Consider the following 82,924-nt stretch of genomic DNA (forward strand, 5'->3'; position numbering starts at 1 on the left):
GGGTGCACCATTTACTTACAGAAGTACGTACCGCTGGTGGATTAGCGTTATCGCTAAGCAAAGCGTTCGGCAGCGCCGCCTTTGGGCCGTGAATTACAATCTTTTGTCGTGACATGGACACGTTTGACACAAATGCGGAGACATAGCGTTTGCGCAGTTGCGGGTCGGACGGATCGCGCAGCTTGGCGCGAATGGCTGAAGCGAATCGCTCAATCTGTTCATCAGTTATTGCGCCAATTTTCTTGTCGGTTAACTTTTCCAACTCGCTGATCTGTTTTTCGAGATTAATACGCCGTGACTTGTGATCGGCGAACCGCGCAACTAGGTCGGGATCGCGGGGCTCCATTAAAGCAAAGTAATCTTCTTTCAATCTTTGTGAGCTGTGGGTAATATTGTTACAACACGTCACGCACGAGGTTCCATCTGATCGATCGCGAGTAGCTAAATTAGACTTCCTGAATTTTTCAACAGAATATTCTACATTGCTGCCAATTTCTCAGGACCACTCAACGTCCGCTTTTAGGAGGTTCTGACAGGACCTCGAATGACTTACATTCGGTGCGAAGCTGTCGTCGCCAAATCTGGATGAATGGCTGCTATTGGCCTCAACCTCCTAAAAGCTGCCCGTCCGCTGTCCACAACAAACCAGCCATCGGTACACCCTGGCCTGATCCACAAAGGCAGCCGTAGGCAGCGCGAAAATGCATGATGAACGAATGGCAGGATTTGCGACGCCCGATTGGCTGAATGAACGGCAGCAATGTTAGCGGGAGCCGCCTTTGCCGGTTTAAGCCCCCTGAACGTCAGCTTTGCGCACTTTGGCCCTGAAAGCTGCCTGCCGGGACACGACAACATGGCCGACATTCCTGACGGCTAAGTCACATCCCGAAAGCAGACATTTGTCTAAGTAATCGGAAGGCGCGGGAATGGGCCGTAGCCCGACTGTCCGGTTTTGGTCTCGCTACTAGGTTTAAAGCACGTCAAAATTTACAGGTGCGTTGAGGTCTAACCACTGGGGCGCTTGGGGGCATTGGGTATTTGACCCCTGTGGAGCAGTTGATCAGTGTTGGCGCTTTTGCCGTAGATACCGCCATGACCAATCCGCGTGCCCGCGGCGAACTAAGATCTTAAGCTATATTAACCACCTACCGAAACAGTCTCTTGAGCAATCCTCGCTAGCTTCACGTTAAAGATGAAATCGGTGCCGGCATTTTTGGAGACCGCTTTCACTGAAGTGTGGGGGGGTATTATATGAAGGAAGCGCTTCATCCGGTGAGCCTTGATGGCGCGGTCGAAAAAGACACTCCGTCGGATTTCCATCCGGTCGTGGCAGATGACCCTTCGGCGACGCCACCTTTGGTCTATACAATTCCCGCTGCATCGCTGGCACTTGCCGCATGCGGCGGAGGGGGCGGCGGTAGTCCGACAGCAGCGACTCCTCCTCCACCATCGGTTCAGGTCGCCAAACCAACGACAGACGCAGAAGCGGCGCGCTTTATTCTGAAATCAAGCCTGTCGGTAACCGACGCGGAAATCAGCAACATACGGTCCATAGGCTATGAGCCTTGGCTCAACGCGCAACTGGACGTGCCTATCAGCCAGACCGGCGTCGCTTGGCTATCGTCCCGCGGCTATGATCAGGTCACAGCCGATAACTTCTTCGATAATGAATATCCAGGCGATTACATGATCTGGAACCAGCTGATGAGTGAGGCCAATGGCGTTCGTAAACGCGCTGCGCTGGCGCTGTCGGAATTTTTTGTCGTGTCGCTCGGCGGGTTGGATTTCAGCTGGCGGGCACAGGCAATCGCGTTCTATTGGGATCAGCTCAACAGCAACGCGTTCGGCAACTATCGCAAATTGCTCGAAGACGTTACTCTAAACCCCGCGATGGGCTATTATCTCAGCACGCGTGGTAACCGGAAAGAAGATACGCGAACAGGGCGTGTACCCGACGAAAATTACGCACGCGAGATGATGCAGCTTTTCACGATCGGTCTGTACCAACTCAACAACGACGGCTCGCGCAAACTGGACGCGAATAATCAGCCCATTGAAACCTACAATAATAGCGACGTCACAAATCTGGCACGCGTCTTTACCGGCTATGACTGGGATTTTACGGGGAATGTCAGGACACCGTCAACGGGCGACCCAAACCGACTGATTAACGGGACAGGCTATGTCTTGCGATCAATGACACTCGACCCTTCGAAATGGGAACGACCCAGCACGACGAGCCAGCATTCGACGCTAGAGGCGACGTTCCTTGGCACAACAATTCCAGCAAATACCGACGGAACAACAGCACTCAAGACTGCGCTCGATGCTTTGTTCAACCATGCCAATGTAGGTCCATTTTTCGGACGGCAGATGATCCAGCGGTTGGTGACAAGCAACCCCAGTCCAGCCTATGTCGACCGTGTCGCACGCGTCTTTAATGACAACGGTTCGGGCGTTCGTGGTGATTTGAGGGCCGTCTTCAAAGCCATATTGTTGGACGCCGAAGCGACGAATGCCGCGGGTCTTACCACTCCCACGTTCGGTAAGGTTCGTGAACCGATGCTCCGCTTCGTACAATGGGCGCGCACGTTCGGTGCAACCTCGACCAGCGGCAACTGGCGGATCGGCAACCTATCGGACCTCGTCAGTGGTCTGGGCCAAAGTGCATTGCGGTCGCCTTCGGTGTTCAATTTTTTCAGGCCTGGATATGTGCCTGCGAACACCGCGATTGCAACCAATTCAATGGTCGCGCCCGAATTCCAATTGGTGAACGAGAGCAGCACGCCTGGCTATGTCAATTACATGACCTCGGCTATCGGCAGCACCAACGGCGTCGGCGGTGACGTGAAGGCGACCTATACCAGCGAACTGGCGATTGCCGACAACTCTGCCGCCCTGCTTGATCGGATATGCCTGTTGCTGGCCGCAAACCAGATTTCCGACAGTAGCAAGGCCACGATCAAAGCCGCACTTGATGCAACGACGGTCTTGGCAACGAGTACCACAGCTGAAAAGCAGCGCCGCATCTACATGGCCATTCTGCTTATCATGGCTTCACCCGACTATCTGGTCCAGAAATAAGGTAGCCTTATGTTGCACATTACCGCAATGAATGATCTATCGCGGCGCGCCTTTCTCCGGCGTTCGAAACAAGTAGCGATTGCTGGGACAGCATCGTCTTGGGCGCTGGGACTTGCCGGAATTGGCGAGGCTGCAGCGTTTAGCGCTGGCAACGATTACAAAGCGCTGGTGTGCATTTTTCTCTATGGCGGCAATGATCATAACAGCACGCTCATCCCGTTCGATTCGACCAATTATGACCTTTACAGCGCAATACGTGGCGGAGGGGCCGGGCAAACGGCGGGGGGCATCACACTGTCGCGCGCCAGTTTGGCTGCCACTGCGCTCACCCCGGCTGGCGGACAGGTTCTCACCAACAATCTGCAATATGCTCTAGCGCCCGAAATGACGCGGCTGAAGGCGCGGTTTGACGAGGGTAAAATGGCACCATTGCTCAATGTCGGCCCACTGATCACGCCTTTGACGCTGGCGCAATATCAAAGCTCCAATCAGGTCGCTAACCCGCGTCCGGCCAAGCTGTTTTCGCATAACGACCAGCAATCGACCTGGCAGTCATCGAAGCCCGAGGGCGCGACCGACGGATGGGGCGGACGGATGGGCGACCTTGCACTTTCTAGCAACGCCAACTCGTTGTTTACCTGCATTTCTGCCACCGGCAACGCTGTGCTCCTTTCAGGCCAGCAAGCGCTTTCATATCAGGTGTCATCAAGCGGCGCCGTGGCCGTTACTGGCATCAAAAACAATCTGTACGGTTCGTCGGCCGGGAGCGCGGCATTGCGGACCTTAATGACCCAAACGAGCAATCACGTATTGGAAGCCGAATACAACCGCGTTTCGAAGCGGTCGATTGACGCCGAAAGCGTGGTTACTGCCGCATTACAGCCAGTTACGCTTGCCACCTCTTTTACGCCGCCGGCAGGGAACAACAGCCTAGCATCGCAATTGCGCGTGGTTGCCCGCCTCATCGCGGCGCGCCAACCACTGGGCGCACGAAGGCAGGTATTCATGGTCAGCATGGGCGGCTTTGATTTGCACGATAACCTGATCCGCAATCAGGGCGGCTTGATGGGTCAACTTGATTTCGCGATGGACGCATTTTATCGCGCGACGCTAGAACTTGGCGTCGCTGACAAAGTCACCACATTCACCGCATCCGACTTTGGGCGAACCCTGCAATCAAATGGCGATGGTTCCGATCATGGCTGGGGTTCGCATCACTTCATATTGGGCGGCGCGGTGAATGGTGGCCGCTATTATGGTTCTGCACCGCAAATATCGGTGACGAGTACCGACCAGGTTGGGCAGGGCCGTCTCTTGCCGACTGTATCCGTGGACCAATATGCTGCAACCCTTGCCAGCTGGTTTGGCGTATCTCCATCTGAGCTACCCAGCATTGCCCCAAATATTGGCCGGTTCAGCAGCAGTAATCTGGGCATTTTAGCGTAAATAGAAGCAGTACTGATCAAAGCGAATTGGATCAGATAGTATGCGGGATCGTTAGGCCACACTTATTTTTCCTCTTCAGACCTTCAGGCGTTACTGGTGCTGACTGGGAAAAATATGGAGGCGTGCAAGAAAATTTTAGTCGGTGATACATTACATATTGGCCATGCATGAAATTTCCTAAGTTATTTAACTTTGAAAAAGACCCTCATATTATTTTACGATGTTGGCGATTTATAGTTCGAACGGAAATGACTCCAATTAGGCTCAAAGTCGCTCCCCCGACTGATTTGATTGAGAACCTTACGGGCGGTACTGATCCTTCTATCCGCGCCTTCTTGACGGCATTCACCGCGCATAGCTGGTCACAACATTATGGCATTTCTCTGCGCACTTTGGGCACAAGATCTACTGGTGACTTAATTAATCGTTTGGGCCGCAATAACTGTGTCACCCTTGGGACGAAGCCGCGGATTGGCACAATTGTCGGCATCGCAATTTTACGCGCACGTCTCAAAAATGTTGATTTGGGCAGGATCACGCCATGGAAAAACATTGCGCGCGACAACAGCCCATCCGCACGTGATTATGGTGTGCCGTTCCTGATCGCGCAAAATGATGGCGATACTATCGTTGCTCCGGCGACTACCAAGGAGTTTGTCCGCAAGCTATGCCGAGACGGTGCGCGACTGAAATCTGTCTCGATCCAAAGCGCAGGAGGGCATCCGACAAGCGCCGCCGATAGCGCAGCCGAAACACTGGAATGGATTGAGGCGCGCTTTCAAGGGTAGCCTGCGCCGAACACGTGCGGGCGCTGAACGAAGGGCAGCTTTTACAGACGCCTCTTACCTTACACACGTCCGCTTTGGTGTCGAGTCCGAACAGTGAGCAGCTATTGCAAAATCGCTGAAAGCTGACGTTCATGGCACCCATACCGGTTAACGCGGTTTCCGCTAACATAGCAGTCGTTCGAGCGTCGTCGCCGGACCGCGGAAACCAGACAATCGTTCAGGTCGGACCAATCGCTAAAAATGGCCGTTCCTGAACTTTTAGCCTATTGGGAAGCACTAGCCAGAACTGCCAACTGCGACATTTATTTGAGCTGATGCTAAGTAATCTATGATCCGCTTATCTTGGCCTCCAACTTATGAACGGAGGTTAGGTTCTGAAGATGCAAGCACACTATCAGTCTGACCGGAATTTTGTAGAAAAGGGCGGGAAATGGTTGGATAGGGACTGGTAACAATTATGATGTGGCGTTGGTCCCACTGTTGAGGCAACACAATACTTTGGCACAATGGGCAGGGTCACTTCACACTGTGAGAAGATATACTTTTGCTCAGATTTTCGTAAATCTTCTACGCGGACGGTAATGAGGCATGGAAGAAAGCGATGACGCCGAAATCCTGAAAGCGGCACTTGCGGGTGATCGTGACGCCTTTGCAACGCTACTCCAGCGGCATTATGCACTTATTCATGGCCTCGCTTGGCGTCTCACCGGCGCACGTGCAGATGCAGATGATATAGCGCAAGATGTTTGCTGTATTCTTGCCGAAAGGCTCGGCGATTTTCGCGGTCAATCCAGATTCACGACATGGTTGTCCGCCATTGTCTTCAATGCTTGCCGCGATTTTCGGCGGCGGCGCTCGGCATTCATGCGTTTCAGCGACAAGTTAAGCGTGCTCGCTGGCCTGACCCGTGGACCGGACGGACGCGACGCGTACGATACGATCTGGATTGAAAGCGCGATTGCGCGTCTGAAGCCCGAACTTCGGGACACAGCCGTTCTTGTCGCCGCCCAACAGCTTACCCATCGCGAAGCTGCGCAGATCCTGGGGGTGGCCGAGGCAACGGTCTCATGGCGCATGCGTGAAATCCGGCGTCTACTGGCGCCGAAGGATGGCCAAAACAAATGAGACACCACGCCCGACAAAATATTTTTACAGGACCGCAAAGTTTTTCCGTTGCCCAAACATCTAATGGACATGCGGGCAATTCAGCTTCGCTGTTGTTAGGGAGACAATGTATGTCCCGTTTCCATTATACGCTCACGGCTGGCCTTTCGATTTCGCTTTTGGCCGCCTGTTCCCAGACAAACGATATTGCGACATCGGCGACCGCGCTTGAGCCGGAAAATGCCGCAAGTGCACCAACCTTGGAAGAGGATATTTCAAACATTATTGTGACGGGGCAGAGCGTAAAGCAATCGCGCCGTGACGCATCAGAAACAAAGTCGGTGGTCTACGCCGGAACCTCTGCTCCGCCGGCACCGCCCGCGCCCCCACCACCTGTAAGCCCCGTGGTGATGCACGCGTTCTCTCCTCAGCCGCCCTCCGATTTGGCGATGCCTTATTATCAAGACAGCGGCCGCGACAAGTTTACCACTACTGAGCAAAATGCCTTTCGGGTTACCGTCAACGAACCCGTTTCGACCTTCTCAATTGACGTAGATACCGCGTCTTATTCTTTTGTCCGAGCCAACCTGAACCGCAATGTCTTACCGCAATCCGCTGCTGTGCGGACCGAGGAGCTCATTAATTATTTTCCTTATGACTATGCTGTACCAAAAGATGTGCAGCGGCCCTTCAGCACCAGCGTTACGGTGTTACCAAGCCCATGGACCGAAGGCCGCAAACTGGTGCGCATAGGTATCAAGGGCTATGAAATATCACCGGCAACCCGCCCGCGTGCCAATCTGGTCTTCCTCATCGACACGTCGGGATCCATGAACCATCCCTCGAAGTTGCCGCTGGTCAAACAATCGCTTGCGATGTTGCTTGAACAACTTGATGGAGATGACAGCGTATCCATCGTTACCTATGCGGGTAGCGCTGGCACAGCTTTAGAACCAACGCCAGCGGGTCAGAAGACCAAAATCTTTGCTGCGCTGGACCGTCTTGGCGCAGGCGGCAGCACGGCAGGGGCCGAGGGTATTCGGCAGGCGTATGCGCTTGCACAGCGGAACCTCGACCCAAGCGGGATCAATCGCGTCATTCTGGCAACTGATGGGGACTTCAATGTCGGCATTACAGACCCAGATGAGCTGAAAGGATTTGTTGAACGCGAGAGGGGCAACGGCATTTTTCTGTCGGTGCTCGGCTATGGCATGGGAAATTACAACGACGCACTAATGCAGTCGCTGGCACAGAACGGAAACGGTGCGGCCGCTTATATCGACACGCTCGGCGAAGCCCGCAAAACGCTTGTTGACGAGGCTTCGTCGACCCTTTTCCCGATTGCTAAAGATGTCAAAATCCAGGTTGAGTTCAATCCTGAAACCGTCGCCGAATATCGCTTGGTCGGCTATGAAACTCGCATGCTGAAACGAGAGGATTTCGATAACGACAAAATCGATGCCGGCGACGTAGGATCGGGGCAATCCGTCACTGCAATCTACGAAATCGTTCCTGTCGGCGGGCCTCGGGCAATTGGCGATCTTCGGTATTCCAAGCCATCGCCACTCGTTGCGGATGGGCAGCGCGCGGGTGAGTATGGTTTTGTAAAAATACGTTACAAGCTCCCAAAATCAGATACGAGCCAACTCATCTCGACGGCAATCAACCGCGCGACAGAATATACAAAATTTGAAAACGCGCCTCAGGATGCGCGCTTTGCAGTTGGCGTAGCCTCCTTTGCCGAACTGTTGCGCGGTGGCCGTTATAATGGCTCTATGACCTATGACGATGTCCTGAATATCGTGAATGCCGCGCGCGGCCGTGACGACTTTGGCTATCGCACGGAATTTGCCAATCAGGTTCGGGCTGCCAAATCCGCGAGGTCAATGGAGCAGTGAACCCATTGAGGCCAAAATCAGTAGCTGATACTTCGGCCATGGCACGGCAGCGCTTCAGAACAAGCGCTGCCGTATCGACCGCCGAGCAATGTGCGTATATGGTAGGTTGATGCGGACATTTGCCCTCTATATTCAGGCCTTCTGCCAAGGTCGCGCGCGCCTTCACAGCGTTGCTTCTGACGGGAAGCATCAGTGACGGATGATGACGACATCAGGGCAATATTGCCTGAAATACCTCCCCCTGCTCCAAAACCGCGCGATACAGCGATCGCAGCTGCCCTTGCGCGTTTCGATGCACGGTCGGGGGTTAATGATGCCCAAACATATAAACAGAAATCACAGCCTGCATCGTGGCGGAAGAAGATTAGCCGGCCTTACACAGCCTTGATTGCAGCTACATTGGTGGCGGTGACGATCAGCGTGCCATTCGCTTTGCAGAACCCCGGGCCATTCTCGCCACCCGCTATAGACGGCACGAGCCCAAGCGCAAGCGCCGTCAAGGTTCGTAGCGAGACGGGTCCCTCGTCCGAGCCCGCGACCAAACCTGCATTACCTTCTCCGCCCAATGAAACGGGTGCAGTCAGCATGGACGAGATATCTGCGGAAACTTATGATATTGCGCAGAACATTATCTCGGAAAAGGCTGTCCAAGTAGCTGCGTCTGCCCCTATGCTAGCTGCGCCGCCCGCCCCAGCTCCGCCTCCACCGGCGCCACCGGCACCGCCACCTCCTCCGATGGTTGCCAACGAGGCCCCGAAAATGGGCCTTCAGAGGCGAGCGAGTTCACAAATCGCACAGGACTCCTCGCCAGCTGTCGCCATCGCTTCTGCCGCCGAAGCCTACTCGGACGAAGACGCGGTGATTGTTACCGGGGCGCGCGTGTCTCGGGATAAATCGCGTACTCGTGGTGATTGGAACGCTTGTACTGTGAACGACCCAATTCAGGCCATTGCACGATGCCGGAAGCTTGCCGATAAAGCCGAAAAAGGCGTTCGTAGTCAGGCAGAAACTTATTTGTCCGATGGATTAAATTACGCCTGGAGTGGCAGGCTGGACAAGGCAATTGCGGCATTCGATGCAGCTTTGTTGATTGCTCCCAATCTTCCTGCGGCTTATCTCAACCGCGGGCTTGTTTATGATCGGCTCGGCAGAACCGAGGATGCAATCGCAGACCTGAATCGCGCGGTCACCCTTGCGCCTAGGTCGGCGCGTTCATACTATAATCGCAGTGTTATTCTGCGCAAATATGGCGACCCAAAGCGCGCACTCTTGGACGAGCGACACGCCGTACGTTTGGACTCGCGGTATCAACAAGTCCTGAAATAATTGCGCGCGACTGGTCGCTGTTTAGATACGGATCGCCGTCACTGGATACTTGCGGGCGCAGCCGTTTTATTCTCTAGCTCACTAGCCGATTACGAAGTGGACCGTGTGATCGGCCGCTAACTTTCCGGACGTTCGCATAAACAACCAGGCTCCCCAATAGCTGCCGTCCGTTCACGCACTTAGGCTAGAAACATTGATGGCAGCAACTGGGCCGGGAGCAGACTGTCTGCTTGTGTGAGGCGATCAATGAATAGCTGCCGTTTAAGCTGGTTAGAATGATTGGCTGTTAGCTGAGACCAGGCTTGTGGTACTATCGGTATTAAGTGAGGTATCCCGTTACTGGCGACCCGATCTATCTCGAGCGCTTTCAGCGCGCATCGGATAGCGCATAATAGTTGAATGCTCCCTTACACAAATTCAATTGATGCGCTAAATGCGCCGGGGCGGTTTGGCCTGCTTAGCGTAGATAGAGGGGCATACACATGTTCGATGAACCCGGTTTTCCAAATGGCGCTGACTTAGAAGACGGCGCGCCGATGCTTTATACCTTCGTATACTGCAGCCGTGCTACAGAAGGCGTTGACGACCTCGAGGTAGACCGTATCGTCGAAGCGGCTCAACGCCGCAATATCGCTCGGGGCATCACTGGGGTTCTGGTTTTTGGCAATGGCGTGTTCTTCCAATTGCTCGAGGGGCCAGCCGTCGAGGTACAGAAACTAATCGCTAACCTCCACTCCGATCCGCGCCATTGTGATGTCGTATCGTTGGACTGGAGTGAGGAAAGGCGCGAGCGCCTCTATCCGAATTGGGAAATGGAGCGGGTCGAAGCCGACGATATCCGCGCGGTGCTGAATGACGCACTCTTGAGCTCCGAAGACCAGGCTAATGTGGCCGCACTGACGCGTATTCTCAAGCACCTTGACTTGGTATCGCTGGATTAGCTTAAGCAAAACTAGTCAAAGCGGTCACCACATACATCAAGCTGCCAGCTTATGCGGAGGGCAGGTGAACGATGCCGTATAATCAGCTGAGCTTAAATGCCTCTTGCTGGTCCAACTGCTGACATTTGCAGCACCATCGTCACACCCCGAAAGCGGGAATTTATTTGGTAATTGGAAACCGCGGAAATTGGGCCGGGAGCGGACTGTCTGGCTCTGTGCTTGGAATGGTGAATAGCTGCCGTTTAGGCCGTCCAGAACACTTTTTTGTTGCTGTGAACATTCTGGACGTTCGTCAATGATACTTGTGGTACTAAAATTGCCGATCGTTCATGTCTGCACGCATCTGGACAGAGCGTTAAGTCGTAGCTGGGGTTGTAGATGGTAGCGGCAATTTGCTAAACCATGCTTCAAGCAAAGAGGAGAATTTCATGCGACTTCGGTCATTTGTTTTGATTTCTTTGGCTGGTTTAAGCGCCATAGCCGCTGCCAGTGCGTCGGAGCTGAACGGGAATTGGACTGTCGATCTTTCAACTGAACCCGACAAGCCTTACACGAAACTGATGGTGCTCGATTTACGGACCGACGGCAGCGTGCAAGGCAGCTTCTATGAAAGCAAAATTGAGGGTGGCCGATGGAAGGTAGATCGCGGACGGACGTGTGTCAGTTTCCGCACATCAGATGGGAATGGACCTTACCACAGTGCAGCCTGTTTAGATGGCAACAAAGTGCAAGGACAGACTTGGGCTGAACATCGCAATTTCTTGTTTAATTGGACGGCTACTCGATAGATATCGCCGTTCAAAATGGCTAACAATTCGGTCGCATAAGTCACATCCCAAAAGTGGACATTTGTATAAGTAATTGCACCGGGCGGGATTTGGGCCGGTCAGTACGCTTGGCTGTTGCCGCTAACACCTGGGACATGCAGAGAAACCAACGATGCTTCCGAAGCCGGACGTTCATTCACGTAAATAAGCATGTTCGCGTCCTAGATAAAGGTATTGGCTACTGACGATTATTTCGCGACTTGCGCTTGCCATCCGCAAAATACAAATGGCAACAATTACCCGCTTGACCCAGTCCATGCTTCGCGGGAGATATACCTGAACGGCTCACTGCGTGATAAAGATTACGGGTCAACTCTCAACGGAAATTGCCACTATGACACCGCATGAATCAATACCTTGGATTGCTTATCCCGCAAAGAGCGATGACGAGCGCATAGCGGCGGCGCAAGAGTTTTATGAAGAAATAAAAACGCGCAGATCATGCCGCTATTTCGGGACTAAACCCGTACCGCGTGATGTAATCGAAGCCGCGATTCATGCCGCTGGAACGGCACCTTCTGGTGCCAACCATCAACCATGGCATTTTGCCGTAGTGACGTCGCCTACCCTCAAGAAAAAAATTCGCAGTGCGGCTGAAGAAGAAGAGAAAATCTTCTACTCTGGAAAGGCCGGCAAGGAATGGATTGAGGCGCTAACCCCATTAGGTACCGATGAGGACAAACAGTATCTGGAAGATGCGCCTGCGCTTATCGTCATCTTTGGTCAGCGTAAGGGTGGGCTGTATCCAGGTGAAACGCGGCAAAATTACTATGTGCATGAAAGCGTGGGTATTGCGACCGGGTTCCTGCTTGCTGGCCTGCACGCATCGCGCCTAGCGACGCTGACGCACACGCCCAATCCAATGAGCTTTCTCAATGCAATTTGCAATCGCCCTTCGAATGAAAAACCGGTGATGATCATCGTCGTGGGTCATCCGTTGCCCAAAGCGACAATACCAACGCACGCGATGATCAAAAAACCACTCGATCAGATTTCAAGCTGGCTTTAAGCTAGTTTCAAATTGATGAATGACGCAGGGAATATGAATGGCTGGCCCTTCGTTCACTTCGAGAGGCACCTCCGCCACAAACCGCATGGTTGGAAATGGGACGGGAGCAGATTGTCCGCTTCTGCGCGAGAATCGATGAGTAGCTGCAGTTGAGGCTTTCCAAAACGCTTGGCTGTTTCCGCCCAGCCTGTGCCCGCCGATATCGCCGCGTCGCAAGGGGAATGAATATAATTCTAGCGAACACCCTAAAACGTTCAATCTGATGAAAAACTGTGTAACCACCGAGCCAGTTGTAGAGAATATCCTGATTAAATAATGGAGGGCAGTATGAAAGCAATATCATTGTTAATCCTGCGCGTTTCAACGGGCCTGCTGTTGACCGTGTGGGCTCTGGTCAGATTGGGCGCACCCGAAATGGGAGCACATGTCAGCGATAAATATTATGGTGGCCTCGGTAACGCCGCAATGATCCAGACGATTTGGGGCATTGCGCTGCTTGTAATTGGCGTGCTGTGTATTTTAGGTCTCTGGCGCAAATATAGCTATGCCGCGCAAGCGGTGGTACTCGTGACAGGTGCTTTGGCCATCTGGAAATATCTGCTTGATCCGCTGGGTCTCTACCTATTGATCCGCGAGACCAGCCAAATCCTGTTTTTCCCGTCGCTTGGAATGGCAGCAGCCACGCTGGTACTTTTGGCTTTCCGTGATGAAGATACGCTAAGCGTTGATGCAAAATGGCTGGCGCGCTAAATTTTGTTTTTGCGAAATGTAAGAATGGAGCGCCGCTGGCTACCAACCGGAAATAGTCGGGCATTTGCCTGCATAGTGTTTTGCCCGCGTCCTCGGAGATTTCTCTTGTTTTTATCGCCTCGTATAATTCTGGGCAGCGCCATTGCCGTGCTTGCCGTCGCTGCCGCATCTCCCGCTATCGCCCAGCAAGCAGGCCTGCAAATCGCCATCGTCGATGCAGAAACGGGTATGCCAGTGCCCGGTGCCGAGATTGTTATTGAGAACAAGGATGTTGGCCTGCGCCGGGTTGAACGGAGCGATGACCAAGGACTGATCAGACTTGAGGCGATGACAACCGGAGGTCGCTACACGGTATCTGCGCCAGCTTCGGATCGCTACCAAGCGACACAAGCTGAACCTTTAGCCCTGCGGTCCAACTTTGCGCGGAGCGTGACACTGCGTCTAAACCCTATTGGCGGCACCGCAATCATCGTGACCGGCGCACGGGCCATTACCGGCATCAATACTGTCAACGCCGAGATTTCCGCATCGCTTTCCAACAAGGAACTGGCAGCATTGCCCGTTGAAGGCCGTGACGTGATTGGTGCGCTGGTTCGGTTGCCCAATGTGGTGGCGTCCACCGGCTTCTTTCCAGAAGCGCCCGGTATCTCGATCAACGGTTCCAATGGGCTCGATACCAATTATCTGATCGACGGGCTCGACAATAACGAAAATTTCCTTGGCGGCCCCAAATTCCCCGTGCCACTCGGCTTTACGCGCGAAGTAACAGTGCTCGCCAACAGCTACTCGGTTGTTTATGGCCGCACCCCCAATGGCATCGTCAATTATACGTCACCGTCAGGATCGAACGACTATCACGGCGAAGTGTTCGCGCTGGTTCGCCCCGGAAGACCATTAGACTCGCGCTCAGTCTTTCCACGGCGTGACCTGTCCGGCAATGCTGTGGGAGAGAGTTTTGAGCGCTATCAGACCGGCGCGAGCATCGGCGGGCCGATCGTCAAAGACCGTACCTTTTTCTATGCAAATTTTGAATATACGCGCGATCGCAATCAGCAGATAGTCGATGCATCGGCAATTGGTACCGTTGCCAATGTGACGGGCAACAATGAATTCTATCTTGGTTCATTACGGCTTGACCACCGGTTGAATGATGATTGGACCGTTGGCTTGCGCGCCAATATCGGACGCGTCACCATCGACCGTCCCGGCGGCGGTTTGGGCGGCGGTAATGTGACATTCCCCAGCGCCGGGTCGGATCAGGACCGGTTTTCAACCGTCGTTGCGGCAACCGCAAGCTATGCAGGCGATGATTGGAGCTATGACGGCGCCGTGCAGTTCAGCCGTTTCCGCTGGGATTATGGCAAGCCCAAGGGCCCAGCCGGGCCGCAAGTGGCCATCCGCGCCCCCTCTGGCTTGACCGTCGGCGTGGTCGGCCATCCCGGCTTTGTATTCAACGATCTGGAAGCGACATGGCAGACGACGCACCGCTTGCAGCGCAAGGCCGGCAATCACCGGATCAGCGTTGGGGCGGACATCATACGGTCGGACTTTTCTCTGCTGGGCGGCGGCAATCCCGACGGCAATTTTACTGTTGATCTGACGCAACTCCAGTTAAACACGCTTATCGCTGGTGGCCAAGGCTTGGCGCTCAGTGCCCCGGATATCCTGGCTCTCAACCCCGCCGTCGCCGGTTATTCGGTCGAACTGCGTCCGCAAAGCTTTGGGACAGCGCAAACGCAACTGGCATTCTATATCGAGGATGAATGGCAACTTTCACCTAAGCTGACTGCGACGCTTGGGCTGCGCTGGGATTATGACAGCCTGACCGCAAAGGGCGGCACCGGAGGTGACAAGGATAATTTTGCGCCGCGCCTGTCAGTCAATTATCGTCCCGATGCACGTTCCTCGTTCCGTTTTGGTGTCGGATTATTCAATGGCAAACTCAGCTATGCCGTGATCTCCGATGCATTGCAGCGCAACACCACCGCGCCGGGCTTTCTCACGCAGCTTGCCCAGTTGCAAACGCTCGGGGCTATCCCTGCAGGGACCAACCTTCGCGACATAAGCTTTGAAGGTAATCTGGGCGTTTCGCCCAATTGTGCTACGGTTTCAGCCTGTCCGTCACCGTCGGCGGTGCAGGCCCTTCGCGACACCACAACGCTCAACGAGGCCCGCATCCTCAATCCCAGGGGATACCAGAACCCCTACAGCCTGCAACTGAGCGGCGGCTATCAATATCAGGCGACCGATACAATCAGCCTGAGCGCGGACGTGATCTACAGCCGCTCGCACAATCTGGTGCGGCTACGCGATCTGAACGCGCCTTCGGCCTTCACGCCCAATCTCGCCAACCTGACCGATGCCAATATCGCGCTGCTGCGGGAGCAAAACGATAATGCGAGCCGTTTCGAGCTTGCCCGAACATTGGGGTTAGTCCGCTCGCAGGCCAATGCCGACTTGACGCGGCCGATTGGGCTCATCGCAGGCGGTGCGCGGCAGATCACGGTTTCGGAGACCCAAGGCAAAGCGCGCTATCGCTCTCTTGTGTTGCAAGCCAACAAGGCGCGCGGTGAAGACGCTTATGCGTTCCGGCTCTCCTACACCCTGTCGAAACTGACCAACGACACCGACGACATTAATTTCCGAGCATCGAACGCCAATGATTTTGCCGCCGATAACGGGCCTTCGGCCAACGACAGGCGTCATGTGATCTCGGCGGTCGGGTTCCTCTATCCGGTCGAAGGTTTCACCTTCTCCCTTGCGGGGCTTTTCCAGTCGGGGCAACCGGTCAATCTGGTGCCAGATGCGCGGATATTCGGCACGCAGGATCTGAACGGGGACGGGGCGTCCTTTGGCGAGAATTTTGTCGGAAATTCGGACCGCTATCCTGGCGTCACACGCAATGCCGGACGATTGCCCTGGTCGGCTTCGGTTGACCTCGGACTGCGTTATGCTGTGCCTGCTTTTGCAGGAAAGCTCGAGTTGAGTGCGGATGTCTTTAACCTGTTTAACACCAATAATGAATCGGGTTTTGCGAATGCTGCGACAACGTCCAACCAGATACAGTTTGGCGGCGGTGCAGAATTCATCCAGCGCAATGCCGGACCACCACGTCAGTTCCAGTTCGGCGCAGCGTGGAAGTTTTAAGGGATAAACGGTGGCGACATCGCAGCAATTTCAAGGATTGATCCGCATCCCATTTGTGCTGTTGCAAGCCTTGGGATTTACCGAAGATCGTGCAATGCGACCCAAATGGAGTTGGGCCGGTGGCGCTATATTCATGCAAATAGCTATAGCGCTGGCAGTGACCCGGGTGCCGTTCATCTGGACGCCTTTCGGCTACGTCAATAAAGCAGTTGCCGCAACCGAGACCGCAACTTTGGTCGGCTCTAGTTACATGTTCGGCTATTCAGGAGATGCGCCGATTCCGTTTCTCCTCCATGATATCCGTGTCAGTCAGGGCCATTCTGTTAAAAAAGTGCGTCTGCGCGGGCGGTCACGTAGCTAGAGAAATTTCATACATGGAGGCGTGGATGAGCGAAATTCTTAATACCCGGAAATCAACTATGGTGATGAAGCGTTTGCTCTCTTTTACCATTCCGGTTTTAGCTATTACGGGATCAACAATAGCCAATACCAAGTCCAATTGGATCGGGGATTTTAAAAATGGTCTGGCGGGTTGGGCGGTAGTGCGAATTGATAAGAAGGTTCCGGCGACGCGATTTGAGCCAGCCTCCATCGATGGTGTTAATGCAGTACAGGCGAAGGCGGTCAGAAGCATGGCCCTACTGACCCGCAGGGTTACCGTCGATCTGCGGCAAACGCCCGTCCTGTGTTGGCAATGGCGCGTTTCCGGCGCTCTCAAGTCTGCTGACATTACCCGCAAAACCGGTGATGATCAGGCGGCGAGAATCTATGTCGGATTACAACTTCCAGTCAACAGCATGTCGCTTGGCACTCGTGCAAAGCTCGCATTGGCCAGAAGCACTGGAGGAAACGCGGTACCCGACGGCGTTGTCAACTATGTTTGGGATAATCGGTTACCTATCGGAACGGTGAGGCCAAATGTTTACACAGACCGCGCGCGCGTTGTTGTTATGCAGTCAGGGAACGAGCGGGCAGGTCGATGGGTGTCTGAAAGACGCAACGTCGCTTTAGATATCGAAAAACAGTTTAAGACCAGTGCGGGCCGGATTGTTTCGATCGCCGTCTCAAGCGACACCGACAACACTGGCGAAACAGTTACCGCTGCATTTGCCAATATACATATGGTGGGCCCGTCGCAGGCTTGCGAAATATAGCTGAGAGATAATATAGCCCTCTGAACGAACGTCCGATTTCAGCAAACCCTAAAGGTCTCGGGAATGTCACTAATTGGGCGCAAAGCCGCCATCGACTTAACTGATGAACGAAGGTCCGATAAGCATAAATTGTGCCCCAATACCGGACTGTCGGCAACGTCCAACATTGCTGCCGTACGTTCACGTCGGCATTGATACCGAAATTTCCCAATAATTTGAGTGCCCATCTTTATCAGTTCGGGTGCACCATTCTTCTCAATATTCGATAGGTTTCAGTCTGGCAAAATGCCAACGCTTAGGTCATCGACTGAATTCCGCTCCAAAAACGCAATGAAGTGAAGCTCTCGTCCGAACAATAGGTTTAGCGGAAATGGATAAAGATCAACTTTGCTAGAAATATTTTTCGGGTGAAGCTGGAGCCGGTTCCAAGCGCGGTACCATTCTTCTCGGGAAAGATAATTGTACGGAAGTCTAACCCCGTGGGCTGCGTTCCCGGCCCAATCCATCAACCGCAATGTTTCTTCAGCAAGCAGACCATCTCGAAAATGATCTTTGATAAGTATTCCTTGCTTACAAACTCGCGCAGCTTCCCGAAGAATTATCGTCGGGTCATCGGTATGATGGAGGACGTCGATCATCATTACTACATCATATGATGCGTCTAGCTCCGGCAGGGTCACGCCGTCATATTCGCGAACCGAAATAGCAGTGCCGGGTCTCACTAGCACATCCACGCCGTCGATTGTGACATCTGGACGGAGCACCTTGACTGCCGCAGCGATGTCACCACTTCCGCAGCCAACATCCAGAACACGAGCGCCCTCAGGCAACAAACGCCCAATGTCAGCAGAGAGTACAGCGACCCTTCGTTTGAAAACCAAATGGTGATGAATAGCGTTCATTTGAAATTATCTTTTTTTGGATGGGAGACAAGCTCGGCAAGGAAGGTCGTAAAAATTACCTGCACCCCGATAACACAAGCGAGGATCGAGGGAATGCTGAAGCGCATTAACCGCTCAACGACCATGTCGCCATATCCTGCGTTTGCCCACTGCAAAAAGGTTGCGATTGATCCGGAAATGCCAGCGACGAGCAAAGCCCCACCAATGATGCAACCACGGTCAATAGTCATCAATTTGCGAATGCCAACCATGCGGTTGCCCTCTTGCCAATAACCTTCTCGAACCCCGAAAATGCTGGCGAGCATTCCAAGACTTATGAGCTGGACCCCCAAAATAAGCGACGCGGCAAAAAATAGAAGCGAATGTACACCGAGGTTAATGGACCCGATTGTGACAAATCCGGGCAATAGCAAAATAAATCCGATCAAACCGACGATTGTGAGCACTATACCTGGGTAGACATGAAGCCAGAAAGGCGAGAAAAGGAGAAGAAATTTTAGGTGCCTCCAGCCATCCCGCCAACTGCGCAAATGCGGCGGCCGCGACCTTCCATCGGGTGACAAGACAGCGGGAACCTCGGTCATTCGCAATCCGGACAATTGTGCCTTAACAACCATTTCCGACGCGAATTCCATGCCGTTTGACGACAGCCCCAAGCTACGAATGGCTTCGCGATTAAACGCACGGATGCCGCAATGGAAGTCACCTATTGGTGCGTTATAAAATATCCTGCCAGCCAAACTTAACGCCGGATTTCCGAGGAACCGGTGAAGGGAGGGCATGGCACCCCGGCCAATTCCGCCCATAAAGCGATTGCCCATAACAAGGTCATAACCCTCGCGAAGTTTCGTTAAGAACGGCATTAACGCCATGAAATCGTAGCTATCGTCGCCATCGGCCATGGCAACATAGGGCGTATCGGCCGCCGATATCCCGGCGGTTAAGGCCGCTCCATAGCCCCGCTCTTCGACATTGACGACGCGAGCACCGGCGGATTGAGCAATTTCCTGCGAGCCATCGGTCGAACCATTATCTGCTACAATTACTTCGCCAGATACATCATAAGCGCGAAAGAACCTGAACGCCTTTTCAAGACAAATGCCGAGTGTCTCAGCTTCGTTAAGGCACGGAATTACAATTGTGAGTTCGTGAGTCACTTCGGTCAAAACAGCTTCATCTGAACTTTGCTTACAAATCAGTTGCATTCGATTGTATCTACCGAATATCAGTTTAAACTCTACTAATTTCTTGAACGGAAAATTGCATAGTGTTTCGATTGTCGGGGTCCGATCATTCACGACCATCGAGATTTGGTCCGATATTGTCATCACCAATAACCTGGATTTTACCCGCCATCGTTGGGTTCTTATTTATTGGGGCTATTCTGATTCCTTATGGATCAGGCGCTCCGGGGCTAATTCTAAACGACCCCGACAATTATATGCGTCTTGCGCAAGTGCGCGATTGGCTAGCAGGGCAATCTTGGTGGGATGTTACGCAATACCGGGTCAATCCGCCTGAAGGCCTAACAATGCACTGGTCGCGTATGGCTGACCTTCCCGTCGCGGTTGCCATTAAGATATGGGAAGTAATAGTCGGCCGGGACGACGCCGAATGGCTTGCAGTTTCGACAGTTCCGCCAGCGCTCCTACTTGCCGCATGTTGTTGTCTCGCACGTGCAGGGCACAATCTTTTTGGCATTCGTGCGGCAATTTTTGCTATTGTAGTTGCCGCTTGGACGCCGCAATTTATGGCAGAATTTATACCTGGCAGGATCGACCACCACGGATTGCAGGTTGTGTTATTGGCGGCGTCCCTCGCGGCAATTACGGGCGAAGAGCGTGTTTGGAACGGGATCATCGCGGCATTTGCAGCATCCGCTTCACTTGTGATCGGTTTGGAGGCTGCACCATATTATGTGGTCATTGCCCTATGGCTCGTAGGGAGATGGGCGCTCAATGGGGCGCGGCACCATTCGATGATGCTTGGGTTTGCGGGAGGAATGGCGTTTTTTCTGGCTGCTATGTACCTATCCACCGTACCCCCATCGGATTGGGCACGTGCTACATATGATGAGGCGGGCCGAGGGCATTTGTCGATCATCGTTTGCACCGCTGCCGTTTTGACTGTTTTAGCGTCCAAAGCAGATTTGAGTACGCCGACGCGGTTAAAAATTCTGGTTTTTGTTTCAGCAGTTGGCGCCGCGCTTGTTTTAACGTTTCCTGAGGTGGTACGGCCGCCTTACAATGAAGTTGATCCGCTCATGCAACGGCTTTGGATTGATAACATAATTGAAACCAAGTCATTTGCTGATGTTTGGAATACGTCTCCATTTGAAGCTATAGCTGGCATTCAGACCCCGATTTTTCTTATTCTTGCCTTGGCGATACTGGCGTTTAGCGGCACGAAGAAAGACTTGTCTATCCTGCTTGCCCTTTTGGTGATTGTTGGACTCGGGCTTCGGATTTGGCAATACCGAGGCGGAGCGATCGCTTCGGTTTCATTGATTATTGCGTCCGGGTGGGTACTTGCGGCGGCATGGAAAAAATGGCGCGAGGGAGGTGGTGTCATACCTTTTGCAATGTCGCTCGTGTTACTGAACGGGTCAATCTTGACTTCCGTGGCTATGATTAAGGAACGAAAAACCGAAACTGCCAAGCTTGCAGATAATGCAAAAGATACGTCGTGCGAAAAGCAGTTGGCAGCAGCATCACTAAACACGTTTCCGGCTGGACTGGTTTTGGCCCCTATTGGCCTGAGTGGTCCGATCTTGGTCAGGAGTCATCATTCCGTGGTGACCGCATCAAATCATCGAAACTATGAACCGAATAGAAAAGCCTTCCTGGCATTTTTGGCAGAACCCGATTCAGCCCGGCGTCAGATCAGCGCGTTGAAAATTGACTATGTGCTGTTCTGCAGAAATGGCGAAACCGGCATTCTTGTAGACGAGGCGCGAAATGGTCTGGCGAACGTGTTAAGTCGGGGAGAGACCCCTGATTGGCTGACGCTGGTCCAAAGGCCCAAAATTGGTACATTACGCTTTTATAGAGTTAAACCTGCTCGTTAAGTCATCAATTTTTGGAAATGCTCTAAGCCAACTCATTAAAGGCCCAGTATCGATTGCAAATCCAATTTGCAGGCGGGAGGGTTAAAGCAACGATCAATGTCGCTAGCCAAAAAGGGGCTTGATTGACATCCATTACGACAAAAATAATGACATTGCTCAGGACGTAGCCAAAAAATGTGACGACGATAAACCTAATTAAATAGCGAACGTGATTGTCGCGTTTTTTAAACGTGTAGTGGAAATGCCCGACAAAAGACGTCGCGACCCCAGCGCCATATCCGACAAGATTTGCCATCACTGCCACAAGCCCAAACTTCGAAGCAATTAACGCGACGATATAATATATAATGGTCGCGGAAACACCTACGATACCAAAGCGCAACATGCTGCTTTCTGCAATTCGGGATATACGCCTTGCGGTCTCACTAGAACCGAGCCGATTGTTCAATTTCAAATACTCCAGTGGGCAAAACGCTTCGGTTGGCTATTCAGTCGTCAAGAAAAGCACATCTGTTTCCCCAAACGTGCTTTGCAACAAAAGCATTAAGTTATGACAAAACTTAAAAATAAACATAGCTTTTTTCTGAACTTCTTATGCCCGTGACCTAAGCAGAAAAGACAGTATAATTTGTCTGTCTGCCACTTGCTGGCAATTATTTCGTCTGGCAAACTCGCCGGATCGGGTCTCTGTTGGCGATTGATCAATTTCTGGCCGCTCTTAACCTATCATATTAAAATGCGCACAAGACAGCATCGTCTCGGCAAGTTAAGGCAAAATGGGCGTGAAAAAGCCCGCCTCTGCACAAGGCAGGGCGGGCTCAATTCAAATACGAAACTGCCTATTAGCTGGCTGTGTCTTGCATTTCCTTGCCAGCTTCTTCAACCGCAGCGCCAGTGTCAGCAGTAGCTTCACTTGCGGCTTCCGCAGTTGCGTCGGCTGCGCCTTCAGCAGCATTCATGGCATTTTCAGCGCCAGCTTCAACAGCTTCGCCGGTTGCGTCTGCTGCTTCTGCGGTTTCTTCGGCTGCCTTGTCGCCAGCTTCGCCACATGCGGTAAGCGATGCAGCAAAAGCGAGAGCAGCAACAGTTGCGACTAATTTCTTCATCTTTAATTCTCCTGAGTCCCAATTACACCCTAGCGGGATTTGCAGGCCTAACGGATGAAGGCGGTCTCGTGCAACTATTTTTCTGTTCCGCGCGAAATACCCCATTGGCGTGCAACGGTGTAGCCCAGATATCCGGTACCAAACAACGCATATAACGGTTCGGGCAAGCCGTTCAGATACGCATTCATCCCGCGCGCTATGTTGGCAGCAACTTCGGGCATCAGCGCGGCGATCAGGCCCATCGGAATGGACCATAATATAATGGCGTACATCACATATAAAAAACTGGGGCGCGCCCGGCTGGTCCACGGATCGGCAGATTGCGCCTCTGCAAGGATCGCCGATAGCTGTACGCGCAGAACGTCCAGTTCCTGACTGCCTTGCAGCTTGATGAGCTCAAGCTTTGCTGCGTCCCGTGCCTTTGGGTCAGGTATGATCTTGTCGATCAGGCTCGCAATTGGACCAATGATACCTTCAATGAGTGACATCTCGATTCCCTTTGTTGAAGTGATTATCCAATTCGCTTCGTGAGCCATCCGTATAAAAATGCTTCCTGTGCGGGCCGAGCTTCCGCCAGCCGGACATAATAAGCCCCCTGCAAGGCATCGATCGCCTTTGTCAGAACATGTTCACCCAAAGTGCCACGTTTTTGCAAAAATGCTTGAACTGCCCGCAGCGTGATGAGCCCAATTTTGCGATCTACTGTAATGTCGCTATAATCCCGGCCATTACGGTTCAGCGCATTCAGCGCACGTTGCAGAGAGCCGATGGCGGTTGCGGTGCCCATGTTCACGCCAGTATCGAAAAGCTCTTCAGCAACTTTCGGCGCGATCTGGTGCAGTCGGTCAAACCCAGGTGCCTGCCAGTAAAGCTGTTTGTAAATGGTGACCGCGACCGAGCGCTGTAGCAAGGCCATGGGGCCCATATAGCCCTGTCTACGTGCAACAGCCTCGGCAATCCCCCAGATTGTAGGGCCACCTTTGTCGGCCGGATGGTCAACAAAACCACCTTCGCGATCAATCAGGTGTTCAATCATATCGTCAATCTGCTGCATTACCATTATACCTCACTTTCAAATACAAATTTAACCTATATGGTAACTTGTAGGAAAGTAAAATTTGGCATCTCGCGACGGTAGGCGTCGCGTACAGATCGAGGGGTAAGTTTTTGGTGAAAATTGGTCGGGACGACAGGATTCGAACCTGCGACCCCCACACCCCCAGTGTGATGCGCTACCAGGCTGCGCTACGTCCCGACCGCCAGTGACCTCGTTGAGGCCGCTGGAAGGGCGCGTATATGGCGCTGGTTTTTGAAATGCAAGCGCGCTGTCGACGCTTTGACGTTGCGTCAGGTGGGTGCAGGTGATAATCGCGCCCGATTGTTTCAGGGCAGCGCCTAACACGGGCGTCTCATTAAAAATTTTGCGAGGTCTTCCATGGAGTTTGTTATCTTGAGCGCTGCCGCCGGTGGTGCTGGCAGTTCTGCCTTTTTCGTGCAGCTATTCCCGCTCCTGCTCATTTTCGTCGTGTTTTATCTATTTCTGATCCGGCCGCAGCAAAAGCGGGCGAAGGAGCATGAGGCCAAGATCAGTGCGGTGCAAAAGAATGATGAGGTCGTCACTGCTGGCGGTCTGATGGGTAAAATAACACGCGTGGCCGACGATTATGTCGAAGTTGAAATTGCCCCGAATGTGCGCGTAAAAGCCGTGAAATCAACGATTGCCAATGTGCAATCGCGCGGTACGAAGGCTGCCAACGATTAACCGCTAAGGGTTGTACGGCATTCGTGCTGACCCTATTTCTTTTCAATATAGTTCGTTCGGACCCAGCCTATGCTTGATTTTCCCCGTTGGCGCGTATGGATGCTCACCTCCGTGCTTATTTTGGGCGTGCTTTTCGCTATCCCAAGTCTCTTGCCGACGCAGATGCGTACGCAACTAGCGCAGTTTGTCCCAACGCCAACGATCAATCTGGGTCTTGACCTTGCCGGGGGGAGCCATATTCTTCTTGAGGCGGACACGACACAGCTCGCCGAAACCCGGCTTGAGACATTGGAGGACAGCGTGCGTACCGCAATGCGCCGGGCGGAACCGCAAATCGCGATATCTGATGTCTCGCGTGCCAATGGCCAGTTGAGTTTCAATGTTACAGATGTGTCAAAGGTCGATGCAGCGCGGGAGGTGCTCATCCCGCTGGCCAACAACACCACGGGGGGCCGCGACTGGAATATTGGTGTCAACGATGGCAACCGGATGATACTTTCGCCTGCCAGCGCTGGGAATGAAACAGCTCTTGATCAGGCGATGGACACCGCAAAAGACGTTATCGATCGCCGCATCAACGCGCTTGGTACACTTGAGCCCACCATCATTCGCCAAGGTGATAACCGGATTGTGGTTCAGGTTCCCGGGCTGGATGACCCGGCAGCATTGAAAGCGCTCATTGGTAAAACTGCAAAGCTGGAATTCAAACTGGTTGATGAACAGGCCGACCCTGATCAAACCGCGTTAGGCAAGGCACGCGTTGGAAGTCAGGTACTGCCCTATCCGGACAATCCGTCGGGCCTCCCCTATATCGCGGTGCGCCGCCTCGGCGGGATTTCAGGCGACAAATTGGTCAAGGCCGACCCGACATTTGACCAGCAAACGAACGAACCCGCAGTTACCATTCAGTTCGATTCAGAAGGTGGGCAAAGATTTGCCCGAATGACTCAGCAAAATGTGAACAAGCTATTTGCGATTGTTCTGGATGGCCAAGTCATCTCTGCGCCGCAAATTCGCGAGCCAATTTTCGGCGGTATTTCGCAAATCTCGGGAAGCTTTACGACAGAGAGCGCCAACGCGCTTTCCATCTCGCTTCGGTCTGGCGCTCTGCCGGTTGATCTCAAGATTGTTGAAGAACGATCTGTTGGGCCAGACCTTGGCGCTGATTCGATCCGGCGGGGGATTCTCGCCGCGGTGATCGGCACGACCGCAATCCTCGTACTTATGTTTCTGGTCTATGGCCGTTTCGGCATGTATGCCAATTTCGCTCTGGTTATCAACGTTTTGATGATTTTAGGTGTCATGTCCTTTGCAAACGCGACATTGACCTTGCCGGGGATAGCTGGCTTCGTTCTGACCATTGGTGCAGCGGTGGATGCCAACGTTCTGATTAACGAGCGTATTCGCGAAGAACTCAAACGAGGGCGCCGCGTCGTGCAGGCAATCGAATTTGGATATAAAGAAGCCAGTCGCGCTATTTTCGATGCAAACAGTACGAACGTCATCGCGGCAGTTCTGCTCTTCATTTTCGGGTCTGGCCCGATCCGGGGTTTCGCCGTCGTTCTGATGATCGGCATTGTGACTTCGGTGTTTACGGCAGTAACCATCACCCGAATGTGGGTATCGCGCTGGGTAAAACGCACCCGTCCTACTGAACTCACGATTTGAGGATTTAGACATGAAACTGCTTAAACTCGTTCGTGATGATACCAACATCGACTTTCTTAAATGGCGCACCTGGGCGTTCGGTATCAGTTTGCTGTTAATGGCCGCATCGGTTGGACTGGTGGCGACCAAGGGCCTGAACTTCGGCGTCGATTTTATCGGCGGACAAATGATCCGTGCAACATTCACGCAGACCGCGTCAGCGCCAGTTGCCGAATTGCGCGAAACCGTCGGCAGCCTCGGCTATGGTGATCCCACTATTCAGCGCTTTGGAGCGGAAAATCAGGTTTCGATCCGAATGAAGCTGCCAGAGGGGGCCGACAAAAATCCCGAACTGTCCAACGCTATGGCGGAGAAAATTACGGCGAAATTAAAGACTGACCATCCCGACGTGCGCATCGACGGCGTGGATTCTGTATCCGGTAAGGTGTCGGAGGAATTATTCAGTAAGGGGATACTTGCTCTTGTCGCGGCAATGGCGGGTGTTTCTATTTACATCTGGTTCCGGTTCGAATGGCAGTTTGGAGTCGGTGCCATATGGTCGCTGGTGCATGATGTAACGCTCACCTTCGGGCTGTTTGCCCTCACGGGATGGGAATTTGACCTCAATATCATCGCGGCGTTGCTAACGATCATTGGCTATTCACTGAATGATACGGTTGTCATCTATGATCGTATCCGTGAAAACCTGATGAAGTTCCGAAAAATGGAAATGGCTTCGCTGCTGAACTTATCCGTGAACGAGACATTGTCGCGTACGGTTATGACAAGTGTTTCGATTTCGCTGCCGCTGGTTGTGCTTGTTTTGTTTGGGCCTGATGTCATCTTCGGATTTAGTGCCGCAATGGCATTCGGAATTGTCGTCGGAACATATTCTTCAATCTATCAGGCTGCGCCAATCCTCATCTGGCTCAAGGTCGGTTCACATAGCTTTGTGCCATCCGATGATTCAGGTTCAAAGGCGGAGCGGATTGGTGAGGGATTTGGCGCGCAGCCATAAATCCGGGCAAAGCTGGCCAAGTCTTATAGTTTGCGTACCAGCCGGACCGCCTTCGCGATCCACGCCGGATCGGTCACGACCTGCTGCCGCGCGCCAGCCTCAAGCGGCAGAAGGTGCAGCTTGCCTGCGTCACGTCCCAAGAGACGGCCAAAGATAAATCGGCCGCCCGGACGCGGCACCAGCACGTCGAGATTAAGAGCGGACGCAAAATGGTCGGGTTGTATTTGCTCCAGCCACAATTCATCGCCGCTTCGGTATTCACCTGTCGCTGCCGCGATACGAAGCCCTACCATTGTCTCCCCGACATTGGGAACCATGATGCGTTCTTCCTTCGTCGGGGCAAAAGTGCCGTCCTCATGCAAGACTGCTGCGACAGGTAAAAATTGCTGATCGGGCAGGACGACCAAATCGCTAGATTCAACCCCTAAAGCTTCCGCAATGCGATTGATCCAGATAAGCGAAAGCACGCGCATACCGGTTTCGAGGCGTCCAATTGTTTGTGCGGTCGTCGGCGGATTGCATCGCTCTGCCACATCGGCAAGCGTCAGCCCCTTGGCTCTGCGCACATCTCGAATTCGGCTTTGCATCATATATTCCTTTACCAGATAGGTTTTTTCTTTCCTACAATATTCACCACATGGCAAGCATGATTCGGATAACCAACGGAGAGTATTGATGCCAGCCAAATCCAATTCAAATTCCAACGTGCACCCCCAGCAGATCCTAGTCGAACGGGCATTGGCAGAAAATGGTGCCGTTTGTGGTGCAAAAGCCAGCCAGCGCACTGTAACCATCAATCTGTCGGAATCGGCACTGTCGTGGCTGCACGCGCGTGGACATTTGTCTGACCGGCAAATGCTGGCGGGCGAGACGTTGCGCCGCGATTATGAAGCAGCCGCATTAGGGCCTCATGTTACGATGTCATGGGAGAATATCCCGCTCAGCCGGCAAAAACGCGGCGCGCCGACGGGTTTGAACCGTACTGAACGGATGATACAGGCAAAGACCCGATTTGACGGCGCGATCAGGACGCTTGGCCCGGATTTGTCCGATATTGCATGGAGAGTGATTTGTGTTGGTGAAAGCGTGCCCGCTGCTGAACGCGAAATGTCCTGGCCAGTCCGCTCGGGGAAACTTGTGCTGAAAATTGCGCTTGACCGGCTTGCTGTTTTTTACCGAATTCCGGGTTAGGAAGCCGTCTCTTCGACCATCATCGCAAGCTCAAGCCAGCGTTCCTCTGCGGCTTCCTTTTCGGCGCGCAAGCTATCGGTTTGTAAGGTCAGTTCGGCAAATCGCGCTGGCTCCCTGGTGTACAAAGCAGGGTCGCTCATTTCTTTTTCGGCCGCTACAACGAGAGCGTCGATTTCGGCAATACGCGCTGGCAGAATATCGAAATCGCGCTGGTCCTTGTAGGTAAGCTTCACACGTTTGGGTACAGATTGTGTAACGGCCGCAATCTCATGCGCGGTGGATTTGTCGACTTTCTTCGCAGTCGGCTTTTCCCTTTTATCGCGCTTTGCTTCCCAATCTGCATAGCCGCCCGCTATGATGTCGACATGCCCTGAACCATCTAGGCCGAGCGTCAGCGTGACCGTTCGGTCAAGAAAGTCGCGGTCATGGCTGACGATCAATACCGTTCCGTCATAATCGGCAATGACTTCTTGCAGCAAATCAAGTGTCTCGAGATCAAGGTCGTTGGTTGGCTCGTCTAACACCAGCAAATTGGCTTCGCGCGCGAATTCGCGCGCGAGCAAGATGCGCGATTGCTCGCCGCCGGACAGGCTCCCTATCCGCGCTTCGATTAGCGCGGGATCAAACAGGAATTCCTTGAGATAGCCTTGAACATGCTTGCGCACGCCGCGCACATCAATCCAGTCGCTGCCGTCCGCCAACACGTCGCGCACCCGTTTTTCCGGCGTGAGCAATTTGCGTTGCTGGTCAATGACGATACCTGTCAGCGTGGGCGACAGCGTTATGCTGCCGGTGTCGGGCTCACTTTCACCTGTTAATATGCGGATGAGCGTTGTCTTGCCCGTGCCGTTTGCGCCAACAATGCCAATGCGGTCGCCACGTTGAATGCGCAGCGTGAAATCTTTAATAATCGTACGCTCGCCAAAGCTTTTGCAAACATTTTGCGCACTGATGACGGTTTTTGTCTTGCTGTCATCGCTCGAGGCAGCAAGCTTGGCTGTGCCTTGCGGCCCAATCATCGCCGCACGCGCGGCGCGCATTTCCCATAGCTTTGCCAATCGGCCCTGATTGCGCTTGCGCCGGGCGGTCACGCCGCGTTCAAGCCAGTGCGCCTCGATTTTCAGTTTCGCGTCTAAACGGTCGGCATTGCGCGCATCTTCGGCAAAAACCCGCTCGGTCCAAACATCATAGCCGCCAAAGCCGATTTCATTGCGGCGCAATAGCCCACGATCCAGCCAAAATGTCTGACGCGTCAGTCGCGTCAAGAATGTTCGGTCATGACTGATTACCATGAATGCACCGCGATAGCGCGTCAGCCACTCTTCGAGCCACTCGATAGCCGCAAGATCAAGGTGGTTGGTTGGCTCATCGAGCAAGAGCAAATCGGGCTCGCTAGCCAGCGCCCGGCAAATGGCTGCGCGGCGCTTTTCCCCGCCACTCGCAGTTTTCGCCTCGCGATCAAGATTGATGCCCAATTGGTCGGCGATCGCCCGCACTGCATATTCGGGCGGTCCTTTCTCGCCATGCACAGCAAAATCTACCAGCCGGTCAAAGGACGTAACATCGGGGTCCTGCTCCAACATTACGATATTGGTGCCGGGCACGACCACGCGGTTGCCCTTGTCGGCCTCTACTGTTCCAGCGATGAGCTTCATCAGGGTTGTTTTGCCCGCACCGTTGCGGCCAATCAGCGCCAACCGGTCGCGCGCGCCAATGAATAGGTCGATATCCTGAAAAAGCCATCCGCCACCTTGCTGCAGTGCGAGACCTTCAAATGCGAAAATGGGGGGTGCCGACATATTGGAGCGCGGATAGTGCGGTGTGCCGTTTAGGGCAAGCTTCTTCCAGCTTTATGTTTTGCAACGATACGATGAAATGAGGACTCTGGAGCCCAAGGCACGCAGCGCGCAAACAGGTTCACGGTGACGGTTGCAGAATATCGGATGAAGGTTGCAAGATTGCCGACTGCGTGCATCACCAGCGAGGACAACCGGAAAACTGAGCACCTTCATGCTGAACTTGTTTCAGCATCTTACTTAAGGCATCAGGGCGGGGTGGCGTTCCAAACCAATCGAGGCACTGGGGCAGGGTAAGCAAAGAATGCGGACAATATATCTAAACGGAAATTACATCCCCGAGACTGAAGGCAAAATTTCAGTCTTTGACCGGGGCTTTCTGTTTTCGGACGCGGTTTACGAAGTTGTATCCGTGTTGGACGGCAAACTTGTGGACTTTAACGGCCACGTCCAACGACTTGCCCGCTCGCTGAGTGAAACCGGAATCAGTGGCGCTCCCGACACCTCGTCATGGTTGGAGATATGCCGCGCGCTGGTTAGTCGAAATGCCGTTGAAGAGGGCATGATCTATTGGCAAGTCACTCGCGGCGCGCCCCAAGACCGCGACTTTGTATTTCCACCAGCCGATACGCCGCCAACGGTCCTTGCGTTTACACAATCAAGGGCGCTCGCAGATAACCCATCGGCGCAACGTGGGCTGCGGGTGGTGACCATGCCCGATTTGCGCTGGGGCAGGGCGGACATTAAAACCACGCAATTGCTATATGCCTCGCTAATGAAAAATGAGGCGATTGCCCGCGGTGCCGATGACGTTTGGATGGAGCGTGATGGCTGGATTACCGAAGGCAGTGCGCAAAACGCGCATATTATCACGACTGAAGGTGTTCTGGTAACGCATCCGCTTAACCGCGAAATTCTGCACGGTATTACCCGCGCTGCCGTTCTTCCGTTGGTTGCTCAACAGATTGAAGAACGACGCTTTTCGGTCAACGAAGCGGAACAAGCAGCGGAGGCATTTGTTTCATCGGCCTCTGGCTTTGTGATGCCGGTGGTGCAGATCAATGGGCATGTAATTGGCAATGGCACGCCCGGTTCGGCAACTGTTCAGCTTCGCCAAGCCTATATTGGTTGGGCACGCCATACGGCAATATAAGCTGTTGGCATTAAACGGGAGTTACATATGCGTAGTTTGATAATTGCAGCAATTCTTGCGAGCAGCGGCCTTGTCGCCACCCAAGCCATGGCGACTCAGGTCAGCATCACCACGGCTAACCCGGTCATCGACCTCAACATATCCGAAACGGTCGAAGCGCGCCCGGACATCGCGACATTCACCACTGGCGTTCAAAATATGTCGCCGACCGCAAGCGAAGCCGTTCGCGCCAATAATGTGCAAATGGCATCGGTGGTGGCGCGGTTGAAGAAGCTTGGAATTGCCGAAAAGGATATTCAAACCACGCAAATCAGCTTGAATCAGCAATTTGATTATCGTGACGGGCAGCAGATTTTTAAAGGCTATCAGGCATCAAACATGGTGAATGCCAAGCTGCGCGATTTGAAAAAGCTTGGTGCATTTCTTGATGCGCTTGCGGTGGACGGGGCAACGAACTTCAATGGTCCGGTTTTCGGTATCGATGATGACAGCACGTTTCAGGATGCGGCGCGCGACAAGGTGTGGGCGACCGCAATGCAGCTCGCACGCAATCTTGCCCGCAAAGCCGGCTATACTGACGTCCGCATCCTGCGCGTGGAAGAAAGCGATCAGGGTCGAGGATATTCCCCAATGCCGATGGTTGCGCGGACAATGGACGCGTCGGAAAAATCAACGCCGATATCTCCCGGCGAACTGAGCGTTGGGGCGAGCATGTCCTTCACTTTCGAAATGGTGAGATAATCTCGATGGGGCGTGGCGCCGGTAAATCTTCGCGCGCCCCATTCACTGTACGTTCAATGCCGCAGGGTTAGTGGAGGCACATGATAAACAAACCCCTTCTCATGTTGCTCATCGCCAACGTGGCTTTTCTCACTCCTGGAATAGCTGACGCGCGCCGGGGCGAACAAGACGATGCACGGCAGGATATGCGGGCGGGCAAGATAAAAAAATTGCCCGAAATCGAAGCCATCGTCGTACCAAGAATGCGTGGCATGCAATATCTTGGGCCGGAATATGATCCTGCTGCCCAAGTCTATCGGCTCAAATTCATCGACGGCAACAGGGTCATCTTTGTTGATGTGGATGCGCGTACCGGAAACGTTCTGCGTCAGCGCTGATAGGATTTTGTCACCGGCAGCGAATCTGCTAGCCATGACGTAACAGACAAATCGAAAATTTAAGGGGACAGCATGCGTATCTTGATCGTGGAAGACGAGCCCACCTTGGGCAAGCAGCTCAAGTCGACGCTTGAAGGAGCTGGCTATGCCGTCGACCTCTCCGTTGATGGCGAAGATGGCCATTATATGGGCTCAACCGAAAATTATGATGCTGTCATTCTTGATCTGGGTTTGCCCGAAATTGACGGACTGACCGTTCTTGACCGTTGGCGCAAGGAAGGCCGCAAGTTCCCTGTGCTGGTGCTGACCGCACGCGACAGCTGGTCGGACAAGGTTGCAGGTCTTGATGCAGGCGCCGATGACTATCTCGCAAAACCATTCCAGACCGAGGAACTGATTGCACGGTTGCGCGCGCTTATTCGGCGTGCCTCTGGCAATGCCTCCAGCGAACTTAACGTCGGCGATGTCCGGCTTGATACACGTTCAGGACGTGTCACGCTCGATGGCCAACCTGTGAAGCTGACTGCGCAGGAATATAAGCTGCTGTCATATCTGATGCACCACAAGGGCAAGGTTGTTTCGCGGACTGAGTTGATCGAACATATTTACGATCAGGATTTTGACCGTGATTCCAATACTATTGAGGTGTTCGTCACACGAATCCGTAAAAAGCTTGGGCAGGACGTGATTTCCACCATCAGGGGCCTTGGCTACAGTCTTGAGGAACCGGTCACCTGAACCCGCCTGTCGCCATTAATTCTGTTCAAAATCCGCCGACATGGCGTAGCCAGTTCCAAAGCACTGGATCGCTAACCCGCCGGATGATCCTTACGGCGGCGGCGTGGATTACGATATTGCTGATTGGCGGCGGCGCGGCACTTGACCGCGTGCTGACCAATTCGGTTGAACAAAATTTTGACAATCAGCTCGAATATGTGCTGACCGCCATGATTGCATCAGCCGAAATAGGGCCAGATGGCGAAATCCGCATGAATCGCCCGCTCGGCGACCAGCGGTTCCTGGAACCAAATAGCGGACTTTACTGGCAAATTACGGGGACGGGAGCGATGCCTTTTCCATCGCGTTCGTTATGGGACCGCGCGCTCCGTCCGCCCGTCGATCACAATGATCAGGCTGTCCATTTCCGCGACAGTAATGAGTTTCCAGACGAACCACTGCGTATTGCCGAGCGGGCGATCAGGTTGCCGGATTCAGGCATCGCGTGGACATTCATGGTGGCGCAAAGCCGCGATAGCCTTGATGCGCAAATTCAGGAGTTGCGGTCTGTACTGATCACCAGCTTTCTTTTGCTTGCGCTGGGGCTAATCATACTGGCGGCGCTTCAGACATTTTATGGATTATGGCCGCTGCGCGCGGTGCGCAAGGCTATTGCCCAAATGCGCAGCGGCAAGGAAAGCCGTGTAACAGACGCATTGCCGGACGAAGTGATGCCGATGGTAAATGAGTTGAATGCGTTGCTTGACCATAATGAGAAACAAGCCGAGGAATCGCGTCGGCACGCAGGAAACCTTGCGCATGCGTTGAAAACCCCGCTGACCGTGATCATGAACAGTGCAACCGCACAGTCTACGGATCTATCCGAAACTGTCATCCGCGAAGCTACGACGATGCGGCGACAGGTTGATCACCATCTTGCGCGTGCGCGCGCCGTTGGCCGCCGCGGTCATAGCCATAGCCGAGCGCAGGTATGGGGAAGCCTTGAGTCAGTTGAGCGTGCCGTCGGGCGTCTTTATTCGCATGTTCGTCTTGATATGGCCGGTGACCAGGAAATCGCTGCGCGCGTTGAACGACAGGATCTGGATGAAATGCTTGGCAACCTCATCGAGAACGCTGCCAAATACGGTGGCGGCAGTGTTTTTGTGACGGTTGAGGATACCGGCGATTTTGTCGAAATGATCGTCGAGGATGATGGCAACGGCATCCCTGAAGGCGAACGGGAACGGTTATTTGACCGGGGCGCGCGGCTGGATACGGGTAAGCCTGGAACAGGTCTTGGCCTCGCGATTGTCCGCGATGTCGTCGAAATTTATGGTGGAACCGTTGCACTGGAAGAAAGCGAAGACCTTGGCGGGCTGTTGGTCCGCCTCAGGCTGCCAAAAGCAATAAGCTGATTACTGACCGTCGCGAATTTGCTGATGATGCCGGATCACTTCGTCAATGATAAAGCGCAGGAATTTTTCGGTGAAATCCGGATCAAGCTTGGCATCACGCGCGAGTTGCCGAAGCCGCTCGATTTGCCGTTCTTCGCGCGCGGGGTCAGCAGGGGGCAGTGCCGATTTTGCCTTAAATTCGCCAACGGCCTGCGTTATTTTGAAACGCTCGGCGAGCATGAAGACCAATGCAGCGTCAATGTTATCGATGCTGTCGCGAAATTGTGCAAGGGTATCGGTTTCGGTCATGTATCCCATATGTGCCGATAATGACCGGACGGGACAAGGGGAAATGCGCCATTTGCACTTGCCTATCAGCACAGCTACCGTCAGAGCAGAGCAATCATGACGGCAACTATCCATAAAATCGGCGGACATCAGTCGCCATCGCTTGACCCAATCCTTAAGCTGGTCGCACCCGGCATGAACAAGGTGAATGCAGTCATACTTGACCGCATGCAGTCCCAAATCCCGCTTATCCCCGAACTTGCCGGGCATTTAATTGCGGGCGGGGGCAAACGCATGCGGCCGATGCTGACCTTGGCCTGCGCTCAGCTTTTGGATTATCCGGGGGAACGCCATCACAAATTGGCGGCGGCCGTCGAGTTCATCCATACGGCGACCTTGCTGCATGATGACGTCGTAGACGGAAGCGACATGCGGCGCGGAAAGACTGCTGCCAATCTGATATTTGGCAACCCGGCTGCAGTGCTAGTGGGCGATTTTCTTTTCAGCCGCTCATTCGAATTAATGGTAGAGGACGGCTCGCTTAAGGTGCTGAAAATCTTGTCCAATGCCTCTGCGGTGATTGCAGAAGGTGAGGTCAACCAGTTGACGGCGCAGCGGCAGATTTCGACGACGGAAGAAAAATATCTCGAAATCATCGGTTCCAAAACTGCCGCACTGTTTGCCGCAGCCTGCCGGATTTCCGCAGTCGTTGCCGAAAGTGGAGAGGCGCAGGAAATGGCGCTTGACGCTTATGGCCGTAACCTTGGCATTGCATTCCAACTGGTCGATGATGCCATCGATTATGTGTCCGATGGCGCAACCATGGGCAAGGATAGCGGTGACGACTTCCGGGATGGTAAGGTTACTTTACCCGTAATTTTGGCGCATTGTCGCGGCAATCAGGAAGAACAAAAGTTCTGGCGCGATGCGATGCTTGGCAACCGGGTGAGCAACGATGATCTTGCGCATGCATGTAATCTGCTGCGTGCGCACCGTGCCATTGATGATACGTTGGACCGCGCCCGGCATTACGGTCAGCGGGCGATTGATGCGATCGCACATTTTTCGGCAGGCGATGCTAAGTCTGCGCTTACCGAAGCGGTGGAATTCGCAATAGCCCGCGCATATTGAGCGATAAGGCGGTGCCGCCCGCAGTCAGAGACGACCAGACGTTACCCATACAAGCCGTCCTTCCGGATTTGCTGGTTTCGTTACGCACTTCGCCTAACGCGGTACTTATCGCGCCGCCAGGTGCCGGCAAAACGACCTTGGTTGCCCCCGCCTTGCTGCATGAGCCTTATTGCCAAGGTCAAATCCTTTTGCTGTCCCCCCGCCGATTGGCCGCGCGTATGGCGGCAGAGCGCATCGCAGACAATATAGGCGAAACGGTTGGCGGAGCGGTCGGCTATGCCACACGCCTCGACAGCAAGCATGGTTCAAACACCCGCATTCTGGTGATGACTGAAGGCATCTTCCGCAACCAGATTATCAGCGACCCTGAGCTTCCGGGCGTATCGGCCGTACTGTTTGATGAAGTCCATGAACGCAGTGTCGATAGCGATTTTGGCCTCGCGCTTGCACTTGAAGCGCAAGCAGCCTTCAGACCCGACTTGCGCTTGGTTGCGATGTCAGCGACTTTAGACGGGGCGCGGTTCTCCCGTCTGATGGACAATGCGCCAGTATTGGAAAGCGATGGCAAAAGCTGGCCACTGGAACTTCGATATGTTGGCCGCCGAACCGAACAAAGCATTGAAGCAGATATTGTGCGCAATGTTCGTCAGGCTCTGTCCGAACAGCAAGGCGACCTGTTGGTATTCCTGCCTGGTGTGCGCGAGATTGACCGTGCTTTTGACGCACTGGGATCCTGCGGCCCCGACATCGTCGTGCATAAGTTGCACGGGCAGATTGACCCCGTTGCACAGCGGCTAGCGGTGCGTTCCGATGATCAAGGACGCCGAAAGGTGATATTCGCTACCAACATCGCGGAAACCAGCCTGACGATTGATGGTGTGCGCGTTGTCATCGACAGCGGCCTCGCACGGCGCGCACGTTTTGACCAAGCAGCAGGCGTCACGCGATTGGTGACAGAGCGCGCTAGCCTGTCGGCTGCAACGCAGAGGGCCGGTCGCGCAGCGCGGCAACAGGCAGGGGTTGCGTACCGATTGTGGGAAGAGGCAGGAAATGGCGGATTACCCCCGTTCGACCCGCCGGAGATACTTGAAAGCGACCTTGCGCCATTGTTGCTCGATTGTGCGCGTTGGGGAGAAAGCGACCCTGCTAAATTGCGCTGGCTTGATTTGCCGCCCGCCACTGCGATGCAGCAGGCGCGAAAACTGCTTCAGTCAACCGATGCGCTGGACGTGCAAGGCCATATCACGCCGCATGGAACAGTTTTGGCCAATCTGCCATTGCCCCCGCATCTTGCCCATATGGTTGTTATGGCAGGCAGAAGCAAACAAGGCGAGCCTGCGGCCATGCTCGCCATATTGTTGCAAGAACGCGGCCTTGGCGGGCAGGGTGAAGATATCGAGGTTCGCTTTCAGCGATTTGTGGGCGAGCGAGGTCTCAAAGCAGATGCCGCACGTAAACTCGCTCAACGCTTTGCCCGGCTGTGTGATGACAGCGGCAGCGATGAGCCGATGAGCATTGGTGCCCTCATCGCTACCGCATTTCCCGACCGCATCGCCAAAAGACGCGATACCAAAGGCGAGAAGTGGATCAGCGCGATGGGACGCGGGCTGCAACTCGATACTTCGTCGTTGCTGGCACTTGAGGAATGGCTTGCCGTCGCCGACGTTCAGGGCGCAGCATCAGGGGCGCGGATAATTTCCGCAGCCGCGCTAACCGAAGCAGAGATTGTTGCGCGCTTTGGACACCGCATCAAAAGCGAAGAAATAATGTCGTACGACAAAAACGCTGACCGGGTAGATGCGCGGGTGCAGCGCCGCCTTGGAGCTATCGTACTGAGCGAAGGCCGGTTGGAAAAGCCTGAGCGTCAAGCGGTCGCCAACGCCTTATTGGCCGCAATCCGCGACACGGGAATAGTAGCGCTGCCTTGGCCTGACTCGGCCCGTGCGCTTCGTGAACGGGCGCGGTTTGCAGGAGTGGATTTACTAGGAGACGAGGCTTTGATGCAAAGCGCCGATCAATGGCTGTTGCCGCTGCTTGAACAGGTCAACCGCTTGCGCGATATTTCGCCCTCGGGCTTGGTGGGCGCACTCGACAATCTGCTCGGCTGGGAACTGCGGACGCGCATTGACCAAATTGCGCCTGCGTCATTCAAAAGCCCGGCAGGCAGTGAACATTTTATCGATTACGCCGCAGAAGCCGGCCCGACAGTTGAGCTGCGTGTGCAGGCTTTATTTGGCCTTGATAGCCATCCGACGGTGGGTATTGGTCGGATAGCGCTGGTGTTGAGCCTGACATCGCCTGCGGGGCGGCCGATCCAGACCACGCGAAATCTGCCTGAATTCTGGCGCGGAAGCTGGCGTGACGTCGCCAAAGAAATGCGCGGTCGCTACCCCAAGCACAACTGGCCCGACGCGCCGTGGGAAAGCGTCGCGAGCTTTAAAACCAAAAAGGCGCAGGCCCGCGATCTGCCCCGCAACGCTTGACGACTCCGCCGGGTTTCGGGCAAGGCGATCAATAAGTGTAACCGTCAGGAAAAGTGCCATGTCTGCCCGTATATTTCAGCGCCCCAAACATGCCATGCAGTCGGGCCGTGGGCGCAGGGAATGGGTGTTGGAATTTGCCGCAGAAGAACCGCGCAAGCCGGACCCGTTGATGGGCTGGGCTGGCTCAGGCGACACTCAGGCGCAGGTTCAATTGACTTTCCCAAGTCTCGATGCCGCCATCGCCTACGCCGAAAAGAAGGGGATCAAGGCAAGTTTTATCCCGACACCCCCAAAAACCCTGAAGCTTCAGGCCTATGCGGATAATTTCCGCTAAATTATCATTCCGGGCAGCATCAGCAATTTGACGTCAACGACGCACCCCATCGCGCGCTTTTCCTGAATAAAATCAGGCAATTCAGCCAAAGCGACACGGTGGACGATGATATTCTCGCCGTCGACACCGCCACCGTCACTGACTTTGGTCAGGCCATGTGCGCGCACTAGCCAAAAACTTTCGCTAACCATACCAGGCGATGAGAAATAATCGCCGAGTATTTCCAGCCTGTCCGCGCGATATCCGGTTTCTTCCTCAAGCTCGCGCGCCGCAGACGCCAGCGTGTCTTCACCCTCTTCATGGTCACCGATCAGCCCTGCTGGCAACTCGATACAATTCGCCCCAAGTGGCACGCGATATTGTTCGACCAGCAGCACATGATCGTCCTCCATCGCCAAGATGACCGCAGCTTTTATCCCGCGTGCGCGGCTAACATATTCCCATTTTCCGCGCGTCTTCGCCGTGATGAAGCGCCCTTGCCACATCACGGTTTCCGCGTCGTCCTGATCGTTCATATTTCGATAAGCCTGTCGGATATTTCGTTGGGATTTTCGGTGCCTTTGGGGAAATGCTCGGCGAGCACAACACCCATCTGGGCGACCGCAGCGGCAACGCCAGCACCGGGGTTTCCAGACTTCACCTCGTCAAGCAACGCGACCATCGCATCGCCCCAGGTCTCCGGTGATACTTTTGACGCAATCGCTTCATCAGCCACGATTTCCGCCCGATGTTCTTTCATCGACAAATATAACAGCACGCCCGTCCGGCCGATGGTTTTTGCCTCTGTTCCAACCTTAAAAAGGCTGATGGCACGACTGCGAACCCGCGCAAGTTTGGTGGCCTGTGGCGTAAGCGCAAGGCGCAATGGCATCCACTTCAGGATAAGCCAAGTGCCGATCCATTTGAGGGCAACTGCGGTCAGCAGGAGCGCCACATACTCGCCCATCGTATATTCATGACCCCAGCCGCCAGTGAGGCCATCAATCAGGCCGATATAAAAATCCGGGAAGGTCGCATAAGTGACCAAGGCCACAAACGCGACAGCGCTTGCCCACGCCATGGCCATGTCTTCATAATGGTCGGACAAATCGGTCACGATCGTCACGATTTCTCCGCTGGTGTGGCGTTCGGCATCGGCAACGGCTTGCGTGACAAGCACATGGTCCGCTTGGCTCATTTGGCTGATTTTACGTAAGGCCATATCAATAGTTCCTACCAGCCGCCCGACGCGCCGCCGCCGCCGAAGCTGCCGCCCCCGCCACCAAATCCACCGCCGCCGCCAAATCCACCGCCGCCAAAGCCACCGCCGCCTCCGCCAAAGCCACTCCCGCCGCCCCAGATAATGACTGGGCCCATGCCGCCGCGCCGATGTTTACGCCCGCCGCCTTTCATCGACCTTATCATCGGCAGAAAAACGAAAAAGATCAGAAAGAGGACAAAAAGGATCGCGCCAAACGGGATGCCTTCATCTCGCTTGCCGCGCTGCTGCTGCGCGGCACTTGCTATCTTGGCGGCTTCATCGGCAGGCAATTCCAGCTGAGTCACAATGCGGTCAACGCCTGCATTAATGCCCCCAACAAAGTCACCTTCTTTGAAGCGCGGAGTAATGTCATTGCGGATTATCGTAGATGACAGACCGTCGGTTAACACGGGTTCAAGGCCATAGCCAACTTCGATACGCATCTTACGTTCATTGGGCGCAACGATCAGGATCGCGCCATTGTCCTTTTCGGTCTCGCCTTTGCCATCCTGCCCAATCGCCCATGCGCGGCCAAGCCGGTACCCATAATCGGATATTTCATAGCCCTCCAGGCTATCGAGCGTGGCGACCACCAGCTGTCGCTTCGTTCGCGTCTCCAATCCTTCAAGCTTGGCGGTAAGCTCGGCTTCTTGCTGCGGATCGAGCAGGTTGGCCTGATCAACCACCCGGCCAGTCAGCTTCGGAAAATTCTGCGCAACTGCTGCTTGGCTGGTAATGGCCAGCAGCAGTGCGGTAAGCAGCGCAGTCAGCAACCCTGGGACCTTAATCATGTTCAATTCCCAATAAGGCGTCAGGTCGCTGGCGCCATATCCAGCTGTGGCGCGGATTCAGCACCTTGGGTTGTGGCCTGATATGGTACCATTGGCTTTGCGCCGTGGATGACCTTCGCACCAATAATATCCGGGAACGTCCGGATGGTGGTGTTATATCCGCGGACAGCCTCATTATAATCGCGCAGCGTAATGCGAACACGGTTTTCCTGACCCTCAAGCTGATCCTGAAGCTTCAGATATCCTTCCTGGCTTTTCAGTTGGGGATATTGCTCAACCGAAACTAGTAAGCGTGAAAGGCTTCCCGACAACTGGTTCTGGGCGGATTGGAAAGCAGCCATTTTTGCTGGATTGCTAAGGTCGTCGGGGTTCACCTGAATATTGGGCGAGGTCGCGCGGGCGCGGGCTTCGATAACCTCGGTCAGCGTTTTGTTTTCCTGCGCTGCTGCGCCTTTCACGACATTTGCCAAATTTGGGATTAGGTTGGCGCGTTCCTGAAACGCAGCTTGGACATCAGCCCATTTCGCCTTGGCATTTTCCTCGGCTGTTGGAACGCTGTTGATACCACAACCAGCAAGCGACAGGGCCGCAACTGGCACCACAAGAAATTTCATAAAATTCTTACGCATTGAGTTCCTCCACTTGGCAATCGCCTAGAAATCCAGCCGTTTAGGGGCTGTGTATTACATACATAAGGCGCGCAATGTTCTTACGCAATGACTGCTATCGTTTGCGCGGCGGATATGACATATTTTACCGATATTCACTGGAGGAGGTCATCACTATGTTGGGGGAGTTCAAATCATTTATCATGCGCGGGAATGTGCTTGATTTAGCTGTGGGCGTCCTGATCGGAGCCGCATTTGGCAAGATAATTGCCTCCCTCACAGACGATGTCATTATGCCGTTGATTACGTTAATGACTGGCGGCGGCGTTGATTTTAGCAGCAAATATGTGGTCCTCAGCGGCGGAGAAAAATTGACCTCCGGCATGACATTTGCTGCTGCCAAGGCTGCAGGAGCGAACGTATTGGGATGGGGCAGTTTCGTTACGGCGGCGATCAATTTCCTGATCCTTGCATTCGTCATTTTCATGATTGTGCGCTCTGCGAACAAATTGTCGCCACCCGCCGTACCTGGCCCGTCAGATGTCGATTTGCTGACCGAAATCCGCGACGAGTTACGCAAAAAATAACAGCCAATTGCAATGCACGTATGTGTGTAGCATAGGCGCTTGATGAATTCTGCTGACATAAACCGAGGCCATCATTTTACCCAAGCTACCGGGTTACGGGCGTTCACCGGAGGGCTATTTGTGCGCGGTTTTGAGCGCATCGTTGACCGTATTGATCGTGGCCTAGAACATGGAACGATCGAAGGCATTTTGCCCGACGGTTCTGCCCGGTTACTGGGCGGACGGGGTGCGGGTCCGGTTGCTACGGTGACACTGCACAGCTGGAAAGCGTTGCTCCGGCTGGTGCGGGGAGGTTCAGCTGGATGGTATGAGGCATGGGCAGCTGGCGAATGGAGCAGTCCGGACCCAGTCCAGATATTCGACCTGTTCGTGCGCAACCGGCTGTCCTTGGGCACCGTAGCCCGTCCATCAGGCATGGCAAAGGTCGCCGGTGTGGCACTGCATGCGCTGCGCCGGAACAGCCGAAGCGGCGCGCGCCGCAACATCGAATTTCATTATGATCTCGGCAATGATTTCTATCAGGCCTGGTTGGATGAGAGCATGACCTATTCAAGCGCTCTTTTTGCGGACCCCGGCATTCCAGGCGAACGGCTGGAAACAGCGCAGCACCGCAAGATCGAAGCGTTGCTGGAACGGTTGCAATTGTCCGACGGCGACAGCCTGCTCGAAATTGGCTGCGGCTGGGGAGGATTGGCTGAGGTCGTTCTGCAAACGCATCGTGTTAAATACCATGGCATTACTTTGTCCCCGTCTCAAAAATCCTATGCGGACCAACGTCTCTTGGGCTTAGGTGCAGCCGAGGTAACGTTGACCGATTATCGGGATGTTGTTGGCCAGTTTGATGCCATTGCCAGCGTGGAAATGGTTGAGGCCGTTGGCCAGCAATATTGGCCAGATTATTTAAAATCTGTTGCGCGTTGTCTGAAACCCGGTGGCCGCGCGGCGATCCAATTTATCAGTATCGCAGATGATGTTTTTGAATCCTATGCCAAGGGAACGGATTTTATTCAGCATTACATTTTTCCCGGCGGCATGCTGTTGTCCGAAAGCCGATTTCGGGCAATCGCAATCGATTGCGGTTTTTCATGGGAAAACCAGACGGACTTCAGGCTCGATTATGCTGAAACGCTGCGGCAATGGCTAACAAGATTTGACTCCGCAGTAGCAGCCGAAACGCTGCCAGCCGGGTTCGACGATAAATTCATTTCGCTTTGGCGCTATTATCTGATGTATTGCGAAGGCGGGTTTAGGGGCGGCGGGATTAATGTTGCTCAAGTGACCTTGGTCAAAAAATAATCTTTGGGGGAGCAGGATGTTAAAATGGATATTCGGGTTATTGATCGTGATCGCAGCAGTAGCGGGCGGATTTTGGGCAAGCGCCGACAAGGATATGAAAGCACTCATCTCCAGCCTGCCGACGGACGCTAACGTGCTATTCTGGAGCGTGGAGCAGCGCGATGCCGGATTTCGCGCACTGGACCGGATTCCGATCCTTGCTAAATCGAATATCATTGCAAAGGGCGACACGGTTTATCCCTTACCCAAGGGCGAACCGATTACCATTGGAACCGATGTCGATGCCTATATGAAGGCGCAGCGCACCGCCGGTCTTGTCATTGTGCAGGACGGAAAGGTGCGGCTGGAAAAATATGGTCTGGATTTTGATGCAGCGGGCAAATGGACCAGCTTTTCCGTTGCAAAATCCTTTACGTCAACTTTGGTCGGGGCCGCTATCAAGGATGGTTACATCAAAAGCATTGATGACAAGGTATCGGCCTATATCCCTGACCTTAAGGGATCGGTTTACGACGACGTGACGATCAAGCAATTGCTGACCATGACATCGGGCGTCAAATGGAATGAGGACTATGCCGATCCCAAATCGGACGTCGCGTTGTTCAATATACACAAGCCGGAAAAGGGCGTGGACGTTACGGTCAGCTATATGCGCAAATTGCCGCGTGAAGCACCCGCTGGCACCAAATGGGTCTACAAAACCGGGGAAACCAATCTGATCGGCGTACTGGTCAGTTCAGCCACCAAAAAGACGCTGTCGCGCTATTTGTCGGAAAAGCTGTGGGCGCCCTTTGGCATGGAACAGGACGCAAGCTGGCTGATCGGCTCCACTGGCCATGAAATAAGCGGCTGTTGTATTCAGGCTTCCACGCGGGATTACGCGCGTTTCGGTGTGTTCATGCTGGGCGGCGCAAAGGTCAACAATGTCAGCATATTGCCTGATGACTGGATTGCGCCGGCCACAAGCAAGCAAGCCGATATTGCCGTGCCCGGTAAGGGATATGGCTACCAATGGTGGACCTATGATGACGGAAGCTACGCTGCTCAGGGGATATTCGGGCAAGGTATCTTCATCGATCCAAAGCGCAATCTGGTAATTGCATCGAACAGCAATTGGCCCAAGGCAACTGACCCCGACACAGTAGGGGTCCAGCGCGAGATGTTCTACAAGGCCGTTCAGGCCGCCGTTGATGCGGAGGCAAAACCTATTGGAAAATAGCCATGCTGCGGTGCACAATAATTGCGAGATTTCGTAATTAAATTGCGCCGCAAAGCGCGGAAAAAAGGGCTTTTCTAAGCCTCGATATTAGTCCAGCATGTTTATTCCAGACAGGGTGGTTCAGCGGGAGATTTGCCATGGATTTTAAAACGTTTTTACACGCAGGTAGCAACCGGCGCGCGATGCTTAAGGGTATGGGCGTTGCTGCCGTCGGATTCTCGCTCACAGGCGCTCTTGCGGGCTGCGGTGAGAAAGAGGCGGCAAAGCTTGCCAATGGCGAGGAGGCAAAGCTGAACTTCTACAACTGGGACACCTACATTGGTGAGACCACGTTGGAAGATTATAAGGATAAAGCGAGCGTAGACGTAAACATGACCTTGTTCGCGAGCAACGATGAGTTGTTTGCCAAGCTGCGCGCTGGAAACCAGGGTTACGACGTGATCGTGCCGTCGAATGATTTTGTCGAGCGGATGGCTGCCGCAAACATGTTGGTTGAACTCGACAAGTCGCAGATTCCCAATTTCAAGAACGTTGCGCCAGATTATCAGGATGTCCCTTATGATCCGGCACGCAAATACTCTATGCCCTACACCTGGTTGGCGTTAGGCATTGGCTATCGCAAATCAAAGGTCAAAGCCGCACCTGACAGCTGGAAAGTCTTGTTTGACAGCGACGAGTACAAGGGGCGCATTGCTGTGCTGTCCGAGGCTGGTGACATGTTCCGGCTTTACGGGAAATATCTGGGCAAATCCGTCAACGCGTTGACCGATGCCGATCTCAAAATGATCGAAGCGATGATGATCAAGCAAAAACCGAATATTAAATCTTTCCACGAGGATAATGGGCAGGATCTGCTGCTGAAGGGCGAAGTGGACTTGGTCCTGGAATATAATGGCGATATTGCGCAAGCTATGGTCGAAGACCCCGATATTGGCTTTATCATCCCCAAAGAAGGCAGCCAGTTGAATTCGGACAATCTGTGTATTCCAAAGGATGCGCCGCATCCCGAAAATGCACATGCGTTCATCAATTACCTGCTTGATGCAGAAGCGGGCAAAAAGATCACCGAGACGATATTATACCCGACGCCTAATGCCGCAGCCAAGGCGCTCATGCCCGACGATTACAAAGATAATCCGGTTATTTTCCCACCCGCCGATATTTTGGCTAAATGTGAATATGCAAAATTTAATCCCGAGCTTCAGCCCAAATATGAGGAGGCGTTTACCCGGGTGCGGGCGGCGTAAATAGTGTCGGGCGCGCTGCAGGACTGGAAAGGCCAGAAAAAGCCGTTTGCCGCAGTTGTGACGGCACCGATTTTTTGGCTCGTCCTGTTTTTCGTCGCGCCCATGGCCATCGTCTGGCTGTACAGCTTTGGCCAAAACGCTGGGCCTGCGGACATTGAAATCTCGGGCACGCTCGACAATTACAAGCGCGCGATTGAGTGGCTGTATCTATCGATTTTCCTGAAGAGCTTTGCCGTCGCTGCGCTCACGACGTTGATCTGTCTGATTGTCGGCTTTCCCGTGGCGATGGCGATCACCTTTGCCGCGCCAAAGTGGCGGCCATGGTTGCTGCTTGGAATCATGCTGCCATTCTGGACCAACCTGCTGATCCGCACTTATGCGTTGATGGCCTTGATGGGCACCAACGGATATGTGAACAAGGGGCTGGGCGGCCTGTGGGACGGTGCAAGCTGGCTGCGCACGCTTGTTGGCATGCAGCCGCTCGAGGCCTGGACGCCTGTACAATTGCTCTATAATAATTTCGCGGTCGTGCTTGGGCTTGTCTACGTCCATCTGCCTTTCATGGTCCTGCCTTTATACTCGGCGCTTGACCGGATGGATAAAAGCCTGATTGAGGCGAGCCTTGATCTCGGCGCGGGCCATTTCAAAACCTTTATGCAAATCGTTGTGCCTTTGGCTGCGCCGGGCATTGTCGCGGGCGTCATGATCACTCTTATCCCGGCGCTGGGCGCGTATCTGACCCCTGACCTTATGGGCGGAACGGATAGCCAGATGATTGCGAACGTCATTGAACGGCAGTTTAAGCGGGCGAATGACTGGCCCTTTGGCGCGGCGTTATCGTTCCTCCTCATCTACGCGATGTTTATCCTGATCGCGCTGCAATCGGTGCGGTCGAACAAAGTGAAAGCGGCACATTGATGTTTAACCGAGCGCCCATCGCACCGCTTGAATATACCCGCAAATTATGGATGCGTAGCTGGGTCGGGCTGACCATGCTGTTTCTTTATGCGCCGCTCATCGTCCTGATGATTTTCAGTTTCAACGACAGCAAGCGCAACGTCATTTGGAAGGGGTTTACCCTCAAATATTACGAAAAAGCGCTGAACAATGACAGCCTTGTCGAGGCAATGGTCAATTCGCTTACAATTGCATTCTTGGCAACGATCGTCAGCCTGGTCATCGGGGCGTTGGCTGCGGTTATGCTTTGGCGCTTTCGATTTCCGTTCAAGGGGTTGGTCGAGGGGACGATGTCGCTGCCGATCATCGTGCCGGAAATCTGCTTGGGCGTTGCGTTCCTGATCTTCTTTGCAAAACTCGATTGGCCAAGCGACTTGCCATGGCCGCTAAACCTGTCGGCCATTACCATTGCGCACATCACCTTCTGCTTTCCTTTTGTCGCGATGGTGGTCCGCGCGCGGCTGGCCAGTTTCAACAGGGAAGAGGAAGAAGCCGCCAAAGACCTTGGTGCGACCGAGTGGCAGGCGTTTCGCGATGTCCTGCTGCCGCATATCAAACCTTCATTGATTGCAGGCGCATTGCTTGCCTTCACGCTAAGTCTGGATGATTTCGTCATCACCTTTTTCACCAGTGGTCCCGACACGATCACCTTCCCGGTAAAGGTATATTCCATGGTGCGCTTCTCGGTCACGCCAGAGGTGAACGCAGCATCGACCATATTGATCGTCCTAACCGTCCTCCTTACCTTCATCGCGCTGAAATATCAGGGCGTGAAGGGCATCGCGCAAGCCCATTAGAAGCAGCATTTCTATATGACCGAAACCAAACAACCCATCATCCAGATACGCAACGTGTCCAAACGTTTTGGAAAGGTGACGGCAGTAGACAATATCAGCCTGGATATTCTCGAAGGCGAGTTCTTCGTGCTGCTTGGGCCGTCCGGTTGCGGCAAGACTACCTTGCTGCGCATGATCGCCGGCTTTGAAATGCCGACCGAGGGACAAATTTTTATCGACGGGCAGGATATGAGCCTCGTCCCGCCAAACAAGCGTCCAGTGAACATGGTGTTTCAAAGCTACGCTGTGTTTCCGCATATGAACGTGACCGACAATGTGGGCTATGGCCTGCGCATATCCGGCATATCGAAGGGCGAAACCCGCGACCGCGTCGCCGAGGCACTTGAGCTTGTAAAGCTTGGCGGGTTCGAAGACAGAATGCCGGACCAGATGTCAGGTGGTCAGCGCCAGCGCGTGGCATTGGCACGAAGCCTTGTCATGCGGCCCAAGGTGTTGCTGCTCGACGAGCCACTCTCCGCGCTTGATGCAAAGCTGCGGGCGCAGATGCAGTTTGAACTTTCAGACCTGCAGGACAAGGTCGGGATCACCTTTGTCACCGTCACCCATGACCAGGACGAAGCTTTGTCGATGGCAAGCCGCGTTGCCGTCATCAACAAAGGCGAGGTGGCGCAACTCGCGCCGCCGTCAGACCTATACGAATATCCGGCCAACCGCTTCGTCGCCGATTTTGTGGGTTCGGTGAACATATTTGAGGGCAAGCTGACGCTGGATGAGCCAGACCGGGCAGCGGTCGATTGCCCCGGGCTTGGCAAGATTTACCTGAACCACGGGGTCACCGGGCCGCATGGTGCAAATGTGTGGATCGCGCTTCGGCCCGAGAAGATTTACCTTCATGTTCCGGGCGAAGGCAAAGCGATCCGCGCGGCCGCCCAAGATGCGCCCGACGGCCACAACCTCGCGCGTGGAACGATCAAAGGCATGAGCTACCTCGGCGACATAACGCTTTACGACATCCAGCTTGAGGGCGGCCAGCTCATCCGCGTCAGCCGCCCTAATCTGTCGCGCCGCGATCAGGAAGACTTCACCTGGGACGACAAGGTCAGCATGCACTGGCGCGCCGACAGCCCTGTCGTGCTGCTAAGTTAGAGCGTCAGGGGCAATCACTCGGTGCTTGGCGCTGGCCTCAAGTCGAGCAAGGTGACGATGATGTTGCTGTCCGGATCAGTCGGAGCGGTCTTTGGCATACAGAAACGGTAAGTCGATCCCGTCTGCATCATTTTCAGGCTTTCGCTGAAAACAGGCGATGTCTGGCTCAACGGGATTTTTTCCCACTCGCGCTTTTGCTGAACTATGCCGGTTTTTCCGTCGAATACGGTGAAATCGACCAGCGCCATGTCGGCGTCGGTTGGCTTCCTGCCGGTGCCGGCGCTCACCGGATCAAAACCAAGGCCTGAGGCAGTGGTTTGCGAACAGGTGCGTTCCGCGACCGGAATGACTGGTTTGGGCGGCGGGTTATTGAACGAAAGTAACTCAACCTCGAACACCAGATCGGCATTTGCTGGGATCGGCCCAGTGCCTGCTTCGCCATAACCAAGCTTTGACGGGATACAGAGGCGGTAGCTTCCTCCTGGTTGCATCAATTGCAGTCCCTGCGCAAAGCCGGGGATGACACCGCCCACTGGAAATTGTGCATCCTTGCCGGAGTCAAATTCGCTGCCATCTGCGGTCAGCATGCCCTTATAGTTTACCGTAACCTTGGACTCTGCGTTTGGCCGTTCGCCCTTGCCTGCCTTGATAATTGTGTAAGACAGGCCCTCCGGCGTTGTCACTTTGCAGGTCAATACCTGCGGCTTCGCCTTGGCGGCGGGGGTGGCGGCCTGAGCCGGCGCCATCTGGAGGAGCAGGGCGGGGGTGAGAGCAGCGACAATGGCTGCGCGCTTGAGTGGAGATATCATGGATGCCTTCGATAATGATTGGATATGGTTTGTCCAGTTGGGTTTTACGCGTTTTCACCGGGTGCGCGATTTTACAAAGTCACACTAAGGTCTCACCAAAAACGATCTGGTGCGTGCCCCTACCTCACTGAGGAAACATTCTTTCAACGCTGAGAAAGAGCATCGCCGACATCTGGCCGACGCGGCGATTCTCTCAAATGAAATCCTACATTGCAAGCGGGATCCTAGTATTCAGATGCTGAAACAAGTTCAGCATGACCAGGAGGGGCAGTCAGCCATCCACGTGCCACGACAATAGGGGCTCGTCCGCTACCCCCCCGTCACCCTGAACTTGTTTCAGGGTCCATTTTTCCACGCAATCCAACGGTCACGATGCGGGATAGACCCTGAACCAAGTTCAGGGTGACGTTGAGGGATAGAAATTGCGTCTCGCTGGTGGCTCAGGGCTACGGTTTCATCCGATCGCCCGTAACTTTGGTTCGGCCTCGTCCAGCGATTTGTGAATGATGCCGACAAGCTCATCGATCTGCGCAGGCGTGATGATCAATGGTGGGCACATCACGATGCTGTCGCGGATACCGCGGACCATCAGGCCGTTTCGGATGCAGATATCGCGGACCATCGGGCCTGCTGTACCTTCCGCGCCGCCAAAACGTGCGCCGGTTGCCTTGTCCGCGACGATTTCGACCGCGCCAAGCAAGCCGATGGATCGCGCTTCGCCGACCAATGGATGGTCGCGCAGTGGTGCCAGTGCGTTTGCGAGATACGGTCCGGTTTCGTTGGCCACCTTGTCGAACAGGCCTTCGCGTTCCATGATTTCAATATTGCGCAAGGCTACCGCCGAGGCGACGGGGTGGCCCGAATACGTATAGCCATGCACGAAATCGCCGCCGGTTTTCATCACTTTTATGATATCTGCGCTCACGGCGACTGCCGAAATCGGCAGATAACCAGACGACAGTCCCTTGGCCATTGCAATGATGTCGGGCTGAATACCCATGGTTTCATGGCCCCAGATATTGCCCGTGCGCCCGAAGCCGCAGATGACCTCGTCACAGACCAGGAGAATGCCATATTTCCGGCAGATCGCCTCGACCTGAGGCCAGTAATTGGCCGGCGGAATGATCACGCCGCCAGCGCCTTGAACGGGCTCGCCGATAAATGCCGCGACATTTTCAGGGCCAACCTCAAGGATTTTGTCTTCAATCGCCTGCGCGCATGCTGTGCCGAATTCGTCCGACGTCATGTCGCGGCCTTCATTGAACTGATAAGGCTGACGCACATGCTCGATGCCCGCCATCGGCAAGATGCCGGGGGCAGGGAAGCCCTGGCCATGCATCGCCTTCATACCGCCCATGCTGACTCCAGCAACCGTCGAGCCATGATAGGCATTGTGGCGGCTGATGATGATCGTGCGGCTATGTTCGCCCTTCACCTGCCAATAATGGCGGACCATGCGCAAGATGGTGTCATTGGCTTCGGAACCCGAACTGTTGAAAAACACATGCGGCAAGCGGCCATTGGTGAGGCTCGCAATCTTGTCGGCGAGCATGATTGCAGGCGCGTTCGCGGTTTTGAAGAAGCTGTTATAATATGGCAGCTCGAGCATCTGTTCGCGCGCCACCTCGGCAAGTTCATCGCGGCCATAGCCGACATTGACGCACCACAGGCCAGCCATGCCGTCCAAGATGCGGTTGCCATCGCCGTCGTGGATATAGCAGCCATCGGCATGGGTGATGATCCGGCTGCCGCCGAGATCTTCAATTTCCTGCCAGTCGGCTTGCGCGGGCAAATGATGGGCGATGTCGAGGCGGCGAAGTTCGGCGATGTCGTAATTGCGTGGCATGGGTGTGTCCCTCAGTAAAGTCGTCGCACCAGCGAAGGCTGGTGCCTATTACGTCTTGCGGTTTGAACCGAGACGCGAGATGGACCCCAGCCTGCGCTGGGGCGACGATGTGTCAGGGCGAAAAGCCTATCCGTGCTTGATAGCGGTTAAAGCGGGTTACCTTCGTGTTCACAGTTCGCCTCTTAACGCCTTTCCGAGAAGGTGGAAATAGGTTTGCGAATCCGGGTCGTTTTCGGTGCCCCATTCGGGGTGCCACTGCACCGCGAGCAAGGGTGCGCCATTTGGCCGGGCGCTATAGGCCTCGACCAAGCCGTCTGGTGCGCGTGCTTCAACGGTCAGGCCATTCGCTAGCGTGCCGATGCCCTGATAATGGACGGAGTTCACGTCCAGCGCGGGTTTCGAATAGGCGTTGGCCAGCATGCCGCCCTCTGCAAGCGCAACCGCATGGCGATGGTCGAACATCGCATCAAAGGACACGTCGTCGGGTGCGTGGTGGCGGATCAGCGCATCATTGGCACTGGTATCGCGGCGCAGCGTTCCGCCCAAGGCAACATTGATTTCCTGAAAGCCCCGGCAAATGCCGAACACAGGCTTTTGCAAATCGATCATGCGGGCAACCATCGAAAGGGCAATCTCGTCGCGGTCATCGTCGAACGGCCCATCCCCGCCAGCTTCGCCATATCGCTGCGTCGCGACGTTGGAGGGACTGCCCGTCAGCAGGATGCCGTCGATCCGTGGGGCGACCTCGGCAGCGGTCATCAGGTCGGGCAAGGACGGAATAATCAACGCCGCGACATCGGCATAAGTCATCGCCGCGCGGATGTAGCGGTTCATGACAGCCTGGGCGACTTCGGTACCAACCAAGCGGTTGCAGGCGATGACACCCAATACCGGACGGCCCATATTGCTTACTCCTGCGCTAATTCTTCCTTGGCTTGCTCGGCAATTTCGGCGGCTTTGTCAATTTCGCGTTTCTTTTTCCGGCTGAGCAGGAATTGCCAGACCCCGAAGAGGTTGATGAAAAGCAATACCCCGTTCTGGATGGCCAAAGGCATGCCGTCCGGCGCGGTGAGGCCCGAATACACCCACAGACATGCAACGATAGAGAATAAAACGAAGCCAAAGCCCGTGATCCGGCGGCTAAAATCAGCAGCGACCATGGCCGCGGCCACGATCGTTCCTATTGCCGCAATCCATTCGATGGGTCCGTTCACGTTGCTCCGATCAATTCCCTCCCGATCAACATCCGTCGGATTTCATTTGTTCCCGCGCCGATGTCGAGCAATTTGGCGTCGCGCCAATAACGTTCGACAGGCCAATCCTTGGTGTAGCCAGCGCCGCCCAAAGCCTGAATGGCCTCGCCTGCGACCTTCACCGCGCTCTCGCTTGCAAGCAGGATCGCGCCCGCCGCGTCGAAACGCGTGGTCTGTCCCGCGTCGCACGCACGCGCGACATTGTAGACATAGCTGCGCGCAGAATTCAGCGCGACATACATGTCGGCGACCTTCGCCTGCATCAGCTGAAAACTGCCAATCGGTTTGCCGAACTGTTTGCGTTCGCGGACATAAGGCAGGACGACATCAAGACAGGCCTGCATCACGCCGAGTTGAAGCCCCGCAAGCACCACGCGTTCGTAATCGAGGCCCGACATCAATACGCCGACCCCGCCATGTAGCGGACCCATCATTTGTTCTTCGGACACGAAGCAGTCGTTGAACACCAACTCAGCCGTTGGCGATCCGCGCATCCCGACCTTGTCGATTTTCTGGCCAATGGAGAAACCATCCATGCCTTTCTCAATCAGGAACGCCGTAATGCCGCGCGATGCAGCCTCAGGCGCGGTTTTCGCGTAGACCACCAAAGTGTCGGCATATGGCGCGTTGGTGATCCAGAATTTGGTGCCATTGAGGATGTAGCCCCCCTGAACCGCTTCGGCTTTGAGCTTCATCGATACGACGTCCGATCCGGCGCCAGCTTCGGACATGGCAAGACTTCCGACATGTTCGCCCGAAATCAGCTTGGGCAGATATTTCACCTTTTGCTCCGGCGTGGCCCAGCGCGCGATCTGGTTGACGCACAGGTTGGAGTGCGCGCCGTAGGAAAGGCCGATGGAGGCAGAGGCGCGGCTGACCTCTTCAACCGCGACCACGTGCTCCAGATAGCCAAGGCCAAGGCCGCCATCAGCTTCATCAACGGTCAGGCCATGCAAGCCCAATTCGCCCATCGCTGGCCATAGCTCATCACGCGGAAACCAGTCCTCTGCGTCGATTTTGGTGGCCAGCGGTGCGATTTTGTCGGTCGCAAAACGCTGTGTTGAATCGCGGATCATGTCGGCGTTTTCGCCAAGGGCGAAGTCTAATGTCATGCTTGTCATCGCTTCGCTCTGCCAGTTATTTTACAGCGCTGCAAGCATGGGACTAGCCAGTCGATGACCTTTTGCTTACCGCTCATATCATGACTTTCCAGCGCGCGAATCTTCACTGATGCATTATGATATCCTCATCGTCGGCGGTGGCCATGGCGGCGCTCAAACGGCCATTGCGCTGCGCCAGGCGAAATTTGAAGGCCGTATCGGCGTTGTGAATGCGGAAGCCGAATATCCTTATGAACGACCACCTTTGTCGAAAGACTATTTTGCTGGCGAAAAGGCGTTTGAACGCATTATGATTCGCCCGGCGGCCTTCTGGGCCGAACGTGCGGTCGACATGATGCTGGGAAAACGGGTTGAGGCCGTCGATCCCGCTGCACATGCTATAACCACATCGGACGGAACCGTGATATCCTACGGAAGCATGATTTGGGCAACGGGGGGCAGCCCGCGCCAATTGCCTGTCGAGGGCAGCAATCTGCCCGGTGTACACGTGGTGCGCACCCGCGCAGACGTCGACAGAATGACGGACGGGCTCGATGATGTGGCGGACGTCGTCATTGTTGGCGGAGGGTATATCGGGCTTGAGGCGGCTGCGGTGTTGCGCAAAATGGGCAAGAACGTCACCATATTGGAAGCGATGGACCGCGTGCTTGCGCGGGTCGCGGGCGAACCACTGTCGCGCTTTTACGAAGCCGAGCATCAAGCACACGGCGTCGATGTTCGTCTGGGTGTCGAAATTACGGCCATCGAAGGCGATAGCTTTGTCATGGGCGTGCGTCTGGCCGATGAAGAAATTGTGCCAGCGCAGATGGTGATTGTCGGCATCGGCATCATTCCTGCGGTGGCGCCATTGTTGAACGCTGGCGCGGCGGGCGGAGCCGGGGTCGACGTCGACACTTACTGCCGGACATCCTTGCCTGACGTTTTCGCGATTGGCGATTGCGCGGCGCACGCCAATGCTTTTGCTGGCGGCAACATCATGCGGGTGGAATCGGTGCAGAACGCCAATGACATGGCCAATGCCGTCGCCAAAAGCCTGACGGGCGAGCTTACGCCATATCACGCTGTGCCGTGGTTTTGGTCAAACCAATATGATCTGCGGTTGCAAACAGTGGGTATCAGCGCAGGCTATGACGCGACGGTATTACGCGGTGATCCCGATACGCGCAGCTTCTCTTTAATCTATCTGAAGGCCGGAAAAGTCATTGCGCTCGACTGCGTCAACGCGACGAAGGATTATGTCCAAGGCCGCATCTTTGTAACAGAGGGCCTGTCACCGACCGCTGAACAATTGGCCAATGCCGGGGTTACCTTGAAAGAACTCGCCGCTGATTTGATGGCCAACTGATTGCAATTTGCCCCCGGTACGTTCCGCCCTCACGGCCATTTTAGGCCCAACAAATACCGGCAAGACCCATCTCGCCGTGGAACGGATGTGCGCACATTCGAGCGGCATGATTGGCTTTCCTTTGCGCCTGCTCGCGCGCGAGATCTACGACCGCGTGGTTGCTATCAAGGGTGTGCAAAATGTCGCGCTGATCACGGGCGAAGAACGGATCGAGCCGCCGCAGGCGCGCTGGTACTGTTGCACCGTGGAAAGCATGCCGATTCAGAAGGACTTTGCCTTCGTTGCGATTGACGAGGCGCAATTGGGTGCCGATCCCGAACGCGGGCATATTTTTACTGACCGGATCCTCCACGCACGCGGCCGCGAAGAGACGATGATTTTGGGCTCGGAAAGCCTGCGTCCGATTATCCGGTCGTTGCTGCCCGACGCGGAGATTATCTCACGGCCCCGTTTTTCGACATTGAGCTATGCGGGTGCAAAGAAGCTGTCGCGACTGCCCAAAAGGTCGGCCATCGTCGCCTTTTCCATTGAGCAGGTCTATGCCGTTGCCGAAACCTTGCGCCGCATGCGGGGCGGTGCGGCGGTTGTGATGGGGGCATTGTCCCCGCGCACCCGCAACGCGCAGGTCGCGATGTTTCAGTCTGGCGAAGTGGACTATTTGGTCGCAACCGACGCAATCGGGATGGGCCTCAACCTCGACGTTGCCCATGTTGCTTTTGTCAGCCTGTCCAAATTTGACGGTTCGCGCCGTCGCCGCCTGACGGTCGCGGAAATGGCGCAAATTGCGGGTCGCGCTGGCCGCCATCAGCGCGACGGCACATTTGGCACATTGGCTGGTGAAGGTAGCGAGTTCATGCCTGAAGAGGTGCTGGCGATTGAGGGCCACAGCTTCCCGCGGCTGGATTGGCTGTACTGGCGCGAGGCAAAGCCGCGTTTTAATGACATCGCCACATTAATCGCCGACCTCGAGAAAAAGCCGCATCGCGCCGGTTTGCTGCCTGCGCCAAAGGTTATCGACTTGCTGGTGCTCAAGCGCCTGGCCGAAATGCCTGATGTAAATATGCTCATCCGCCATCCGGTCGACGTGGCGCGGCTGTGGGAGGTGGCATGCCTTCCCGATTTCCGGCAGATGGGGGAGGAGCATCACAGCCGCTTCGTTGCGTCCCTGTGGCAATATCTCGGCCAAAATGAACGCGTCATTCCGCAGGGCGTCTATGCAAGCGAGCTTGCGCGGCTCGATAATATCCAAGGCGATGTCGACACCTTGTCAGCACGGATCGCGGCGGTGCGGACGTGGACCTATATTGCCCATAGAAGCGACTGGCTGGCCAATCCGCCTGCGATGGCCGAGCGCGCGCGCGCTTTGGAAGAAAAATTATCGGATGCCTTGCACGATGCGTTACGCCAGCGATTCGTCGATAAGCGCACATCGATGTTGCTGCGGAAAAATGCGACAGATGTTGGTCTGCTGCCCGTCGAAATTCAGCCTGACAATCGTGTTCTGGTCGATGGCGAAGACATTGGCACTTTACATGGATTCGCGTTTCGGGTTGACCCGGCAGCTAAAGCGGGTGACCGTAAATTATTATTGGCTGCTGCCGAACGACATTTGGCGGCACATTTGAGAAAAAAGGCAAAGGACGTAAGTATGGCAGAGGATAATGAATTCTCGCTCACCGCCGATGGAGAAGGCAAGCCGGCAATTTTCTGGAAGGGCGACCTTCTTGGAGCCCTGACCAAGGGCCGCACGCTGCTGCAACCCGCATTCACGCCGGTAAAGGCTGTGGCTGGTCTTGAAGGTGATGCCTTGCGCGAAATCACGACCCGCGCCGAAGCCTGGATTGAGTCCCAGCTTGCAAAAGCCATGGGTGGGATTGTCGGGCTGTTGGAACTTGCCCAGCAACCCGATGTTGATGGAAATGTACGCGCGCTGGCGGTCCGGTTGGCCGACGAAGGCGGTATCGCCGGTCGGCATTATTTGGCGGACGCCATTGCAGCATTGCCCAAGGAAGCACGCGGCGCAGCGCGCAAGGGCGGTATCGTTTTCGGCGCGCTCGATATCTATCACCATGCAGCGTTGAAACCAGCGGCCGCAAAATGGCGCGCAGCCTTGTTTGCCGCGCGTGACAATCGCGCGATGCCCGAACTGCCGCCAGAGAGTGCAGTGCATTTGAAAGCATGGCCCTTTGCCAATGCGGCCGAGGCACGCAACGCAGGATATCGGCGGATCGGCGACGAATATGTCCGCATTGACCTTGCCGAGCGTGTCATCAAAAAAGCCCATGAAGCACGCGGAAAAGGCAATGTCTTCGGCATGGACATGGCGTTTGCAACCTCGCTTGGCATCAGCGAGGCTGGTTTGAAGGCATTGATGCGCGACGCAGGTTTCCGCCCGGCGGACACGCTGCCTGAGCCGACTGCCGATGCTGAGCAAATTGTGACGGATATCGCGGAGGACCAAACCGTTCCGGTCCCGCCTGCCGAGCAAAATGTTGCTGACGAAGATACTGCTGAACCCGTGGCCGAAGAGGAAGTAGCCGTCGCGGCTGATGCGGTAACGCATTTGGAGTCGGAAGTTGCTCCACCCGTTGCTGTCGCCGCTCCCGAGTCACAGGCGGTGACGCTAACCCACTGGCGCTGGGTCGGCCTGCCAAAGCCGCGTCCGCCCGAGCAGCGCCAGCAGCGGGCCCCATCGCATCAGCAAAAGACGCATGCGACTTCTAAACCGCAGGGCAACCCACAGGGCAAGCCGCACGGCAAAGCCGACCGCGCACCCGCTGCGCCAAAGCCAAATGCGCAACCATCGTCTTTGGCGCTTCAGCTTGCAGCGCTTAAAGGCCTAAAGCTGTAGGGTCAGGACGACTTTGCGGATCGACAAGCTTCTGTTCTTTCTGCGATTTGCCAAAAGCCGTTCGCTTGCCCAAAATTGGGCTGAGGCCGGACATATTAGGGTGAATGGCCGCCGCGTTGAAAAGGCGAGCCTGTCGATCGGTGTCGGCGATGTCATCACCATGCCGATGGGCGAAATTGTTGTGACATTAAAGCTTTTGTCCATGCCAATTCGGCGTGGTCCAGCCAGCGAAACAGTGCTTTGCTATCAGCTTATTGACTAAAAATTGGGTGTTCTTTGCAATCCGCCGTTGACTTCCCCCTGCGCCTCGCAATAGGCAGACGATGTGAAGCGGCTAATGGGCCGCCGCGTTTGGGAGAATTCCGCAAGTGACCTATGTTGTTACCGATGCCTGCATCCGCTGCAAATATATGGACTGCGTCGAAGTATGTCCGGTGGATTGCTTCTACGAAGGCGACAACATGCTCGTCATCAACCCGAGCGAATGTATCGATTGCGGTGTGTGCGAGCCGGAATGCCCGGCAGAAGCGATTCTACCAGATACCGAAAATGGTCTTGAGCAATGGCTTGAATTGAACGCGACCTACAGTGCCGAATGGCCAAACATCACGTCCAGCCGCGAACCACCTGCCGATGCCGACGAGCATAAGGGCGAAGAAGGCAAGTTCGACAAATATTTCAGCGCTGATCCCGGCGAGGGCGACTAACCCTTCGCGGCGCGGTGCGCCTTTAACCAGCCTTTTTGATAACTTTCGACTTCGCGGAGCGCGGCAAACACCGTCATGTTCGGCTGTGCCCGTCCTGTACGCCCCAGTGCGTAAATCTGACTGTAAAACCAATATTGCGTGGCAAAGCCTTCAATCCCGCGCACCGTTTTTATTTTCCGCAAGCCGGAAAGCCATTCGGGCAACAATTTTAACTGGTTCTCTGTCCTTGGCAGCATCGCCATGCCACCCAGCAAGCGTTTCGGCGCTTCGGGCATCACGCACAAGGGGCGTGCAAGGCCAATCACATCGGCAGCCCCGTTGCGTAACGCCTGCTCCATAGCCGAAGCAGTGCGGAAACCGCCGGTCACCATCATCGGTATTTTCAATTCGCTTTTCATCGCTTGGGCGAAATCGACGAAATAAGCCTCGCGCGCGAGAGTCGTGGCCGCAACATTTTGCGCGTCCTCGGCTTCCATGCCTTCAATGCCCAGCAATTTTGGTTGCTCATAAGTGCCACCTGAAATCTCGATGAGGTCAACGCCGGCATCCTGCAACCAACGCGCGACCTGAAGGCTGTCTTCAAAGGCGAAGCCGCCGCGTTGAAAGTCAGCGCTGTTCAGTTTAACCGAAATGGGGAAGTGCGGCCCGACCAATGTGCGGACCGTGTTGATGGTGAACATCAAAAAGCGTGCGCGATTAACAAGGCTTCCGCCCCAACGGTCGGTGCGCTCGTTCGACCGGGGGCTCAAGAATTGCGAGATCAGGTAGCCATGGGCGGCATGGATCTGAACGCCGGTAAAGCCGCCATTTTTGCAATGTAGCGAGGCCTGTCCAAAGCGGCTTATAAGATTGAGGATTTCGTCCTCGGTCAATGCAACCGGCGTTCCGAATTGTCCCCCCGGCAGGCCAAGCTTAACCGCGGACGGCGCCTTGGGATGCGGGTTGACCGCACGCATTGTCTGCCGTCCGGCGTGGCTGATCTGCGCCCAGAAATGATTGCCGTGACGGGTCGCGGCTTTTGTCCAAGCCAGAAGCGCGTCCATCATCTCGGAATCGGGTTGATCGCCGAAAAACACATTACCCGGCCGCTCAAGATGACCGGCATCGATTTGGATATTGCCCGAAATGTGAAGACCGGCACCACCGTCTGACCAAATGCCGTATAGCCGCTGAAGCTCAGCCGTCGGGCGACCTTGTGGATCGGCAAGCCCTTCGGTCATCGCCGCTTTTGCGATGCGATTATTGAGCACGGCCCCGCAAGGCAGTTTCAGCGTGCTGTTTAACCTCACTGGGTTTCGCTGGTCGTGGCGGTTGTCGTGCTGCTTGCTGCCGATTTCTCTGTCGGTTCCGATCCCGTGGTTGCTTTATCCTGCGCAGGCGCCTTGGCTGGCTCTGTTCCCGCAGGAGCAGCTTCGAGCGGTGGCTCATCCGTTGATTGGTCAGTGTTGATCATATCGTCGCTGATCGTACCTTCCAGACTGTCCAGATCGTCCATGCGTGTTTCAGTAACCTGGTTATCTTCTTTGGAACTGCCACAAGCGGACACAAGGAGCGATACAGCCATGACTGGCATGAAAATGGAAAGGCGCATGATATCCTCACTGGTCTATTCGGCCGCGACCCTACAATCTCCGCCAGTTTTCGCAAGGCACTTGAGAACGCGCGGGAATGTCTCGCGCAGAGCAATGTCGACATCTGCGAGCGAAGCGTGGATACCCAGATCAGCAAGGCTGGTGACGGGATATTCGGATATCCCGCATGGCACGATGCCACCGAAATGGCTGAGGTCTGGGGACACATTAATGGCAAAGCCGTGCATGGTGACCCATTTACGGATCCGCACGCCGATCGCGGCGATTTTTGCCTCTTGTCCATCGCGCGTGTCGCACCAAATGCCGACCCGGCCATCGGCGCGCCGCGCTTTAAGGTCAAAGCGCGAAAGCGCGTCGATCACCCAATTTTCGAGTGCGTGCACATAGCAGCGTACATCCTTGTTGTGGCGCGCAAGGTCCAACATGACATAGCCGACGCGTTGCCCGGGACCATGATATGTGTAACGACCACCGCGTCCGGTATCATAAACCGGAAATTGCTGGCTAAGTAGCTCGGCAGGGTCAGCGCTGGTCCCGCTCGTGTATAATGGCGGATGTTCAAGCAACCACACAAGCTCGCGTGCGTCTTCATCGCGAATGGCGACCTGCAATGCTTCCATGCGCTTTATGGCTTCTGGATAAGGCGTCAGCCCTTCGGAGATGTCCCAGTCAATGTTGTCCGAAATCGTCATGGAGGCCCCTTAGCATGGCGCAAGCGGCTTGCCACCGCATATGTCTGGCTCTACGCGCCACAGTTGCAGGGAGATGTTATGCCAAAGAAGCTGGATTATCGGGCCGTCTGGGCTGATGCGCGGGCGTTGTTTGCAGCGCATAAAGAGGCAATGGTCGCCATCGCTGGCTTTTTCATCTTCATGCCGGCGTGGATATCGGCATTTTTTGTGCCGTCGTTCATGGTGGATACGCTCGGTAGCGCAGACAAGGTAATGGCTACGCTCAGCGGCTATTTTCAAGCATTCTGGCCGATTTTGCTGCCAACGATGCTGGTGGCCTTATACGGCAGTCTTTCGCTCTATGTTCTGCTGTCGGGCCGTGTCTTGGCAAAGGTCGGGGATGTCTTTGCGATCGCCGGGATTATTTTTGTGCCCTATCTCTTGGCAAGTATCATCATTGGTTGGTCGGTATTGGCCGGTTTGTTCCTGTTTTTCATACCGGGCCTTTATCTGGCGGGGCGCTTTGCAGTCATGCCAGCCATCATCGCGCAGGAAAATGGCGGCGGCACCTCCGGGGCCATCCGGCGGGCTTGGCAAGTCACCAGCAAATGTGGTTGGGCGGTTCTGATTTTGATGCTGTTTGTCACGGTGGTGATGCGCCTGTTGGCGGGAATTGCCGGTGGCGTAGTCGAAGCGATCTGTCAGGCAATTGCTGGCGCAGACGGCATTCCCATTGTCCAATCAGCCATCACCGCGCTTTTTGTCGCGGGGGAGGCGGTGGCGTATGTGTTGATGCTGGTCGCGATTAACCGGCAGCTTTCGGCGCAAACCGTTCCTCAATAATCGGGATTTGTGGCGCTGCACTGCGCGGGATGAGGCCAGTGATGCGTGGATCCGGGAATGTCTCCAACTGTCTTTGATAGGCGGTGAATCCGGATTTCTGGTAGAATGCGAGCGCATGAGGGCCATCCAGCGTGCAGGTATGTACCCACATCCGTTCAACGCCAGGCTCTCCCCACCCGAGTTGCAACGCCATGGCCATCAGCCATTTGCCATGCCCCTTGCCAGCAAGCTCGGGCACAAGGCCGAAAAAGGCGATTTCGCATTGTCCGGCCTGCCGGAAGTCGAGTTCCAATATGCCAACCTCAATTCCGCGCCGGTCAAGCACCGCCCAGATACGTATCTTGGCGTCGTGGATGATCTGCAGCAGGTCGCTATCGCTCAACTCAAGTCGCGAAAACCACAACCAATGCTCGCCAACACGGCGGTACAGCGTGCGATAGCTGTCAGCAGTTGGTGCAGGCCAGCGCTCGAGCCGAAGCTCGGACGGCGGCAACGCACGCAGCGCTGGCCGTTTTGTCATCTCCAATGATGTAACAATCGCGCCAAGCGCTCCATTGGCGATCGGGCTAAACGCCATGCAGGATTAGTCCCACGCAACTTCGGGTGGAAGGCTCATCAGGATCGCATCGACATTGCCGCCCGTCTTTAGGCCAAAGGTCGTGCCGCGGTCGTACACGAGGTTGAATTCTACATACAGCCCGCGCCAGCGCAATTGAGCCTGCTTTTCTTCTGCCGTGAAGGGCTGGTTCATCCGGCGGCGGACAAGCTTTGGAAAAACGTCGAGAAAAGCCTCACCCACATCACGGGTCAATGCGAAGTTTTGCTGAAACAACGCATCGCTGGTGTTTTCGAGATGGTCATAAAAAATACCGCCGACGCCGCGATGCACGTTGCGGTGGGGGATCCAGAAATAATCCTCTGCCCATTTGCGATAGCGTTCATAGACATCAGGACCATAAGGCGCACATGCGGCGCGTAACCGGGCGTGAAAGTCCGCGGTGTCTTCTTCGTAGGGAATCGGTGGGTTCAGGTCAGCGCCGCCGCCAAACCAGCTTTTTGTCGTGACCAGATAACGCGTATTCATATGCACCGCCGGCACGTGCGGGTTCGCCATATGAGCGACGAGGCTGATTCCCGTTGCAAAGAAATTGGGATCCTCGGCCGCGCCGTGGATCGTCTTTGCAAATTCGGGGTTGAAGCTGCCACCAACTGTGGAGACATTCACACCGACCTTTTCGAAAATCTTGCCCTTCATCACGCCGCGCACACCGCCGCCGCCGGGGGAGCCGTCATGATCGTTGCGTTCCCATGGCGTATATTCAAACGACGCGTCCGAACCTGCTTCGCGCTCAATCGCCTCAAACGCCGCGCAGATGTTGTCGCGAAGCGATTCAAACCAGCTACGCGCAGCTTGTTGGCGGTCATCAAGCACTAAGGTCATATTTTCCCTCCCGGAAATTGTTGGGTCTGTCGCAGACCTTCTGCCAAAGCGATGCCAGCCGAGACCGAAATGTTCAAGGACCGAAATCCTGCAGCCATCGGAATATAGACACGGGCATCGGCGCGGGCATGGACCTCTGGGGGTGCACCACTGCTTTCAGACCCCATCAGTATGACGTCATCGGGCAGAAATTGAAACGCGGGTAACGGGGTGGACGCCTTGCTTGACATCAGCACGAGCCGGGCGCCCCCCAGCGTTTCCAAAAATGCGGTCCAGTCCACATGCCGCTGAATTTGCGCATGGGCCACATAGTCCATGCCCGCACGTTTCAATGCGCGTTCCGAAAAGGCAAAGCCGCACGGTTCAATGATGTCGCATATCACTCCAAAACATGCGGAGGTGCGCAACACCGCCCCGACATTTCCCGCAATGTCTGGCTGATAAAGCGCAATGCGCATGCTTCATTCTCCTTGGACGCCAATCTGTGTCGGTTAGCGCGCATCGGGTGACATTGGCAACCGCGCGCGTGGCTTCTTCAAGCAGGCCGATCAGAAAAAATCAGCAAAACAATTAAACTCTGCGCGTGGGGGCCGTAATATCAATCAGACCGCGAGGTCATGGTTTCATTCAACATAGTTGCGATGCAGGTCCGTCGGAAATCATATACTCGTGCAGTCGGCAAGGCATGGCTTACTTAAGCGACGCTTGAAGAATCGGCTTCCGGATGCATTCCCACCCACATGGCACCGGAAGCCGATTTCCCCCTTACACCTGAAACGAAATGGTCGCCCGCAATCCGCCAGTAGTCCGGTTTTCCAAGCGGACATCGCCATTGTGCGCGCGGGCAATGGCGCGCGAGATAGTCAGTCCAAGGCCGGAACCTCCCGTCGACCGGCTGCGCGAGCGTTCGGCGCGCATAAAAGGCTCGAACATGTTTTCGGCCAAAGTCATGTCAATGCCGGGTCCATCATCGTCAATGTCGACAAAGATCATGCCATTTTCTGCACGGATCGCCAATGCGGCATGGGCCCCATAAGTGATGGCGTTGTTGATGAGATTACGAAGCGCGCGCCGAATGAGCACCGGCCGGATATGCGCCACCACACGCTGATCAGGCAAATTAACCTCGGCAGCGGCAAAATCACTCGCGACCGATTCGACCATCGCACCTATATCCACGGATTGCAGCGGTTCGCCGGATTTTCCCAACCGCGCGAGCGTCAATATATCATCCAATATCGTGACCATTTCATCGATGGTCGATGCCATTTTTTCGCGCTCTTCGTCGTCATCAACCGATTCGATCCGAACGCGCAGTGCGGCCAGCGGCGTTTTGAGATCATGCCCAATTGCGCCAAGCATGACATCTTTTTCGCCAAGCAGGTTGGCGACACGCGCCTGCATGGCGTTAAACGCCACGATCAATTGCTGTATATCATCCGGCCCTGCGCGTTCCATGGGTTCGGGCTCGCCTGCAAGGCCTACCCGCCGCACGCGTTTGGTCAGGTCCTCAAGTGGGCGCGCGATTCGCCGCGCCACCAACGCCAGCGGTATCATAACGGCGGCGAACAAGGTGATTGTTTGCAGCAGCAACGCAAATATCGATGCGTTTTCGTTGGGACGAACCAGCGCTGCTGCATTAATCCACTGTCCATTCGGCAAACGCGCGGTGAACAATACCGCCCTGCTCGGGGTTTCCCGGCCAGCTTGGCGAAATCGGATGGACTGCCACCGCCGCATTTGCGGCGCGCGCAATTCAAACGGCAACGCCGCGATTGCCACCGTGGATATGCGAATATTTGATAGCTCAATGTCGCCTTGCCGTAAAAACTCCTGCGCCCGTTCGGACATTTCGCTTTGATAATCAGCGCGCAATATTTCGACGGGTGAGGGGGTCAGGCTTATCGCAACAGCTCCAGCGCGGCGACCGGATCTAAACCGTTCCCGCATGCCCCTGCGTACGCCATTTCCGGTGTCAAAAGCATTGGCCCCCTGCCGTTCAAGCTGGTTGGCAACGCGGCTCACGACCAAGACCGAGGTTTCGGCAATCGCGCGTGTCCGCACGCCCGACAGCAACAATGCCGCATTTACCGATTGCGCGATAAGCAACGCCGACGCTGCCACGAGCAGGATTTGCCCATACAGGCTGCGGGGCCAGAGGCGGAACGTTCGTCCCGCCATCACAAACGCGTGACAGTGGTGGAAAATCGGTAGCCGCCGCCCCAGATGGTTTTGATGTGGCTTGGGTCTTTTGGATCACGTTCAATTTTGCGGCGCAGGCGGCTGACCTGGTTATCGATGGCGCGGTCAAAAGGGCCACCTTCGCGTCCACGCGTCAAGTCAAGCAGTTGATCGCGGCTTAGCACCTGGCCGGCGCGGATAATCAGCGCCTCGAGCATCCGAAATTCGCCAGTGGACAGCGGCACAAGCACGCCCTCCGGGTCATGGAGCGATTGTTCCGTCGTATTCAGCGTCCAGCCGTCAAAGTTGAAGCTGGTGTTGTTGCGGTCAGGCTTAGGCGCGCCGGAATTGATCCGGCGCAAGACGACCTTGATTCGGGCCACAAGTTCACGCGGCGAGAACGGTTTGACGACATAGTCATCAGCGCCAATCTCCAGACCGATGATGCGGTCGGTTTCTTCCGACTTGGCCGTCAGCAGGATGACCGGCGGGCCATCATGCGCGGAAATATGTTTGCACAAGCTTAGCCCGTCTTCGTCGGGCATCATGATGTCGAGCAGGACGAGATCAATATCATAAGACAGCAAAGCCGAGCGCGCGGTCGATGCATTTGCAGCGTCGGTTACCCTGAAACCCTGCCGTTCAAGATATTTTCCCAGCGGCTCACGAATCGACGCTTCATCATCGACAAGCAAAAGATGGGCGCGGGATTTGTTCATGTCGTTTCAGCTTAAGGCATTTTGCCGATGTGGCGCAGGAAAAAAACCGGAGGAGAAGGAAAGGGAAAACTCCTCCGGTCAAGAATGACACGGCCCAAAAGGGAAGGAAGACCGCGCCAGCAAAGCTCTTTATCCGGCGTCGGGTTGCGCAGGCGCATTACGACCGCCCCATCTGCCTTTACGTACGGCCTGACGCTCCTCGGCCGTGATGCTGCCATCCTTGTTGGCATCAGCCTTGGTAAACCGGGCTTCCATCGCGGCGCGGAATTCCGACTGCGATACAGCCTTGTCGCCATTGACATCCGCACGCGCCATCATCCCCATGGCTCTCCCGCCGCGACGGCCGCCTTGACCGGCCATCTTGCCGCGTTCCATCCGCGCGGCGCGGCGGCCCTCACGGTTGCCTGCACGCGCCTCTTGCATGGCCATGAATTCGGCCTGGCTGACTGACCCATTATTGTCGGCGTCCATCTCGGTAAAGCGCTTAACCATCATGGCGCTTTTGTCGGCGGCGTTTAACATGCCATCCTGATTGGCGTCCATCCTGGCAAAGCGGGCATCGCCTGCCGCCATGGCCTCGGCCTTGGTAACAACGCGATTGCCGTCCTGGTCAGCCTTTGCGCCAGGAGCGGCATATACTGCTGCTGCCGCAGTCACGGATAAGGCCATCAGGCCAGCATATATTGAAAATGTCTTCATGATCATCGCTCCTTATTGTCGTCGGCATGACGGCATGTGACAGGGAATAGACAATATATGTCGCAACCATATGTCGAAGCAAAGGCTGCTTTGTAGCAAAATGTATCAATTCCTGAGGCTGTAGCCGCACGAGTGACATGCAATGAAGGTCGGAAGAGAAGTTGGAGCGGGTAAGGGGAATCGAACCCCTCTAGCTAGCTTGGAAGGCTAGTGCATTACCACTATGCTATACCCGCGATGGGCCATAGGGCCCGTCAAGAGCGCCGCTATTGCCATTATCTGGCGCAAGCGTCAACGCCCTCATTGCAAAAGAAAGGGCCGCAAAAGCGGCCCAATCAAATGCTTGGTTGGATTATCAGTGCTTTTTCTCTGCCCAGATTGTCTTGTAGGACATCCATGCCAGCACGGTAAAGATGAGAAGGAAGCCAAGCGCCGCAAATCCAGCGCTCTTGCGGTTTTCCATCTTGGGCTCGGCGGTCCACGTCAGGAACGCCGCAACGTCCTTAGCCATCTGCTCCTTCGTTGCTTTGGTACCATCGTCATAGGTAACCTGATCGTCGACCGCAATTGGCGCGGCCATGGCGATGTTGAGGTTTGCAAACCACGGGTTGAAGTTCAGGCCAGGAGGCGTTGCGGCATCAGGAAACTCCTTAAGCAGCTCTTTGCCTTCTTCGTTCTTGTAGCCAACTTGCTCACGGTAACCGAGGAGCAAAGAGTATACATAAGCCGGGCCACCTTCGCGCGCCTTGGTGATCAAGGACAGATCCGGCGGAAGCGCATTGTTGTTGGCTGCACGTGCGGCGGTCTCGTTCGCAAATGGCGAAGGAATTTTGTCTGCAGGAATGGCTGGACGTGTGGCTGGCTCACCCGTTTCAGGGTTGATGCTTGGCACTTCGGTCTTCCATGCCTTGGCCAGCGCTTTCACTTGGTCTTCGTTGTAGCCCAAAGCGGCAAAATCACGGAAAGAAACCAGTTTCAGGCTGTGGCAAGCTGAGCAGACTTCGGAATAGACCTTCAATCCACGCTGCAACTGACCACGGTCAAATTTGCCCATGGGACCGTCATGCGCGAAGTTGACCGCTAAAGCCTCTTCGTGGAACTCATGCTCAGCCGTCGGTAGCGCGGGTTCCTTGATCGCCGAAACGACGGTGTCCCCAAGACCAAGCAGCAGCATGCCACTGAAAAACAGGCCTACCAAAAAAGCAATTAAACGAACCATGATTATGCTTTCCCTGTTTTACGCAGTCGCAAGCTGAAGCGGTTTGCCAGTGACGGCTTCGGTAATTGAATTTGGCAGCGGAAGCGGCCGTTCAATGCGCGAGACAATCGGCAAGATGATCAAGAAGTGGGCGAAATAATATGCGCCTGCAAGTTGGCTGAGTACGACCCACTGCGTATATGGAGGCTTACCGCCGCAATAGGTCAATATGACCAGGCTTGGGATAAGGCCAAACCAGAAGAATTTGCGGAACAGCGGACGATAGTGTCCTGAACGCACTGGTGATGTGTCCAACCATGGCAGGAAAAACAACAGCAGGATCGAACCAAACATTGCCAGCACGCCCATAAGCTTCGCTGGAATAATGGTAATGCCAGTGAAGGGAATGCCGAAGTCGACGGTGAACGCCTTCAAAATCGCGTAGAATGGCAGGAAATACCATTCAGGCACAATGTGCGCTGGCGTTGAGAGCGGGTTAGCCGGGATGTAGTTGTCGGGGTGTCCAAGCATGTTGGGTACAAAGAACGTGACGGCCACAAACAGGATAAGGAATATTCCAAGACCGAAGCCGTCCTTCGCGGTGTAATATGGGTGGAATGGGACAGTGTCCTGCTCGCCCTTTACGCTGACGCCAGTGGGGTTCGACGAACCGGGAATATGCAACGCCCATACGTGCATGATGATGACACCGGCAATGACGAACGGCATCAGGTAATGCAACGAGAAGAAACGATTCAGCGCAGCTTGATCTGGCGCAAAGCCGCCGAGAAGCCATTGACGCAATGGTTCCCCCACCAACGGAATGGCGGAGAAGAAGCCGGTGATAACCTGCGCACCCCAGAAGCTCATTTGGCCCCATGGCAGGACATAGCCCATGAAGGCAGTCGCCATCATCAACAGGAAGATGGTTACACCCAGCAACCAGATCATTTCACGCGGCGCTTTATAAGAGCCGTAGAAAAGTCCGCGGAAGATGTGCGTATATACCACGATGAAGAAGAAACTTGCGCCGTTCATGTGCGCATAACGCAAGAACCAACCAGCGTTCACGTCGCGCATGATGTGCTCGACGCTGTTGAACGCGCCATCGACGCTTGCGTAATAATGCATCGCCAAAACAATGCCGGTGACGATCTGAATAACGAGTGCGACACCCGCAAGAACGCCAAAGTTCCAGAAATAATTGAGGTTACGGGGGACCGGATAACCGGCGCCGACGGCGTTAAACACCAGACGCGGCAGTGGCAGGCGTTCATCGACCCACTTACCAACCGTGCCCTGCGGCTTATATTCTTGTGCCCAAGGGAAGCTCATAGCGTTTTAGCTCCTCAACCGATTTTAACGACTGTGTCAGAAAGAAATGCAAATTCCGGAACAACGAGGTTCAGCGGAGCTGGACCCTTCCGGACGCGTGCAGCGGTGTCATAATGCGAGCCATGGCAAGGGCAGAAATAGCCGCCATACTCGCCTTTTACCTCGCCCGCTGCTGCACCTAACGGCACGCAACCCAAATGGGTGCAGACGCCAAGGGTGATCAGCCAATTTTCTTTACCGGGCTTGGTCCGCTCGGCCAGCGTTTGTGGATCGCGGAGCGAACCCACATCAACCTTGTTAGCTTCGTCAATCTCGACAGGCGTCAGGTTGCGAATAAAGATAGGCTGCTTGCGCCAGCTTGTTTTGATGGCCTGGCCAGGCTGGATTGCAGCTACATCAACTTCGATTGATGCAAGCGCGAGGACGTCGGCACTTGCACTCATCTGCGAAACGAGCGGAACCGCGACCGCCGCAGCACCGACACCGGCAAAGCTGACGGTGGCAATATGAATGAAATCGCGGCGACGCACGCCCTGACCTTCACCACTGCCATCACGTTTCACGCGTAATTCCTCAATGGGAATGCCATCCAAAGTCGCGCCATCGGCGTTCAATGCCGCCGCAACCGGGTCCGCTGGGGCCTTTACAGGTTTTTTTCCCGTGCCATCTGGCTTTTTGACTGTAGACATAATTTGCCCTTTTTGCGTCGCGGAAATGGACCGCGCAATACCGTCGAAATCCCGTCACTCCCGCATAAGTCAAACAATTCGGCTTATAACAGGGGCGATTCAGCGGCCTGATAGACGCCTTTAACGCTATTTGCCAACAGGGAATTTGGTCGCCAGCGTACCAAACGACGTATGCATGGTTGCATTTAGCGAAACTAGCTCGAATTGGGCTCTAATGCTTGCTTGTCGCAACATATTAAGCGTAAAGGGCGCAAATTTTAAACGATTATTATTGGAGTAGACATCGATGGCGACGGTTTGGACGCCGGAAAGTTGGAGAGACGCAACGGGCATCCAAATGCCCGTATACAAGGACGCAGCCGCTTTGGCCGCGACCGAGGCAACGCTGCGCAATTATCCGCCGCTCGTTTTTGCTGGTGAAGCGCGTAACCTCACAACCGATCTTGCAAAAGTCGCCGAAGGAAAAGCGTTTCTGCTTCAGGGCGGTGACTGCGCCGAAAGCTTTGCCGAGTTTCATCCGAATAATATTCGCGATACATTTCGCGTCATCCTGCAAATGGCCGTTGTGCTGACCTTTGCGGGCAAGTTGCCTGTGGTGAAGCTCGGACGGATGGCCGGCCAGTTTGCCAAGCCACGTTCCACGCCGACCGAAACAATTAACGGGGTCGAACTGCCCAGCTATTTCGGTGACATTATCAACGATATCGAATTTGTAGCCGAAGGGCGTGAGCCCGATCCAGCACGTATGGTCCGCGCGTACAGCCAAGCGGCGTCGACGTTGAACCTTTTGCGTGCCTTTTCCAGCGGTGGTTATGCAAATCTTCAGCAGGTCAACGCCTGGACGCATGATTATATGGGCCGTTCACCGTGGGCACAAAAATATAAGGAAACCGCAGATCGCATAAGCGAAGCACTGGCCTTTATGGAAGCGTGCGGCATTACGCCTGAAACCGTACCACAGATTAAGGGTACGAGCTTCTACACCAGCCATGAAGCCTTGTTGCTGCCTTATGAGCAGGCAATGACTCGTCAGGACAGTCTGACTGGCGGCTGGTACGATACGTCGGCGCATTTTCTGTGGATTGGAGACAGAACGCGTTTTGAAGGCTCGGCGCATGTGGAATTCCTGCGCGGTATCGGCAACCCCATCGGCATTAAATGTGGTCCAAGCCTTGAACCCGATGCGTTGCTGCGCATGCTCGACACATTGAACCCCGCGCGCGAGGCAGGGCGGATTACGCTGATTTCACGTTATGGTTATGACAAGGTTGAAAGCGGCCTGCCCATATTGGTGCGTGCGGTGCAACGCGAAGGGCATCCGGTTATCTGGTCGTGCGACCCGATGCATGGTAATGTCATCAAATCCGCAAGCGGCTACAAAACGCGGCCGTTCGAACGCATTTTGGCAGAAGTGCGCGGGTTCTTCGCCGTGCATCGCGCTGAAGGCAGCTTTGGCGGCGGGATTCATATCGAGATGACTGGCCAGAACGTGACCGAATGTACTGGCGGTGCAGTTGCCGTGACCGACGAGGGACTGGCAGACCGGTATCATACCCATTGCGACCCGCGGCTGAACGCTGCGCAGTCGCTTGAGCTCGCATTTTTGCTTGCAGAAATGCTTAATCAGGAAATGCACGAGCGCGCAAAAAAAGCGGCTTGATTATGCAGTGTTGACAGCTTGCCCGCGCTGACGGTGCGGGCGACCCGAATTTGCTGGACCGGTCCGGTTGGCTTGGACAGCCTAAAGCGGGATAGTTTCAAGGCGGTAACCGTACCCGAATACCGTAAAAATGCGAAAACCGTTCTCAGGCCGCAAATCAAGCTTCGCCCGTACGCGCGAAATGTGCATATCCAGCGTGCGCGTTGCAAGCGTTGCCGTCGTCCGCCAGATGGTTTCCATGATAAAATTGCGCGCCAATGTCCGGTCGGCATTTTTAAAAAACATTTCGGCCAGCTCAAATTCCTTTGCAGTAAGGAAAGCAGTCTTGCCGTGTAACGTTACGCTCTGTTCAAGCCTGTTCATGGTGTATTTGCCGTATGTGACTTCAGTATCAAAGGCGCCGGTTGCGGACGAACCGCGTAACAATGCCGACACGCGCGCGGCAATGATGGACCGGTCTTCGGGTTTTGTGATGTAATCATCCGCGCCGGCGTTCAATGCGTCAGTTATGTCGCGCTTGGCAGACCGGCTTGCCATCATGATCACAGGCGGGCGCTTGGGCAGGTTGGTTTCCATCCATTGCAAAATGGAGTAGCCGTCACTTCCGGGAATATTCCAGTCAAGAATGACAAGGTCAAAGGTAGTTTTTTTCGAAAGCGCCTGCGTTAACGCGCTGCTCTCAACAAACCCAACGGCTTCATGCCCTAGATCTTGCACAATGAGCTTAAGATGCGCAACCACCTCCGACTCGCCGTCGGCAATACCTACCCGCATTATGGTCCGCCCCTCAGCAACCGGCCGATTGTACGGCAATGCGCTGTATTAGGCCAATATTTGTCCGGTTACCAGACAAGAGCCCAAACATTTACAATCGTTTACAACATTTCCGGAAATAAGGCAAGCAATTTGTGTTTAAAAATGGCTGGGGCGGCAGGGATCGAACCTGCGAATGGCGGCATCAAAAGCCGCTGCCTTACCGCTTGGCGACGCCCCAGCAAGCCAGTAATCTGGCCATTGCGGGCGGCTTATATCGCGGGAATCGTTTCGCGCAACTGCTTAATCGACACGTTGCACCCAGTTATGGTTGTCTTCGGCAACACCGCGTTGGATATCCACAAGCTTTGCGCGGAGTTGCTGAGTCATCTGCCCTGCACCGCCTGCGCCGATCGTGAAACTGCCCGCCGCCGACTGTACCGTTCCGACCGCGGTGATGACTGCAGCCGTGCCGCAAGCAAAGGCTTCGACCAGTCGGCCCGATTCTGCGTCGGCGCGCCACTGGTCGATTGCATAACGTTCCTCGCGCACATTCAATCCTTGTTCGCGTGCAAGTGTCAGGACGGAATCGCGCGTGATGCCCTCTAATATTGTGCCGTCCGCTGGCGGCGTGATGATCGACCCATCGTCAAACAGGAAAAACAGGTTCATGCCGCCAAGCTCCTCGACCCAGCGGCGTTCGGCGGCATCCAAAAACACGACCTGGTCGCATCCCTGACGGATGGCTTCGGATTGGGCAACAAGGCTGGCGGCATAATTGCCACCGCATTTTGCCGCGCCGGTTCCGCCCGGAGCTGCTCGGGTATAATGTTCGGAAACCCAAATCGAGATGGCGGGGGCACCGCTCTTGAAATAATTGCCTGCTGCGGAAGCGATGACCATGAACAGATACTCAGCGGACGGCTTGACGCCCAAGAATACTTCACTCGCGATCATGAAGGGCCGCAGATAAATGGAGCCACCGTCGACGGACGGAAACCAGTCCCTGTCTACATCGACCAGCTGGTTGCAAGCCTGCAAAAACATCTCCTCGGGCAGCTCGGGCATGGCAAGACGCTTTGCCGAACGTTGGAAGCGGCGGGCATTTTGTTCGGGGCGGAAAAGCGCCATACCGCCATCGGCCAAGCGATACGCCTTTAGCCCTTCAAAAATTTCTTGCGCATAGTGCAGCACCGCCGTTGCGGGATCGAGCGTCAATGGCCCCCGCGGCCCGACTTTTGCATCATACCAGCCCTTTGTGTCGGAATAACGAATCGTGACCATATGGTCGGTAAACACGCGGCCAAAGCCGGGATCGGCAAGCCGCGCCGCGCGTTCTGCCGGGGCCACCGGGTTTGGGTTCGCCTCAAAAGGAAATGCGCCAGCGGTCATCGATGTTCTCGTTCATTAGGGTATTGCACTGTCCTATGGGCTAGGCCAAGATACGTCAATATGGCTGTCCCATCTTCTATCCCGCCCACAGCATCGCCCTTGTTTCTTCGTGAGAACGAAGTCCGGCGCGGCGTCGAACTTCTGTTTTTCGGATATACGCGGCTCACCCGCGCAATTGATAACGGCTTGGCAGAGCATGGCCTTGGCCGCGCGCACCACCGAGCGCTCTATTTTATCGCGCGCCAGCCAGATTTGCCAATTACTGCCCTGCTCAAAATCCTCGCGATCACCAAACAGTCGCTTGGCCGCGTACTGACTGACCTCAGCGATCAAGGCCTGATCGAAACACGCACGGGCAATGTCGATCGCCGACAAAAACTGCTTCGCCTTACGCCTGAGGGAATGCTCTTTGAAGCGCAATTGTTCGATGCCCTGCGCAAAAGCCTTGCGTCGGCCTATGCAGCGGCCGGGCAAGAATCGGTGACGGGTTTTTGGCGCGTTCTGGAAGGGTTGATACCCGCTGAAGACAAGGCCATGGTCGTTGCCTTGCAAAAGGACATTTGATGCGCGACACACTCCCCCGGCTTGAACAGACGATAGCCCAGCGATCAGGTGCAGCACCAGACAGCAGCTATGTTGCTTCGCTTTTTGCCAAAGGACGCGGCAAAATTGCGCAGAAGGTTGGTGAAGAAGCCACTGAGACCATCATTGCGGCGCTTTCCGGCGATGCGCACGACGTGACTGCCGAAGCGGCAGACCTGATTTTCCATCTTTTGATTTTGCTGAAAGATGTCGGCGTTCCATTTGATGACGTGCTTGCTGAGCTGGACCGCCGTGAGGGCGTCTCTGGCTTGGTAGAAAAAGCATCGCGCAACCAAGATGGGGAATAAAGATGCCAATTGACCCGACTTTAGAATATGATGACCAGAATATTTTCGCCAAGATCCTGCGCGGCGAAATACCGTGCAGCAAAGTGTTTGAAGATCAATGGGCGCTCGCCTTCCACGATATCAACCCGCAGGCGCCGGCCCATGTCCTGGTCATTCCAAAAGGCGCTTATGTCAGTTGGGATGACTTCAGTGCCAAGGGCGGCGATGCGGAAATAGCGGGATTTGTCCGCGCCGTTGGGCATGTTTCGCGCGAATTGGGGTTGGTTGAACCGGGATATCGGCTGCTTGCGAATATCGGAATGGATTCGCATCAGGAAGTTCCGCACCTCCATGTCCATATTTTCGGTGGAAAACCGCTCGGACCCATGCTTATGCGGTGAAATTAAGTTGCGCGGAGTCATTTTGAGGCTAGGTTCCGCGCCATAAGAAATCCATCGGGGAGATTATGATGGCCGTTGAACAGCAATCCGTGATGCAGCGCATGTTTGCGCGCAAAACGATCGCGCAAGTACAAAGAGAGTCGGCAAATAGCGAACTGAAGCGTTCGCTCGGTAAATGGAACCTTCTGCTATTGGGCGTAGGCTGCATCATCGGTGCGGGTATATTCGTCCGTACGGGTAGCGCAGCCGCGTTGCACGCTGGACCTGCCGTCATGCTATCGTTCGTTGTTGCAGGTATTGTCTGTGCGTTTGCAGGTTTATGTTACGCCGAGCTTTCCTCGACGCTGCCGGTGTCAGGTTCCGCCTACACCTATAGCTACACCACATTGGGTGAATTTGTTGCCTGGATAATGGGCGCGCTTCTGCTCCTCGAATATGGTTTGGCGGCATCAGTCGTGGCTGTCGGGTGGAGCGGCTATGTCGTCAGCCTCTTGGCGGATTTCGGGCTTGTTATCCCTCCACAGTTTACCGGACCCACCGGCCACGCTGTCATGCGTGACGGGGTACCGCTGATCGTCGATGGAACCGCTGTCACCGCGATATTCAACTTGCCGGCCTTTGCAATTTGTATGTCGCTTGCATTGTTGTTGATGGTGGGTGTTTCTGAATCGGCCAAGGTCAACAACATCATTGTGGCAATTAAGGTGAGCGTGCTGGCTGCTTTCATTTTGGTTGGCGGATATCTTGTACTCACCAACTTGCCGGAACTGGTCGCCAAAAACTGGACACCGTTTATTCCTGAAAACACTGGCGACGGTGAGTTTGGCGTCGATGGCATCATGCGTGCCGCGTCGATCGTGTTCTTTGCCTATATCGGCTTCGAAGCTGTTTCGACCGCTGGTCAGGAAGCCAAAGACCCCAAGCGTGACATGCCGTTCGGTATCATCGGCTCGCTGATTGTCTGCACCGTCATCTATATGCTTGTCGCGGCGATCATGACCCTGCTGGTGCCATACGGCACATTGAACGTGCCTGACCCAGTAGCCGTTGTGGTTGATAGCTTTGGCGCGCAATGGGCATGGCTTGCAAAGACCATCAAGGTCGGCGCGATTATCGGTCTGACGTCAGTTGTGCTCGTGCTGATGTATGCGCAAACACGTATTTTTTACACCATGGCCCGCGATGGCCTGTTGCCGAAGATATTTTCAAAGGTGCATCCAAAGTTCCACACACCTTATATCAACACGATTTTGGTTGGAACGATTACTGCCGTTGCGGCAGGGTTCTTTGACATTAACGTGTTGGGCGACATGACGTCGGTTGGGACATTGGCCGCATTCGCCATTGTTTGCCTCTCGGTGATTTACCTGCGCCGTGCGGCGCCTGACCTGCCACGTGGCTTCTCGGTGCCGTTGTATCCAGTGGTGCCGATCCTTGGCATCTTGTCGTGCCTCTATCTGATCACGACCGTGCCGTACAATGTCTTGATATTCTTCATCTACTTCTTGGCGGCGGCAATAGTGTTGTATTTCGTCTACGGCATGCGCAATTCAAACCTGCAGCATGACCAGAGCATGGATGATGCGCCGGACATGGGTGAGTTTCCTGGTCCCGTGGTGGACTAAGGCACGCGCAAAGCTAAAAAGGATAAGGGGCGCTTCGGTGCCCCTTTTCTTTGCCTTAGGTGGGCGGGTTGACTGGCAGGGGCTGTGTGGTGCCGGGCCGCGTAAACAGCTTCCCCTTTTCGCACCATAATACAAGGCCAAGCGCCACGATGCCGCAGCCCAGAAAGCCGAAAGCGACGGGATACACGGTGCCGTCAAACTGCTGCCCGATGATGGCGCCAAGTGATGCGGCGAGAACCGTACGCACGAAGGTCTGGAACGACGAAGCAGCGCCCGCAACATGGCCAAAGGGCGTCATTGCAATCGACGAGAAATTGGAGCCGATAAATCCGATCATCGCCATATTGGCCGTGAGCAGTAGCAGAAAAATGGGTAACGACGTGGGCGTAAAGCGCGCCGCAAACAACTGTAACGCACCAAGGGCAATGAATGTCAGCAAAGCGGTTTGCGACACGCGGCGCGCGCCAAAGCGTTCGACGATGCGCGAATTGGTGAAATTCGACACTGCGATGCCGACGGCAATGATGGCAAAACCGATGGTGAAAAAATCGGCAGCACCGAACACTTTGTCGAACATCTGCTGCGAACTGTTGAGATAGCCGAACAGCGCACCCTGAACGATGCCAGCACCAACCATGTAACCCGCCGAGTTGCGATTAAGCACCACGATCTTCCATGCCTTCGCCAGTGCGTGCGGCTCAATTGGAATGACGTTTTCGGGCGCTAATGTCTCCGGCAGGCGCAGATACAACCATATAGCGGCGGCAACCGCCATCAACGCCATCAGGTCAAAAATTACGCGCCAGCCTGCAAACAGCAAGACCAATTGCCCAATCGTCGGCGCGACAATCGGCACAATCATGAATATCAGAAATATGGTCGACATGCGCCGTGCCATCGCGTCGCCTTCAAACTGGTCGCGGATAACCGAGACGACGAGCACGCCCATCGCCGCCGCCAATAGGCCATGCGAGAAACGCATAATGAGCATGACGCGAAAGTCAGGCGCAATTGAGCACGCGAGCGAAAAAACTGCAGCGCCAATTGTAGCAATCAGCAAAATTGGCTTTCGGCCATAGCGGTCGGAGAGTGGACCATAGATCAGTGCACCAATGCCGGTTCCAGCCAGAAACGTTGAAATGACATATTGGATCTGGTTTGGGTCGGTAAGGCCAAGGCCGCGCACCATAGCCGGAAAGGCGGGCAGCATGGCGTCGATGGCAAGCGCATTCAGCGCCATAAGCGACGCCATCATAACGGTGAGTTCGCGTGGACCTATGGATTTCTTGGCTGGAGTCGGGGAGGGCATATCGCGGCTATGCGGGAGTGGGGGCTATTATGCCACCCGCTAATTCGTCAAATCAGCCCAGCGCTGCGCATGCTCGTAAAACCGTTTTTGCCAATGATGATGTGGTCATGCACAGCTATCCCGAACTTTCGTCCGGCGTCGGCAATGTCTTTGGTCATGGCGATATCCTGCCGGCTTGGGGTGCTATCTCCGCTTGGGTGGTTGTGCACCAATATGATCGCAGCAGCGCCAAGATCCATTGCGCGCCGGATCACTTCTCGGGTGTAGATCGCGGCCTGATCCACCGAACCTTCGCTCGCAACCTCATCACGTATCAGCATATTTTTGCTGTTCAAATACAAGGTGCGCACACGCTCAATAGTAAGATGCGCCATATCCGCGCGCAGATAATCAAGCAGTGATTGCCACGAGGATATAATGGGCAACTCGCGCACAGGCTCGCTTAACAGGCGAAGCGCCGCGACCTGAACGATTTTCAGGGCGGCGACGCTCGTTTCACCCATCCATTTTTCCTGCAAGATGCTGGCAGCGTCGGCGGTGAGCAACGCCGATAGACTGCCATATCGCGCGATGAGATCTTTCGCGATCTGCTTTGTATCGCGGCGAGGTATCGCAAGCGCGAGGAGATATTCGACAAGCTCATGGTCGTGCAGGCTGTCGCCATTTTTTTCCAATAATCTCTTTCGCAGGCGCGCACGATGGCCAGCGCCATGATGTTCGGTCTTTTCCGCGCCTTCTGTCATCACTGCTATCCTTTTGTGATTTATCCCTTTTCTGTGATTTTTAAATTTGGCGCAAGTCGCTTGGCGCGAATGAGTTGCAACATGATGGCCTTTCCCGCATTTGAAGCGCATGCAGGATGCTGCCGACGAAACACCGACGGGCGATGTCGATGTGCAACCCTATAGCGGTGCACGGTGGAAGCGGCGCATATTCGGCGCAGTTGCGCTTTTGCTCGTTGTCCTGCTGGCGTTTACATGGACGCAACGCAACAGCATCGCTGATCGGTTCGTACAAAACGCGTTTGCCGAACGGGGCGTCAAGGCAAGCTATAAGATCGATACCATCGGATTTCGAACGCAGCGGATTCGGGACCTTGTCATTGGCGATCCGACGCGACCCGATCTGACAGCAAAGCTGGTCGAAATTGACGTAGCGCTTAACTTTTCGGGCGCCGCTTTGCGCGACGTCCGTGCCAAAGACGTGATGCTGCGCGGGCGCTATGTGAATGACAAGCTCACTTTTGGGGAGCTGGATAAATTCAGGGACCCCACGTCGACCGAGCCATTTAAATGGCCAGACATTGCCGTGGATATCAAAAATGCCCGCGCGCGGATTGATACGCCATGGGGCGTGATCGGCGCTGGATTGAACGGCAGCGGTCTGTTGCGCAACCGGTTTTCCGGCAATCTTGCACTGCGTTCGCCCGGCCTAAAGATAGCAGATTGCAACGCCACAGACGTGAGTTTCGACGGGAAGCTGTTGATGGAATGGCGTGAGCCGCGTCTGATCGGCCCGATAACGTCATCGCGCGCGAACTGCATGCGGGCAGGTGTTGGTCTCGTCGCGCCGCGGTTGAATGCCGACCTGAAACTGTCGGAACGCTTCAATGCTTGGTCGGGCGATATCGGGGTCGCGGTGCCGTTCGTGAACGTTCCTAAAACGCAACTGAAAGACGTTGCAGGAAAATTATCGGTCGACGGCTCACTTAAGCGCACGAACTTTGCGCTCATGCTTGAAAAAGGAAATTTACGTTCTGCGCCTTTGTCTGTCCGCCAGCTGCAGATGAACGCCAAAGGCTATGCAGGCATGGCCGATGGCCGGATCGCGCTATCGGTTCGCGGCAGCGCGTCATTGAACGGCGGCGCGTTTGATCGCGGAACGATAAATGGGCTGGGGTCAATTGCTGCGCAGACCGGGAACACGCCCGTCGGGCCCATTATTGCGCGGATGGCGCCAGTTCTGGAAAATGCGGGTGACCAATTTACCGCCAGCCTCGATTTCGATGCCTATCAGGATTTCCAAAGTCGGCGGGGGGCAAGCATCGGTGCTTTGGCCTTCACCAGCGCATCTGGTGTTCGGGTTCGGCAGATCGGCAGTTTCGGGATCACACAAGCTTCTGGCGGCTTGCAGTTAAATGCGCCGGTGGGGCTGGCATTGTCGGGCAATAACCTTCCGTCCGCGACACTCACCGTCGCGCAGTCAGGACGCAGTTGGTCAGGCAATCTAGTGGTCGCGCCTTATGCCGCCGGTGGCGCGCGGCTTGCTGTGTCCAACCTTGCGTTCAATGGCAGTCCGGGCCAGGCTTGGCGGTTTCAGGGGCAGGCAAAGCTGTCAGGGCCAATGCCGGGCGGATTTGTCACCGGGCTGAATTTGCCGATTGCGGGTCGCTATACGGCCGGTACATTTGCCTTATATGACAGCTGCCAGAATGCACGTTTTGATGCATTGCGCGTCTACAGTCTGGCGTTACGTGGCCAATCGCTTCGGCTCTGTCCAGATGCTGGCCAGTCCATGCTCACTTTGCGGAACGGCAACGCGCGATTTGCGACCAATATCGCGGGTTTCGCCGCTATGGGCACGCTTGGCAGTACGCGAATTGCCGCGCGCAGTGCAAACATCCGCTTCAGCCTTGATGAAGGCTTTGCTGCGCGCGATGTCGTTGTCGAGCTGGGCGAACCCGACGTACGCACACTGCTGAACATGACAACGCTTGCCGGCAGCATCAATCAGGGTGGTGCGGACGGCACTTTGACCGGCGGCGCGGGTCAGATTGGCAACGTGCCACTTTTGCTTGAACAAGCGTCTGGGGAATGGCGTTACCTTGACCAGATATTGACGCTGAACGCGCGCCTAAACGTTCTTGATGCCGCTCAGGTCGACCGGTTTGAACCGATGGTGGTGCCCGATATGCTGCTGACGTTAGAAAACAACGTCATTTCCGCGATCGGCCATCTGGTTGAGCCAACCACCAATACGCGCGTGTCCGACGTCGATATCCGGCATGACTTAAGCAACTCAAGCGGACGCGCCTTGCTCGCAGTCGATGGACTTCGCTTCAATGATCGCTTTCAACCCGATTTGCTGACGTCGCTTGTTTTGGGTGTAGCCGCCAATGTGGATGGGGTCGTGTCGGGTGATGGCCGCATTGATTGGGACAAAGCAGGTGTGCGGAGCACTGGCCGGGTCTCCACAAAGGGCATGAATCTGGCCGCTGCCTTCGGTCCGGTAGAGGGCCTCACCACCGAAATCGTCTTTTCCGACCTGTTGGGGCTGGAAACAGCGTCCGGGCAAATTGCGACCGTCGCGTCGGTCAACCCGGGTATTCCCGCGCTCGACGGAAAAATCAGTTACAAGTTGCTGCCGAACCGGCAGGTGGCGGTTGAATCGGGGCGCTGGCCGTTTGCCGGTGGCGAACTTATCCTTGAGCCGACCGTACTTGATTTCGGCGTTGAGTCAGAACGGCGTCTGACCTTCCGCGTCATTGGCGTCGATGCGGAGAAACTGCTCGCGGGCTATGATTTCCAGAACCTACGCGTAACCGGGGTGTTTGACGGCACCTTGCCTATGGTCTTCAACCAGGACGGCGGCAGAATAGTCGGCGGGGCTCTGGTCTCCAGACCGGGCGGGGGCGAGGTGAGTTATCTTGGTGAACTGGCTTATAAGGATATGGGCGTATTTGCCAATTATGCCTTCAACGCGCTGCGCTCGATCCGTTATTCTACGCTGACCATTGGTGTCGGCGGCGATCTCGATGGTGAAATAGTCACGGACATCAGCTTCACCGGGTTGCAGCAAGGTACACTGGCAAAGCGCAACTTCATCACGCGGCAGCTCGCCCGAATCCCGATCAAATTCAACGTCAGCGTGACTGCCGAGTTCCTGAAACTTATCGGCTCGATTCGTGGACTTTACGACGCAAATTATGCGGCAGATCGTGATCTGCAATATCTGCTCGAGGAGCAGAAAAAACAATCGGACGGCACAACGCCGCAAGCGGTTGAAACAAAAAAAGAACCATCCAATGAATGAACCATTCAGCAAAGGGAAAGCGAACATGGCGCACTACCGGCCTCAATTGACGAACCGCACGGATAATGCGATTCGCCGCCTTATGGGGAAACTGATACTCTTGTTCACGCCGTTGATGGCGTCGGTCTTAAGCGGATGTGTGCAGGTAACTGCGCCCGACAAGCCAATCGTCATCAACCTCAACATCGCGATCCGGCAGGAAATTTTGTACAAGCTGGCTGCGGCGTCCGAAAAAGTGATTGAAGAGAATCCGGAGATATTTTGATGAAAAATTCGGTTGAAATGATGATCGCGGCCTTGCTGCTTGGCACAACAGCTACAAGCGCAGTGGCCTTTCAGGCAGGACGCGATCCTGCCTACCAAAGCGCACGCGCCAGCGGACTGGTCGGTGAAAAATCGGATGGCTATCTTGGCTTTGCGACACCGCCGTCGCCCGCCATTCGCGCGTTGGTTGAGGACATTAACATCAAACGCAAGGCTGCTTACTCGAAAGAGGCGCTCGCAAACGGCGCAACTGTCGAAGAAATGGCGCTGCGCAGCGGTTGCCGCCTGATTGCTGAACGTACGGTCGCAGGTGAAAAATACCAGACGCCGTCGGGTCAATGGATGACGCGCGATGCTGGTGCGCCTCAGCTGGACCCACGCTGTCCTTGATCCCAATTATTCGGGTAACGCAACATGGTTTGTTCCTATCATCCGTCATCCTGAACTCGCGTCAGGATAACGCGCGACGGTTTGTTATCCTGAAACAAGTTCAGGATGACGATTTTAGAAGACGATTTTGAGCGTTCCCGGATTGACTATGATGCGTGTTCAAAGCGCCACATCGCGCTTTGCGCATATCAACAACCAACAAACCGGGCCGGGGCAGTGATGTCCCGGCCTTTTCTGTTGCAATGCAACATTCTTGCTGGCGCGCTGTTGACTTGATGCTGGGCCTCTCCTAAAGCGCCGATGCCTAGGCGGGGTTGCCCCGATTTCGTGGCGGTTTCCCCTGATTGAAGGATGGAATCACATGATGTCGGACAATTCCGGGCAGGATGGCAAAAGCAAAAGCGACGCTCGGCTCGATTCGTTAGACATGCAGCTGAAAGCGGCGCGGAAAGCTGAAGCA

General features: G+C 55.0%; 80 protein-coding genes and 3 tRNA genes. 45 read left to right on the forward strand and 38 right to left on the reverse strand.

Annotated elements, in window-relative coordinates; all coding sequences use genetic code 11:
• The coding region (locus ACLL9E_RS00900; RefSeq protein ID WP_411289868.1) for a hypothetical protein at positions 1-346 on the reverse strand (346 nt) is incomplete at its 3' end.
• Between the two features lie 905 nt (positions 347-1,251).
• Here ACLL9E_RS00900 and ACLL9E_RS00905 point away from each other — a divergent pair.
• The 12 genes from ACLL9E_RS00905 to ACLL9E_RS00960 all read left to right on the forward strand — a co-directional run bounded on the left by ACLL9E_RS00905 (position 1,252) and on the right by ACLL9E_RS00960 (position 17,474).
• Positions 1,252-3,084 carry a DUF1800 family protein gene (locus ACLL9E_RS00905; protein WP_411289869.1) on the forward strand — a complete coding sequence of 611 codons (1,833 nt, stop codon included), beginning with the start codon at positions 1,252-1,254 and terminating at the stop codon, positions 3,082-3,084.
• Positions 3,085-3,093: 9 nt separating this feature from the next.
• Complete coding sequence (locus tag ACLL9E_RS00910; protein ID WP_411289870.1) at positions 3,094-4,530, forward strand: DUF1501 domain-containing protein; 1,437 nt, start codon at positions 3,094-3,096, stop codon at positions 4,528-4,530.
• Between the two features lie 248 nt (positions 4,531-4,778).
• Positions 4,779-5,318, forward strand: a complete 540-nt coding sequence (locus ACLL9E_RS00915; protein ID WP_411289871.1) for a hypothetical protein — start codon at positions 4,779-4,781, stop codon at positions 5,316-5,318.
• A gap of 588 nt (positions 5,319-5,906) precedes the next feature.
• Positions 5,907-6,443: an RNA polymerase sigma factor gene (locus tag ACLL9E_RS00920; protein WP_411289872.1), complete on the forward strand. Its 537-nt coding sequence runs from the start codon at positions 5,907-5,909 to the stop codon at positions 6,441-6,443.
• A 110-nt stretch (positions 6,444-6,553) separates the two neighbouring features.
• Entirely contained in the window at positions 6,554-8,320 is a 1,767-nt protein-coding gene (locus tag ACLL9E_RS00925) for a vWA domain-containing protein (RefSeq protein ID WP_411289873.1), read from the forward strand.
• Positions 8,321-8,512: 192 nt separating this feature from the next.
• Complete coding sequence (locus ACLL9E_RS00930; protein WP_411289874.1) at positions 8,513-9,646, forward strand: tetratricopeptide repeat protein; 1,134 nt, start codon at positions 8,513-8,515, stop codon at positions 9,644-9,646.
• Between the two features lie 482 nt (positions 9,647-10,128).
• Positions 10,129-10,587 carry a BLUF domain-containing protein gene (locus tag ACLL9E_RS00935; protein ID WP_411289875.1) on the forward strand — a complete coding sequence of 153 codons (459 nt, stop codon included), beginning with the start codon at positions 10,129-10,131 and terminating at the stop codon, positions 10,585-10,587.
• A gap of 1,161 nt (positions 10,588-11,748) precedes the next feature.
• The gene (locus ACLL9E_RS00940) at positions 11,749-12,423 is read left to right on the forward strand and encodes a nitroreductase family protein (protein WP_411289876.1); all 675 of its coding nucleotides are present in this window, start codon (positions 11,749-11,751) and stop codon (positions 12,421-12,423) included.
• A 327-nt stretch (positions 12,424-12,750) separates the two neighbouring features.
• Positions 12,751-13,173: a hypothetical protein gene (locus tag ACLL9E_RS00945; protein ID WP_411289877.1), complete on the forward strand. Its 423-nt coding sequence runs from the start codon at positions 12,751-12,753 to the stop codon at positions 13,171-13,173.
• Positions 13,174-13,278: 105 nt separating this feature from the next.
• Entirely contained in the window at positions 13,279-16,320 is a 3,042-nt protein-coding gene (locus tag ACLL9E_RS00950) for a TonB-dependent receptor domain-containing protein (protein ID WP_411289878.1), read from the forward strand.
• Positions 16,321-16,330: 10 nt separating this feature from the next.
• A complete protein-coding gene (locus ACLL9E_RS00955; protein WP_411289879.1) occupies positions 16,331-16,681 on the forward strand; it encodes a Na+ dependent nucleoside transporter N-terminal domain-containing protein in 351 nt (116 codons plus the stop codon).
• 25 nt (positions 16,682-16,706) lie between these two features.
• Positions 16,707-17,474: a DUF3047 domain-containing protein gene (locus ACLL9E_RS00960; RefSeq protein WP_411289880.1), complete on the forward strand. Its 768-nt coding sequence runs from the start codon at positions 16,707-16,709 to the stop codon at positions 17,472-17,474.
• A gap of 272 nt (positions 17,475-17,746) precedes the next feature.
• Here the strand turns inward: ACLL9E_RS00960 and ACLL9E_RS00965 are convergent, their stop codons facing one another.
• A complete protein-coding gene (locus ACLL9E_RS00965; protein ID WP_411289881.1) occupies positions 17,747-18,376 on the reverse strand; it encodes a class I SAM-dependent methyltransferase in 630 nt (209 codons plus the stop codon).
• Positions 18,373-19,581 (reverse strand): glycosyltransferase family 2 protein, encoded by a 1,209-nt coding sequence (locus ACLL9E_RS00970; protein WP_411289882.1) that lies wholly within the window; start codon positions 19,579-19,581, stop codon positions 18,373-18,375. Before ACLL9E_RS00970 ends, ACLL9E_RS00965 begins: the two co-directional genes overlap by 4 nt.
• Positions 19,582-20,126: 545 nt before the next feature.
• Between ACLL9E_RS00970 and ACLL9E_RS00975 the strand changes: the two genes are divergently transcribed.
• Positions 20,127-21,443 (forward strand): hypothetical protein, encoded by a 1,317-nt coding sequence (locus ACLL9E_RS00975; protein WP_411289883.1) that lies wholly within the window; start codon positions 20,127-20,129, stop codon positions 21,441-21,443.
• Between the two features lie 22 nt (positions 21,444-21,465).
• On the opposite strand, the gene ACLL9E_RS00980 is transcribed toward ACLL9E_RS00975, so the two are convergent.
• The 5 genes from ACLL9E_RS00980 to ACLL9E_RS01000 form a co-directional block, all read right to left on the reverse strand.
• On the reverse strand, positions 21,466-21,828 hold the full coding sequence (locus ACLL9E_RS00980) for a GtrA family protein (RefSeq protein WP_411289884.1): 363 nt from the start codon (positions 21,826-21,828) through the stop codon (positions 21,466-21,468).
• A 457-nt stretch (positions 21,829-22,285) separates the two neighbouring features.
• Positions 22,286-22,549, reverse strand: coding sequence for a hypothetical protein (locus ACLL9E_RS00985; RefSeq protein ID WP_411289885.1), 264 nt, complete (start codon positions 22,547-22,549; stop codon positions 22,286-22,288).
• 74 nt (positions 22,550-22,623) lie between these two features.
• On the reverse strand, positions 22,624-23,037 hold the full coding sequence (locus tag ACLL9E_RS00990) for a holin family protein (RefSeq protein WP_411289886.1): 414 nt from the start codon (positions 23,035-23,037) through the stop codon (positions 22,624-22,626).
• Between the two features lie 23 nt (positions 23,038-23,060).
• A complete protein-coding gene (locus tag ACLL9E_RS00995) occupies positions 23,061-23,603 on the reverse strand; it encodes a glycoside hydrolase family 108 protein (protein ID WP_411289887.1) in 543 nt (180 codons plus the stop codon).
• A 124-nt stretch (positions 23,604-23,727) separates the two neighbouring features.
• Positions 23,728-23,804, reverse strand: a tRNA-Pro gene (locus tag ACLL9E_RS01000).
• 180 nt (positions 23,805-23,984) lie between these two features.
• Here ACLL9E_RS01000 and yajC point away from each other — a divergent pair.
• The 3 genes from yajC to secF all read left to right on the forward strand — a co-directional run bounded on the left by yajC (position 23,985) and on the right by secF (position 26,976).
• Complete coding sequence (gene yajC, locus ACLL9E_RS01005; protein WP_411289888.1) at positions 23,985-24,311, forward strand: preprotein translocase subunit YajC; 327 nt, start codon at positions 23,985-23,987, stop codon at positions 24,309-24,311.
• Between the two features lie 69 nt (positions 24,312-24,380).
• Entirely contained in the window at positions 24,381-25,979 is a 1,599-nt protein-coding gene (gene secD / locus ACLL9E_RS01010; protein ID WP_411289889.1) for a protein translocase subunit SecD, read from the forward strand.
• Between the two features lie 10 nt (positions 25,980-25,989).
• Positions 25,990-26,976, forward strand: a complete 987-nt coding sequence (gene secF / locus ACLL9E_RS01015; RefSeq protein ID WP_411289890.1) for a protein translocase subunit SecF — start codon at positions 25,990-25,992, stop codon at positions 26,974-26,976.
• A 23-nt stretch (positions 26,977-26,999) separates the two neighbouring features.
• Here secF and ACLL9E_RS01020 read toward each other — a convergent pair whose 3' ends face one another.
• Positions 27,000-27,563: a helix-turn-helix domain-containing protein gene (locus ACLL9E_RS01020; RefSeq protein WP_411289945.1), complete on the reverse strand. Its 564-nt coding sequence runs from the start codon at positions 27,561-27,563 to the stop codon at positions 27,000-27,002.
• An 88-nt stretch (positions 27,564-27,651) separates the two neighbouring features.
• Between ACLL9E_RS01020 and ACLL9E_RS01025 the strand changes: the two genes are divergently transcribed.
• On the forward strand, positions 27,652-28,167 hold the full coding sequence (locus ACLL9E_RS01025; protein ID WP_411289891.1) for a DUF6456 domain-containing protein: 516 nt from the start codon (positions 27,652-27,654) through the stop codon (positions 28,165-28,167).
• Here ACLL9E_RS01025 and ACLL9E_RS01030 read toward each other — a convergent pair.
• Complete coding sequence (locus ACLL9E_RS01030) at positions 28,164-29,966, reverse strand: ABC-F family ATP-binding cassette domain-containing protein (RefSeq protein WP_411289892.1); 1,803 nt, start codon at positions 29,964-29,966, stop codon at positions 28,164-28,166. The two genes, ACLL9E_RS01025 and ACLL9E_RS01030, sit on opposite strands and share 4 nt — an antisense overlap.
• Before the next feature lie 301 nt (positions 29,967-30,267).
• Between ACLL9E_RS01030 and ACLL9E_RS01035 the strand changes: the two genes are divergently transcribed.
• The 5 genes from ACLL9E_RS01035 (at position 30,268) to ACLL9E_RS01055 (ending at position 34,366) form a co-directional block, all read left to right on the forward strand.
• Entirely contained in the window at positions 30,268-31,116 is an 849-nt protein-coding gene (locus tag ACLL9E_RS01035; protein WP_411289893.1) for an aminotransferase class IV, read from the forward strand.
• Between the two features lie 27 nt (positions 31,117-31,143).
• On the forward strand, positions 31,144-31,857 hold the full coding sequence (locus tag ACLL9E_RS01040) for an SIMPL domain-containing protein (RefSeq protein WP_411289894.1): 714 nt from the start codon (positions 31,144-31,146) through the stop codon (positions 31,855-31,857).
• An 80-nt stretch (positions 31,858-31,937) separates the two neighbouring features.
• Positions 31,938-32,234, forward strand: coding sequence for a PepSY domain-containing protein (locus tag ACLL9E_RS01045; protein ID WP_411289895.1), 297 nt, complete (start codon positions 31,938-31,940; stop codon positions 32,232-32,234).
• A gap of 72 nt (positions 32,235-32,306) precedes the next feature.
• A complete protein-coding gene (locus ACLL9E_RS01050) occupies positions 32,307-32,972 on the forward strand; it encodes a response regulator transcription factor (RefSeq protein ID WP_411289896.1) in 666 nt (221 codons plus the stop codon).
• An 83-nt stretch (positions 32,973-33,055) separates the two neighbouring features.
• A complete protein-coding gene (locus ACLL9E_RS01055; RefSeq protein WP_411289897.1) occupies positions 33,056-34,366 on the forward strand; it encodes an ATP-binding protein in 1,311 nt (436 codons plus the stop codon).
• Here ACLL9E_RS01055 and ACLL9E_RS01060 read toward each other — a convergent pair whose 3' ends face one another.
• Entirely contained in the window at positions 34,367-34,654 is a 288-nt protein-coding gene (locus ACLL9E_RS01060) for a chorismate mutase (RefSeq protein ID WP_411289898.1), read from the reverse strand.
• A 96-nt stretch (positions 34,655-34,750) separates the two neighbouring features.
• Here ACLL9E_RS01060 and ACLL9E_RS01065 point away from each other — a divergent pair, with 96 nt between their 5' ends.
• From ACLL9E_RS01065 to ACLL9E_RS01075, 3 genes are read left to right on the forward strand one after another with little or no spacing between them, the layout of a single operon-like run.
• Complete coding sequence (locus ACLL9E_RS01065; RefSeq protein ID WP_411289899.1) at positions 34,751-35,764, forward strand: polyprenyl synthetase family protein; 1,014 nt, start codon at positions 34,751-34,753, stop codon at positions 35,762-35,764.
• Complete coding sequence (gene hrpB, locus ACLL9E_RS01070) at positions 35,761-38,247, forward strand: ATP-dependent helicase HrpB (RefSeq protein ID WP_411289900.1); 2,487 nt, start codon at positions 35,761-35,763, stop codon at positions 38,245-38,247. The genes ACLL9E_RS01065 and hrpB overlap by 4 nt, the downstream gene beginning before the upstream one ends.
• 58 nt (positions 38,248-38,305) lie before the next feature.
• On the forward strand, positions 38,306-38,581 hold the full coding sequence (locus tag ACLL9E_RS01075) for an ETC complex I subunit (RefSeq protein WP_411289901.1): 276 nt from the start codon (positions 38,306-38,308) through the stop codon (positions 38,579-38,581).
• Here the strand turns inward: ACLL9E_RS01075 and ACLL9E_RS01080 are convergent.
• From ACLL9E_RS01080 to ACLL9E_RS01095, 4 genes are read right to left on the reverse strand one after another with little or no spacing between them, the layout of a single operon-like run.
• Positions 38,578-39,096 (reverse strand): NUDIX hydrolase, encoded by a 519-nt coding sequence (locus ACLL9E_RS01080; protein ID WP_411289902.1) that lies wholly within the window; start codon positions 39,094-39,096, stop codon positions 38,578-38,580. The genes ACLL9E_RS01075 and ACLL9E_RS01080 overlap by 4 nt on opposite strands.
• Positions 39,093-39,782, reverse strand: a complete 690-nt coding sequence (locus tag ACLL9E_RS01085) for a TPM domain-containing protein (RefSeq protein WP_411289903.1) — start codon at positions 39,780-39,782, stop codon at positions 39,093-39,095. The genes ACLL9E_RS01080 and ACLL9E_RS01085 overlap by 4 nt, the downstream gene beginning before the upstream one ends.
• A gap of 11 nt (positions 39,783-39,793) precedes the next feature.
• Positions 39,794-40,612: a TPM domain-containing protein gene (locus ACLL9E_RS01090; protein WP_411289904.1), complete on the reverse strand. Its 819-nt coding sequence runs from the start codon at positions 40,610-40,612 to the stop codon at positions 39,794-39,796.
• A 20-nt stretch (positions 40,613-40,632) separates the two neighbouring features.
• A complete protein-coding gene (locus tag ACLL9E_RS01095; protein WP_411289905.1) occupies positions 40,633-41,241 on the reverse strand; it encodes a LemA family protein in 609 nt (202 codons plus the stop codon).
• Positions 41,242-41,396: 155 nt separating this feature from the next.
• Between ACLL9E_RS01095 and mscL the strand changes: the two genes are divergently transcribed.
• The 7 genes from mscL (at position 41,397) to ACLL9E_RS01130 (ending at position 48,469) form a co-directional block, all read left to right on the forward strand.
• Positions 41,397-41,807: a large conductance mechanosensitive channel protein MscL gene (gene mscL, locus ACLL9E_RS01100; RefSeq protein WP_411289946.1), complete on the forward strand. Its 411-nt coding sequence runs from the start codon at positions 41,397-41,399 to the stop codon at positions 41,805-41,807.
• A gap of 42 nt (positions 41,808-41,849) precedes the next feature.
• The gene (locus ACLL9E_RS01105) at positions 41,850-43,103 is read left to right on the forward strand and encodes a class I SAM-dependent methyltransferase (RefSeq protein ID WP_411289906.1); all 1,254 of its coding nucleotides are present in this window, start codon (positions 41,850-41,852) and stop codon (positions 43,101-43,103) included.
• A 16-nt stretch (positions 43,104-43,119) separates the two neighbouring features.
• Positions 43,120-44,322: a serine hydrolase gene (locus ACLL9E_RS01110; protein WP_411289907.1), complete on the forward strand. Its 1,203-nt coding sequence runs from the start codon at positions 43,120-43,122 to the stop codon at positions 44,320-44,322.
• 137 nt (positions 44,323-44,459) lie between these two features.
• The gene (locus tag ACLL9E_RS01115) at positions 44,460-45,569 is read left to right on the forward strand and encodes an ABC transporter substrate-binding protein (protein ID WP_411289908.1); all 1,110 of its coding nucleotides are present in this window, start codon (positions 44,460-44,462) and stop codon (positions 45,567-45,569) included.
• Positions 45,570-45,572: 3 nt separating this feature from the next.
• Complete coding sequence (locus ACLL9E_RS01120) at positions 45,573-46,487, forward strand: ABC transporter permease (protein ID WP_411289909.1); 915 nt, start codon at positions 45,573-45,575, stop codon at positions 46,485-46,487.
• Positions 46,487-47,323 (forward strand): ABC transporter permease, encoded by an 837-nt coding sequence (locus ACLL9E_RS01125; RefSeq protein ID WP_411289910.1) that lies wholly within the window; start codon positions 46,487-46,489, stop codon positions 47,321-47,323. The genes ACLL9E_RS01120 and ACLL9E_RS01125 overlap by 1 nt, the downstream gene beginning before the upstream one ends.
• 15 nt (positions 47,324-47,338) lie before the next feature.
• Entirely contained in the window at positions 47,339-48,469 is a 1,131-nt protein-coding gene (locus tag ACLL9E_RS01130) for an ABC transporter ATP-binding protein (protein ID WP_411289911.1), read from the forward strand.
• Positions 48,470-48,483: 14 nt separating this feature from the next.
• Here the strand turns inward: ACLL9E_RS01130 and ACLL9E_RS01135 are convergent, their stop codons facing one another.
• From ACLL9E_RS01135 to ACLL9E_RS01155, 5 genes are all read right to left on the reverse strand, one after another.
• Complete coding sequence (locus ACLL9E_RS01135; RefSeq protein ID WP_411289912.1) at positions 48,484-49,278, reverse strand: FKBP-type peptidyl-prolyl cis-trans isomerase; 795 nt, start codon at positions 49,276-49,278, stop codon at positions 48,484-48,486.
• Positions 49,279-49,732: 454 nt separating this feature from the next.
• Complete coding sequence (locus ACLL9E_RS01140) at positions 49,733-51,124, reverse strand: aspartate aminotransferase family protein (protein ID WP_411289913.1); 1,392 nt, start codon at positions 51,122-51,124, stop codon at positions 49,733-49,735.
• Between the two features lie 168 nt (positions 51,125-51,292).
• A complete protein-coding gene (locus tag ACLL9E_RS01145) occupies positions 51,293-52,027 on the reverse strand; it encodes a gamma-glutamyl-gamma-aminobutyrate hydrolase family protein (protein WP_411289914.1) in 735 nt (244 codons plus the stop codon).
• 5 nt (positions 52,028-52,032) lie between these two features.
• Complete coding sequence (locus ACLL9E_RS01150; protein WP_411289915.1) at positions 52,033-52,338, reverse strand: hypothetical protein; 306 nt, start codon at positions 52,336-52,338, stop codon at positions 52,033-52,035.
• A complete protein-coding gene (locus tag ACLL9E_RS01155; RefSeq protein WP_411289916.1) occupies positions 52,335-53,489 on the reverse strand; it encodes an isovaleryl-CoA dehydrogenase in 1,155 nt (384 codons plus the stop codon). The genes ACLL9E_RS01150 and ACLL9E_RS01155 overlap by 4 nt, the downstream gene beginning before the upstream one ends.
• Before the next feature lie 118 nt (positions 53,490-53,607).
• On the opposite strand from ACLL9E_RS01155, the gene ACLL9E_RS01160 reads away from it, so the two are divergent.
• From ACLL9E_RS01160 to fdxA, 4 genes are all read left to right on the forward strand, one after another.
• Positions 53,608-54,843, forward strand: a complete 1,236-nt coding sequence (locus ACLL9E_RS01160) for an NAD(P)/FAD-dependent oxidoreductase (protein ID WP_411289917.1) — start codon at positions 53,608-53,610, stop codon at positions 54,841-54,843.
• An 85-nt stretch (positions 54,844-54,928) separates the two neighbouring features.
• Entirely contained in the window at positions 54,929-57,694 is a 2,766-nt protein-coding gene (locus ACLL9E_RS01165; protein ID WP_411289918.1) for a helicase-related protein, read from the forward strand.
• Positions 57,695-57,707: 13 nt separating this feature from the next.
• The gene (locus tag ACLL9E_RS01170; protein WP_411289919.1) at positions 57,708-57,956 is read left to right on the forward strand and encodes an RNA-binding S4 domain-containing protein; all 249 of its coding nucleotides are present in this window, start codon (positions 57,708-57,710) and stop codon (positions 57,954-57,956) included.
• Positions 57,957-58,062: 106 nt separating this feature from the next.
• On the forward strand, positions 58,063-58,401 hold the full coding sequence (gene fdxA / locus ACLL9E_RS01175) for a ferredoxin FdxA (protein ID WP_411289920.1): 339 nt from the start codon (positions 58,063-58,065) through the stop codon (positions 58,399-58,401).
• On the opposite strand, the gene ACLL9E_RS01180 is transcribed toward fdxA, so the two are convergent.
• The 3 genes from ACLL9E_RS01180 to lipB are packed head-to-tail and all read right to left on the reverse strand — an operon-like array spanning position 58,398 to position 60,685.
• Positions 58,398-59,690 (reverse strand): NADH:flavin oxidoreductase/NADH oxidase family protein, encoded by a 1,293-nt coding sequence (locus ACLL9E_RS01180; protein ID WP_411289921.1) that lies wholly within the window; start codon positions 59,688-59,690, stop codon positions 58,398-58,400. The two genes, fdxA and ACLL9E_RS01180, sit on opposite strands and share 4 nt — an antisense overlap.
• Entirely contained in the window at positions 59,687-59,992 is a 306-nt protein-coding gene (locus ACLL9E_RS01185) for a hypothetical protein (RefSeq protein WP_411289922.1), read from the reverse strand. Before ACLL9E_RS01185 ends, ACLL9E_RS01180 begins: the two co-directional genes overlap by 4 nt.
• A gap of 15 nt (positions 59,993-60,007) precedes the next feature.
• A complete protein-coding gene (lipB, locus tag ACLL9E_RS01190) occupies positions 60,008-60,685 on the reverse strand; it encodes a lipoyl(octanoyl) transferase LipB (RefSeq protein WP_411289923.1) in 678 nt (225 codons plus the stop codon).
• A gap of 78 nt (positions 60,686-60,763) precedes the next feature.
• Between lipB and ACLL9E_RS01195 the strand changes: the two genes are divergently transcribed.
• The gene (locus tag ACLL9E_RS01195) at positions 60,764-61,507 is read left to right on the forward strand and encodes a hypothetical protein (protein ID WP_411289924.1); all 744 of its coding nucleotides are present in this window, start codon (positions 60,764-60,766) and stop codon (positions 61,505-61,507) included.
• Here the strand turns inward: ACLL9E_RS01195 and ACLL9E_RS01200 are convergent.
• The 10 genes from ACLL9E_RS01200 to petA form a co-directional block, all read right to left on the reverse strand.
• Positions 61,470-62,084, reverse strand: a complete 615-nt coding sequence (locus tag ACLL9E_RS01200; RefSeq protein WP_411289925.1) for a GNAT family N-acetyltransferase — start codon at positions 62,082-62,084, stop codon at positions 61,470-61,472. The genes ACLL9E_RS01195 and ACLL9E_RS01200 overlap by 38 nt on opposite strands.
• Positions 62,085-62,090: 6 nt before the next feature.
• Positions 62,091-62,948 (reverse strand): oxygen-dependent coproporphyrinogen oxidase, encoded by an 858-nt coding sequence (gene hemF, locus ACLL9E_RS01205; protein WP_411289926.1) that lies wholly within the window; start codon positions 62,946-62,948, stop codon positions 62,091-62,093.
• Positions 62,945-63,406, reverse strand: coding sequence for a tRNA (cytidine(34)-2'-O)-methyltransferase (locus ACLL9E_RS01210; RefSeq protein WP_411289927.1), 462 nt, complete (start codon positions 63,404-63,406; stop codon positions 62,945-62,947). Before ACLL9E_RS01210 ends, hemF begins: the two co-directional genes overlap by 4 nt.
• 307 nt (positions 63,407-63,713) lie before the next feature.
• Positions 63,714-65,072 (reverse strand): sensor histidine kinase, encoded by a 1,359-nt coding sequence (locus ACLL9E_RS01215; protein ID WP_411289928.1) that lies wholly within the window; start codon positions 65,070-65,072, stop codon positions 63,714-63,716.
• Between the two features lie 56 nt (positions 65,073-65,128).
• Positions 65,129-65,848, reverse strand: coding sequence for a response regulator (locus ACLL9E_RS01220; protein ID WP_411289929.1), 720 nt, complete (start codon positions 65,846-65,848; stop codon positions 65,129-65,131).
• A gap of 129 nt (positions 65,849-65,977) precedes the next feature.
• The gene (locus ACLL9E_RS01225) at positions 65,978-66,547 is read right to left on the reverse strand and encodes an EF-hand domain-containing protein (protein WP_411289930.1); all 570 of its coding nucleotides are present in this window, start codon (positions 66,545-66,547) and stop codon (positions 65,978-65,980) included.
• Between the two features lie 162 nt (positions 66,548-66,709).
• Positions 66,710-66,783, reverse strand: a tRNA-Gly gene (locus tag ACLL9E_RS01230).
• 119 nt (positions 66,784-66,902) lie between these two features.
• Positions 66,903-67,766 carry a cytochrome c1 gene (locus ACLL9E_RS01235; protein ID WP_411289931.1) on the reverse strand — a complete coding sequence of 288 codons (864 nt, stop codon included), beginning with the start codon at positions 67,764-67,766 and terminating at the stop codon, positions 66,903-66,905.
• A gap of 18 nt (positions 67,767-67,784) precedes the next feature.
• Positions 67,785-69,080: a cytochrome b gene (locus ACLL9E_RS01240; protein ID WP_411289932.1), complete on the reverse strand. Its 1,296-nt coding sequence runs from the start codon at positions 69,078-69,080 to the stop codon at positions 67,785-67,787.
• 14 nt (positions 69,081-69,094) lie between these two features.
• Positions 69,095-69,643 (reverse strand): ubiquinol-cytochrome c reductase iron-sulfur subunit, encoded by a 549-nt coding sequence (gene petA / locus ACLL9E_RS01245; protein ID WP_411289947.1) that lies wholly within the window; start codon positions 69,641-69,643, stop codon positions 69,095-69,097.
• A 412-nt stretch (positions 69,644-70,055) separates the two neighbouring features.
• Here petA and ACLL9E_RS01250 point away from each other — a divergent pair, with 412 nt between their 5' ends.
• Complete coding sequence (locus tag ACLL9E_RS01250; RefSeq protein ID WP_411289933.1) at positions 70,056-71,429, forward strand: class II 3-deoxy-7-phosphoheptulonate synthase; 1,374 nt, start codon at positions 70,056-70,058, stop codon at positions 71,427-71,429.
• Between the two features lie 81 nt (positions 71,430-71,510).
• Here ACLL9E_RS01250 and ACLL9E_RS01255 read toward each other — a convergent pair whose 3' ends face one another.
• From ACLL9E_RS01255 to ACLL9E_RS01265, 3 genes are all read right to left on the reverse strand, one after another.
• The gene (locus tag ACLL9E_RS01255; protein ID WP_411289934.1) at positions 71,511-72,203 is read right to left on the reverse strand and encodes a response regulator transcription factor; all 693 of its coding nucleotides are present in this window, start codon (positions 72,201-72,203) and stop codon (positions 71,511-71,513) included.
• 145 nt (positions 72,204-72,348) lie between these two features.
• Positions 72,349-72,423 (reverse strand) — tRNA-Gln (locus ACLL9E_RS01260).
• A gap of 62 nt (positions 72,424-72,485) precedes the next feature.
• Positions 72,486-73,574, reverse strand: coding sequence for a branched-chain amino acid aminotransferase (locus ACLL9E_RS01265; protein WP_411289935.1), 1,089 nt, complete (start codon positions 73,572-73,574; stop codon positions 72,486-72,488).
• A gap of 60 nt (positions 73,575-73,634) precedes the next feature.
• Here ACLL9E_RS01265 and ACLL9E_RS01270 point away from each other — a divergent pair, with 60 nt between their 5' ends.
• From ACLL9E_RS01270 to ACLL9E_RS01285, 4 genes are all read left to right on the forward strand, one after another.
• Entirely contained in the window at positions 73,635-74,138 is a 504-nt protein-coding gene (locus tag ACLL9E_RS01270; protein ID WP_411289936.1) for a MarR family winged helix-turn-helix transcriptional regulator, read from the forward strand.
• Positions 74,138-74,464, forward strand: a complete 327-nt coding sequence (locus ACLL9E_RS01275; RefSeq protein ID WP_411289937.1) for a phosphoribosyl-ATP diphosphatase — start codon at positions 74,138-74,140, stop codon at positions 74,462-74,464. Before ACLL9E_RS01270 ends, ACLL9E_RS01275 begins: the two co-directional genes overlap by 1 nt.
• A gap of 2 nt (positions 74,465-74,466) precedes the next feature.
• A complete protein-coding gene (locus tag ACLL9E_RS01280; RefSeq protein ID WP_411289938.1) occupies positions 74,467-74,844 on the forward strand; it encodes a histidine triad nucleotide-binding protein in 378 nt (125 codons plus the stop codon).
• 65 nt (positions 74,845-74,909) lie between these two features.
• The gene (locus ACLL9E_RS01285; protein ID WP_411289939.1) at positions 74,910-76,469 is read left to right on the forward strand and encodes an amino acid permease; all 1,560 of its coding nucleotides are present in this window, start codon (positions 74,910-74,912) and stop codon (positions 76,467-76,469) included.
• 55 nt (positions 76,470-76,524) lie between these two features.
• Here the strand turns inward: ACLL9E_RS01285 and ACLL9E_RS01290 are convergent, their stop codons facing one another.
• Complete coding sequence (locus ACLL9E_RS01290) at positions 76,525-77,778, reverse strand: multidrug effflux MFS transporter (RefSeq protein ID WP_411289940.1); 1,254 nt, start codon at positions 77,776-77,778, stop codon at positions 76,525-76,527.
• Positions 77,779-77,825: 47 nt separating this feature from the next.
• A complete protein-coding gene (radC, locus tag ACLL9E_RS01295) occupies positions 77,826-78,521 on the reverse strand; it encodes a RadC family protein (RefSeq protein ID WP_411289941.1) in 696 nt (231 codons plus the stop codon).
• Positions 78,522-78,630: 109 nt separating this feature from the next.
• Here radC and ACLL9E_RS01300 point away from each other — a divergent pair, with 109 nt between their 5' ends.
• The 3 genes from ACLL9E_RS01300 to ACLL9E_RS01310 are packed head-to-tail and all read left to right on the forward strand — an operon-like array spanning position 78,631 to position 82,464.
• Complete coding sequence (locus ACLL9E_RS01300; RefSeq protein ID WP_411289942.1) at positions 78,631-81,810, forward strand: YdbH domain-containing protein; 3,180 nt, start codon at positions 78,631-78,633, stop codon at positions 81,808-81,810.
• Between the two features lie 25 nt (positions 81,811-81,835).
• Complete coding sequence (locus tag ACLL9E_RS01305) at positions 81,836-82,075, forward strand: YnbE family lipoprotein (RefSeq protein ID WP_411289943.1); 240 nt, start codon at positions 81,836-81,838, stop codon at positions 82,073-82,075.
• Entirely contained in the window at positions 82,075-82,464 is a 390-nt protein-coding gene (locus ACLL9E_RS01310) for a YdbL family protein (RefSeq protein WP_411289944.1), read from the forward strand. Before ACLL9E_RS01305 ends, ACLL9E_RS01310 begins: the two co-directional genes overlap by 1 nt.
• Positions 82,465-82,924 lie beyond the last annotated feature (460 nt).

The sequence above is a fragment of the Sphingorhabdus sp. genome (genome assembly GCF_046596595.1).
Lineage (GTDB): Bacteria > Pseudomonadota > Alphaproteobacteria > Sphingomonadales > Sphingomonadaceae > Sphingorhabdus_B.

What these genes read in the sequence shown, in the direction of transcription:
- ACLL9E_RS01055 (WP_411289897.1), top strand. Translation starts at nt 33,056, where the DNA reads ATGATCCTTACGGCGGCGGCGTGGATTACGATATTGCTGATTGGCGGC.
- ACLL9E_RS01250 (WP_411289933.1), top strand. Translation starts at nt 70,056, where the DNA reads ATGGCGACGGTTTGGACGCCGGAAAGTTGGAGAGACGCAACGGGCATC.
- ACLL9E_RS01050 (WP_411289896.1), top strand. Translation starts at nt 32,307, where the DNA reads ATGCGTATCTTGATCGTGGAAGACGAGCCCACCTTGGGCAAGCAGCTC.
- secF (WP_411289890.1), top strand. Translation starts at nt 25,990, where the DNA reads ATGAAACTGCTTAAACTCGTTCGTGATGATACCAACATCGACTTTCTT.
- ACLL9E_RS01060 (WP_411289898.1), bottom strand. Translation starts at nt 34,654, where the DNA reads ATGACCGAAACCGATACCCTTGCACAATTTCGCGACAGCATCGATAAC.
- ACLL9E_RS01145 (WP_411289914.1), bottom strand. Translation starts at nt 52,027, where the DNA reads ATGGGCCGTCCGGTATTGGGTGTCATCGCCTGCAACCGCTTGGTTGGT.
- ACLL9E_RS01040 (WP_411289894.1), top strand. Translation starts at nt 31,144, where the DNA reads ATGCGTAGTTTGATAATTGCAGCAATTCTTGCGAGCAGCGGCCTTGTC.
- ACLL9E_RS01085 (WP_411289903.1), bottom strand. Translation starts at nt 39,782, where the DNA reads ATGGCCTTACGTAAAATCAGCCAAATGAGCCAAGCGGACCATGTGCTT.
- ACLL9E_RS01185 (WP_411289922.1), bottom strand. Translation starts at nt 59,992, where the DNA reads ATGCGCCTTTCCATTTTCATGCCAGTCATGGCTGTATCGCTCCTTGTG.
- ACLL9E_RS01090 (WP_411289904.1), bottom strand. Translation starts at nt 40,612, where the DNA reads ATGATTAAGGTCCCAGGGTTGCTGACTGCGCTGCTTACCGCACTGCTG.
- ACLL9E_RS00970 (WP_411289882.1), bottom strand. Translation starts at nt 19,581, where the DNA reads ATGCAACTGATTTGTAAGCAAAGTTCAGATGAAGCTGTTTTGACCGAA.
- ACLL9E_RS01275 (WP_411289937.1), top strand. Translation starts at nt 74,138, where the DNA reads ATGCGCGACACACTCCCCCGGCTTGAACAGACGATAGCCCAGCGATCA.
- radC (WP_411289941.1), bottom strand. Translation starts at nt 78,521, where the DNA reads ATGACAGAAGGCGCGGAAAAGACCGAACATCATGGCGCTGGCCATCGT.
- ACLL9E_RS01025 (WP_411289891.1), top strand. Translation starts at nt 27,652, where the DNA reads ATGCCAGCCAAATCCAATTCAAATTCCAACGTGCACCCCCAGCAGATC.
- ACLL9E_RS01165 (WP_411289918.1), top strand. Translation starts at nt 54,929, where the DNA reads ATGTGCGCACATTCGAGCGGCATGATTGGCTTTCCTTTGCGCCTGCTC.
- ACLL9E_RS00920 (WP_411289872.1), top strand. Translation starts at nt 5,907, where the DNA reads ATGGAAGAAAGCGATGACGCCGAAATCCTGAAAGCGGCACTTGCGGGT.
- ACLL9E_RS00910 (WP_411289870.1), top strand. Translation starts at nt 3,094, where the DNA reads ATGTTGCACATTACCGCAATGAATGATCTATCGCGGCGCGCCTTTCTC.
- ACLL9E_RS00985 (WP_411289885.1), bottom strand. Translation starts at nt 22,549, where the DNA reads ATGAAGAAATTAGTCGCAACTGTTGCTGCTCTCGCTTTTGCTGCATCG.
- ACLL9E_RS01310 (WP_411289944.1), top strand. Translation starts at nt 82,075, where the DNA reads ATGAAAAATTCGGTTGAAATGATGATCGCGGCCTTGCTGCTTGGCACA.
- ACLL9E_RS01095 (WP_411289905.1), bottom strand. Translation starts at nt 41,241, where the DNA reads ATGCGTAAGAATTTTATGAAATTTCTTGTGGTGCCAGTTGCGGCCCTG.
- ACLL9E_RS01110 (WP_411289907.1), top strand. Translation starts at nt 43,120, where the DNA reads ATGTTAAAATGGATATTCGGGTTATTGATCGTGATCGCAGCAGTAGCG.
- ACLL9E_RS01220 (WP_411289929.1), bottom strand. Translation starts at nt 65,848, where the DNA reads ATGAACAAATCCCGCGCCCATCTTTTGCTTGTCGATGATGAAGCGTCG.
- ACLL9E_RS01020 (WP_411289945.1), bottom strand. Translation starts at nt 27,563, where the DNA reads ATGCAAAGCCGAATTCGAGATGTGCGCAGAGCCAAGGGGCTGACGCTT.
- ACLL9E_RS01280 (WP_411289938.1), top strand. Translation starts at nt 74,467, where the DNA reads ATGCCAATTGACCCGACTTTAGAATATGATGACCAGAATATTTTCGCC.
- ACLL9E_RS01065 (WP_411289899.1), top strand. Translation starts at nt 34,751, where the DNA reads ATGACGGCAACTATCCATAAAATCGGCGGACATCAGTCGCCATCGCTT.
- ACLL9E_RS01195 (WP_411289924.1), top strand. Translation starts at nt 60,764, where the DNA reads ATGCCAAAGAAGCTGGATTATCGGGCCGTCTGGGCTGATGCGCGGGCG.
- ACLL9E_RS01265 (WP_411289935.1), bottom strand. Translation starts at nt 73,574, where the DNA reads ATGACCGCTGGCGCATTTCCTTTTGAGGCGAACCCAAACCCGGTGGCC.
- ACLL9E_RS01235 (WP_411289931.1), bottom strand. Translation starts at nt 67,766, where the DNA reads ATGGTTCGTTTAATTGCTTTTTTGGTAGGCCTGTTTTTCAGTGGCATG.
- yajC (WP_411289888.1), top strand. Translation starts at nt 23,985, where the DNA reads ATGGAGTTTGTTATCTTGAGCGCTGCCGCCGGTGGTGCTGGCAGTTCT.
- ACLL9E_RS00990 (WP_411289886.1), bottom strand. Translation starts at nt 23,037, where the DNA reads ATGTCACTCATTGAAGGTATCATTGGTCCAATTGCGAGCCTGATCGAC.
- ACLL9E_RS01305 (WP_411289943.1), top strand. Translation starts at nt 81,836, where the DNA reads ATGGCGCACTACCGGCCTCAATTGACGAACCGCACGGATAATGCGATT.
- ACLL9E_RS01270 (WP_411289936.1), top strand. Translation starts at nt 73,635, where the DNA reads ATGGCTGTCCCATCTTCTATCCCGCCCACAGCATCGCCCTTGTTTCTT.
- ACLL9E_RS01240 (WP_411289932.1), bottom strand. Translation starts at nt 69,080, where the DNA reads ATGAGCTTCCCTTGGGCACAAGAATATAAGCCGCAGGGCACGGTTGGT.
- ACLL9E_RS01290 (WP_411289940.1), bottom strand. Translation starts at nt 77,778, where the DNA reads ATGCCCTCCCCGACTCCAGCCAAGAAATCCATAGGTCCACGCGAACTC.
- ACLL9E_RS00965 (WP_411289881.1), bottom strand. Translation starts at nt 18,376, where the DNA reads ATGAACGCTATTCATCACCATTTGGTTTTCAAACGAAGGGTCGCTGTA.
- ACLL9E_RS01160 (WP_411289917.1), top strand. Translation starts at nt 53,608, where the DNA reads ATGCATTATGATATCCTCATCGTCGGCGGTGGCCATGGCGGCGCTCAA.
- ACLL9E_RS01035 (WP_411289893.1), top strand. Translation starts at nt 30,268, where the DNA reads ATGCGGACAATATATCTAAACGGAAATTACATCCCCGAGACTGAAGGC.
- mscL (WP_411289946.1), top strand. Translation starts at nt 41,397, where the DNA reads ATGTTGGGGGAGTTCAAATCATTTATCATGCGCGGGAATGTGCTTGAT.
- ACLL9E_RS00980 (WP_411289884.1), bottom strand. Translation starts at nt 21,828, where the DNA reads ATGTTGCGCTTTGGTATCGTAGGTGTTTCCGCGACCATTATATATTAT.
- ACLL9E_RS00940 (WP_411289876.1), top strand. Translation starts at nt 11,749, where the DNA reads ATGACACCGCATGAATCAATACCTTGGATTGCTTATCCCGCAAAGAGC.
- ACLL9E_RS01300 (WP_411289942.1), top strand. Translation starts at nt 78,631, where the DNA reads ATGCAGGATGCTGCCGACGAAACACCGACGGGCGATGTCGATGTGCAA.
- ACLL9E_RS01125 (WP_411289910.1), top strand. Translation starts at nt 46,487, where the DNA reads ATGTTTAACCGAGCGCCCATCGCACCGCTTGAATATACCCGCAAATTA.
- ACLL9E_RS01140 (WP_411289913.1), bottom strand. Translation starts at nt 51,124, where the DNA reads ATGCCACGCAATTACGACATCGCCGAACTTCGCCGCCTCGACATCGCC.
- ACLL9E_RS01135 (WP_411289912.1), bottom strand. Translation starts at nt 49,278, where the DNA reads ATGATATCTCCACTCAAGCGCGCAGCCATTGTCGCTGCTCTCACCCCC.
- ACLL9E_RS01030 (WP_411289892.1), bottom strand. Translation starts at nt 29,966, where the DNA reads ATGTCGGCACCCCCCATTTTCGCATTTGAAGGTCTCGCACTGCAGCAA.
- ACLL9E_RS01080 (WP_411289902.1), bottom strand. Translation starts at nt 39,096, where the DNA reads ATGAACGATCAGGACGACGCGGAAACCGTGATGTGGCAAGGGCGCTTC.
- ACLL9E_RS01130 (WP_411289911.1), top strand. Translation starts at nt 47,339, where the DNA reads ATGACCGAAACCAAACAACCCATCATCCAGATACGCAACGTGTCCAAA.
- ACLL9E_RS01155 (WP_411289916.1), bottom strand. Translation starts at nt 53,489, where the DNA reads ATGACATTAGACTTCGCCCTTGGCGAAAACGCCGACATGATCCGCGAT.
- ACLL9E_RS01115 (WP_411289908.1), top strand. Translation starts at nt 44,460, where the DNA reads ATGGATTTTAAAACGTTTTTACACGCAGGTAGCAACCGGCGCGCGATG.
- secD (WP_411289889.1), top strand. Translation starts at nt 24,381, where the DNA reads ATGCTTGATTTTCCCCGTTGGCGCGTATGGATGCTCACCTCCGTGCTT.
- ACLL9E_RS01285 (WP_411289939.1), top strand. Translation starts at nt 74,910, where the DNA reads ATGATGGCCGTTGAACAGCAATCCGTGATGCAGCGCATGTTTGCGCGC.
- ACLL9E_RS01075 (WP_411289901.1), top strand. Translation starts at nt 38,306, where the DNA reads ATGTCTGCCCGTATATTTCAGCGCCCCAAACATGCCATGCAGTCGGGC.
- ACLL9E_RS00915 (WP_411289871.1), top strand. Translation starts at nt 4,779, where the DNA reads ATGACTCCAATTAGGCTCAAAGTCGCTCCCCCGACTGATTTGATTGAG.
- lipB (WP_411289923.1), bottom strand. Translation starts at nt 60,685, where the DNA reads ATGACGATTTCGGACAACATTGACTGGGACATCTCCGAAGGGCTGACG.
- ACLL9E_RS01105 (WP_411289906.1), top strand. Translation starts at nt 41,850, where the DNA reads ATGAATTCTGCTGACATAAACCGAGGCCATCATTTTACCCAAGCTACC.
- ACLL9E_RS00935 (WP_411289875.1), top strand. Translation starts at nt 10,129, where the DNA reads ATGTTCGATGAACCCGGTTTTCCAAATGGCGCTGACTTAGAAGACGGC.
- ACLL9E_RS00975 (WP_411289883.1), top strand. Translation starts at nt 20,127, where the DNA reads ATGGCAGAATTTATACCTGGCAGGATCGACCACCACGGATTGCAGGTT.
- ACLL9E_RS01200 (WP_411289925.1), bottom strand. Translation starts at nt 62,084, where the DNA reads ATGGCGTTTAGCCCGATCGCCAATGGAGCGCTTGGCGCGATTGTTACA.
- ACLL9E_RS00905 (WP_411289869.1), top strand. Translation starts at nt 1,252, where the DNA reads ATGAAGGAAGCGCTTCATCCGGTGAGCCTTGATGGCGCGGTCGAAAAA.
- ACLL9E_RS01210 (WP_411289927.1), bottom strand. Translation starts at nt 63,406, where the DNA reads ATGCGCATTGCGCTTTATCAGCCAGACATTGCGGGAAATGTCGGGGCG.
- ACLL9E_RS00960 (WP_411289880.1), top strand. Translation starts at nt 16,707, where the DNA reads ATGAGCGAAATTCTTAATACCCGGAAATCAACTATGGTGATGAAGCGT.
- ACLL9E_RS00995 (WP_411289887.1), bottom strand. Translation starts at nt 23,603, where the DNA reads ATGCAGCAGATTGACGATATGATTGAACACCTGATTGATCGCGAAGGT.
- hemF (WP_411289926.1), bottom strand. Translation starts at nt 62,948, where the DNA reads ATGACCTTAGTGCTTGATGACCGCCAACAAGCTGCGCGTAGCTGGTTT.
- ACLL9E_RS01255 (WP_411289934.1), bottom strand. Translation starts at nt 72,203, where the DNA reads ATGCGGGTAGGTATTGCCGACGGCGAGTCGGAGGTGGTTGCGCATCTT.
- ACLL9E_RS00945 (WP_411289877.1), top strand. Translation starts at nt 12,751, where the DNA reads ATGAAAGCAATATCATTGTTAATCCTGCGCGTTTCAACGGGCCTGCTG.
- ACLL9E_RS01045 (WP_411289895.1), top strand. Translation starts at nt 31,938, where the DNA reads ATGATAAACAAACCCCTTCTCATGTTGCTCATCGCCAACGTGGCTTTT.
- ACLL9E_RS00925 (WP_411289873.1), top strand. Translation starts at nt 6,554, where the DNA reads ATGTCCCGTTTCCATTATACGCTCACGGCTGGCCTTTCGATTTCGCTT.
- ACLL9E_RS01225 (WP_411289930.1), bottom strand. Translation starts at nt 66,547, where the DNA reads ATGAAGACATTTTCAATATATGCTGGCCTGATGGCCTTATCCGTGACT.